General features: G+C 71.5%; 72 protein-coding genes and 2 tRNA genes. 57 read left to right on the forward strand and 17 right to left on the reverse strand.

All coding sequences use genetic code 11. From position 1 onward, the window contains the following. The first annotated feature begins 207 nt into the window (after positions 1–207). From AB0P24_RS31865 to AB0P24_RS31885, 5 genes are all read left to right on the forward strand, one after another. Positions 208–1,758, forward strand: a complete 1,551-nt coding sequence (locus tag AB0P24_RS31865; protein ID WP_365800085.1) for an alkaline phosphatase D family protein — start codon at positions 208–210, stop codon at positions 1,756–1,758. A gap of 114 nt (positions 1,759–1,872) precedes the next feature. Next, positions 1,873–3,102 (forward strand): hypothetical protein, encoded by a 1,230-nt coding sequence (locus tag AB0P24_RS31870; RefSeq protein ID WP_365800087.1) that lies wholly within the window; start codon positions 1,873–1,875, stop codon positions 3,100–3,102. 299 nt (positions 3,103–3,401) lie between these two features. Next, positions 3,402–4,901: a bifunctional cytidylyltransferase/SDR family oxidoreductase gene (locus AB0P24_RS31875; RefSeq protein ID WP_365800089.1), complete on the forward strand. Its 1,500-nt coding sequence runs from the start codon at positions 3,402–3,404 to the stop codon at positions 4,899–4,901. A 153-nt stretch (positions 4,902–5,054) separates the two neighbouring features. Further along, positions 5,055–7,169, forward strand: a complete 2,115-nt coding sequence (locus AB0P24_RS31880) for a hypothetical protein (protein ID WP_365800091.1) — start codon at positions 5,055–5,057, stop codon at positions 7,167–7,169. Positions 7,170–7,562: 393 nt separating this feature from the next. After that, entirely contained in the window at positions 7,563–8,723 is a 1,161-nt protein-coding gene (locus AB0P24_RS31885; protein WP_365800199.1) for a glycosyltransferase family 2 protein, read from the forward strand. 13 nt (positions 8,724–8,736) lie between these two features. On the opposite strand, the gene AB0P24_RS31890 is transcribed toward AB0P24_RS31885, so the two are convergent. After that, positions 8,737–10,131 carry a polysaccharide pyruvyl transferase family protein gene (locus AB0P24_RS31890; RefSeq protein WP_365800093.1) on the reverse strand — a complete coding sequence of 465 codons (1,395 nt, stop codon included), beginning with the start codon at positions 10,129–10,131 and terminating at the stop codon, positions 8,737–8,739. Positions 10,132–10,387: 256 nt separating this feature from the next. On the opposite strand from AB0P24_RS31890, the gene proB reads away from it, so the two are divergent. The 5 genes from proB to AB0P24_RS31915 all read left to right on the forward strand — a co-directional run bounded on the left by proB (position 10,388) and on the right by AB0P24_RS31915 (position 15,446). Next, entirely contained in the window at positions 10,388–11,515 is a 1,128-nt protein-coding gene (gene proB / locus AB0P24_RS31895; RefSeq protein WP_365800095.1) for a glutamate 5-kinase, read from the forward strand. 124 nt (positions 11,516–11,639) lie between these two features. After that, the gene (locus tag AB0P24_RS31900) at positions 11,640–12,068 is read left to right on the forward strand and encodes a hypothetical protein (protein ID WP_181801626.1); all 429 of its coding nucleotides are present in this window, start codon (positions 11,640–11,642) and stop codon (positions 12,066–12,068) included. A gap of 99 nt (positions 12,069–12,167) precedes the next feature. Continuing rightward, on the forward strand, positions 12,168–13,454 hold the full coding sequence (locus AB0P24_RS31905; RefSeq protein ID WP_365800097.1) for a glutamate-5-semialdehyde dehydrogenase: 1,287 nt from the start codon (positions 12,168–12,170) through the stop codon (positions 13,452–13,454). Positions 13,455–13,690: 236 nt separating this feature from the next. Then, positions 13,691–14,275 carry a hypothetical protein gene (locus AB0P24_RS31910; protein WP_365800099.1) on the forward strand — a complete coding sequence of 195 codons (585 nt, stop codon included), beginning with the start codon at positions 13,691–13,693 and terminating at the stop codon, positions 14,273–14,275. A gap of 100 nt (positions 14,276–14,375) precedes the next feature. Next, positions 14,376–15,446: a hypothetical protein gene (locus tag AB0P24_RS31915; protein ID WP_365800101.1), complete on the forward strand. Its 1,071-nt coding sequence runs from the start codon at positions 14,376–14,378 to the stop codon at positions 15,444–15,446. 3 nt (positions 15,447–15,449) lie between these two features. Here the strand turns inward: AB0P24_RS31915 and AB0P24_RS31920 are convergent, their stop codons facing one another. After that, positions 15,450–16,565, reverse strand: a complete 1,116-nt coding sequence (locus AB0P24_RS31920) for a M48 family metallopeptidase (RefSeq protein ID WP_365800103.1) — start codon at positions 16,563–16,565, stop codon at positions 15,450–15,452. A gap of 100 nt (positions 16,566–16,665) precedes the next feature. On the opposite strand from AB0P24_RS31920, the gene AB0P24_RS31925 reads away from it, so the two are divergent. The 7 genes from AB0P24_RS31925 (at position 16,666) to AB0P24_RS31955 (ending at position 21,023) form a co-directional block, all read left to right on the forward strand. Continuing rightward, a complete protein-coding gene (locus tag AB0P24_RS31925) occupies positions 16,666–16,827 on the forward strand; it encodes a hypothetical protein (protein ID WP_181801631.1) in 162 nt (53 codons plus the stop codon). Between the two features lie 120 nt (positions 16,828–16,947). Then, entirely contained in the window at positions 16,948–17,103 is a 156-nt protein-coding gene (locus AB0P24_RS31930; protein WP_365800205.1) for a hypothetical protein, read from the forward strand. 69 nt (positions 17,104–17,172) lie between these two features. After that, a complete protein-coding gene (gene nadD, locus AB0P24_RS31935; protein WP_234539478.1) occupies positions 17,173–17,865 on the forward strand; it encodes a nicotinate-nucleotide adenylyltransferase in 693 nt (230 codons plus the stop codon). Positions 17,866–17,881: 16 nt separating this feature from the next. Further along, a complete protein-coding gene (locus AB0P24_RS31940) occupies positions 17,882–19,624 on the forward strand; it encodes an LCP family protein (protein ID WP_365800105.1) in 1,743 nt (580 codons plus the stop codon). A gap of 103 nt (positions 19,625–19,727) precedes the next feature. Continuing rightward, complete coding sequence (rsfS, locus tag AB0P24_RS31945) at positions 19,728–20,171, forward strand: ribosome silencing factor (protein WP_234539474.1); 444 nt, start codon at positions 19,728–19,730, stop codon at positions 20,169–20,171. Further along, on the forward strand, positions 20,171–20,839 hold the full coding sequence (locus AB0P24_RS31950) for a histidine phosphatase family protein (RefSeq protein ID WP_365800107.1): 669 nt from the start codon (positions 20,171–20,173) through the stop codon (positions 20,837–20,839). Before rsfS ends, AB0P24_RS31950 begins: the two co-directional genes overlap by 1 nt. 111 nt (positions 20,840–20,950) lie before the next feature. Beyond that, positions 20,951–21,023 (forward strand) — tRNA-Ala (locus AB0P24_RS31955). A gap of 63 nt (positions 21,024–21,086) precedes the next feature. Here the strand turns inward: AB0P24_RS31955 and AB0P24_RS31960 are convergent. Continuing rightward, positions 21,087–22,028 carry a helix-turn-helix transcriptional regulator gene (locus AB0P24_RS31960; RefSeq protein WP_365800109.1) on the reverse strand — a complete coding sequence of 314 codons (942 nt, stop codon included), beginning with the start codon at positions 22,026–22,028 and terminating at the stop codon, positions 21,087–21,089. 94 nt (positions 22,029–22,122) lie between these two features. Here AB0P24_RS31960 and AB0P24_RS31965 point away from each other — a divergent pair, with 94 nt between their 5' ends. The 3 genes from AB0P24_RS31965 (at position 22,123) to AB0P24_RS31975 (ending at position 24,071) form a co-directional block, all read left to right on the forward strand. Further along, complete coding sequence (locus AB0P24_RS31965; protein WP_365800111.1) at positions 22,123–23,592, forward strand: MFS transporter; 1,470 nt, start codon at positions 22,123–22,125, stop codon at positions 23,590–23,592. A gap of 68 nt (positions 23,593–23,660) precedes the next feature. Next, positions 23,661–23,834: a hypothetical protein gene (locus AB0P24_RS31970; RefSeq protein ID WP_107408581.1), complete on the forward strand. Its 174-nt coding sequence runs from the start codon at positions 23,661–23,663 to the stop codon at positions 23,832–23,834. 3 nt (positions 23,835–23,837) lie between these two features. Then, the gene (locus AB0P24_RS31975; RefSeq protein WP_006136074.1) at positions 23,838–24,071 is read left to right on the forward strand and encodes a hypothetical protein; all 234 of its coding nucleotides are present in this window, start codon (positions 23,838–23,840) and stop codon (positions 24,069–24,071) included. Here AB0P24_RS31975 and AB0P24_RS31980 read toward each other — a convergent pair. Next, positions 24,050–25,261 (reverse strand): glycosyltransferase 87 family protein, encoded by a 1,212-nt coding sequence (locus AB0P24_RS31980; RefSeq protein ID WP_365800113.1) that lies wholly within the window; start codon positions 25,259–25,261, stop codon positions 24,050–24,052. The genes AB0P24_RS31975 and AB0P24_RS31980 overlap by 22 nt on opposite strands. Before the next feature lie 113 nt (positions 25,262–25,374). On the opposite strand from AB0P24_RS31980, the gene AB0P24_RS31985 reads away from it, so the two are divergent. After that, positions 25,375–25,447: transfer RNA gene (locus tag AB0P24_RS31985), tRNA-Ala, on the forward strand. Positions 25,448–25,613: 166 nt separating this feature from the next. On the opposite strand, the gene AB0P24_RS31990 is transcribed toward AB0P24_RS31985, so the two are convergent. Together AB0P24_RS31990 and AB0P24_RS31995 are read right to left on the reverse strand one after the other, a co-directional pair. Then, positions 25,614–27,227 (reverse strand): NADH-quinone oxidoreductase subunit NuoF family protein, encoded by a 1,614-nt coding sequence (locus AB0P24_RS31990; RefSeq protein WP_181801638.1) that lies wholly within the window; start codon positions 27,225–27,227, stop codon positions 25,614–25,616. Further along, the gene (locus AB0P24_RS31995; RefSeq protein ID WP_365800116.1) at positions 27,224–28,504 is read right to left on the reverse strand and encodes a cytochrome b/b6 domain-containing protein; all 1,281 of its coding nucleotides are present in this window, start codon (positions 28,502–28,504) and stop codon (positions 27,224–27,226) included. Before AB0P24_RS31995 ends, AB0P24_RS31990 begins: the two co-directional genes overlap by 4 nt. A gap of 426 nt (positions 28,505–28,930) precedes the next feature. Between AB0P24_RS31995 and leuS the strand changes: the two genes are divergently transcribed. The 9 genes from leuS (at position 28,931) to holA (ending at position 40,798) form a co-directional block, all read left to right on the forward strand. Further along, entirely contained in the window at positions 28,931–31,810 is a 2,880-nt protein-coding gene (gene leuS / locus AB0P24_RS32000; RefSeq protein WP_365800118.1) for a leucine--tRNA ligase, read from the forward strand. Between the two features lie 155 nt (positions 31,811–31,965). Then, the gene (locus AB0P24_RS32005) at positions 31,966–32,703 is read left to right on the forward strand and encodes a hypothetical protein (RefSeq protein WP_365800120.1); all 738 of its coding nucleotides are present in this window, start codon (positions 31,966–31,968) and stop codon (positions 32,701–32,703) included. Between the two features lie 72 nt (positions 32,704–32,775). Further along, positions 32,776–33,621 (forward strand): DegV family protein, encoded by an 846-nt coding sequence (locus AB0P24_RS32010; protein ID WP_365800122.1) that lies wholly within the window; start codon positions 32,776–32,778, stop codon positions 33,619–33,621. Between the two features lie 131 nt (positions 33,622–33,752). Further along, positions 33,753–34,904: a ComEA family DNA-binding protein gene (locus AB0P24_RS32015; RefSeq protein WP_365800124.1), complete on the forward strand. Its 1,152-nt coding sequence runs from the start codon at positions 33,753–33,755 to the stop codon at positions 34,902–34,904. Continuing rightward, on the forward strand, positions 34,901–37,483 hold the full coding sequence (locus AB0P24_RS32020) for a ComEC/Rec2 family competence protein (RefSeq protein WP_365800126.1): 2,583 nt from the start codon (positions 34,901–34,903) through the stop codon (positions 37,481–37,483). The genes AB0P24_RS32015 and AB0P24_RS32020 overlap by 4 nt, the downstream gene beginning before the upstream one ends. Before the next feature lie 13 nt (positions 37,484–37,496). After that, positions 37,497–38,378: an arylamine N-acetyltransferase gene (locus tag AB0P24_RS32025; RefSeq protein WP_365800201.1), complete on the forward strand. Its 882-nt coding sequence runs from the start codon at positions 37,497–37,499 to the stop codon at positions 38,376–38,378. Positions 38,379–38,552: 174 nt separating this feature from the next. After that, on the forward strand, positions 38,553–39,434 hold the full coding sequence (locus AB0P24_RS32030; RefSeq protein ID WP_365800128.1) for a YceI family protein: 882 nt from the start codon (positions 38,553–38,555) through the stop codon (positions 39,432–39,434). Positions 39,435–39,463: 29 nt separating this feature from the next. Continuing rightward, positions 39,464–39,709, forward strand: coding sequence for a hypothetical protein (locus AB0P24_RS32035; protein WP_365800130.1), 246 nt, complete (start codon positions 39,464–39,466; stop codon positions 39,707–39,709). A 96-nt stretch (positions 39,710–39,805) separates the two neighbouring features. Beyond that, positions 39,806–40,798: a DNA polymerase III subunit delta gene (gene holA, locus AB0P24_RS32040; RefSeq protein WP_365800131.1), complete on the forward strand. Its 993-nt coding sequence runs from the start codon at positions 39,806–39,808 to the stop codon at positions 40,796–40,798. 238 nt (positions 40,799–41,036) lie between these two features. Here the strand turns inward: holA and rpsT are convergent, their stop codons facing one another. Then, positions 41,037–41,303 (reverse strand): 30S ribosomal protein S20, encoded by a 267-nt coding sequence (rpsT, locus tag AB0P24_RS32045; protein WP_365713118.1) that lies wholly within the window; start codon positions 41,301–41,303, stop codon positions 41,037–41,039. A 222-nt stretch (positions 41,304–41,525) separates the two neighbouring features. On the opposite strand from rpsT, the gene lepA reads away from it, so the two are divergent. The 5 genes from lepA (at position 41,526) to AB0P24_RS32070 (ending at position 50,221) form a co-directional block, all read left to right on the forward strand. Then, positions 41,526–43,400, forward strand: a complete 1,875-nt coding sequence (gene lepA, locus AB0P24_RS32050) for a translation elongation factor 4 (RefSeq protein ID WP_365800133.1) — start codon at positions 41,526–41,528, stop codon at positions 43,398–43,400. Between the two features lie 270 nt (positions 43,401–43,670). After that, positions 43,671–45,545 carry an AMP-dependent synthetase/ligase gene (locus AB0P24_RS32055; RefSeq protein ID WP_365800135.1) on the forward strand — a complete coding sequence of 625 codons (1,875 nt, stop codon included), beginning with the start codon at positions 43,671–43,673 and terminating at the stop codon, positions 45,543–45,545. 607 nt (positions 45,546–46,152) lie between these two features. Beyond that, positions 46,153–48,168 (forward strand): SpoIIE family protein phosphatase, encoded by a 2,016-nt coding sequence (locus AB0P24_RS32060; RefSeq protein WP_365800137.1) that lies wholly within the window; start codon positions 46,153–46,155, stop codon positions 48,166–48,168. Positions 48,169–48,306: 138 nt separating this feature from the next. After that, positions 48,307–49,539: a radical SAM family heme chaperone HemW gene (gene hemW / locus AB0P24_RS32065; protein ID WP_365800139.1), complete on the forward strand. Its 1,233-nt coding sequence runs from the start codon at positions 48,307–48,309 to the stop codon at positions 49,537–49,539. A gap of 103 nt (positions 49,540–49,642) precedes the next feature. Then, entirely contained in the window at positions 49,643–50,221 is a 579-nt protein-coding gene (locus AB0P24_RS32070; RefSeq protein ID WP_365800141.1) for a Uma2 family endonuclease, read from the forward strand. On the opposite strand, the gene AB0P24_RS32075 is transcribed toward AB0P24_RS32070, so the two are convergent. Beyond that, positions 50,199–51,014, reverse strand: a complete 816-nt coding sequence (locus tag AB0P24_RS32075; RefSeq protein ID WP_365800143.1) for a DUF3097 domain-containing protein — start codon at positions 51,012–51,014, stop codon at positions 50,199–50,201. The two genes, AB0P24_RS32070 and AB0P24_RS32075, sit on opposite strands and share 23 nt — an antisense overlap. A 34-nt stretch (positions 51,015–51,048) precedes the next feature. Continuing rightward, positions 51,049–51,771 (reverse strand): MBL fold metallo-hydrolase, encoded by a 723-nt coding sequence (locus AB0P24_RS32080; RefSeq protein WP_365800145.1) that lies wholly within the window; start codon positions 51,769–51,771, stop codon positions 51,049–51,051. A gap of 189 nt (positions 51,772–51,960) precedes the next feature. Here AB0P24_RS32080 and hrcA point away from each other — a divergent pair, with 189 nt between their 5' ends. From hrcA to AB0P24_RS32125, 9 genes are all read left to right on the forward strand, one after another. Beyond that, positions 51,961–52,977 carry a heat-inducible transcriptional repressor HrcA gene (gene hrcA / locus AB0P24_RS32085; RefSeq protein ID WP_181807191.1) on the forward strand — a complete coding sequence of 339 codons (1,017 nt, stop codon included), beginning with the start codon at positions 51,961–51,963 and terminating at the stop codon, positions 52,975–52,977. Further along, complete coding sequence (dnaJ, locus tag AB0P24_RS32090) at positions 52,978–54,114, forward strand: molecular chaperone DnaJ (RefSeq protein WP_365800147.1); 1,137 nt, start codon at positions 52,978–52,980, stop codon at positions 54,112–54,114. A 336-nt stretch (positions 54,115–54,450) separates the two neighbouring features. Further along, positions 54,451–55,533, forward strand: coding sequence for a nitronate monooxygenase (locus tag AB0P24_RS32095; protein WP_365800149.1), 1,083 nt, complete (start codon positions 54,451–54,453; stop codon positions 55,531–55,533). Continuing rightward, on the forward strand, positions 55,530–56,288 hold the full coding sequence (locus tag AB0P24_RS32100; RefSeq protein WP_365800151.1) for a 16S rRNA (uracil(1498)-N(3))-methyltransferase: 759 nt from the start codon (positions 55,530–55,532) through the stop codon (positions 56,286–56,288). The genes AB0P24_RS32095 and AB0P24_RS32100 overlap by 4 nt, the downstream gene beginning before the upstream one ends. A 470-nt stretch (positions 56,289–56,758) precedes the next feature. Then, positions 56,759–57,340, forward strand: coding sequence for a hypothetical protein (locus tag AB0P24_RS32105; protein WP_365800153.1), 582 nt, complete (start codon positions 56,759–56,761; stop codon positions 57,338–57,340). 46 nt (positions 57,341–57,386) lie between these two features. Next, the gene (locus AB0P24_RS32110; RefSeq protein WP_365800155.1) at positions 57,387–60,599 is read left to right on the forward strand and encodes a S41 family peptidase; all 3,213 of its coding nucleotides are present in this window, start codon (positions 57,387–57,389) and stop codon (positions 60,597–60,599) included. Between the two features lie 116 nt (positions 60,600–60,715). Then, the gene (locus AB0P24_RS32115) at positions 60,716–61,069 is read left to right on the forward strand and encodes a histidine triad nucleotide-binding protein (protein WP_365800157.1); all 354 of its coding nucleotides are present in this window, start codon (positions 60,716–60,718) and stop codon (positions 61,067–61,069) included. Positions 61,070–61,075: 6 nt separating this feature from the next. Further along, positions 61,076–61,981 (forward strand): ribonuclease Z, encoded by a 906-nt coding sequence (locus AB0P24_RS32120; RefSeq protein ID WP_365800159.1) that lies wholly within the window; start codon positions 61,076–61,078, stop codon positions 61,979–61,981. A 20-nt stretch (positions 61,982–62,001) separates the two neighbouring features. Then, complete coding sequence (locus tag AB0P24_RS32125; RefSeq protein WP_365800161.1) at positions 62,002–62,994, forward strand: adenosine deaminase; 993 nt, start codon at positions 62,002–62,004, stop codon at positions 62,992–62,994. Between the two features lie 166 nt (positions 62,995–63,160). Here AB0P24_RS32125 and AB0P24_RS32130 read toward each other — a convergent pair whose 3' ends face one another. Then, positions 63,161–63,937: an IclR family transcriptional regulator gene (locus tag AB0P24_RS32130; RefSeq protein WP_365800163.1), complete on the reverse strand. Its 777-nt coding sequence runs from the start codon at positions 63,935–63,937 to the stop codon at positions 63,161–63,163. Positions 63,938–63,972: 35 nt separating this feature from the next. Here AB0P24_RS32130 and AB0P24_RS32135 point away from each other — a divergent pair, with 35 nt between their 5' ends. Then, positions 63,973–64,167, forward strand: a complete 195-nt coding sequence (locus AB0P24_RS32135) for a hypothetical protein (RefSeq protein ID WP_365800207.1) — start codon at positions 63,973–63,975, stop codon at positions 64,165–64,167. A gap of 92 nt (positions 64,168–64,259) precedes the next feature. Then, positions 64,260–65,435 (forward strand): PfkB family carbohydrate kinase, encoded by a 1,176-nt coding sequence (locus AB0P24_RS32140; RefSeq protein WP_365800165.1) that lies wholly within the window; start codon positions 64,260–64,262, stop codon positions 65,433–65,435. A 273-nt stretch (positions 65,436–65,708) separates the two neighbouring features. On the opposite strand, the gene AB0P24_RS32145 is transcribed toward AB0P24_RS32140, so the two are convergent. Further along, complete coding sequence (locus AB0P24_RS32145) at positions 65,709–66,398, reverse strand: FAD binding domain-containing protein (protein WP_365800167.1); 690 nt, start codon at positions 66,396–66,398, stop codon at positions 65,709–65,711. A gap of 232 nt (positions 66,399–66,630) precedes the next feature. On the opposite strand from AB0P24_RS32145, the gene AB0P24_RS32150 reads away from it, so the two are divergent. From AB0P24_RS32150 to AB0P24_RS32190, 9 genes are all read left to right on the forward strand, one after another. After that, entirely contained in the window at positions 66,631–67,698 is a 1,068-nt protein-coding gene (locus AB0P24_RS32150) for a PhoH family protein (protein ID WP_365800169.1), read from the forward strand. 14 nt (positions 67,699–67,712) lie between these two features. Next, positions 67,713–68,210: an rRNA maturation RNase YbeY gene (gene ybeY, locus AB0P24_RS32155; RefSeq protein WP_234539372.1), complete on the forward strand. Its 498-nt coding sequence runs from the start codon at positions 67,713–67,715 to the stop codon at positions 68,208–68,210. A 15-nt stretch (positions 68,211–68,225) separates the two neighbouring features. Then, on the forward strand, positions 68,226–69,527 hold the full coding sequence (locus AB0P24_RS32160; protein WP_365800171.1) for a hemolysin family protein: 1,302 nt from the start codon (positions 68,226–68,228) through the stop codon (positions 69,525–69,527). Then, positions 69,524–69,883 carry an MmcQ/YjbR family DNA-binding protein gene (locus AB0P24_RS32165; RefSeq protein ID WP_365800173.1) on the forward strand — a complete coding sequence of 120 codons (360 nt, stop codon included), beginning with the start codon at positions 69,524–69,526 and terminating at the stop codon, positions 69,881–69,883. The genes AB0P24_RS32160 and AB0P24_RS32165 overlap by 4 nt, the downstream gene beginning before the upstream one ends. 42 nt (positions 69,884–69,925) lie before the next feature. Then, a complete protein-coding gene (locus AB0P24_RS32170) occupies positions 69,926–70,945 on the forward strand; it encodes a S66 peptidase family protein (RefSeq protein WP_365800175.1) in 1,020 nt (339 codons plus the stop codon). Between the two features lie 60 nt (positions 70,946–71,005). Continuing rightward, complete coding sequence (locus tag AB0P24_RS32175) at positions 71,006–71,356, forward strand: cytidine deaminase (protein ID WP_365800177.1); 351 nt, start codon at positions 71,006–71,008, stop codon at positions 71,354–71,356. 361 nt (positions 71,357–71,717) lie between these two features. Further along, positions 71,718–72,191: a hypothetical protein gene (locus AB0P24_RS32180; protein ID WP_365800203.1), complete on the forward strand. Its 474-nt coding sequence runs from the start codon at positions 71,718–71,720 to the stop codon at positions 72,189–72,191. A gap of 154 nt (positions 72,192–72,345) precedes the next feature. Further along, the gene (locus AB0P24_RS32185; protein WP_365800179.1) at positions 72,346–73,680 is read left to right on the forward strand and encodes a beta-xylosidase; all 1,335 of its coding nucleotides are present in this window, start codon (positions 72,346–72,348) and stop codon (positions 73,678–73,680) included. Between the two features lie 90 nt (positions 73,681–73,770). Then, complete coding sequence (locus tag AB0P24_RS32190) at positions 73,771–74,835, forward strand: DUF916 domain-containing protein (protein ID WP_365800181.1); 1,065 nt, start codon at positions 73,771–73,773, stop codon at positions 74,833–74,835. On the opposite strand, the gene AB0P24_RS32195 is transcribed toward AB0P24_RS32190, so the two are convergent. Both AB0P24_RS32195 and AB0P24_RS32200 read right to left on the reverse strand, forming a co-directional pair. Continuing rightward, entirely contained in the window at positions 74,729–75,067 is a 339-nt protein-coding gene (locus AB0P24_RS32195) for a P-II family nitrogen regulator (protein ID WP_365800183.1), read from the reverse strand. The two genes, AB0P24_RS32190 and AB0P24_RS32195, sit on opposite strands and share 107 nt — an antisense overlap. Beyond that, positions 75,064–76,374 (reverse strand): ammonium transporter, encoded by a 1,311-nt coding sequence (locus AB0P24_RS32200; protein ID WP_365800185.1) that lies wholly within the window; start codon positions 76,372–76,374, stop codon positions 75,064–75,066. Before AB0P24_RS32200 ends, AB0P24_RS32195 begins: the two co-directional genes overlap by 4 nt. Positions 76,375–76,517: 143 nt before the next feature. Here AB0P24_RS32200 and era point away from each other — a divergent pair, with 143 nt between their 5' ends. Beyond that, positions 76,518–77,486: a GTPase Era gene (gene era / locus AB0P24_RS32205; protein WP_365800187.1), complete on the forward strand. Its 969-nt coding sequence runs from the start codon at positions 76,518–76,520 to the stop codon at positions 77,484–77,486. Positions 77,487–77,545: 59 nt separating this feature from the next. On the opposite strand, the gene AB0P24_RS32210 is transcribed toward era, so the two are convergent. Beyond that, positions 77,546–78,394, reverse strand: a complete 849-nt coding sequence (locus tag AB0P24_RS32210; protein WP_365800189.1) for a helix-turn-helix transcriptional regulator — start codon at positions 78,392–78,394, stop codon at positions 77,546–77,548. Between the two features lie 122 nt (positions 78,395–78,516). Here AB0P24_RS32210 and AB0P24_RS32215 point away from each other — a divergent pair, with 122 nt between their 5' ends. After that, positions 78,517–79,374 carry an NAD(P)-dependent oxidoreductase gene (locus AB0P24_RS32215; RefSeq protein WP_365800191.1) on the forward strand — a complete coding sequence of 286 codons (858 nt, stop codon included), beginning with the start codon at positions 78,517–78,519 and terminating at the stop codon, positions 79,372–79,374. A gap of 7 nt (positions 79,375–79,381) precedes the next feature. Here AB0P24_RS32215 and AB0P24_RS32220 read toward each other — a convergent pair whose 3' ends face one another. From AB0P24_RS32220 to AB0P24_RS32230, 3 genes are all read right to left on the reverse strand, one after another. Then, entirely contained in the window at positions 79,382–80,638 is a 1,257-nt protein-coding gene (locus AB0P24_RS32220) for an MFS transporter (RefSeq protein WP_365800193.1), read from the reverse strand. Further along, the gene (locus tag AB0P24_RS32225; protein WP_365800195.1) at positions 80,635–81,993 is read right to left on the reverse strand and encodes a GH1 family beta-glucosidase; all 1,359 of its coding nucleotides are present in this window, start codon (positions 81,991–81,993) and stop codon (positions 80,635–80,637) included. Before AB0P24_RS32225 ends, AB0P24_RS32220 begins: the two co-directional genes overlap by 4 nt. A 71-nt stretch (positions 81,994–82,064) precedes the next feature. Further along, positions 82,065–82,306 (reverse strand): protealysin inhibitor emfourin (locus tag AB0P24_RS32230; protein ID WP_365800197.1); only part of this gene is annotated, 242 nt, incomplete at its 5' end.

Consider the following 82,306-nt stretch of genomic DNA (forward strand, 5'->3'; position numbering starts at 1 on the left):
TGGCTGGGCCGGACCTGCCCGCCGGCGACCGGCGCGGGTAACGGCACCGAGGAGGCGGGGATGCCCCAGGAGGAGCCGGAGGAGCAGCCGGCCGACGCCTAGTTGTCATGTGCACGCATGTCTGTGTTCAGCGGACGGACCGACCTGCCGTGGGAGCTTCCCAAGGTCAGACCGTTCACGAGGCCCCTGTGGCAGAGGAGTCCGCGCATGACCGGAGCACCATCGCCCGACCGACGCCGCTTTCTGACCGCCGGTGCCGCCGTCCTCGGTGCCGCCGCCTCCGCCCAGCTCTGGCTGCCATCCACCGCCCGGGCCGCCGAAACCCCGCTGCCCGACAACGTGTTCAGTCTCGGTATCGCCTCGGGAGACCCGCTGCCCGACGGCATCGTGCTCTGGACCCGGCTCGCCCCCGACCCCCTGAACGGCGGCGGCATGCCCGGCGAGACCGTCCCCGTCGAGTGGGAGATCGCCGAGGACGAGCGGCTCCGCAAGGTCGTCCGCCGCGGCACCGCCCACGCCCGGCCCGAGTACGGGCACAGCGTCCACGTGGACGTACGAGGACTGCGCCCCGACCGCTCCTACTGGTACCGCTTCCGCGCCGGCGGCCGGATCTCCCCGACCGGCCGGACCCGCACCGCCCCCCACCCGCACGCCAGGGGCGGCTCGCTGCGCGTGGCCCTCGCCTCCTGCCAGAACTGGCAGCACGGCTACTTCACCCCGTACGCCGACATGCTCGCCCAGGACCCCGACGTCCTCCTCTTCGTCGGCGACTACATCTACGAGTCCACCCCGTCCTCCGCGGGCCCGCGCCGCCACGAGGGCACCGCGGAGCCGTACACCCTGGCGCAGTACCGCAACCGCTACGCCCAGTACCGCAGCGACCCCGACCTCGCCGCCATGCACGCGAACGCGCCCTGGGTGGTCACCTTCGACGACCACGAGGTCGACAACGACTGGGCCGGCGAGATCCCCCAGGACCCCGGCAAACAGTCCCACGACGCGTTCGTCGCCCGGCTCACCGCAGCCTTCCAGGCCTACTACGAGCACATGCCGGTCCGCGCCACCGCGATCCCCGACGGGCCGCACATCCAGATGTACCGCCGCCTGGAGTTCGGCCGCCTCGTCCGGCTGAACGTCCTCGACACCCGCCAGTTCCGCAGTGACCAGGTCACCAGCCAGGCCGCCGCCGAGGACTCCTCCCTCACCATGCTCGGCGCCGGGCAGAAGCAGTGGCTCCTCGACGGACTGCACCGCTCACCGGCGCGCTGGAACCTGGTCGCCTCGCAGATCATGATGGCCGAGACCGACATCCTGCCCGGAGACGGAAAACTCTGGTACTACGACGCCTGGGACGGCTACCAGGCCGAACGCAACGCCCTGCTCGACGAGTTCGCCTCCGTCCGCAACCCCGTGGTGCTCAGCGGTGACCGCCACCTCACCATGATCAGCGACCTGAAGAAGGACTTCGCGGATCCCTCCTCGGACGTCGTCGGCACCGAGTTCGTCGGCACCTCGATCTCCAGCAACGGCGACCAGGACCAGGCCGCCTTCCACGCCCAGTGGGACCCGCTGAAGGCCGACAACCCGCACTGGAAGGTCATCGACGCCCATCGCGGCTACCACCTCTTCGACATCCGTCGCGACGGCATCGACGCGCGCGTGCGGGTCGTCGACACCGTCCTCAAGCCCCAGGCCACCGCGAGCACCCTCGCCACCCTGCGCGTCGAGACCGACGAACCGGGCGTACAGGTCGTGTGACGTACGAACCGGGCACGTCAAAGGTCAAGTCCGTGTAACGGGAGCCTGGGACTCATCTGTGTCCCAGGCTCCTCTCAGGTGAACCTAAGGTAAACGTCTTACCTTCCGTTAACCATGGAGACGGACTGCACGAGAGGCGAAGCCCCGGTGAACCACGACGCCCCAAGCCCCACGAGCCGCACCGGTTCCCTTGCCGCCCTGCCCGCCGGCACCCGCCTGCTGCACATCGGCCCGCACAAGACGGGTACCACGGCCATCCAGGGCGCCCTGTTCGCCGCCAAGGACAAGCTGCCCGAACATGGCGTGGAGTTCCCTGCGACCACCCGGCACCCGATGGAAGCCGCCCTCGCGGCCTGCGCCCGGCCTGCGATGATGGGCGACGCCGTGCCCACCGAGAAGCACTGGACGAATCTGCTCAAGCGGGTCGAGGCAACCGGCCCGCGCACCTCGGTGATCAGCAGCGAGTTCTTCGCCGACGCCCCCGACGACGAGACCGTCGCCCGCATCGTCGAACAGCTCGGCGGCGACCGCGTCCACGTCCTCGTCACCCTCCGTCCGCTCGCCAGGATCATGCCCTCGCAGTGGCAGCAGTACGTGCAGAACGGACTGCGCATGGGCTACGAGGACTGGCTGGAGCACATGCTCCGCAAGGCCCCCTACGAGAAGCCCAACCCCAGCTTCTGGCACCGGCACCGGCACGACCGCCTCGTCGAACGCTGGGTCCGCGCGGCCGGCGCCGACCGGGTCACCGTCGTCGTGGTCGACGACCGGGACCGCGACGGCCTCATGCGCACTTTCGAAGCCCTCCTCGGACTCCCCGAAAAACTCCTCCAGCCCGTACCGGACACGGCGAACCGCTCCCTCACCCTCGCCGAGACCGAAATGCTGCGAAAGCTCAACGTGGAATTCCGCGGCAATGGACTCCCCGACGAGCTGTATTCCAAGCTCGTCCGCAACGGTGCCGTGATGCATATGAAGAACTCGTGCAGCCCCACCGCTGCCGACGTGAGGATCTCCACACCCGCCTGGGCCGTCGAGGCCGCCGGCCGCATCGGCGCCGAGATGGTGGAACGCATCGACACCATGGGCGTCCGCGTCATCGGGGACCCCGCCCTGCTCCACGCCCTGCCCGCCATCCCCGCACAGCCGGGACCGCCCGCCGCCGAGGCCCGCATCGCCCCGGAGGTCGCCGCCCAGGCGCTCTACGGCGCGCTCGCCGCGGCGGCCGCGGCACCGGTACGCCACACCGCCGAGGCCAAGGCGCGCACCGTGCACCAGACGTCGTCGAAGGAGCTCGTACGGGTCCTGGGGCACCGATGTCTGAAGAAGCTGCGTCAGCGGTGAGGGGCCGGGAGGCCGTGCAAGGGTGGACGGCTTAGCTCGCCTAAGCCGTCCCCGTAGCACGGCGTAGCGCCGCTGAGACGTGCCTTGCGTCACGCACAGCAATCGAAATGCGCTGTGCAGTTACTCACAGCAAATTCACGGAACTCTTCCCGTGGTCCGACGGGCGACGCCCATCACCAGCGAGGCAAGGTGAATGAAAGGTTGCGCGCACATATGCAGTGGACGGCGCTCACCTTGCACAGCGGTAACCGGAAGTGGGACCATTTCCAGGTTCCCTGATGCCCCAAGGTAGGTCACCTGTGTCCCAGCACATAGCCAAGCCCCGAACCACCGCAGTGATCCTGGCCGGTGGCACCGGCCAGCGGGTGGGTCTGTCGATACCGAAGCAGCTGCTGAAGATCGCAGGCAAGGCCGTCATCGAGCACACCTTGGCCACCTTCGAGAAGGCCGGCTCGATCGACGACATCATCGTGCTGATGGCACCGGGCTACGTCGCGGACGTCGAGAAGATCGTCGCCAAGGCCGGGCTCACCAAGGTCAAGAAGATCATCGAGGGCGGCAACACGCGGAACGAGACCACCGAGCGCGCCATCCGGGCACTCGGCGAGGGCCTGGCCGAGGGCGAGGACCGCAACGTCCTCTTCCACGACGCCGTACGCCCCCTGCTCTCACAGCGCGTCATCGACGACTGCGTGACCGCACTGGAGCGCTTCCAGGCCGTCGACGTCGCCATCCCCTCCGCCGACACCATCATCGTCACCCGCACCCACGGCGAGGACGGCGAGTTCATCACCGAGATCCCGGACCGCTCCCGGCTGCGCCGCGGCCAGACGCCCCAGGCGTTCAAGCTGTCCACGATCAAGCGGGCCTACGAGGTCGCCGCCGGCGACCCCAACTTCCAGGCCACCGACGACTGCTCCGTCGTCCTCAAGTACCTGCCGGACGTGCCGATCCACGTCGTCGCCGGCGACGAGTACAACATGAAGGTCACCCAGCCCGTCGACGTCTTCATCGCCGACAAGCTCTTCCAGCTGGCCTCCACCGCCGCCCCCGAGCAGAACGGCGAGGAGGACTACCGCGCACTCCTCACCGGCAAGACCGTGGTGATCTTCGGCGGCTCGTACGGCATCGGCAAGGACATCGCCGAACTCGCCGAGTCCTACGGCGCGAGCGTCTACGCCCTCGGCCGCTCCACCACCGGCACCCACGTGGAGAACCCGGAGGAGGTCGACGACGCGCTCTCCAAGGCGTACGCCGAGACCGGCCGCATCGACTACGTCGTCAACACCGCGGGCGTGCTGCGCATCGGCAAGCTCGCCGAGACCGACAACGCCACCATCGAGGAGGCGCTGAAGGTCAACTACCTGGCCCCGGTGCAGATCGCCCGCTCCAGCTACAAGTACCTCGCCGAGACCAAGGGCCAGCTGCTGCTCTACACCTCCAGCAGCTACACCCGCGGCCGCGCCGAGTACAGCCTCTACTCCTCCACCAAGGCCGCCATGGTGAACCTCACCCAGGCCCTGTCCGACGAGTGGGCCGGCGACGCCGTCCGCGTCAACTGCATCAACCCCGAGCGCACCGCCACCCCGATGCGCACCAAGGCGTTCGGCCAGGAGCCGGCGGGCTCCCTGCTCTCCTCCGAGGCCGTCGCCCGCACCTCTCTCGACGTGCTGCTCTCCGAGCTCACCGGCCATGTCATCGACGTCCGCCAGCAGGACCCGACGGCGGCCGCCGGCCAGGCCTCCGGCTTCGAGCAGGCCCTGGCCAGTGTCCTGGACCGGCAGGACGGCGTGGCATAATCAACAGTCATTAGACATCTGTAATTCAGGCCTCTGTGGTTGCGCGTTCGCGGATCATTCACAGGGGCCTGAAGCCGTAAAAACCCAGATCGAGCACCTGCCAGATCGTCCGCAAGGTCAAATTCCGGCCTTTTTGTCAGCAAAAGGTTCTCCGTGATATCCACCGCTATTCGCGTCGCCCGGGTGGGCAGCGCGGCCGAGCTGGCCGCGGCCGCACTCATGATGCTGGGCTTCCCGGTCCTCATGGTCGCCGCACTCGTACCGAGCGTGTACGCCTTCGCGGCCGCGGCCGCCGTCACATACCTTGCGGACCACTACCTGCACCGCAAGGGCAGCTACCTCGTCAACCGCCTGAGCAAGGTCCGGGCCGGTCTGTCGATCCGCTTCCTGATCCGGCAGCTGCTGCTGATCCTGCTGCTGGCCCGGATGGACCTCTCGAACGGCCTGATCTTCTACGGCGCGATCGCCTGCTTCATCGCCTTCTACGGCCTGCAGGCCCCGCACGGCGCAGTGGTCACCCTGATCCGCAACCGCCGCCGGATGCCGGTCGCCACGCGCAACGTCGACCTGAAGTCCCGCATCCACATCCCGGACGCCCCGCCGCTCGGTCTGCTCGACCGCTCCGCCGAGAAGATGCTCCACCTCGACCTCGCGGCCGTCGTCGGCCTGCTGGTCTCCGCGACCACCAACAGCGCCGTCGCCGGGTTCATCGGGGTCGGCATCACCCTCGGCCTGGGCTCCCTGTACGTCCTGGTGCTGACGCCGTACGTGCGCGGCCGCAAGACCCCGCCGGACGCCGACACCGTGCTGGCCGCCGTCGACGACTGGCTGGCCGAGTACCGGCCCGGGACCGTGCTGTACTTCTCCGGATCCAAGGACTCCGCCTACCAGGTCAACATGTGGCTGGAGACCATGGAACAGCTGGAGTCCCGCCCGCTGATCCTGCTGCGCGAGCGGGTCATCCTGCAGAGCCTCGCCCCCACCACCGTCCCCGTCATCTGCGTGCCCGGCGGCGTGCACCTGATGAACATGGACCTCTCCACGGTCCGCGTCGCCCTCTACGCGGCCAACGTCGGCAAGAACATCCACCTGCTGCGCGTCCCCACGATGAAGCACGTCTTCATCGGCCACGGCGACAGCGACAAGCTGGCCAGCGTCAACCCCTTCAGCAAGGTGTACGACGAGGTGTGGACCGCGGGCCGCGCCGGCCGCGACCGCTATGCCATCGCCGACGTCGGCGTCCGCGACGACGACATCGTCGAGGTCGGCCGTCCCCAGCTCGCGCCCATCCAGAAGTGGCAGGGCGTCCCCGACGGCCGTATCCCCACCGTGCTCTACGCGCCCACCTGGGAGGGCTGGGACGGCGACCCCGGCAACACCTCCCTCGTGCTCGCCGGCGAGAACATCGTGAAGAAGCTGGTCAAGGCCGACCCGCCGGTCCGCGTCCTGTACAAGCCGCACCCCTTCACCGGCACCGTCAGCGCCGAGGCCGGCGCCGCCCACCGGCGCGTCACCGCCCTCGTGCAGAAGGCCGCCGCCGCCCGGGCCGCCGATGCCCGCTTCACCGCCGACACGGACGCCCAGACGGCGGCGAAGGCCGAGCTGACCCGTATCGAGACCCGCCTGACCGAACTGGTCGGCACCGGCGACGACAAGCGCGACGAGGCCGAGGCCAGCCGGGACGACGTCGTCGACCTGAAGAAGCACGAGGAGATCGCCCGGCTGCGCGCCGACTGGAACGACTTCTACTGGCAGGCCCTGCCGTCGTACCAGCACGCCGTCGTCACCGGCGCCGAACCCCGGCTGTACGACTGCTTCAACGTCTCCGACGCGATGGTCTCCGACATCTCCAGCGTGGTCTCCGACTTCATCGCGAGCGGCAAGCCGTACGCCGTGACCGACTCCGCAGGCGTCGGCGTGGAGGAGTTCAAGCGGGCGAACACCGCCGTGCGCGCCGCCGTGATCCTCTCCAACAGCGCCAAGGAACTCGGCGGCCTGCTGGACGCCGTACGCGACCCGTCGGCCGATCCGCTGGCGGCGGACCGGGAGGAGCTCAAGCACTACCTGCTCGGGCCGGACGAGCCGACCTCCATCGACCAGTTCAACGCCGCCGTGGCGGCTCTCGCCCGGAAGGCCGAGACCCGCAACCTCGGCCAGGAGGCCCGGATCGCGGCCGGTGACCCCGAGGCGGCCGAACTCGCCGAGGCGCTGCCCGGCGGAAAGCCGCGGACGACCGCCGGCGAGGCGGAGGGCGCGGCCGCCGGCTGACACCCGCGCCGGACGCTCGCCAAGACCGCGAACGGGCTCGGTCCAAGGGGATTCCCCCCCGGGACCGAGCCCGTTCTGGCTTCCCCGGAGTTTTCTCTTACCTCTGCTTAGCAATGCACGGCCTTCTTCTTACCCGTGCTTCGCCGTCCGGGTTGAGCGGCTCTTACCGCGCGCCCGTACTGTCCGACGTAACCCGCTGTACACCACCCGGCTGTCCGTTCGTCATGTGAGCTGGGCCACTGAGTGCGTACTCGAAGGCAACCAGTCGCGTCGATCAGTCATCTAAGAGGTTGCGATCGAGGTGACGCAGGGGGAACGCACCATTGACTAGGGGGAAACGTGACCGTCGTTGCGCAGCCTGATGTGACCGTGATCATCGGGGCGTACGAAGCGATGCCGTACCTGGTCGAGTGCCTGGCCTCCGTGGAGCGCCAGACCCTCGACCCGGCCCGCGTGGAGGTCATCGCCGTCGACGACGGTTCCACCGACGGCACGGGGGAGTGCCTGGAGGAGTTCGCGGCCCGCACCGCCATGGCGGTGACCGTCATCCGCCAGGAGAACTCCGGCGGCCCCAGCGGCCCGCGCAACGTCGGCCTCGCCAAGGCGACCGGCCGCTACGTGTTCTTCCTGGACGCCGACGACCGCCTCGGCGACGAGGCACTGGAACGCATGGTCGCCATGGCCGACAAGAACGGCACCGACGTCGTCCTCGGCAAGGTCGAGGGGATCAACCGCAAAGCACCGCAGTCGATGTGGGGCAAGACCCTCGGCCGGACCGACGTCTTCTCCTCCAACATCAAGTTCGCGCTCAGCGCCCAGAAACTCTTCCGCCGCGCCCTGCTGGAACGGCACGGCATGCGGTTCGACGAGTCCCTGTGGACCGGCGAGGACGCGCTGTTCACCATGGAGGCCTACCTGCGCGCCGACGGCGTCTCCGTGGTCGCCGACTACCCCTGCTACTACCTCGTCGGCCGCGAGGACGGCAAACACGTCACCAAGAGCGGCAGCTACACCCTCCGCTTCGACTCCGCGCGCGCTCTGATGAACCTGATCGCCGACATGGTCCCGCCCGGGCCGCGGCGCGACAACCTCATGGTCCGGCCGTTCAAGGTCACGCTGCTCCCGCAGTTCGGCCCCAAGTTCCTCAAGGACACCGACGAGGTACGGCAGCACAAACTGGAACTCGCCAGACCCCTGATGGACGCTCACTGGAACCCCGAGGTGGCCCGCCGCCTCAAGGTCCACGAGCGGCTCCAGCTGCACCTGGTCGCCGTCCGGCGCACCGAACTCCTCCCGGACGTCGTCGAGTTCGTACAGGCCAAGAAGCAGCCCACCCCGGTCCTGGAGAAGCGCGGCACCTGCGTCTACCTCGGCTACCCGCACTTCCGTTCCAAGGCGGCCGGCCTCCCCGACTGGATCTACCTCGCCGAACCCCGCGAGGCCCGCGCCGTCCAGGGCTACCGCGAGGAGGCCGCCAACACCTTCCTGCGGCGCGCGCTGCGCAAACTGCGCCGGTCGCTGCCGACCCGTGACGTGAAGGCGGCGGCCGCCTGACCCGGCCGCGCGGCTACCCGCCCGACCCCAGTGCCCGGCGGATCGGCCTGCCCACGGCCCGCCGGGCGCGCCGGTAGACCGAGGCCGACGGCGCGGCGGCCTTCGCGGCGCGGGCCCCGGCACGCGCCAGCTCCTTCTCCAGCCGGGCGTTGTCCAGTGACAGTTCGTCGATACGGCTGTGCAGCCAGCCGAACCGCGAGGTGAGCGAGGCGACGTCCGCGTCGTTCCAGGGGCGGATTCCCGGCGGGAACGCCAGTGTCCGCATCCGCTCCTCGAAGGCCGCGCCGCCGTCGCCGTGCGTGAAGGTGTTCTCCAGCCCGTTCCTGTCGAGGAACCCGGTGAACCGTTCGAAACGCTCCTGGTGACCGCCGACCAGTCCGCCGAAGTCGGCCTCCGCGTACAGCTTCGCCGGGTCCGCCGACTCGGGGTCCTTCACCGCCTGGTCCAGCCGCCGGTGCGGGATCTCGAAGTAACGGCACAGTTCCAGCGTCCGCGAGTCACCGCACAGCACGGTGGCCGGTGTGCCGGCCAGCAGCGCCGCGATGTTGCCGTGGATACGCGAACCGAAGGAGAAGTCGAAGGAGCGCAGATCGTTGATCCAGGTGAACGGGTCGACGTAGACGCGCACCTTGTCCTCGCGGAACATCGGATGGTCCGGGTGTGTCGGCATCCCGGTCACCGCGGCGTTCGGATCCGACAGGTCCCGCCAGTGCAACTGTCGTGCGTCACTGAGGTTCTGGCCGACGAAACGCAGATGCGGATAGCGCTCGTGGGTGCGCGTGATGATCCGGTCCAGGCCCTGCGTGCGTACGGCGCTGTGCGAGCCGTTGATCGCGATCCGCGACTGCGGCGTCAGCTCCAGCGCCTTCTTGTCCACCGTGAGCCGCTCCCCGTACATGAACAGCGAAGGGCAGCCGATGACCTCGACATCCTTGAAGCCCATGTTCCGCAGGTACTGCTCGGTGAACTCGCCCCGCACGCCGATCGACGCACTGCGCTCCAGCACGGCCGCGCAGAACTCCCGCACGGTCGGCTCCATCCGCTTGAGCCGTTCCGGGTTGTAGCTCACCCCGGTCTGCGCGCCGACGCCGAGCACGACCACCGGGATGCTCAGCTTCGAGATCAGCCGGGTCATCCGCTTCAACGCGCTCTCGAAGGAGGGCCGGAAGGCGTTGGCGAGCGGAACGACGAAGGCGTCGTACTCCTCGTTGATGCGTGCAGCGGCGGAGACGTCGGAGGGCATGCCGTTCGAGACGACCTCGGTGCCCGGCGCCTCAAGGATCTTGTGGGCGGCATCGCTGAAGATCAGGTTGCCCGAGTTGGTGGCGATGACGTCCCGGTGCAGGGCCTCCTCGAGGGTGACGACGTCGTAGGGGCTCTTCCCCGACCTGAGGAGGATGCGCTTCATGCGGCGATCTTTAGATGACACAAACTTCAAATTAACTTTAAGTTCGTTTCGTTTTCCATAGACAGTCAACGCAACCTTTTTGCCAAGTACGGCACGTGCCTGAACCGTCACACGCTGTTCTGCCTGTCGCGGTCGATCTTCTGTCGATCGCCGGTCCGGCACTGGGCCGGGGCCTGTCCGGAGGCTGGACGGCCGGGCCTGGCATCGGTCCCCTTCGCGTAGATTGCTGCCACGCGCAAGGAAGTGGGGACAAGACGTGGCAAGGGCTAGGCAGGCTGTCGGCGAGGCCCGCAGGATCGTCGTCAAGGTGGGCTCCTCCTCGCTGACCACCGCCTCCGGCGGACTGGACGCCGACCGGGTCGACGCGCTCGTCGACGTCCTGGCCAAGAGCCGCAGCGGGGGAGAGAGGGAGATCGTCCTCGTCTCCTCCGGTGCCATCGCCGCCGGACTTGCCCCGCTCGGCCTGCGCCGCCGCCCCCGGGACCTGGCCCGCCAGCAGGCCGCCGCGAGTGTCGGCCAGGGGCTGCTCGTCGCCCGCTACACCGCCTCCTTCGCCCGCTACGCCGTCCGCGTCGGACAGGTCCTGCTCACCTCCGACGACATGAGCCGCCGCGCCCACCACCGCAATGCCTCCCGCACCCTCGACAAGCTGCTCGCGATGGGCGCGCTGCCGGTCGTCAACGAGAACGACACCGTCGCCACGGACGAGATCCGCTTCGGCGACAACGACCGCCTCGCCGCCCTCGTCGCCCACCTCGTCCACGCCGACCTGCTGGTCCTGCTCTCCGACGTCGACGGCGTCTACGACGGTGACCCCAGCAAACCCGGCACCTCGCGGATAGCGGAGGTGAAGCATCCCGAGGACCTCGCGGGCGTCGAGATCGGCAGCGCCGGGAAGGCGGGCGTCGGCACCGGCGGGATGGTCACCAAGGTCGAGGCCGCCAGGATCGCCGCCGCCGCGGGCATCCCGGTGGTCCTCACGAGCGCCGTGCACGCCGCCGACGCGCTCTCCGGCGCCGACACCGGCACCTACTTCCACCCCACCGGCAAACGGTCCGCAGACCGCCTCCTGTGGCTTCAGCACGCCTCCACCCCGCAGGGCTCGCTCACCCTCGACGACGGCGCCGTCCGCGCGGTCGTCGAGGGCCGCAAGTCGCTGCTGCCCGCCGGGATCGCCGCCGTGGAGGGCGAGTTCGCCGCCGGCGACGCGGTCGAACTCCGCGACACCGACGGACACGCGGTGGCCCGCGGGCTCGTCAGCTTCGACGCCAAGGAGATCCCCCAGCTGATCGGGCGTTCGACCAGGGAGCTGGCACGGGAACTGGGCGCCGCGTACGAACGCGAGGTCGTACACAGGGACGACCTGGTGATCCTGCACCCGTAAAACGGGACGTAACGACGGACCCCGGTGGGGGACGTTCCGTAAAACCGCCACACGAACCCTTTCGGCCTGCTCAACTTTGTCTCAGGACCACGTTCCGCAACGAGCACAGCTGAAGGAGACCGTCGTGAGACGAGTGCGCCCTGGGGCTGCGGCCTCCCGCGGTGCTCTGACGAGCGTCGCGGCCGGGGACACCTACGAGGAGCCGAAGGACCTGCCACGCCTGTGGCACGTCACCCTCAGCGTGTGCGGTGCCGAGGTCCCCCTGCCGGAACTGCGCCGCGGACTCGAACAACTGGCCCACGACCACCCGTTCCTCCTCACCAGCCGCTACGCCTGCGACCACGCCGAGATCCGCTACTGGGAAGAGGCCCGCGACCTCCACGACGCCGCCGCCGTCGCCCTGCGCCTGTGGGGCGAGCACCGCCAGACCGCCGGTCTGCCGGCCTGGGAGATCGTCGGCCTCGAGGTCATCGACCGCGCCACCTACCACCAGCGGATCGCCGAGGGCCACGGCCCGCCGCCCGCCACACCGGTCGGCATCCACCCCTTCTGACACCGCCCCGACACCGGCCGGTATTCACCCGTTTTGGGCCACGTCTCGCGGTGTGGAATGACGCGTGAACGGCCGGCCGGGGCGCACTACCCTTCCTTTATGACCACGCTCTCGCCGTACGACGCCATGTCCCCGGTCACCCAGGCCGCCTACCGTGCCAAGGCCGCCGCCGCCGACCTCGCGCCGCTGCCGCGTGCCATGAAGGACGACGCGCTGCTCGCCGTCGCGGACGCCCTGGAGGTCCGTACGAGCGAGATCGTCGAGGCCAACGCCAAGGACATCGCCAAGGCCCGCGAGAACGGCACCAGCGAGGCGATCATCGACCGCCTCACCCTCACCCCCGAGCGGGTCCGCGCCATCGCCTCCGACGTCCGCGACGTGGCGAAGCTGCCCGACCCGGTCGGTGAGGTCGTCCGCGGCTCCACCCTCCCCAACGGCATCGACCTGCGCCAGGTCCGCGTCCCGCTCGGCGTCGTCGGCATCATCTACGAGGCCCGCCCGAACGTCACCGTCGACGCCGCCGCCCTCTGCCTGAAGTCCGGCAACGCGGTCCTGCTGCGCGGCTCCGCCTCCGCCTACGAGTCGAACACGGCGCTGGTGAGGGTCCTGCGCGACGCCGTCGGCGGCGCCGGGCTGCCCGCCGACGCGATCCAGCTGGTGCCCGGCGAGGGCCGCGAGTCCGTCCACGAGCTGATGCGCGCCCGCGGCCTCGTCGACGTCCTCATCCCGCGCGGCGGCGCCTCCCTCATCCAGACCGTCGTCATGGAGTCGAAGGTCCCGGTCATCGAGACCGGCACCGGCAACTGCCACGTCTACGTCGACGCCCACGCCGACATCGACATGGCCGTCGACATCCTCATCAACTCCAAGGCGCAGCGGGTCAGCGTCTGCAACGCCGCCGAGACCCTCCTCGTCCACCAGGACATCGCCCCCGAGTTCCTGCCGCGCGCCCTGGACGCCCTGGCCGAGGCCGGTGTCACCGTGCACGCCGACGAACGCGTCCTGGCCTACGCCAAGGACTCCAAGGCGACCGTCGTCGAGGCGGTACCGGAGGACTGGGAGACCGAGTACCTGTCGTACGACATCGCCGCCGCCGTCGTCGACTCCCTCGACAAGGCCGTCGAGCACATCCGGCTGTGGACCTCCGGGCACACCGAGGCCATCGTCACCACCTCACAGCAGGCCGCGCGCCGCTTCACCCAGCTGGTCGACTCCACCACCGTCGCCGTGAACGCCTCCACCCGGTTCACCGACGGCGGCCAGTTCGGCTTCGGCGCCGAGATCGGCATCTCCACGCAGAAGCTGCACGCCCGCGGCCCCATGGGCCTGCCGGAGCTGACCAGCACCAAGTACATCGTCACCGGCGACGGCCACATCCGCCGCTGACGCCCGTGCACCCGGACGGCGCTGCCCTGCCGTGAACCCGGACGGCGGCGCCCCGTCGCGTGCGGGCGCGCGGAAGGCCGTACGCACGCCGCAGGGCGCGCGCAGGGCGGGTACGCACGCCGTAGGGCGCGCGGAAGGGCGTGCGGGCCCCGGGACCGGCGTGAGAGGCGTCTCACCGGGCCCATGAATTTCCATACCGTCTGCCCAAATTGATCCCCCAGGTCTACTCTGGATCCGTGCCGGAGGACGTGGGGGGCACGCCGTTTCCCGACGGCTGGGACCCCGACGACGACCATGACCACGGGATGTCGGACGAAGAATTCGACACCGTGGTCTTCGACGAGGCCTTCGTGAAGGCGGCCGTGGTCCACGAGCCGACCGCCGTCGAACGCCTCCTTGCCGCCGCCCAGGCCAGAGCCGAGGCCTCCGAGGCCGAGGCCCGCCGCGCCCACGCCAGAGGCGAGCGCTACGACGACGGCTACGGCCCCGACAGCCCCGATTTCGGGCACGCCGGCGAACTCGACGACCTGGACGACGCCGACGTACTCGAAGACGGATACGGCACCGCCGGGACGTACGGCAAACACGTCCGCTGGCACCGCCCCGTCGCCTGGGTGCTCGCCGTCGTCATGGGCGTCGGCATGGTCGCCCTCGCCTTCGCCGCGGTCTACCGCGGCGCCTCCTCGGGCGGCAGCCGCGACCAGGTGCCCAGGCCCCCCTCCACCGGCCAGGAACAGGGCACCGCGGCGGTGCCCTCGGTGTCCGCCGACTACTCCCAGCCCGCCAAGGCGGCGGCCTCCGCGCTCCCGCGCACCCCCTGACCGGCCGCGGCCGCCCTGGTGGCAGTCGTGGTGAGAACCTGTCAGAAGTTGTCGTGTAGCAGGGCGTTTACCTGAGGCTCCCGAGACCTACTCTGAAAGTATGGGCGGGCCAGGAGACCCACCCGAGGGGACACCCGAGGGCGGCCCCGTGGGTGGTGAGGACGAGTACCGATCCGTCGTCTTCGACGAATCGTTCGTTCGGGCTGCCCGCCTCCAGGAGTCCTCCGCGCGCGAACGCATGACCGACCACGCGCCGGCTGTACGCCGGCGCCCGCCCCTGCGCCGGGGCCTCACCCGTCAGGCCCTGGTCCTCGTCGTGCTGATCCTGGTCGCCTTCGGCACCGCGATCTACATGGGCGTACGCCACCCCTACGGCACCGACGAAGCCCAGCAGCCCGTCGAACCGCTGCGGATGACCGTCATCCCGCTCTCCCCGCAGGGCGCGGTGCCCGGCGCCGCCGACGCCGAGACCCTGTTCGCGCACAGCCCCGCCGCGCAGTACGAGGTCGGCGCCGAGGGGATACCGCTGCCGGCCGCGCGGAGCACCGCGCACTTCTCCGACAGCCAGGTGGTCACCGCACTGACCACGGTCAAGGACTACCTCGTCCGCTCCTCGCTCTACCCCGAGGTCCTCGACAGCAGCGAGGTGCGGCCCACGCGGGCGCTGCTCGACCCCGGTCAGCTCGACCAGTTCGACCAGAGCGTCGACCACCCCACGGCGGACGGCCGGCACGCCCTCACCGGGTGGCTGGTCCGCTTCGACCCCACCCGCGCCGAACTCGCCGACCCGAAGATCCGCGTCCAGGGCAACCTGACGGCCGCCGAGACCGACCCGGCCACCCTGGAGGTCACCGCCGACCACACCTTCGTCTACGCGCTGCGGCCCACCGGAGCCCCGGCCGGCGCCGAGGTCTCCCTGTTCACCGTCCGCCGCGAGCTGACCTTCCGCTTCGACCGCGACGACCTGCGCCTGCACCAGACCCAGCTGGTCGTCTCCTACGTCCAGGCGGGCCCGCTGTCCTGCGCGGAGGACGCCGCCGACCACCTGCACCCCCTGCTGGCCGGCCAGACGGCCAAGGCGGGCGGCCCGGCGGGCACGGACCCGTTCGCCACGGACAGCGCCACCGCCCTGTGCGGGACACTGGCCGCGGCGGCCGAGCCGAAGGTCTGACAGCTACTCCTCGCCGTCCCGCGGGGGAGTGTCCTGCGGCGGCGCGTCCTGCGGCGGCGCGTCCTTCGGCGGCGGCGCGCTCGTGAACCCCTCGAAGCCGCGCCTGACCCGGCCGCCCAGTCCGCCCGCCCCGCCCGCGATGTCCGTGACCAGCTTCATCAGCGGGTCCTTGGAGCTCTTCACATCGCCGGCGTAACTCGCCGCGGACTCCTTGAACGAATCGCTGACCGAGGTGTCCTTGTCCTCGGTGCGCCGCGGGTAGTGACCGTCCATGATCCGCTGGTGGTCACGGGACTCGGCCCACTTCTTCAGCTCGGCCGCGCGGACCGTGGTGAAGGGGTGCGAGCGCGGCAGTACGTTGAGGATCTTCAGCACCGAGTCGCGCAGGTCACCGCCCGCCTCGTACTCCTCGGCCTGCTGCAGGAACGCGTCCACGTTCATCTCGTGCAGGTGATTGCCGCCCGCAATCTTCATCAGCCCGCGCATCGAGGCCCGCACGTCCTGGCCCACCAGCAGACCGGCCCGGTCGGCGGACAGCTCCGACTTGCGGAACCACTCCCGCAGGGCCGTCACGATCGCCAGGATCGCCAGATTCCCCAGCGGTATCCAGGCGACCTTGAGGGCGAGACTGGTCAGGAACAGCAGGATCGTCCGGTACACCGAGTGCCCGGACAGGGCGTGCCCCACCTCGTGGCCGACGACCGCGCGCATCTCCTCCTCGTCGAGGAGCTCCACCAGTCCCGTGGTCACCACGATGATCGGCTCGTCCAGGCCGATGCACATCGCGTTCGGCTGCGGATCCTGCGTCACGTACATCGGCGGGACCTTCTCCAGGTCCAGGATGTAACAGGCGTCCCGCAGCATGTCGTTCAGGTGTGCGAACTGCTGGTCGGACACCCGGACCGAGTCGGACAGGAACAGCAGCCTGAGACTCCGCTCCGGAAGGAGCCCGCTGAGCGCCTTGAACACCGCGTCGAAGCCGCTGAGCTTGCGCAGCGCCACCAGCGCCGAACGGTCCGCCGGATGCTCGTACGCACGCGAGGAGATCCCCGGGAACCGCCTGCGCTGCCTGCTCGGCACGCGCTCGTGCCCGTTCTGCTCGTGGCCGTCGTCGGACATGTCATCCCCCAGGTGCGTGAGTGTCCACTGTGTGCCCCCGAAGCAGGGCCCAGCCTAGGCGGCGATACCGTGGACGGGCAGTACAGCCGAAGGAGTCCTCATGGAGCACCACCCCCGGGCCGCCTGGCTCGACCAGGCCGCGAGCGCCGCCCAGCACCAGGGCTCGGGCGATCTGCTCCGGGTCGTCCTCGTCGTCATGTTCGTCGGCTGCGCACTGACTGCCTGGTTCCTGCTGCGCGGGTACAAACAGAAGGACGACTGAGCCGCCGGGATCGTTCCGGACGTCGGTCCAACGGAGGAGTCGGCGTGATCGACGCCGAGCCGCCCGCATACGATGGGCCGACATCTTTATCCCGCCCACACGCGATAGGTCCTGCCGCAGATGATGAATCTTCACAGCGCCGCTGCCCAGTCGGTCACCCTCGCCGCCGAGGGCGGCAACCACAACAGCCTCAACCCGGCCGTCACCGGCGGCGGCGCCCTCGTCATCCTGCTGCTCCTGCTGTGGATCACCACCCGCTTCAACCGCGACCGCTGAGCCGGACGCCGAGCCCGGCACCGGTCCTCCGGGCGGGGCCCACGGGCCGGGCCGGTAGGGTCTGCACGCATGGGAGAGCAGGACATGCCTACCGGTCCGGTGCATGATGAAGCCGACTACGCCGGCCACACGGTGACGACCCCGCGGTACACGCCGGCGGGCCCCGCGCACACCGGCAAACGCCGCCTCGGCGTCATGGGCGGAACGTTCGACCCGATCCACCACGGTCACCTCGTGGCGGCCAGCGAGGTCGCCGCGCAGTTCCACCTCGACGAGGTGGTGTTCGTGCCCACCGGGCAGCCGTGGCAGAAGACCGCCCGCGCCGTCTCGCCGGCCGAGGACCGCTACCTGATGACGGTCATCGCGACCGCGGAGAACCCGCAGTTCTCCGTCAGCCGCATCGACATCGACCGCGGCGGCCCCACCTACACCGTCGACACCCTGCGCGACCTGCGGGCGCTCAACCCCGACACCGACCTGTACTTCATCACCGGTGCCGACGCGCTCGGCCAGATCCTCACCTGGCGGGACTCGGAGGAACTCTTCTCCCTGGCCCACTTCATCGGCTGCACCCGGCCCGGCCACCATCTGACCGACCGCGGTCTCCCCGAGGGCGGCGTCTCGCTGGTGGAGGTTCCCGCGCTCGCCATCTCCTCCACAGACTGCCGTGCGAGAGTCGCCAAGGGCGACCCCATCTGGTACATGGTGCCCGACGGAGTCGTGCGCTACATCGACAAGCGCGAGCTGTACCGCGGCGAGTGAACCGAGAGGGGCACCGGTGAACGACCGATACGACGCGGGCTACGGAAACGACCAGTACGTACTCGTCGGCTACGACGAGTACGGACAGCCGGTGTACCGCCAGATCCCGGCTCAACAGCAGCAGACGTACGACCCCTACGCGGGCCGGCAGGGACAGGGCCAGGGGCAGGGCCAGGGGCAGGGCTACGGCTACGACCCGTACGCCGGCGCCGCCCAGCAGGCCGCGCCGTCCTACGACACCGGGCAGCAGGCGCCCGTCTACGACACCGGGCAGCAGGCGCCCGTCTACGACACCGGGCAGCAGCCGGCCACGCCCGCGTACGACCCGTACGGCACCGGCGGCCACGCCGCCTACGACCCCTACGGGCAGGCGGCCACCAGCGGCCGGCAGCCCCGGGTCGCCGAACAGACCGCGCACATCCCGCAGCAGGCCGGACCGGCCGACCAGTCCGCAGTTCCCCGGCCGGACGACGACGAACGGGACTACCACACCGGCCAGTTCGCGTTCGTCGAACAGCCCGACGGTGACTCCGAGGACGTCATCGACTGGCTGAACTTCACCGAGAACCGCACCGAGCGCCGCGAGGAGGCCAAGCGCCGCGCCCGCAGCCGCGTGATCGCCCTGGCCGTCGTCCTCGCCCTGGTGGCCGTCGGCGGTGTCGGCTACCTCTGGTACGCCGGAAAACTCCCCGGTCTGTCCTCCTCCGGCACCAAGGCCGGTACGACGACCTCCGCGGCCGCCCAGAAACGCGACGTGATCGTCGTCCACCTGCACAACACCGGCGGTGGCGGCACCTCGACCGTGCTGCTCGTGGACAACACCACCACCAAGCAGGGCAGCACCGTCCTGCTGCCCAACTCCCTCGCCCTCACCGACGACGACGGCACCACCACGACCCTCGCCAAGTCCGTCGACGACGACGGCTCCTCCGGCACCCGCGACCAGCTCGACACCGTCCTCGGCACCAACATCGAGGGCACCTGGCGACTCGACACCCCCTACCTGCAGAACCTCGTCGAACTCGTCGGCAACATAGACATCGACACCAACGCCGACGTCCCCGACCCGAACGCCAAGAAGAAGGGCGAGGCGCCCCTCGTCCACCAGGGCAAGGACCAGACCCTCGGAGGCAAGGCCGCCGTCGCCTACGCCACCTACCGCGCCTCCGGCGAGGCCCAGAACGCCCAGCTGGAGCGGTTCGGGCAGGTCATGCAGGGCGTGCTGCGCAAGATGTCCTCCGACGCCTCCGCCGCGACGACCACCGTGCAGACCCTCGCCCAGATCCTCGACCCGTCCCTCACCGACAAGGATCTCGGCACCTTCCTCGCCAAGCTCGCCGACCTCGCCAAGGACGGCGACTACAAGACCGCCCTGCTGCCCGTGCGGAGCGACGGCACGCTCAGCGCCGAGACCAGCTCCAGCGTGGTCAAGGACATCCTCGGCGGCACCGCCAAGAGCCCCTCGGCGGGCTCCGCGATCCGCGTCTCCGTCCAGAACGCCACCGGCGTCAAGGACGACACCGAGAAGGCCCGCGTGGTCCTCGTCAACGGCGGCTACACCTTCCTGGAAGGCGGCACGGCCTCCGGCACCCAGGCCCGCTCCAAGGTGCTGTACTCCGACGCCGCCGACAAGGAGAACGCCACCGAGGTCGCCAAGACCCTCGGCCTCGGCACCGGCGCCGTCCAGAAGGGCACGGTCGGCTCGGGCGCCGACGTCTCGGTCGTCCTCGGCCAGGACTACAAGCCGTCCTCCTCCTGAGCAGCGGCCCCTCGCACCCCACGTGACGCGGTAATCACGTGGGGTGCGGCCGTCGGTCCGTGAGACCCTTGAGGGCAAACGACCGCCGAGGGAAAGCCACGCAGTGACCGCAACCGACCGTTCCATCGAGCTCATCACCGCCGCCGCCCAGGCGGCCGCCGACAAGCTCGCCCACGACGTCATCGCCTACGACGTCAGCGACGTCCTGTCGATCACGGACGCCTTCCTGCTGGCTTCCGCGCCCAACGACCGCCAGGTCAAGTCGATCGTCGACGAGATCGAGGAACGCCTGCAGAAGGAACTCGGCGCCAAGCCGGTGCGCCGCGAGGGCGACCGTGAGTCCCGCTGGATCCTGCTCGACTACGTCGACATCGTCGTCCACGTCCAGCACAGCGAGGAGCGCGTCTTCTACGCCCTGGAGCGGCTGTGGAAGGACTGCCCCGAGATCGAGCTGCCGGCCGACGCCAAGGCCACCCGCGGCAAGGCCGCGGAGCACGCCAGGCTGCAGGCCGCCGAGGACACCGGCGAGCCGGGCGGGGAGTGGTGATGAGCGCCACGGGCGAGGTGACCGACCGCCGGGGCCGCGGCCGCCGCATCATCCTGTGGCGGCACGGCCAGACCGCCTGGAACGTGGAGCGCCGCTTCCAGGGCTCCACCGACGTCGAGCTCACCGAGACCGGCATCGGCCAGGCCCGCCGCGCGGCCCGTCTGCTCGCCTCCCTGGGCCCGGACGCGATCGTCTCCTCCGACCTGCGGCGGGCCGCCGACACGGCCGCCCAGCTCGCCGCCCTCACCTCCCTCGACGTGATCCGCGACGAGGGGCTGCGGGAGACCTACGCGGGCGTGTGGCAGGGCCTCACCCACGAGGAGATCATCACCCGCCACGGCGACGAGTACGCCGCCTGGAAGCGCGGCGAGCCGGTCCGCCGCGGTGGCGGCGAACTGGAGACCGAGGTCGCCGACCGGGCCGCCCCCGTCGTGCTCCGGCACGCCGAGAAACTCCCCGAGGACGGCACTCTCGTCGTGGTCAGCCACGGCGGCACCATCCGCACCACCATCGGCCGCCTCCTCGGCCTGGAGTCCCGGCACTGGGAGAGCCTCGGCGGCCTCACCAACTGCTGCTGGTCCGTGCTCGGCGAAGGCGCCCGCGGCTGGCGGCTCCTGGAACACAACGCCGGCACCCTCCCGGAGCCCGTCCTCGGCGACGACGACTGAGGATCCGCCGGCCACCTGGCCTCGCCGGGACCCGGATTTCACTTTCCGGCAGGTCGCAGGCTAAAGTTCTTCTTGTTCGCCCCGCCGAGCGGAAAGACGGGAAGAACGCAAGGGGCTATAGCTCAGTTGGTAGAGCGCCTGCATGGCATGCAGGAGGTCAGGAGTTCAATTCTCCTTAGCTCCACAGATCGGCACTCAGCACACCGTCGAGTTGCCAAAGATCGGTGAGTAAGAATCCCGTCCTCTTTCAGAGGGCGGGATTTTCTGCGTTCCACTCCCGGACGATCTCGGTGGTCTCCTCCTCCGTCACCGGCCACAGCCGCTGCCTGCGTCTGCGCAGCAACGCCGTCCGCTCCCGTGCCCGTTCGTCCTCCGGGGTGTAGACCACGATCCGCGCCTCCGGCATCCCGTCGATCGACAGCGACTGCGACGTCATCCGCAGCTCGCCCACCGCCTCATGACGGAACGTCTTCACCCGCGGCCCCGGCTGCGCCACCGCCCCGTTCGCCCACAATCGGGCGAAGTACCCGCTGGCCTGGGACAGCGCCCGTATGAAGTCCTCCCAGGCCGGCTCACCGACATGCCTGCCGTAGGAGGACCGCAGGGTCGCCACCATCATCGGCAGTTCACGATCCCGGTGCACCACCGGGCAGGCCTCCTCCGAGACCGTGAACAGCGTCCACAGCACGTTCGGCACGCCGATCCGCACCGTCTCCGGCACCAGGAACAGATCCCGGTGGGCGGCGTTGGTGGCCAGCACGTCGTAACGCGAGGTGTACACCGCCGCCATCAGCGGGTCGAGCGCGTCGAGGATGCCCTGCACCCCCGCGCCGACGGACCGGGACAGCCCTTCCGGCACCGGGGCGAACGGCACCTCCGCCAGCCGGTACAGATGCTCCCGCTCCGGCGGGTCCAGCCTCAGCGTCCGCGCCACCGCGTCCAGCACCTGCGCCGACGCGTTGATCGGCCGGCCCTGCTCCAGCCACGTGTACCAGGTCACGCCCACGCCGGAGAGCTGGGCGACCTCCTCCCGGCGCAGCCCGGGCGTGCGCCGCCGCAGCCCCGGCGGCATCCCGACGTCCGCCGGCTGCACCCGGGCCCGCCTGCTGCGCAGGAACGCGGCCAGCTCCGGCCTGCGGCGGTGTGCTGTCGTCGCCATCGTCACGCCCCCCGTCGTCACGTCTTCCATCGTGGGCGCAGTCCCCGCCCGCTGCCAGGTGCTGCCAGTACCAGCATCGGCGGGCTCTCGGCACCCTTACCGGACCGCCACCACGCTCGGACGCATGACGACCACATCCCGGACGGGCCCGGTTCCCGCGCCCGCTCCGACCCCTGCCAAAAGTGAAACACCCGGCACTGACAACCGGCGCCGGCTGCTTCTCGCGGCCGTCCTCGCGGCCCTCTTCATGGCCGTGCTGGACGTCTTCATCGTGAACGTCGCGGCCCCCACCATGGGTTCCGAACTCCACGCCTCCGGCGCCGACTTGCAACTGGTCGTGGCCGGCTACGCCATCACCTACTCGGTGCTGCTGATCACCGGTGCCCGGCTCGGCGACCGGTTCGGCCACGGCCGGGCCCACCTCGCCGGCCTCGCCCTGTTCACCACCGCGTCACTCGCCTGCGGGCTGGCCCAGGGTGCCACCGAGCTGATCGTGTTCCGGCTGGTGCAGGGTGCCGGATCGGCGGTGATGATCCCGCAGGTCCTCAGCATCATCCAGCGTGCCTTCACCGGCGAGGCCCGCGTCCGGGCGCTCGGCGCCTACTCGGCGGTCCTCGCGGTCGGCGCCGCCGCCGGGCAGGTCGTCGGCGGCTTCCTGGTCAGCGCCGACCTGTTCGGCACCGGCTGGCGGCCGGTCTTCCTCGTCAACGTGCCCGTCGGCGCCGTACTCCTCGTCCTTGGCCGGCGCGTGCTGCCGCTCGGCGCGGGATCCGGTCCCGAGCGGGCCCGCGGCCTGGACCTGCCCGGCCTGGTCCTGCTGGGCGCCGCCGTGTCGCTGCTGACGGTTCCGCTGGTGCTGGGCCAGGAGGAGGACTGGCCGCTGTGGTCCTGGCTGTCCCTGGCCGCCGCCGTGCTCCTGTTCACACTGTTCTGCGGCTACGAGTCGAGGCTGGCCCGGCGCGGCGGCGCCCCGATCGTCGCGCCCCGGGTGCTGCGCCATCCCGGGATGGGCCTGGCCGTCCTGCGCATCCTCGCCGCCATGGCCGTCAACGCCGGATTCCTCTTCACCCTCACCCTGCACGTCCAGAGCGGCCTCGGCTACAGCGCGCTGCGCGCCGGTCTCACCTTCGCGCCGACCGCCGTCGCCTTCGGGGCGGTCGCCCTCACCTGGCGCAGGTGGCCGGCCGCCTGGCAGCGGGCGCTGCCCCCGGCCGGGTTCGTGCTCACCGCGCTGGGCGTGGCCGGCGTCGGGCTGGCCTTCCACGGGGGCGGCGACGGAGGCGCGCAGCTCTATGTGGCGTACGCCGGAGTGGGCGCGGGGCTCGCGCTCGCGTTCAGCCCCACGCTCACCGGCGCGCTCGCAACCGTGCGCCCCGAGGACGCGGCGGACGCCAGCGGACTCCTCGCGACCGTCACCCAGCTGGGCCAGCTCATCGGCGTCGCCGCGTTCGGCACACTGTTCTTGAACCGGCTTGAGTCAGTCGGGGGCCCGCAGGCGTATACCTCTGCGGAGGCGCTGTCAGCCTGTGCATGGGCGCTCGCCGCGACGGCGGCCGCGGGTGCCGTGTCCGGACTGGTACTGAGGCGTCGCTGACCGTATTGGTCCGGCCGTGGCAGAATCAAACGGCCGGAAGGGGGCGCGGCCCGACGGGAGGAGTAGCGATGCCTGCGAGCATCCTTGAGGAGGGCGGCCACCTCCTCGGTGCGGCGTTGATACGGGACACGATCACCCGGCTGCTCTGCCCTTCCTGCGGTTCCGCGCATGTCGCCCAAGTGCTGGGCGACAACGGCGGGATCTCCTACGTGTGCACGGCCTGCGGCCACAGCTGGAGCTGATCGATGGGTGCACACAGGCGGAAATGCGACTGGTGCGGGAGCGGTACCCCGATCGTCCGCGACATGGAGCCGATCAACCCCGACTACCAGTACTGGTGCGAGGAATGCGCGCGGGCGCTGATCATAAAAGGCGACCCGATCGAGACCTACCGTGAGCTGGAGGGCGAGCCGATCTACGGCCGGCTCCTCGAAGAGCACTGCACGCTCAAGCGGTTCTATTCGTTCGTCACGGCCTGAACGGGGCCCGGCTTCGGCAACGATGTCCGGGCGAGCGCGAGGAACAGCAGCCCGGTGACGGTGTAGAGGCCCGACAGCGTCAAGGCGACGGCGTCCTGGTGCAGTTCGGGCCGTCCGTGCCCGTGCGGCACCCACCACAGGGCGTACGAGCAGAAGACGAGCACCGTGGCCGCGGCCGCCGTCCGCTGCCCGTGCGTCCACAGCAGCAGCACCACCGGCACGCACCACACCCAGTGGTGCGACCAGGACACCGGGCTGATCAGCAGCGCGGTCACCGCGCAGACGGCCACCGCCCAGGCCCGCCGGCCTCGCAACTCCGCCGTCACCGCCAGCGCGAGCCCCAGGAGGGCCGTCAGGGCCGCCGCGGCGGCCCAGACGGCTCCCGGCTCGGAAGTGTGCAGCAGACGCGCCAGAACGCCGCGCAGGGCCTGATTCGCGGTCTCCTCGGCCCGCCCCACCCGCCCCGTCCGGAACACCATCCCGGTCCAGAACCGCCACGAGTCGTACGGCAGGACGGCCGCCGCCAGCAGGGTCGCCCCCGCGAAGGCGGCCGCCGCCCCGCGCGCGTGCCGCAGCCACGGACCTCCGTCCCGTCCTGTGAGGCGGGCGGCCAGGCCCGTGGCGAGCAGGAACACCGCGAACAGGGCGGGTGTCAGCTTGACCGCGGCCGCGAGCCCCACTCCCACCCCCGCCCAGCGGTCCGGGCGTTCGGCGGGACGGCGTGACAGATCCCACAGCACCAGTACGGCCAGCAGCAGATTGACCTGCCCGTAGCGCATGGTCGTCCACACGGGCTCGCACCAGACCGCCGCCGCCGCGACCCACAGGACGCGCTCCACGCGCGCGTGACCGACGAGCCGGACGGACAGCCCGACGAACACAAGCAGCAGGGCGAGGTTCCCCGCTGTCGCCAGCGTGCGCATGCCCGTGACGTCCAGCAGTGTCAGCGGGGTGAACAACAGCGCCGCGAACGGGGGATACGTGGACGGCAGCTGAGCCGCCGTCGTACGCAGCGCGTAGAGATCGCCGCCCGCGCGGACGGTCGCCCCCTCCGCCCGGTAGACCATCAGGTCGATCATCGACACGTGCGCGGCCCGCTGGGCCAGCCAGAACACCGTGAACGACAGGAGACACGCCCCCAGGGCCACCGGCACCCGGCGCCGGGTCTCGGAGAACGCGATCACGGTCACGAAGTCCGACACTAGCGCCCGTATCCGCATAGAACGGAAACGATTTGGTGGTGCACCCCGTCGACCGTGTAATGTTGGCGTCGCCGCCAGGGCAACCGGGCGGATCAGAACACGGGGCTATAGCTCAGTTGGTAGAGCGCCTGCATGGCATGCAGGAGGTCAGGAGTTCAATTCTCCTTAGCTCCACAGAAGTCGAAGGCGGATCATCCGAACGGATGGTCCGCCTTCGCGTTGTTCCGGAAACATTCGGAAACCCGGTCCGCGGGAACCTGGTTCCCCATGGGTTCGCGCGCGTGGGGCGGGCCACCCGACCAGGGTGACCCGCCCCACATGCGTGCGGTGAAGTACGCGGTCAGCGTCCCAGCGCCCGGCGGCCGCGGCCCTGCGAGAGAACCGGCAGGTTCTTGGCCGGCGCCTGCGAGCGCGTGTCCTCCTCCAGGCGCAGGGCGAGCGCCGGGCAGCGGCGCACCGCGCGCAGCGCCTTGGCCTCCGCGAACCGGGGCACCTTCGCCTGCGCGACCGTCGGGAAACCGTCCGCGCCCAGCTCGAAGACCTCCGGAAGGATGTCCGCGCACAGGCCGTGGCCACGGCACAGCGTCCAGTCGACATAGATCTTCTGGCGGCTGCCGCCACCGTTGTCCTCGGGCTCTCCGCCGCCCGGAATGCCCGTAGGCATCTTGCCGTCCTCGAAGAGCGGCAGAACGCCCTCGACGGGCCGTCCGCAGCCGTTTCCGAGAACGTGCGCGGCCAGGTCGTCGGTGAACGCCTTGATCGTCGACTCGAGGAACATCGCGGAGCCGTCCGGGTGCGAGCAGGCGCCGCGCCGCTTCACGTTCTTCGCGACCTGCTTGAGCGCCTCCAGAGCGGCCGGTCCGCCGCCGTTGAGGATGTCCTCCATGCCGCGCGCGGCCGCCGGCAGACCCAGGTAGCAGGGACCGCACTGTCCCGCGCTCTCCTCCGCGAGCCACTGGGCGACCCGCAGCGACTCGCCCAGCGGGCAGGTCTCCTGCGTGATCGGCAGGATGGCGCCGGCGCCCAGGGCGCCGCCCACCGCGTCCAGCGAGTTACGGGAGACGATCGCCTCGTTGACCGTGGCCGCGTCGATCCACTTGCCGTGGTAGCCGCCGGTCAGCACCCCCTGCGGCACCGGCGGGGCGCCGGCCAGCTGCAGGACGTAGCGCAGCGGCACGCCCGTGGGCACCTCGATCACCATGGGCCGGGCGACCGCGCCGGAGACCGTCAGCATGACGGTGCCCGGCTCGTCGTACAGGCCGGTGTTGCCGTAACGCTCCGGGCCGATCCGGGCGGCGATCGCCAGCTGCGCGAACGTCTCCGCGTTCGACAGCAGCGTGGGCGCGCCGCCGACACCGTTCTGCGAGGCACTGGTCTTGCGGCCGGGCGGGATCGCGGGGCCGCCGTCGATCGAGCGGATCAGCGACGCGGCGGCTCCGGTGACCATGCGGACCGGGTTGCGCTGGACGAACGCCTTCAGCGCCGAACGCCGGCCGTTGCTCAGACCGCGCTCGGCGAGCGCCTGCTCCATGGAGCGCTGCGTGGACTCCCTGGTGACCCCCACCACGAGCGTGCGGGCACCCAGCGCCTCGGCGCACAGCAGCGCACCGTCCAGGATCAGATGCGGGGCACGGTTGATCAGCACCGTGTCCTTGCGGCAGGCCGGCTCGTCCTCACTGCCGTTGACGACGACGACCGGCCGTACACCGCGCTTGATCGCCGCCTCGGCGACCGAGCGCAGCTTCTTGTGGAAGGGGAAGCCCGCACCGCCGCGGCCCTTCAGGTTGATGCGTTCGGAGAGCTGCGCGAGCTGCTCCCCGCCCAAGGGCTCAAGCGGCCCGTGCACCTTGAGGTGCATGGGCAGATCGAGTCTTTCGACAAGGTCGAAGCCTGACGTGAGCTGTGGAAGGCCGACCACGCGGACTTCTGGTACGTCGGGCAGGGCCTCGTTCACCTATAGCCTCCGGAAGGCGTGTTCCAAGGTTCGCCCGAACCCGGGGCGTCGAAGGACGCGCCGGGCGCTGGTTCGTTGGCGGGACCGCTGTTGTATGTGTCATTCGAGTTGTACGTCCCGTACCGGGCGTTCGTCTCACTCGTGTCGTACACATCACGTCCGGTCGTGCCGGCGGCGCCCGGATTGCCATAGGCCGGGATGTTGTATCCGGTGTCCCGGAGCGGGTCGTACGCCGACGGCGGCGCCTCGCCGACCGGGGGCGGGGACGGGATCGGCCAGCTGCCCGAGGTGCTGGACGGGCCGTCCACGCGCTCCATGCGCGTGGTCTGACCTGCCGCGAACGGCGACTGGGGCTGCCCGGGCGTGTTCGTGGCCCGGTAGGCGGCCGCGAAGCCGGAGGCCGGCTCGGGGCCGGGGGCGGCGGACGGGAACAGCGGGTTCGACTGGGTGGACGCGGTCTCGGCGCGCGACGGCCTGGGCTCGCGCTCGCGCGGGGCCTCGTAGCCGGGCAGCCCGGACTCGCCGACTCGGGCACGGCTCGCGTCGAGATCGTTCAGACGGGACCGCTCCGAATCCCCGAGGAGCGTGACGAGCCGGTCGGCGAAGCGGCGCTTGAACGGGCGAGGCGCGGCGCGCAGGGCGAGGGCCGCCATGATTCCGGCCAGGCACAGCTCGTACGACACCATGAAGAACGTCTTCGCCGGGCGGCCCGCGAAGAGGCCGTGGAGCAGGGCGAAGCACAGGGCCGGGTAGGCCAGCATGTGCATCGCGCGCCAGCGGGCGGCCACCACGGCGGGGGCGGCGAACTGGTTGCGCAGCGCGCCGGTGATACCCACGAAGATCATGAGGTAGGCGGCCAGAGAGCCCATGCCGATGAGGCTGGCGCTGCCCGGGTTCGCGCCGCCGCCTCCTGTGACCAGCCAGCCGAAGGGGATCAGGGCGGCGATCCAGTCGGCGTGGTCCAGCGCGATCTTCACCCCGATGTGCACGAGCAGGAACGCGATCGAGGCCACCGCGGTGACCCGGTGGATGGCTTGGGCCACGATCCGCTGGCGGATGTTGAGGAGGATGCGGTCCTGGGCCACCAGGCCCCAGATGCACGAGCAGGTCAGGCAGACGAGCGCCAGGACGCCCGCACCGAAGTTCAGGAACTGCTGCAGCCAGTCGCCTCCCAGCAGGACGACGATGGGTATCAGCAACAGGACGACAGCGGACGCCACCCCGTAGGCCGAACGGCCTGGTTTGGGGAGCGAGCTGTTACTACGACGAGGGTTCATGGGGGCAACTCCGAGCAGTTCGGGAAAGCGGTCCCGGTGCCGCAGCCTAAGTGGCGCCATACCGATCAGTACGAGGTTTGAGTTATTGCGTTGTTATCAAAAGGCGATGCGCCCCTTGCGATGTCCCTTAGCGGACGTTACGCGAAGTAATTTTTGAACCTGGTTCAACTCTCGTCCCGATGGTCGCCTCAGACGCACGTGTCATCCAGTGATACGCAAGCGCGTCGCAGGTTGCTCAAGCGCTGCGGTACTCTGACGGCATGCGTGCCGTACGCCTTCTGCTTAGCGGGCCGCGCTGATCAGTCCCGACCGCCGGACGAAACGGTTGGTCGGCATCGGCGCGGCGTCCCCTCCTGTGTGAGGGGATTTTTCGTTTCTAGAAGTTCGCAGCCGCAGGCAGAGACGACCGATGGAGCTTTGAGGATCATGAGCGAGACGAACCCCGCTGCCGCCGCCACGTCGGCGGAGGCCGCGCCGCACCGCTACACGGCCGCCCTGGCGGCAGAGATCGAAGCACGCTGGCAGGACTTCTGGGACGCCGACGGCACCTACGCGGCGCCCAACCCCACGGGCGAGCTGGCCGGCGACCCCGGGCTGGTCGCACGGCCCAAGAAGTTCATCATGGACATGTTCCCGTACCCGTCCGGTGCGGGCCTGCATGTCGGCCACCCCCTGGGCTACATCGCCACCGACGTCTTCGCCCGCTTCCAGCGGATGAACGGCCACAACGTCCTGCACACCCTGGGCTTCGACGCCTTCGGCCTGCCCGCCGAGCAGTACGCCGTGCAGACCGGCACGCACCCGCGCGTGTCCACCGAGGCCAACATCGAGAACATGAAGGTCCAGCTGCGCCGGCTGGGCCTGGGCCACGACAAGCGCCGGTCGTTCGCCACGATCGACCCGGACTACTACAAGTGGACCCAGTGGATCTTCCTGCAGATCTTCAACTCCTGGTACGACGACGAGGCCAAGAAGGCCCGCCCGATCTCCGAGCTGATCGCCCAGTTCGAGTCCGGTGAGCGTGCCGTACCGGGCCACACGCGCGCGTGGAACCAGCTGACCGCCACCGAGCGCGCCGACGTCCTGGGCGAGTTCCGCCTGGCCTACGCCTCCGACGCGCCGGTCAACTGGTGCCCCGGCCTGGGCACCGTACTGGCCAACGAGGAGGTCACCGCCGACGGCCGTTCCGAGCGCGGCAACTTCCCCGTCTTCAAGGCCAAGCTGCGCCAGTGGAACATGCGCATCACCGCCTACGCCGACCGGCTGCTGGACGACCTGAACGAGCTGGACTGGCCCGAGGCGATCAAGCTGCAGCAGCGCAACTGGATCGGCCGCAGCGAGGGCGCCCGCGTCGACTTCCCCATCGACGGCGAGCAGATCACCGTCTTCACCACCCGCCCCGACACCCTGTTCGGCGCGACCTACATGGTGCTGGCCCCCGAGCACCCGCTGGTCGACCGGTTCGTCCCGGCGGCCTGGCCCGAGGCCACCCACGACGTGTGGACCGGCGGCCACGCAACCCCAGCCGAAGCCGTGGCCGCCTACCGCGCGCAGGCCGGCGCCAAGTCCGACGTGGAGCGGCAGGCCGAGGCCAAGGACAAGACCGGTGTGTTCACCGGCGCCTACGCGACCAACCCGGTCAACGGCGCCAAGATCCCCGTGTTCATCGCCGACTACGTGCTGATGGGCTACGGAACCGGCGCGATCATGGCCGTACCGGCCGGTGACCAGCGCGACTTCGAGTTCGCGCGCGCCTTCGAGCTGCCGATCGTCTGCATCGTCGAGCCGACCGACGGCCGCGGCACCGACACGTCGACGTGGCAGGACGCCTTCGCCTCGTACGACGCGAAGATCATCAACTCCTCCAACGACGACATCAAGCTGGACGGCCTGCCGGTCGCCGAGGCCAAGGCCCGCATCACCGAGTGGCTGGCCCGCAAGGGCATCGGCGAGGGCACCGTCAACTTCCGGCTGCGCGACTGGCTGTTCAGCCGCCAGCGCTACTGGGGCGAGCCCTTCCCCATCGTCTACGACGAGGACGGCGTCGCCCACGCGCTGCCCGAGTCGATGCTGCCGCTGGAACTGCCGGAGGTCGAGGACTACTCGCCGCGCACCTTCGACCCGGAGGACGCCGACACCCAGCCCGAGACGCCGCTGTCGCGCAACGAGGACTGGGTCCACGTGACCCTGGACCTGGGCGACGGGCCGAAGAAGTACCGCCGCGAGACCAACACCATGCCCAACTGGGCCGGTTCCTGCTGGTACGAGCTGCGCTACCTGGACCCGCACAACAGCGAGCAGCTGGTCGACCCGCAGATCGAGCAGTACTGGATGGGCCCGCGCGAGGGCATGCCGCACGGCGGTGTCGACCTGTACGTCGGCGGCGCCGAGCACGCCGTACTGCACCTGCTGTACGCCCGTTTCTGGTCGAAGGTCCTGTACGACCTGGGACACGTCTCGTCCGCCGAGCCGTTCCACAAGCTGTTCAACCAGGGCATGATCCAGGCCTACGTCTACCGCGACGGCCGCGGCTTCCCGGTGCCCGCCGCCGAGGTCGAGGAACTGGGCGGCGACTACTACTACCAGGGCGAGAAGGTCACCCGCCTGCTGGGCAAGATGGGCAAGTCCCTGAAGAACGCGGTGACTCCGGACGAGATCTGCGCCGAGTACGGCGCCGACACGCTGCGCCTGTACGAGATGGCGATGGGCCCGCTGGACGTCTCCCGGCCGTGGGACACGCGCGCGGTGGTCGGCCAGTTCCGGCTGCTGCAGCGGCTGTGGCGCAACATCGTCGACGAGGCGACCGGTGCGGTCACCGCCACCGACGCCGATGCGGACGACGAGACGCTGCGCGCCCTGCACAAGGCGATCGACGGCGTCCGCCAGGACCTGGAGGGCCTGCGCTTCAACACCGCCATCGCCAAGGTCACCGAGCTGAACAACCACCTGACGAAGGCGGGCGGCGCGGTGCCGCGATCGGTGGCCGAGCCGCTGGTGCTGATGATCGCGCCGCTGGCCCCGCACATCGCCGAGGAACTGTGGCGCAAGCTGGGCCACACCGACTCGGTCGTGCACCGGGACTTCCCGGTCGCCGACCCGGACTACGTCGTCGACGAGACCGTGACCTGCGTCGTACAGATCAAGGGCAAGGTCAAGGCCCGCCTGGAGGTGCCGCCGGCCATCTCCGACGAGGAGCTGGAGAAGGCGGCGCTGGCCGACGAGACGGTCGTGAAGGCGCTGGGCGGCGCCGGGATCCGCAAGGTGATCGTCCGCGCGCCGAAGCTGGTGAACATCGTCACGGCGTGACACCGCAGGCCACCTCCGGGTGGTCCCCTACGGGCAGGTTCGGGGTCTTTCTGGAACTCCGGGCCTGCCCTTTGCGTTTACCGTTGTGGGCACGGTCACCCACAACACCGCCGTGCCCGAGACGGCCGGGGTGGTGGCCAGCGAGGAGGAGCACCGTGGAAGCCGTGATCGCCGTATTCGCCGTGCTCTTCCTGCTCCTCGTCGCCGGTGGGGCCTACGTCACCTTCAAGGCGGTCGGCGCCGCCAAGCGCGGGGTGGACCGTACGATCAGCCAGGCCCGGCGCACGGTCGAGGAGCACACGCTGCGCGCCAAGTCCATGGTCCAGATCGGCCCGGCGGGCGAGATCGCCCAGCTCCGGCTCACCCTGCGCACCTCGATGCGGGCGACCCAGGACGCGTTGCACGCGGGCGTCGCCGAGGACGAGTCGCTGAAGGAGTCCCTCGGTCTCTTCCAGCGCCTCAGCGCGCACGGGTATGAACTGGACGGCGAACTCAGGCGACTGGAGTCCGAACCGGACCGGGCCACGCTCGTCACGCGCCTGCCCGGGCTGCGCCGCCGCACCGAGCGCATCACCGAGTCCGCGGACGCGCTGCGCTGGGCGGCACGCGACCGGGCCCGCCGCTTCGCCGACGACGACCTGGACACCCTGAGCACGCAGATCGGCGTCGAGGCGGACGCCCTGCGGCACTGGACCCGTCCGGATCCGGCCGCCCAGACCCCGCCGTGGCCCGAGGCCGCCGGCGGCTCAGGCGACTCCGGCGACTCCCAGACCTGGCCCGGGCAACCGCGCTCCGCCTCGGCCGAGGAGCCGGCACGGCCCGCGATCACCCCGCCCGGCCGGCCTCGGGTGTACCCCTGGCAGAAGAAGCCCCGGCCGGAGAGCACCACTTGACCCGGCCGGTCCCGGTCCGGGCGGCCGGGGGCGGGCTGCCGTGTCCGGGCTACGCCAGGTAACCTCCAGCTCATGTCCTGCCATGTCGCGATCGTCACCGATTCAACGGCCTACCTGCCGCCGCGGACGGTGGAGCGCCACGGCATCACCGCGGTCCCGCTGACCGTGGTCCTCGGCGACCGGGCGCTCGAAGAGGGCACCGAGATCTCGACCCGTTCCCTGGCCCAGGCTTTGCAGAAGCGGCGCCCCGTCACCACGTCCCGGCCCAGCCCCGAGGTGTTCGCCGAGACCTACCGCAGGGTAGCCGGGTCCGGGGCCACCGGCATCGTCTCGCTCCACCTGTCGGCCGAACTGTCGGGCACCTACGACGCGGCGGTCGTCGCCGCCCGCGAGGCACCCGTTCCGGTGCGGGTGGTGGACACCGGGATGGTCGCGATGGCCCTCGGGTTCTGCGCGCTCGCGGCGGCCGAGGCCGCTGAGGCGGGCGGCACCGTCGACGAGGCCGTCGCGGCTGCCGAGAAGCGGGCCGCCGGTACCTCCGCGTACTTCTACGTCGACACCCTCGACTATCTGCGCCGCGGCGGCCGCATCGGCACCGCCCAGGCCCTGCTGGGCTCCGCGCTCGCCGTGAAACCCCTGCTCCAACTGGACGGCGGCCGGATCGAACTCCTGGAGAAGGTACGGACGGCGTCCCGGGCCATCGCCCGTCTCGAGGAACTCACCGCCGAGCGTGCGGGCGGCGCCGAGGTGGACGTTGCCGTGCACCATCTCGCCGCCCCCGACCGTGCCGCGGCCCTCGCCGACCGGCTGCGGGTGCGGCTGCCCGGGCTCCACGACCTGCATGTGAGCGAGGTCGGCGCGGTCATCGGGGCGCACACGGGTCCCGGCCTGCTCGGGGCGGTCGTCTCACTGCGGTGACCTGTGGATCCTGTGGCGCGGGCCTCGGCATCATCACCCGTGCGGGTGGCGGAGTTATCCACAACCCGGCCGCGGTCCACGGAAACTGAGCAAGATCATCGCGGATCGGCGGGAAGCCCGATCCTCATCGCATGGCACTTCGATCACGCTCACACGAGACACATGCGACCAGCGGCCCGGGCCGGGGCTCCACCTCCGACGGCCGCACCCGGCACCGGCGATCCCCGGTCCGGGCCCGTGTCCGCCCCCGGCCCCGCCCCGCCCCGGCCGACGAACTGCGCCGCCGGGCGGAACTCCTCTTCGGCGAACGAGCCGTCGTCAGGCCGGTGCCCGGGCAAGGGCCGCCCACCGCGGACACGGTGACCGGCACCGGGGCGGCGACCGGCCTGACCACGGCCACGACCGCGGTGCGCACGGCCACGGCCGGAGTGCGCACCGCCGCGGCGGCGCTGTCCACGGCGGCGGCCGTGATGGCGTCGGCCCGGGCGCTGGCAGGCGAGGCCACGGGACGGCGCGAGTCGGCGCTGCCCGGTCTGCGGTCCCGGGTCGGGCTCGCCGTACGGGAACGGATGCCGGTGTGGCTGCAGACACGCTGCGGACTGGAACGCCGGGGCGCGGCCGCCCTCGGAGTGGTCCTCGTCGTGGCCGCGGCGCTGGCCGTGCAGCACTTCTGGACGGGCCGGACCGAGTCCGTGAGCGCACCGGAGGTGGTGCGCGCGCAGCCGCCGTACGAGAAGGGCGGGGAGCGGGCCCCGGCCGCCGGAGCAGCCGGCGGAGCCGGTGTCGCCGCGGCGCCCGATGCGTTCGGCGGAACCGGCGGGACCGGGGGGTTCGGTGGAACCGGCAGGCCCGGTGCGGAGATTGTGGTGGACGTCACCGGGAAGGTCCGCGATCCCGGGGTCCACACGCTGCCGGCCGGATCCCGGGTGACCGACGCGCTGCGGGCGGCGGGCGGAGTACGGCCCGGCACGGACACCGACGGACTGAACCGGGCCCGTTTCCTGACGGACGGCGAACAGATCGTCGTCGGGGGCCCCGCCCCGCCGGCCGCACCCGGCCAGGCCGGTGCCGGGACGGGAGCGGGCCCGTCCGCGCCGGTCTCCCTGAACACCGCGACCGTGGAGCAGCTCGACGCCCTGCCCGGCGTCGGCCCGGTACTGGCCCAGCACATCGTCGACTTCCGTACCCAGCACGCCGGGTTCCGCTCGGTCGACGAACTCCGCCAGGTCAAGGGCATCGGTGACCGCCGCTACTCCGACCTGCGGGATCTGGTCAGGCCATGAGGCGCGGGACCGACGGGACCGACGGCGCCGCCCCGGGCCCCAGGGCCGTACGCCGGGCCGGGCACACCGACTCGGGGCCCCGGCCCGGAACCGCGCACGCCGGGGAGAACGCATGGGCCGACCTGCGGCTGGTGCCGCCCGCGCTGGCTGTCTGGGCGACGGCGGCGCTGGCGCTGGACACGCCACCGGGATGGACGGCCGGGACCGCGGTCGCCTGCCTGGTCGCCGGGGCGATCCTGCTGCGGCTCGCCCGGACGCGCCCCCGGCCGGGCGCGACGACCGCAGGTGTCGCCTCCACCCCGCCTGCCTGGCGGCAGGCGTCGGCCGGCGCGCTGCTCCTCTGCGTCGCCGGGGCGGCCGCCTCCGCGGGGCTGCACGGGGCGGACGTGCGCCGCGGACCGGTTCCCGGGCTGGCCCGCGCGTACGCCACCGTGACCGTGGAGGTGGAGCTCACGAGTGACCCCTGGGCCGCGAGGCCACGCGTGCGAGGGGACCACGCCACCGCGGCCGCCGTGCTGGTGCGCGGCGAGGTGCGGCGGGTGGAGAGGGGCGACGGGACCGCGGTGACGACACGTTCACCGGTGCTGGTGGTCGTGGACACGGGGGTGCCGGCGCCCGGTGGCGGCGGCCGGGCGCGCTGGCTCGGGCTGCTGCCCACCACGCGGCTGCGGGTGAGCGGGCGGCTGGCGCCGGCCACGGCCGGCGGGGACCGGGTCGCGGCGATGCTGCGGGTGCGGGAGCGCCCCGCACCGGCGGTGGTGAGCGAGCCGAGCGGGCCGCAGCGGCTGGCCGGGCGGTTACGGGCCGGGCTGCGGGAGGCGACCGACGGGCTGCCCCAGGACGCGCGGGCGCTGCTGCCCGGCCTGGTCGTCGGGGACACCTCACGGATCACCCCGGACCTGGACGAGGCGTTCGAGGAGACCGACCTCGCGCACACCCTCGCGGTGTCGGGCAGCAACCTCACCATCCTGCTCGCCCTGCTCATCGGACCGCCGGGACTGGCCCAGCAGACCGAGCGCCGGGGGCTGGCCGCGCGCCTCGGGCTGTCGCTGCGGGCGACCGCGCTGTTCGCGTCGGCGCTCACGCTCGCCTTCGTCGTGGTGTGCCGGCCGGACCCCAGTGTGCTGCGGGCCGCGGCCTGCGGAGCGGTCGCCCTGCTCGCCCTGGCGACCGGCCGCCGCAGATCCCTGATTCCGGCTCTGGCGACGGCGGTTGTGCTGCTGGTGCTGTACGACCCGTGGCTGGCCCGCAGTTACGGCTTCCTGCTGTCGGTGCTGGCCACCGGTTCGCTGCTGATGCTGGCGCCCAGGTGGGGCGACGCGTTACGGAGCCGCGGGGTGCCGGAGCGGCTGGCCGAGGGGCTGGCGGCGGCCGCGGCGGCGCAGGCGGTGTGCGGGCCGGTGGTCGCGGTGCTGTCCGCGCGGGTGAGTCTGGTGGCGGTGCCCTGCAATCTGCTGGCGGAGCTCGCGGTCGCGCCGGCCACGGTCCTCGGCTTCGGGGCGCTCGCGGCGGCTCCGGTGGCGATGCCGGCGGCCAAGGTGCTGGCGTGGTGCGCGGGTTGGCCCGCCGGGTGGGTCGCGGGGATCGCCCGGACCGGGGCCGGGCTGCCGGGCGCGGGTGTGGACTGGCCCGGGAGCTGGGCGGGGGCGCTGCTGCTGGCCGGGGTGACGGCGGGCGTCGTACTGCTGGGGCGGCGGTTGCTGCGGCATCCGTGGTGGTGCGGGGCGCTGGGGGTGCTGCTCGTGCTGCTGGTGGTGCGGCCGGTGCCGCTGACCCGGGTGCTCACGGGCTGGCCGCCGCCCGGCTGGCGGCTGGCGATGTGCGACGTCGGGCAGGGCGACGCGACCGTGCTCGCGGCGGGCGCGGGCACGGGAGTGGTCGTGGACGCCGGGCCCGATCCGGCGCTGGTCGACCACTGCCTGCGAGAACTCGGGATCACCCGGATCCCGCTCGTCGTCCTCACCCACTTCCACGCCGATCATGTCGCGGGGCTGCCCGGGGTGCTGCGCGGCCGGGAGGTGGCGCAGATCGAGACGAGCGGGTTCGAGGAGCCCGCGGACCAGGCCGAGTTCGTCAGAAGGGAGGCTGCCGAGCATCGTGTCCCCATCACGCGGGCGGTCGCCGGGGAGCGGCGCAGGACCGGGCCGCTGGACTGGCGGGTGCTGTGGCCGCCTCCGGACCCGGCACCGGATCCGGACGGACCGAACGACGCCAGTGTCGCCCTGCTGGTCCGCTCGGCCGGACTGCGGATGCTGCTGCTCGGGGACCTCGAACCCCCGGCCCAGCAGGAGTTGCTGAGATCTCCGGCCGCCGCGGGGCTCGGCCGGGTGGATGTGCTGAAGGTGGCCCACCACGGGTCCGCGTATCAGGATCCGCGGTTGTTGCGGCTGGTGGCGCCGCGGGTCGCGCTCATCTCGTGCGGGGCGGACAATCCCTATGGGCATCCGGCACCGGGCACGGTGGCCGAGCTGCGGGCGGTGGGGGCGGTGGTGCTGCGGACCGACCGGGACGGGGCGCTGGCCGTGACCGGCGGTGGCGAGGGAGGGGAGGCAGGGGAGCTGCGCGTGGCGCGAGACTGAGAGCATGAACTCGGTGAACCTCGCGCAGATCGGCGCCTACCTCCACCGGCTCGGAGCCGCCCGTCCGGACCGGCCCACCGCCGAGGCCCTGCGCGAGTTGCATCTGCGGCATCTGCGGACCGTGCCCTTCGAGAACCTGTCGATCCACCTCGGCGAGGAGATCGTGCTGGAGGAGAAGCGGCTGCTGGACAAGGTGGTGGGGGCGGGTCGGGGCGGGTTCTGCTACGAACTCAACGGCGCCTTCTCGGTGTTGCTGGCCGCGCTCGGGTTCGGGGTGACGCCGCTGGCGGGGCGGGTGTACGGGGAGGAGGGGCGGCTGGGGATCCCGTACGACCATCTCGTGCTGCGGGTACGGACGGTGGACGGCGGCGAGTGGCTCGCCGACGTGGGATTCGGGGCGCACAGCCACTACCCGCTGGCGTTCGCGGAACGGGGCGAGCAGGCCGATCCCGGCGGGACGTTCCAGGTCACGGAGGCCGGGCCGGACGCGGCGGGAGCAGGAGCAGGAGCAGGGGCAGGGGATGGGGATGGGGTCCTGGGTGCGGACCGCGTGGCGGCCGGGGACCTGGACGTGCTGTGCGACGGGCAGCCGCAGTACCGGGTGGAGGTCCGGCCGCGGGTGCTCGGGGACTTCAGGGCCGGGGCGTGGTGGCACTGCACCTCGCCGTCGTCGCACTTCACACAGTCGCTGGTCTGTTCCCGGGTCACAGAGGAGGGCGGGCGGATCACGCTCAGCGGGCGGACGTTGACGGAGACGGCGGCCGACGGGGCGCGTGAGGTACGGGAGTTGGAGCGAGACGACGAGGTGCTCGGGATCTACCGGGAGCGGTTCGGGATCGAGCTGGACTGTGTGCCGACGGTGCGAAATCCGGGGAAAGCCAACCGGAATGTCTAATTCGGGTGTCACGGAAGATCGCGTTCCTACTGGCGCGTAGCATGCTACTTGTGCGTAGTTCCGGCGCATGCGCTCTATTCCCGTGATGTGAGCCCGTGTTGCCTCGAAAGCCGCATCGGTGATCGAATGTTTCTCCGGTAACGGTTGGTGGCGAGGCGTACAGGGGTGGCGAGGATGTTCGGCCGCTTGATGGGAAACCGAACGAACCGGATGCAGCGGACGAGCCCTCTCGCGGCGGTGCAGACCCCGCCCGATGCCGGGGTGCTGAGCTGCCGGGTGCTCGACCCGGTCAACGAGCCGGTGACGAAAGCCGAGTTCGCGGTCAGCGACACCACGGGGCGCACGGTGGTCAGCGGGGGCATGGATCCCTACGGGTCGTTCGTGACGACCGTGCCGGCCGGGGAGTACCGGCTGGCGGTGTCCGCCGAGGGGTTCACTCCGTACCGGGCCACCGCGCGGGTCGGTGAGAACAGCCTCGCCTCCCTCGGTGACGTCATCCTCCAGGTCGCCCAGCCACCGGAGCTGCCGGCACCGGGGGACTGGGAGATCGAGCCGACGCATTCCTCGATCGGCTTCACCGCCCGGCACATCGGACTGGCCCGGATCCACGGCCGGTTCAACTCGTTCGCGGGCGCGGTACGGATCGCCGAGCAGGTGGAGCGGTCCGCCATGCACGTCGTGATCGACGCCGCGACCATCGACACGGGCGTCCGGATGCGCGACGACCATCTGCGGTCGGCGGACTTCCTGGACGTGCGGCGGTTCCCGACGCTGGAGTTCTACAGCGAACGGTTCGTGCACCGAGGCGGCACCAGGTGGGCCGTCACCGGGGCGCTGTCCCTGCACGGGGTGACGCGCACGGTCACCCTCGACACGGACTATCTCGGGCTCGGCAACGGCATGGAGGGCGAGGTGCGCGCCGCCTGCCGGGCCACCACCGAACTCCACCGCGACGACTTCACCGTGAGCTGGCAGACCATGCTGGCGCGCGGGATCGCGGTGGTCGGGCCGAGCATCCGCGTCGACCTGGACGTCCAGATCGTCCCGAAGGGCTGAGCCGGCCGGCGGTGCCCGAGAATGGGGCCGTGAGCGATGTGAGACATGTGCTGGTGCTACCCGACCGGGACACGGCTGAGGAGGCTGCGGAGGCCCTCGGGGAGCGGTTCGGCGTCGACGAGGAGCCGCGGCTGGTGCGTGACGCGCTCGCGGGGGAGGACGACGCCGAGGACGTGCAGTGGCTGGTGCTGCTGAAGGACGAGCAGGGACGGCTGGACCCGGCGGAGCTGGACGAGTTCGCGGGGGAGTGGGACGGGTGGCGGGAGGAGCCGTAGCGGTGCCGGCGGCCAGGGCGCGGAAGGTGCGGGCGGCCGGGGGCGCGGAAGGTGCGGGCGGCCCTGTTGTCAGTGGGCCGTGGGATGCTTGGCGCGATGGCCAAGAAGACTGCTGATGACGATCCGCTTGCCCCGCTGACGCTGGCCGTGGGGCAGGAGGAGCTGCTGCTCGACCGTGCCGTGCAGCAGGTGGTGGCCGCTGCCCGGGCCGCCGACGCCGACACGGACGTGCGGGACCTGAGCCCGGACCAGCTGCAGCCCGGCACACTGGCCGAGCTGACCAGCCCGTCGCTCTTCGCGGAACGCAAGGTTGTGGTCGTGCGCGACGCGCAGGACCTGTCCGCCGACACGGTCAAGGACGTGAAGGCCTACCTCGGGGCGCCCGCCGAGGAGATCACCCTCGTGCTGCTGCACGCGGGCGGGGTCAAGGGCAAGGGGCTGCTTGACGCGGCGCGCAAGGCGGGGGCCCGGGAGGTCGCCTGCCCGAAGATGACGAAACCGGCGGACCGGCTCGCGTTCGTGAAAAGCGAGTTCCGGGCGCTCGGGCGGTCCGCCACGCCCGAGGCCTGCCAGGCGCTCGTCGACGCCATCGGCAGTGATCTGCGTGAGCTGGCGTCGGCCGTGACCCAGCTCGCCGCGGACGTCGAGGGCACCATCGACGAGGCCGTCGTCGGGCGGTACTACACCGGCCGGGCCGAGGCGTCGAGTTTCACCGTGGCCGACCGAGCCGTGGAGGGGCGCACCGCGGAGGCGCTGGAGGCGCTGCGCTGGTCGCTGGCGACCGGGGTCGCCCCGGTGATGATCACGAGCGCGCTCGCGCAGGGCGTACGGGCGATCGGGAAGCTGGCGGGGGCGCGGGGCGGACGGCCCGCCGATCTCGCGCGGGAGCTCGGGATGCCGCCGTGGAAGATCGACCGGGTACGGCAGCAGATGCGGGGATGGACGCCGGACGGGGTCGCGGTGGCGCTGCGCGCCGTCGCCGAGGCGGACGCGGGCGTGAAGGGCGGCGGGGACGATCCCGAGTACGCCCTGGAGAAGGCCGTGGTGACGATCGCGCGGGCGGCGCGGTCACGAGGGCGGGCGCAGTAAGCGGAGAGCGGGGCGCAATCAGTGGGGCGGGGGCGGGGGCGACGAACCGAGAGGGTGCGCGCGGTGATGCCGAAAGCCCCGGCGTCCGCCCTGGGGAAGGGCGAGGCGCCGGGGCCTTCGGTTCAGACTGTCGATCGACGCCCGCGTGGCGAACGCAGGCCGCGCGTCGATCCTCGGGTGCCGGTCGGGGGCGGATGAGAGAGGGCCCGCCCGGGTCCTTCCGGCGTCACATCAGATGTCAGCCCTTGAGGGCAGCGACCTTGGAAGCAAGCGCCGACTTCTTGTTGGCGGCCTGGTTCTTGTGAATGACGCCCTTCGAGACGGCCTTGTCGAGCGCACGCGCGGCAGCGCGCTGCAGCTCGGTGGCCTTCTCGACGTCACCCGCGGCAGCAGCCTCGCGAGCCTTGCGGACCGCGGTCTTCAGGGAGGACTTGACGGCCTTGTTGCGCAGCCGAGCCTTCTCGTTGGTCTTGATCCGCTTGATCTGGGACTTGATGTTCGCCACGAATGAGCCTTTTCAGGTTCTGGTGCGGGGCCGCGAAGGTCCCGTACCGATGAATTTCTTGAAGTCGTGCCTCGCGCTGAGAGGGCATGAGACACAGCCGCCCACGTTACCAGCGAGCCGGACAATGGCCCAAACCGGTCCGCGGTCCCCCGCCATGGGACCATGGAGGCTACGTATCGATCCGACCCGAGGCATAAGGCGCCTCAAGAGACAGGACCCTGCGTGCCCGCGACCCCTAACAATGTGCCCGAGCCGAGCCGTACCGCCCCGGCTCTGATCCGCAATTTCTGCATCATCGCGCACATCGACCACGGCAAGTCCACGCTCGCCGACCGGATGCTCCAGCTGACCGGTGTGGTCGAGCAGCGGCAGATGCGTGCTCAGTACCTCGACCGGATGGACATCGAGCGCGAGCGCGGCATCACGATCAAGTCCCAGGCGGTGCGTCTGCCCTGGGCCCCCACGGAGGGCCCGGACCAGGGCAGTACGCACATCCTCAACATGATCGACACCCCGGGGCACGTCGACTTCACCTACGAGGTGTCGCGGTCGCTGGCGGCCTGCGAGGGGACCATCCTCCTCGTCGACGCCGCCCAGGGGATCGAGGCGCAGACCCTCGCCAACCTCTACCTGGCGATGGAGAACGACCTCACGATCATCCCCGTGCTCAACAAGATCGACCTGCCGGCCGCGCAGCCGGAGAAGTTCGCCGAGGAACTGGCGAACCTGGTCGGCTGCGAGCCGGACGACGTGCTGCGGGTCTCCGCCAAGACCGGTGTAGGCGTCGACGCACTGCTCAACAAGGTCGTCAAGGAGATCCCGGCGCCGGTCGGTGTCGCCGACGCGCCCGCCCGCGCCATGATCTTCGACTCGGTCTACGACTCCTACCGCGGTGTCGTGACGTACGTCCGTGTCATCGACGGCCAGCTCAACAAGCGTGAGCGGATCAAGATGATGTCGACCGGCGCCACCCACGAACTGCTGGAGATCGGCACCAACTCGCCGGAGATGCTGTCCGCCGACGGACTCGGCGTCGGCGAGGTGGGTTATCTGATCACGGGTGTGAAGGACGTCCGGCAGTCCAAGGTCGGTGACACCGTCACCAGCCAGACCAAGGGCGCCACCGAGGCACTCGGCGGCTACAAGGACCCGAAGCCGATGGTCTTCTCCGGTCTGTATCCGCTGGACGGCTCCGACTACCCCGAGCTGCGCGAGGCCCTCGACAAGCTCCAGCTCAACGACGCCGCGCTCGTCTACGAGCCGGAGACCTCCGCCGCGCTCGGCTTCGGCTTCCGGGTCGGCTTCCTCGGCCTGCTGCACCTGGACGTGATCCGGGAACGGCTGGAGCGCGAGTTCGGGCTCGACCTCATCGCCACCGCGCCGAACGTGGTCTACCGCGTGGTCATGGAGGACCGGACCGAGTACACGGTCACCAACCCGAGCGAGTTCCCCGAGGGGAAGATCAACGAGGTGTACGAGCCCGTCGTACGGGCCACGATCCTCGCGCCGACCGAGTTCATCGGCTCGATCATGGAACTGTGCCAGACCCGCCGCGGCACCCTGCTCGGCATGGACTACCTGTCCGAGGACCGGGTCGAGATCCGGTACACGCTCCCCCTCGCGGAGATCGTCTTCGACTTCTTCGACCAGCTGAAGTCGAAGACCCGCGGCTACGCCTCGCTGGACTACGAGCCCACCGGTGAGCAGACCTCCAGCCTGGTCAAGGTCGACATCCTGCTGCACGGCGACAAGGTCGACGCGTTCTCGGCGATCACGCACAAGGACGCGGCCTACGCGTACGGCGTGCGGCTCGTCGCCAAGCTGCGCGAGCTCATTCCGCGGCAGGCCTTCGAGGTGCCCATCCAGGCCGCCATCGGCTCCCGGGTGATCGCCCGCGAGACCATCCGCGCCATCCGCAAGGACGTCCTCGCCAAGTGCTACGGCGGCGACATCTCCCGTAAGCGCAAGCTGCTGGAGAAGCAGAAGGAAGGCAAGAAGCGGATGAAGATGGTGGGTTCCGTGGAGGTTCCGCAGGAGGCCTTCATCGCGGTGCTCTCCAGCGATGACAGCGCGGGATCGGCCAAGAGCAAGAAGTGACCGCGGACAACCATCCGTCGCGGCCGTAAATCGGGTACAACAGGGGTTCGCCGGACGAAAGTGCGGCGGACCCCTACGCGTGCGTAGCGTCGCTCTGCGTGGACCGTGCGGCGAAACAGACAGGCCGATGCCCCTTACGTACAGCCCGGTCGCGGCTTACTCTGATCCCTGCTCGATAGTTACTCGCGAGTTAAACAAGCGCGAACCCCACCGTGAGTCAACCCCAGCCGCACTGAGCCAGCCGCACCGTCGCGGGCGCCGGAGGATGTCGTGACCGACACACAGACACTGATCGAGAACCGACCGCCGTCCGTGGCGGCCCTCTTCCTGGATCGCGTGGCGGCCACACCGGACGCCGAGGCCTACCGCTACCCGGTACCCGCGGCCTCCGGCCAGGGCCCCGACGACTGGAAGTCGCTCAGCTGGGCGCAGGCCGCCGAGCGGGTCTACGCGATCGCCGCCGGCCTCATCGAACTCGGCATCGAGCCCGAGCAGCGGGTCGCCCTCGCCTCCTCCACCCGGGTGGAGTGGATCCTGGCCGACCTCGGCATCCTGTGCGCCGGCGCGGCCACCACGACCGTCTACCCGCAGACCAACGCCGACGAGTCGGCGTTCATCCTCTCCGACTCCGCGAGCCGCGTGCTGATCGCGGAGGACGCGGCCCAGCTCGCCAAGGCCGTCGAGAAGCGAGCCGAACTGCCGGAGCTCACCCAGGTCGTCGTCATCGACCCGGCCGGCGTCGAGACCGGCGACTGGGTGATCACCCTCGCCGAACTGGAGCAGCGCGGCGCCAGGTACCTGGAGAAGCACCCCCAGCTGATCAAGGAGCGGGTCGGCGCGATCACCAAGGATCAGCTCGCCACCCTCATCTACACCTCCGGTACCACCGGCCGCCCCAAGGGCGTACGGCTGCCGCAGGACAACTGGTCGTACATGGCGAAGGCGATCGCCGCGACCGGGCTGATCAGCGGCGAGGACGTGCAGTACCTGTGGCTGCCGCTTGCCCACGTCTTCGGCAAGGTGCTCACCTCCGGTCAGATCGAGGTCGGTCACGTCACCGCCGTCGACGGCCGCGTCGACAAGATCATCGAGAATCTGCCGGTCGTGCAGCCGACCTACATGGCCGCCGTGCCGCGCATCTTCGAGAAGGTCTACAACGGTGTCGCCGCGAAGGCCCGAGCGGGCGGCGCCGCCAAGTACAAGATCTTCCAGTGGGCGGCCGACGTCGCCCGCGAGTACGCCAAGGTCACCCAGGACAACTTCCGGCGCACCGGCGCCGCGACCGCGCCCTTCGGGCTCGCCGCCAAGCACAAGGTCGCCGACGGCCTCGTCTACTCCAAGCTGCGGGAGGCGTTCGGCGGGCGGCTGCGGGCCTGCGTCTCCGGGTCGGCCGCGCTGGCGCCCGAGATCGGCTACTTCTTCGCCGGTGCCGGTGTGCACATCCTGGAGGGCTACGGCCTCACCGAGTCCTCCGCCGCGTCCTTCGTGAACCCCGGCGAGGCCTACCGCACCGGCACGGTCGGCAAGCCGCTGCCCGGCTGCGAGGTGCGGATCGCCGACGACGGGGAGATCCTGCTCCGCGGCCCCGGCATCATGCAGGGCTACCACGGGCTGCCCGAGAAGACGGCGGAGGTGCTGGAGGCCGACGGCTGGTTCCACACCGGTGACATCGGCGAACTGTCTCCCGACGGCTATCTGCGCATCACCGACCGCAAGAAGGACCTCATCAAGACGTCCGGCGGCAAGTACATCGCGCCCGCCGAGGTCGAGGGACAGTTCAAGGCGGTCTGCCCCTACGTCTCCAACATCCTCGTGCACGGCGCCGACCGGAACTTCTGCACCGCGCTGATCGCCCTCGACGAGGCCGCGATCCTGGAGTGGGCCAAGGAGAACGGCCTGGACGGCAGGTCCTACGCCGAGGTGGTGGCCGCCCCGGCGACCGTGGCGATGGTCGACGGGTACGTCAAGCAGCTCAACGAGGGGCTGCAGCGCTGGCAGACCATCAAGAAGTTCCGGCTGCTGCCCCGGGATCTCGATGTGGAGCACGGGGAGATCACGCCGAGCCTGAAGCTGAAGAGGCCGGTCGTGGAGCGGGAGTACAAGCACCTCATCGATGAGATGTACGCGGGGACGCGCGAAGGCTAGCGGAGGGCGGGGGACTGCGTGGCGGCCGCCGGTTCGGCGTGGCTTGTCGCGCAGTTCCCCGCGCCTCTTTTTTTGTTGGGCGGCTCAGCTCTGCTTAGCAGTCGCCCTGGTTCCCCAGCTTCTTTTCTTAGCATTGCTACGCCGAGAGGCCTTTGCCCGCGGCGTCCAGGGGGCGAAGCCTTCGTCAGGTAGTCCGCCGTGCCGGGCACGCCGGTGCGTGCCCGTACGATCGGCCCGTCGGCCGTCCCGCCGACGGCCGTTCGGTCAGGCGGCTATGGCGCACCAGCCCCCGTTTCACGCGCCGTACCTCGGTGTCGAGGTGAATGCCGCGGTTTATAGATCCCGCCGGTCCCGGTCCCGGTTCCGATTCCGGTCTCCGGGGCTTCAGGGGAGCCCCTGTCGCGGGCGGCGGTCATCGCGGCGAGCGGGGGTGCGTTTCGGATGCTCGGAGTTGTTGCGGTTTCTGTCCGTCTTCGAGCGCGCGCGTAGCACTGTTCTCACTCATGGCGGCCCACTTCGGTAACTCGGTGCTTATGGGCGCAGTCAGTCTGTCACCCTGTCCGCATCGATCGGGATGTATTCGTCCGAACTGCTCGGGGAGCTGGACATGGGGGCCATATCCACGCAACGGGAGACCGTCTCCCGGGTCTGTGAGGTGCCTGCGCGCGACGCGGCGCCCGCGTCCGACACCGCGGGCCCGCGCGCGCAGGGGAGCGCGTCCCTGCCTGGAAACGCCCTGGCGGCCGGTTCCGCCCGCGTCCTGGTGCGTGCCTCACTCGACGAGTGGGCCGCCTGCGGACTCCTCCGCCCGGAGCGGCAGCGGGTCGCCGAGGACGCCTTGGTCGTCGTCAGCGAACTCGTCACCAACGCCGTCGTGCACGCCGGGACGGACATCGAGGTGGACTGGTGGCTGGAGGAGGGGACGGAGACGGCGTTCCTCGTCGCGGTCACCGACCACCATCCCTCCCGCGCGCCTCGCGACCACGCGGGCGAGGCGCCGTACGAGACACCGGAGTTCGGGCGGGGGCTGCGTCTGGTCGCCTCGCTCGCGGAGTCCTGGGGGGTGACATACCGCACCGGCGCGAAGTCGGTGTGGGCGCGGCTGGCCGGCCGGGGCGGCACGCTTCCCGACGAGCAGCAGCTGAAGGTCGCCGAGATCCTCGCGCCCGAGCCGCCCACGTCCTCGTCCCCGCACGCGGAACCGTCCCCGCACGCGGAACCGTCCTCACGCGCGGAACCGTCCCCGCACGCGGACTCGGCCGCCGCGGAGGGCGGGGGATGCTCGCATCGCCCCGAGCGCGACCGGGACTGGCTCAACCGGGGTGCGCTGTCCTTCCTCGCCGAGGCCTCCGACCTGCTCGCCGGGCAGCTCGACGAGAACCTGGTGGCCGCGCTCACCGGCCAGCTGATCGTGCCGCGGCTCGCCGACTGGTGCGCGGTGTGGCTGGAGGACGAGGCGACCGGCCGCGGTGGCGGCTGGGGCGACCCGGCCGGTGCGGGCGGCCCGCGGCTGGCCCGGGTCTGGCACGGCAGCGAGAACCGCATCGAGGAACTGCGCCACGCCCTGGAGAAGGACCCGCCGGGCGCGCGCGACGGGTTACGGTCCGGGCCCGAGCCGTATCCCTGGCCCGGCGCGGCGCTCGGCCCGCAGGGCGCCCTCGGCGCGGCGCTCGCCTACCGGCTGATCGCGGGCGGCCGCCCGCTCGGCACGCTCGTCATCGGACGGTCCGGCCCGGACGGCATCCCCGACGAGATCACCGGCCTCGTGGAGGACTTCGGCCGCCGGGTCGCCCTCGCCATCGGCGCGGCCCGCCAGTACGCCCGCCAGGCCACCATCAGCGCCGTCCTCCAGCGCGGGCTGCTGCCCGGCGCGGTCGCGGAGATCCCGGGCGTGCGCAGCGCGCTCGTCTACGAACCCTGTGACAAGGGCGGCCCCAGCGGCGACTTCTACGACCTCTTTCCGGCCGGCGACGGCCGCTGGTGCTTCGCCGTCGGCGACGTCCAGGGCAAGGGGCCCGAGGCCGCCGTCGTCATCGGTCTCGCCCGGCCCTGGCTGCGGCTCCTGGCCCGCGAGGGGTACCGGGTCGCCGACGTCCTCGACCGGCTCAACCAGCTCCTCCTCGACGACGCCACCGAGGCCGCCGACGCAGCCGCCCGCGCCCTGGTCGCCGGCGGCGGCCGCCCCATGCCGCCCGGCGACGGCCCGCAGACCCGTTTCCTCTCCCTCCTCTACGGGGAACTCACCCCCCTCGACGGCGGCGGCGTCCGCTGCACCCTCGCCTCCGCCGGGCACCCGCTGCCGCTGCTGCTCGGCCCTGACGGCGAGGTCCGCACCGCCGCCCGCCCGCAGACCCTCCTCGGGGTCGTGGAGGACGAGACGTACACCAGCGAGACCATCGAGCTGACGCCCGGCGCCAGCCTGCTGTGCGTGACCGACGGGGTCACCGAACGGCGCTCCGGCTCCGCCCAGTTCGACGACGGCGACGGGCTCGCGCGGGCGCTGGCCGGCTGTGCGGGGCTGAGCGCCGAGCTGATCGCCGAACGGATCAGCCGGCTCGTCCACGAGTTCGGCGGCGGGCAGCCGGAGGACGATCTGGCGCTGCTGGTGCTCCAGGCGGAGTGAGCGGCGCGGAGGTGAGCGGAGAGGGGGAGCAGAGGGGGGAGCAGATGGGGTGAGCAGGGAGAGGGTGAACCGCGCGAGTGGACAGCGAGGGGGGTGAGCGGCGCGGAGTGGACAGCGCGGTGCGGGACAATGGAGGACATGCCTTCCGCACTCCCCGACGGCGAGCCCGTCCCCGGCGACGGCGCGCTCCCCGCGTCCGCGCTCGCCGGTGCCGCCGCCCGCCCCCTCGGGTTCTACCTGCACGTCCCCTACTGCGCGACCCGCTGCGGCTACTGCGACTTCAACACCTACACGGCGACCGAGCTGCGCGGCACCGGCGGTGTCCTCGCCTCCCGCGACAACTACGCGGACACGTTGACCGACGAGGTCAGGCTGGCGAGGAAGGTCCTGGGCGACGATCCGCGCGAGGTGCGGACCGTGTTCGTCGGGGGCGGTACGCCGACGCTGCTGGCCGCCGCCGATCTCGTACGGATGCTGCACGCGATCCGCGACGAGTTCGGGCTCGCCGCCGACGCGGAGGTCACGACGGAGGCGAACCCGGAGTCCGTCGACCCGGCCTATCTGGCGGCTCTGCGGGAGGGCGGCTTCAACCGGATCTCCTTCGGCATGCAGAGCGCGCGGCAGCACGTGCTGCGGGTCCTCGACCGCACCCACACCCCCGGGCGCCCCGAGGCGTGCGTGGCGGAGGCCCGCGCGGCCGGCTTCGAGCACGTGAACCTCGACCTGATCTACGGCACCCCGGGCGAGTCGGACGACGACTGGCGGGCCTCCCTGGACGCGGCGATCGGAGCCGGGCCCGACCATGTGTCGGCGTATGCGCTGATCGTCGAGGAGGGCACCGGGCTGGCCCGTCGGATCCGCCGCGGCGAGGTCCCGATGACCGACGACGACGTCCACGCCGACCGCTACCTGATCGCCGACTCGGTGCTGGCGGGGGCGGGCTTCGACTGGTACGAGGTGTCCAACTGGGCCACCTCGGAGGCGGGCCGCTGTCTGCACAACGAGCTGTACTGGCGGGGCGCGGACTGGTGGGGCGCCGGGCCGGGGGCGCACTCGCACGTGGGCGGGGTGCGCTGGTGGAACGTCAAGCATCCGGGGGCGTACGCGGCGGCGCTGGCGTCGGGGCGGTCGCCGGGGGCCGGGCGCGAGATCCTGTCGGACGAGGACCGGCGGGTGGAGCGGATCCTGCTGGAGCTGCGGCTGCGGGAGGGGGTGCCGCTGGCCCTGCTGAAGGAGGAGGGGCTGAAGGCCTCGCGGCGGGCGCTGGGGGAGGGGCTGCTGGAGGAGGGTCCGTACGACGAGGGGCGGGCGGTGCTGACGCTGCGGGGGCGGTTGCTGGCGGACGCGGTGGTCCGGGATCTGGTGGACTGATCACTCTGGCTGGTGAATCGGCCCGGAACGCGGGTTCGGTCCCTAACCTGGTTCGTAGGCTGCTGCCGCAGTTGACGGCGGCAGAAACCGGAGGGTCACGGAGATGACCGCTGTGGACGAGCGCGGGATCACGAAGTTCTTCGAGGAGTTCGAGCCTCCCGAGGGCGTCAAAGTCGAGCTTCTCCGGGGGGTGGTCGTGATGATGGCCAGCCCTGACATCGTGCACAACATGATCGTCGCTGATGTGCAGGATCAGATTCCGCGATCGCGATGGTCCCGCCTTCAGACTCAGGACGTCGACATCCTGAATGAGGCCAGCGAACCGGTGCCGGACCTGGTGGTCGTCGAGCGGGGCCTGCTTCCCGACTCGGGACGGTTGCTGCCGTCCCAGCTGGTCACCATGGTTGTTGAGGTCGTCTCCAAGTCCAGTGTTCATCAGGATTATGTGGTCAAAAGGTCGATTTATGCGGCGGGCAAGGTGCCTGCATATCTCATTCTCGACCCGATCATGGCGCAGTGTGTCCTGCTGACCAGGCCTGAGGGCCAAGGCGAGGACGCGAACTATCTGACGCAACAGATCACCAAGTTCGGGGACCCGGTGATGCTGGAAGTTCTCGGAGCCGAACTGGACACGAGCGACTTCGGAACCTTCCCCGGCGTCAGGCCCCACCGCTACCCGTGACGAAGTCGATCAGTTCCTCCACCCGCCCCAGCAGTTCCGGTTCCAGGTCCTTGTAGGAGCCCACGCGCGCGAGGATCGCCTGCCATACCGCGCCCGTGTTGTCCGTGGGCCAGCCGAGGGCCCGGCACACGCCCGTCTTCCAGTCCTGGCCGTGCGGGACGCGCGGCCACGCCTCGATGCCCAGGGACGACGGCTTCACCGCCTCCCAGATGTCGATGTACGGGTGGCCGACGACCAGGGCGTGGTCGCTGGTGACCGACTGCGCGATGCGCCACTCCTTGGTGCCGGGGAGCAGATGGTCGACGAGGACGCCCAGTCGGGCGTCGGGGCCGGGGGCGAACTCGGCCACGATGGCGGGGAGGTCGTCGACGCCCTCCAGGTACTCCACCACCACGCCCTCGATGCGCAGGTCGTCGCCCCAAACCCTCTCGACCAGTTCCGCGTCGTGGCGGCCCTCCACGTAGATGCGGCCCGCGCGGGCGACACGCGCGCGTGCGCCGGGGACGGCGACCGAGCCGGAAGCGGTACGGGAGGGGCGTGCCGGTCCCCCGGACGTGGGGCGTACGAGGGTGACCACCCGGCCCTCCAGGAGGAAGCCGCGCGGCTCCAGCGGGAAGACGCGGTGCTTGCCGAAGCGGTCCTCCAGGGTGACCGTGCCCGCCTCGCACCGGATCACCGCGCCGCAGAAACCGGTACCGGGCTCCTCCACCACCAGACCGGGCTCGGCGGCCACCTCGGGCACCGGCTTCGGCTTCTTCCACGGCGGGGTCAGGTCGGCGGAGTACTGGCGCATTCGGATGACGATAGGAGAAGCCGGAGTGGCGCGCCTACGACACGCCGAAACGGGCCGCCAGGGCGTCGCGCTGGGCCCGTACGAACGCCGCGTCGACCACCGCTCCGTGACCGGGTACGTACAAGGCGTGCTCGCCGCCCAGCGAGAGCAGGCGGTCCAGGGCCGCGGGCCACCGGGACGGTACGGCGTCCGGGCCGGCCTGCGGGTCGCCGGACTCCTCCACCAGGTCGCCGCAGAACACCACCTCCGGGTCGCCGGGGACCAGGACGGCGAGGTCGTGGGGGGTGTGGCCGGGGCCCACGTTGGCCAGCAGGGCCTGGCGGCCGTCGCCCAGGTCGAGGGTCCACTCGCCGGAGACCAGGTGGCGCGGGAGGGGGAGGGCGTCGGCCGCCTCCTCGGCCTCCGGGGCGGGCAGGCCCTCCCGGACCGCGTCCAGGCGGAGCTCCTCGCGCTCGTACGCGAAGACGGCCTCCGCGCCCACCGCCGCGTACAGGTCCGCGCCCGCGAAGGCGGCCGCCCCGAAGACGTGGTCGAAGTGGGGGTGGGTGAGAGCGAGATGAGTCACACGGTGGTCGGCCAGTGCCTGTGCCTCCACCCGCAATCGAGCGCCCTCCGCCAGGCTCGACCCGGCGTCCACCATCAGGGCCGTGCCCGCGCCGAGCACCAGACCCGCCGTGCAGTCCCAGCCCGGCAGCCGGCACCGCCCGACCCCGTCGGCCACCCGCTCCCAGCCCAGCTCTTCCCAAGTCACCGTCATGCCGCGACGCTAGCCGTAGAACGCCGTGAGTCCCGACCGACCTTGCCCAGTCAGTACCCCACGGCCGTACACTGGGCCGGGGACGCTGGCACTCGCGCTCACAGAGTGCCAGACGAAAGACCCGAAAGGTTCGAAGGACCCGAAGGACCCGAAAGGCCGCGGGGCGACTTGCTGGAGGTGTGGCGCCGGATGCTGAGTGAACGCAGGCTTCAGGTATTGCGCGCCATCGTCCAGGACTACGTCGGCACCGAGGAACCGGTCGGGTCGAAGGCGCTGACCGAACGGCACAACCTCGGGGTCTCCCCGGCGACCGTGCGCAACGACATGGCCGCCCTGGAGGACGAGGGATACATCGCCCAGCCGCACACCAGCGCGGGGCGGATCCCCACCGACAAGGGCTACCGGCTGTTCGTCGACAAGCTGGCCGGCGTCAAACCGATGAGCGCGCCCGAGCGGCGGGCCATCCAGAACTTCCTCGACGGCGCCGTCGATCTCGACGACGTGGTGGCGCGGACCGTGCGGCTGCTGGCCCAGCTGACGCGGCAGGTGGCGGTCGTGCAGTATCCGTCGCTGACGCGGTCGACCGTGCGCCATGTGGAACTGCTCGCGCTGGCCCCGGCCCGGCTGATGCTGGTGCTGATCACCGACACCGGGCGGGTCGAGCAGCGGATGGTCGACTGCCCGGCACCCTTCGGGGAAACGTCTCTGGCGGATCTGCGGGCCCGGCTGAACAGCAGGGTCGCGGGGCGCCGGTTCGCGGACGTGCCCCGGCTGGTGGAGGACCTGCCGGAGGCCTTCGAGGTCGAGGACCGCGGCGCTGTCTCGGCGGTGCTCTCCACCCTGCTGGAGACGCTCGTCGAGGAGAACGAGGAGCGGCTGATGATCGGCGGCACCGCCAATCTCACCCGCTTCGGACATGACTTTCCCCTCACCATCCGGCCCGTCCTGGAGGCCCTGGAGGAGCACGTCGTCCTCCTCAAACTCCTGGGCGAGGCGGGGGATTCGGGCATGACCGTACGCATCGGTCACGAGAACGCCTACGAGGGACTCAACTCCACGTCCGTGGTGTCGGTCGGCTACGGTTCGGGCGGCGAGGCAGTCGCCAAACTCGGCGTGGTCGGACCGACCCGCATGGATTACCCGGGAACGATGGGAGCGGTACGAGCGGTGGCACGGTACGTCGGACAGATCCTGGCGGAGTCGTAAGTGGCCACGGACTACTACGCCGTTCTCGGCGTGCGCCGCGACGCGTCGCAGGAAGAGATCAAGAAGGCCTTCCGTCGGCTCGCGCGCGAGCTGCACCCGGACGTCAACCCCGATCCGAAGACCCAGGAGCGGTTCAAGGAGATCAACGCCGCCTACGAGGTGCTCTCCGACCCGCAGAAGAAGCAGGTCTACGACCTCGGCGGGGATCCGCTCTCGCAGAGCGGCGGCGCGGGGGCCGGGGGCTTCGGGGCCGGTGGGTTCGGGAACTTCTCGGACATCATGGACGCGTTCTTCGGTACGGCGTCCCAGCGCGGGCCGAGGTCGCGTACGCGGCGCGGCCAGGACGCGATGATCCGGATCGAGGTCGAGCTCGACGAGGCGGCCTTCGGTACGACCAAGGACATCCAGGTCGACACGGCGATCGTCTGCAACACCTGCAACGGTGAGGGCGCGGCGCCGGGCACCTCCGCCCAGACGTGTGACATGTGCCGGGGCCGTGGTGAGGTCTCGCAGGTGACGCGGTCCTTCCTCGGCCAGGTCATGACCTCCCGGCCCTGCCCGCAGTGCCAGGGGTTCGGGACCGTCGTGCCGACGCCGTGCCCCGAGTGCGCCGGTGACGGGCGGGTGCGGTCGCGGCGGACGCTGACCGTGAAGATCCCGGCCGGTGTCGACAACGGCACGCGGATCCAGCTCGCCGGTGAGGGCGAGGTCGGGCCGGGCGGCGGTCCCGCCGGTGACCTGTACGTCGAGATCCACGAGCTGCCGCACTCCACGTTCCAGCGGCGCGGGGACGACCTGCACTGCACGGTGACGATTCCGATGACGGCCGCGTCGCTCGGTACGAAGGTGCCGCTGGAGACGCTGGACGGGCTGGAGGAGGTCGACATCCGGCCCGGCACGCAGTCCGGGCAGTCGATTCCGATGCACGGGCGCGGGGTCACGCATCTGCGGGGCGGGGGCCGGGGTGACCTGATCGTGCACGTCGAGGTGACGACGCCGACGAAGCTGGACCCTGAGCAGGAGCGGCTGTTGCGGGAGCTGGCGAAGCTGCGCGGGGAGGAGCGGCCGCAGGGGCAGTTCCAGCCCGGTCAGCAAGGGTTGTTCAGTCGGCTGAAGGACGCGTTCAACGGGCGTTGAGCGGGTGCCCCCGGCGGGGCGTGCCGTGAACGTGAAGGGGCCCCGCCCCTTCGACCCCGCCAGGGGGCTCCGCCCCCTGGACCCCCGGGACCTTCGCCCACCCACCACCCGACTCGGTCGCTGGAGAGAGCAAGGCCGCCCCGCGACCCGGTCGGCCGGGAAGCCTGGCCACTCCTGGTATTCGGTCGCTCGAGAGAGCGAGGCCCCGCCCCGCGACCCGGTCGGTCGGGAGGCAAGGTCCCCCCTCCGGCGAGGTCCGGCGTGGGGAGATTTCTGGCATGTGCCAAAGGGGCGGCCCGATTCGGTCTTGTCCAAAGGACGTGACAACATGCCGTCATGTCCTCCGCACTGACCGATCTCTTCCCCATTCCGATCGTGCAGGCCCCCATGGCGGGCGGGATCTCCGTCCCGCAGCTCGCCGCCGCCGTGTCCGAGGCGGGCGGGCTGGGGTTCCTCGCCGCCGGGTACAAGACCGCCGACGGGATGTACCAGGAGATCAAGCAACTGCGAGGGCTCACCGGGCGTCCCTTCGGCGTGAACCTCTTCATGCCGCAGCCGGATTTCGCCGAGTCCGGGGCCGTGGAGGTCTACGCGCATCAGCTGGCCGGTGAGGCCGCCTGGTACGACACCGAACTCGGCGACCCGGACAGTGGCCGCGACGACGGGTACGAGGCCAAGCTGGCCGTGCTGTTGGACAATCCGGTGGCCGTGGCCTCGTTCCACTTCGGGGTGCCGACGCGGGAGGTGCTGGACTCCCTGCGGCGCGCCGGGACGCTCACGCTGGTCACCGCCACCACCGTCGAGGAGGCCCTCGCCGTGGAGCGGGCCGGGGCCGACGCGGTGATCGCACAGGGCGTGGAGGCCGGCGGACACCAGGGCACCCACCGGGACGTACCGGAGAACGACGGGTCCGGGATCGGGCTGCTGTCGCTGGTCGCCCAGGTACGGGAGGCCGTGGCGATCCCGGTCGTCGCCGCCGGCGGACTCATGCGCGGCAGCCAGATCGCGGCCGTGCTGGCGGCGGGGGCGAGCGCCGCGCAGCTGGGGACGGCCTTCCTGGCCGCCCCGGAATCCGGCGCCCCCGGCCTGCACAAGCGGGCGCTCACCGACCCGCTGTTCACGAGGACCGCGCTGACCCGGGCGTTCTCCGGGCGGCCCGCCCGCGGCCTGGTCAACCGGTTCATGCGCGAACACGGCCCGTACGCGCCCGCCGCCTACCCGGAGGTCCACCACCTCACCTCCCCGCTGCGCAAGGCCGCCGCCAAGGCCGGGGACGCGCAGGGCATGGCCCTGTGGGCCGGGCAGGGGCACCGGATGGCCCGTGGGCTGGCCGCCGGGCAACTGGTCGAGGTCCTCGCCGAGGAACTCGCCGTGGCGTCGACAGCGTTGTCGACCAAGGGGGAGGGCGAGCGGGGATGACTGCTCCTGTGTTCGTGCTCGATCCGCTGGTGGTGCCCGGCTCCTTGGGTGGCGAGGTCGTCCTGGACGGCCCCGAGGGGCGGCACGCCGTCTCCGTGAAGCGGCTGCGGCCCGGTGAGGGCGTCGTCCTCACCGACGGGCGCGGGCGCTGGGCGGAGGGGGTCGTGCGGGCCGCCGAGGGCAAGGACCGGCTGGTGGTGGCGGATCTGGAGAGCGTCCACGAGGAGCCTGCGCCGCAGCCCCGGATCACCGTGGTGCAGGCCCTTCCCAAGGGGGACCGCGGGGAGGTCGCCGTGGAGACCATGACCGAGGTCGGCGTCGACGTGATCGTGCCCTGGCAGGCCGCCCGCTGCATCACCCAGTGGAGGGGCGAGCGGGGTCTGAAGTCGCTGGCCAAGTGGCGCGCCACCGCCCGCGAGGCCGGCAAGCAGTCCCGCCGGGTGCGGTTCCCGGAGGTGGGCGACGCGGTGAGCACCAGACAGGTTGCGACGCTTCTCGCCAAAGCCGACCTCGCCGCCGTGCTGCACTCCGACTTCGAACACGGCAGCGAGCCGCTGGCCGGCGCCCGGCTGCCCGCCGAGGGGGAGATCGTGCTGGTCGTCGGGCCCGAAGGGGGCATCGCCCGGGACGAGGTGGCGCTGTTCGAGGAGGCGGGTGCGAAGGCGTACACGCTGGGGCCCACCGTGATGCGGACATCGACCGCCGGAACGGCGGCCGCGGCGCTGCTGCTCGGCCGTACCGGCCGGTGGTCCTGACGTCGGCCGCGTGTGTGAGGCCTGCTCCCTGAGCGGGGGAACTGCTGGTGGAACTCGCCGGATTGACCCAGCCGCGCCGCTGCGGTTGCCTCATTCAAAAGGAACTACCGCCGGACGGGCGGGAAGTCAGGCCGGCGGAGGTCCTGCAAGACCGGCTCCCCGTGGGAAACGGCGAGGGCCTGCGGAGCAGGAACCCGTGGTGGTGCCCCTGCTGCCTGCCGGTGACGGTCTCCGGCGGGCAGGGGCCGCCCCTCTCAAGGACCCCGGGGGCAACCCGGTGGAGCTGCGGGAGCGGCTGCCGCTGCGCACCTGAGGAGACCCGAGGGGCGGGCCGCCGGCACGGGGGACCTCTCCGAACACGTGAGTGGCCGTATGTCCCCTACCGCCACGGGCGGGACGGTGGCAGGCTGCCCTCCATGGGGGCATTGAGGCTGATTTGGGGCCGGCCGCGCGGGACCAGGGCGGCGGCCGTGGCAGGGCTCGCGGTCATCGCCGTGGGTGGTGTGGCGGCGTGTCAGCCGAGCGGCCTGAACACCGCGACGGTCGCCTACACCACCGACCGGACCGCCACCGCCGAGCTGGCACGCCAGCACGTCGACGTCAGTTGGCTCACCTGTACCGGCAACTACGGCTCGTCGGGCTCCTCGGCGAGGGTCACGAAGTCCACGAAGGCTACGAAGGACACGAAGGGCGCGAACGGGTCGAACGGGTTGAACGGCTCGAACGGCACGAAGACGCCGTCGGCCACCGAGACCACCGTCGTCTCCGTCGACTGCAAGGGCCGGACCAAGGACGGCCGCAGCATCACCGTCACCGGCAGGGTGACCAAGGCCGTCAGCGGGGCCTGTGTGCGCGGGAACCTCGTGGCCAAGGTCGGCGGCAAGGAGTGGTTCCGGGTGACCGGACTGGGCAACTGCGACGCCACGCCCGGACCGACGTACCGCACCTACCGGCCGCCCACCTACGGGCAGCAGCCCGGCCCCACCGTGACCGTCACGAAGACCATCTGGTGCCAGGGAGACCCCACGTGCTGGCCGGCGCAGGGCAAGTGATCGAAATGGGCCACCGGGAACACGCCGCGATGCATAGGCTGAGCGAGTGACTCAGGGTGCAGCGACAGGACCGCGGTCCTACCTCCGATTTCCGCACGTCCACGGCGATCTGGTCGCCTTCACCGCCGAGGACGACGTGTGGCTCGCGCCCCTGGACGGCGGCCGGGCCTGGCGGGTCAGCGCTGACAACGTCCCCGTGACCCTGCCGCGCATCTCGCCCGACGGCACCATGGTCGCCTGGACCTCCACCCGCGACGGCGCCCCCGAGATCCACCTCGCCCCCGTCGACGGCGGCTCCGCCACCCGTCTGACGCACTGGGGGAGTCACCGTACCCAGGTGCGCGGCTGGACCGCCGACGGGCAGGTCCTCGCGATCTCCACCTACGGCCAGGCCAGCCTCCGGCGCAGCTGGGCGCACACCGTCCCGCTCGACGGCGGCCCGTCCACCGTCCTGCCGTACGGCCCGGTCGGCCATGTCGCCTCCGGCCCGTACACCGTGCTGCTGTCCGCGCAGATGGGACGGGAGGCGGCCTGGTGGAAGCGGTACCGGGGCGGTACGGCGGGCAAGCTGTGGATCGACCGGGAGGGCGCCGGGGAGTTCGTACGGCTGCACGCGGAGCTGGACGGGAACCTGGAGTACCCCGTGTGGGCCGGCGACCGGATCGCCTTCCTCTCGGATCACGAGGGCACCGGTGCGCTGTACTCCTCCCTGGCCGACGGCTCCGACCTGCGCCGGCACACCCCGCTCGACGGTTTCTACGCCCGGCACGCGTCCGGTGACGGCACCCGCGTCGTCTACGCCTCGGCCGGTGAACTCTGGCTGCTGGACGACCTGGAGGGCGCCGAGCCGCGCCGCCTGGACATCCGGCTCGGCGGGTCCCGGGTGGACCGGCAGCCGTACCCGGTCAACGCGGCCCGCTGGTTCTCCCACGCCTCGCCCGACCACACCGCGCGCGGCAGCGCCGTCCTCGTGCGCGGCGGCGTGCACTGGGTGACCCACCGCTCGGGCCCGGCGCGTGCGCTCCTCGCCCAGCCCGGGGTGCGGGCCCGGCTGCCCGTCACCTTCCGCGTGGACGCGGAGGAGTGGGTGGTGTGGGTGACGGACGCCGAGGGCGACGACGCCCTGGAGTTCGCCCCCGCGACCGGGCTCGTGCCCGGCAACACGCCGCGCCGGATCGCCGCCGGACAGCTCGGCCGGGTCCTGGACCTCGCCGTCGCCCCCGACGGCGGCCGGGTCGCCGTCGCCGCCCACGACGGACGGCTGCTCCTCGTCGAGCGCGAGACGGGCGAGGTCCGCGAGGTCGACCGCAGCGAGGACGGCGACGTCTCCGGGCTGGCCTTCTCGCCCGACTCCGGCTGGCTCGCCTGGTCCCACCCCGGCGCCGGCGGGCTCTGCCAGCTCCGCATCGCCCACACCACCGACCTCACCGTCACCGAGGCGACCCCGCTGCGGTTCCGGGACTACGACCCGGCCTTCACCCGTGACGGCAAACACCTCGCCTTCCTCTCCACCCGCTCCTTCGACCCGGTCTACGACGAGCACGTCTTCGACCTGGCGTTCGTGGTCGGCGACCGCCCGCACCTGATCACCCTCGCGGCCACCACCCCCTCGCCGTTCGGCCCGCAGCGGCACGGCCGCCCCTTCGAGACCCCCGACAAGGACGAGACCCCGGACGCCGAGGGCACCCCCGCCACCCGCATCGACCTGGAGGGCCTCGCCGACCGGATCGTGCCCTTCCCCGTCGAGGCCGGCCGCTACTCCACGCTCCGTGCCGCCAAGGACGGCGTGCTCTGGCTGCGCCATCCGGTGCGCGGCGTGCTCGGCGCCTCCCGCGCCCACCCCGAGGACCCGGCGCCCAAGACGGAGCTGGAGCGCTACGACCTCGCCCAGCAGCGCATCGAGTACCTCGCCTCCGACGCCGACCACTTCGAGGTCAGCGGCGACGGCAAACGTGTCCTGCTGTGGGCCGACGGCAAGCTCAAGGTCGTACCCAGCGACCGCCGCGCCTCGGGCGACGAGGACAGCGACACCAACATCACCGTCGACCTCTCCCGGGTCCGGCAGACCGTCGACCCGGCCGCCGAGTGGCGGCAGATGTTCGACGAGACGGGTCGCATCATGCGCGACCAGTTCTGGCGGCCCGACCTCGGCGGCGTCGACTGGAACGGCGTCCTCGACCGCTACCGCCCGCTCGTCGACCAGGTCGCCACCCACGACGACCTCGTCGACCTGCTCTGGGAGGTCCAGGGCGAACTCGGCACCTCGCACGCCTACGTCACCCCGCGCGGCGGCCACGGCCGCGGCGCCCGCCAGGGCCTGCTCGGCGCCGACATCTCCCGCCACGACGACGGCAGTTGGCGCATCGACCGGATCCTGCCCGCCGAGACCTCCGACCCCGGCGCCCGCTCCCCGCTCGCCGCCCCCGGCGTCGCGGTACGCCCCGGCGACGCGATCGTGGCCGTCGCCGGCCGCCCCGTCGACCCGGTGACCGGCCCCGGCCCGCTCCTCGTCGGCACGGCCGGCAAGGCCGTCGAACTGACCGTGTCCCCGGCGGGCGGCGGTGAGTTGCGGTACCCGGTGGTCGTGCCGGTCGCGGACGAGGAGCCGCTGCGGTACCACGCGTGGGTGGCCGGCCGGCGGGCCCGCGTCCACGAGTTGTCCGCCGGCCGTCTCGGCTACCTCCACGTCCCCGACATGCAGGCGCCCGGCTGGGCCCAGATCCACCGCGACCTGAGCGTGGAGATGGCACGCGAGGGCATCGTCGTGGACGTCCGCGAGAACCGCGGCGGGCACACCTCCCAACTGGTCGTGGAGAAGCTGGCCCGGCGGATCGTCGGCTGGGACCTGCCGCGCGGCATGCGGCCGTACAGCTACCCGAGGGACGCGCCCCGGGGGCCGGTCGTGGTCGTCGCCAACGAGTTCTCCGGCTCGGACGGCGACATCGTCAACGCGGCGATCAAGGCGCTGGGCATCGGCCCGGTGGTCGGCACCCGCACCTGGGGCGGCGTGATCGGCATCGACAGCCGCTACCGCCTGGTCGACGACACGCTGGTCACCCAGCCGAAGTACGCGTTCTGGCTGGAGGGCTACGGCTGGGGCGTGGAGAACCACGGCGTCGACCCGGACGTGGAGGTCGTACAGACACCCCAGGACTGGGGCGCGGGGAGAGACCCCCAGCTGGACGAGGCGGTGCGGATAGCGCTGGAGGCCTTGGAGACGGCTCCGGCGAAGACGCCGCCCACTCTGCCGACCTCATAGGGGGCGGGGCCGGCCGCGCCCCCGCGGCGGAGCCGCGTGTCGGAACGGCCCCCGCCGGACCCGTACCCGACGACGATACGATGCCCCCGGAACCGATCACCGGGCAAGGAGAAGACGTGGCAGGGGAACCCCAGGACGACTGCCTGTTCTGCAAGATCGTCGCGGGCCATGTCCCCGCCACGATCGTCCGCGAGACGGACACCACCGTCGCCTTCCGGGACATCAACCCCCAGGCCCCCACCCACGTCCTGGTGATCCCCAGGGTCCATTACCGGGACGCGGCCGAACTCGCCGCGGGCGAACCCGCGATCGCCGCCGACATACTGCGGGAGGCCCAGGCCGTCGCCGACGAGGACAAACTGGAGAGCTACCGCATCGTCTTCAACACCGGCAGCGGCGCCGGCCAGACCGTCTGGCACACCCACGCCCACGTCATCGGCGGCCGCGGCCTGCAGTGGCCGCCCGGGTGACCAGTCATGTCCGTACGTGAACTGGTGGTCCTCGGCACCGCCAGCCAGGTCCCCACCCGGCACCGCAACCACAACGGTTACCTGCTGCGCTGGGACGGCGAGGGCATCCTCTTCGACCCGGGCGAGGGCACCCAGCGGCAGATGCTGCGGGCCGGGGTCGCCGCGCACGACCTGAACCGGATCTGCGTCACCCACTTCCACGGCGACCACTGCCTCGGTCTCGCCGGCGTCATCCAGCGCATCAACCTCGACCAGGTCCCGCACCCGGTCACCGCCCACTACCCACGCTCCGGGCAGCGCTTCTTCGACCGGCTCCGGCACGCCACCGCCTACCGCGAGACCGTCGGCATCACCGAGGCCCCGGTGGACGCGGACGGCGACCTCGCGGTCACCGGGTCGTACCGGCTCGAGGCCCGCCGGCTCTCCCACCCCGTCGAGTCGTACGGCTACCGGCTCACCGAGCCCGACGGCCGCCGCATGCTGCCCGAACGGCTCGCCGCGCACGGCATCGCCGGCCCCGACGTCGGCCGGCTCCAGCGCGCAGGCGTCCTCGGGGACGTCACGCTCGACCAGGTCAGCGAGGTACGGCGCGGCCAGCGGTTCGCGTTCGTCATGGACACCCGGCTCTGCGACGGGGTGCACGCCCTCGCGGAGGGCTGCGACCTGCTCGTCATCGAGTCGACCTTCCTCGACGAGGACGCCCGACTCGCCGCGGAACACGGCCACCTGACCGCCGGACAGGCGGCGGCCGTCGCCCGCGACGCGCGGGTACGGCACCTCGTGCTGACCCACTTCAGCCAGCGCTACACCGACCCCGACGCCTTCGAAAAGCAGGCCCGGGCCGCCGGATACGACGGCGAGCTGACCGTCGCCTACGACTTGCTCCGAGTGCCGCTCCCAAAGCGCAGGTGAAGCGGCCGTACGATGCTTTGATGCCCCTCCCGAAAGCAGAACTGCACCTCCACATCGAAGGCACCCTGGAGCCCGAGCTGGCGTTCCTGCTGGCCGCGCGCAACGGCGTCGAACTGCCGTACGCGGACATCGAGGCGCTCCGCAAGGCCTACCAGTTCGAGGACCTCCAGTCCTTCCTGAACCTGTACTACGAGCTGATGGTCGTCCTGTGTACCGAGCAGGACTTCGACGACCTCGCCGACGCGTACCTCGCGCGGGCCGCCGCGCAGGGGGTGCGGCACGCCGAGATCTTCTTCGACCCGCAGGCGCACCTCGCGCGGGGGGTGACCATGGGCACGGTGGTGGAGGGCCTGTGGCGGGCGCTCGGCCGGAGCGCCGAGAGCCACGGGATCTCCACCCGCCTCATCATGTGCTTCCTGCGCGACGAGTCCGCCGAGTCGGCGATGGCGACGCTCGAGGCCGCGAAGCCGTACCTCGACCGGATCACCGGTGTCGGGCTGGACTCGGCCGAGGTCGGGCATCCGCCGGTCAAGTTCCGCGAGGTCTACGAGGCCGCGGCCGCGCTCGGGCTGCGGCGGGTGGCGCACGCCGGTGAGGAGGGGCCGCCGGAGTACATCACCGAGGCGCTGGACCTGCTCGGCGTCGAGCGCGTCGACCACGGGCTGCGCTGCATGGAGGACCCGGAGCTGGTCGCCCGTCTGGTGCGCGAACGGGTCCCGCTGACGCTGTGCCCGCTGTCCAACGTCCGGCTGCGCGCGGTCGACGTGCTCGCCGAGCACCCGCTTCCGGCCATGATCGACGCCGGGCTGCTGTGCACGGTCAACTCCGACGATCCCGCCTACTTCGGCGGTTACGTCGCCGACAACTACCACGCCGTGCGCGACGCCCTGGGCCTGTCCCGCGAGCAGATGCGGGAACTGGCCCGCAACTCCTTCCTCGCGTCCTTCCTGGAGGACGACGAGGAGCTGCGGGCGCGGTACCTCGCCGAGGTGGACGCCTACGAGTTCGGGTAGGCCGCGACGTCCGGCCGTACCCCGGGCCCGTCGGTGAGCGCCGGGCCGGTCGTGACGGTGGTGGTCCCGCGCCGCGGCGCCACCGCCGTCAGCGGTACCGCTGCCGGCGGCCGGCCGGCCGCAGCGACGGCGCCGACCCCGCCGCACCGCCCGGAGCGGCGGACGGTCAGCGCCAGTCGACCGTGCCGCCCGTGGTCGCCGACTCGATCCGCGTCCGGGTTTCCCGCATCACCGCCACGATCTCTGCCTCGTGCCGCGGTGTCAGGCGGGTCACCGGCACCGAGCAGCTGATGGCGTCCTGGGCCGGGGTGTCGTAGCGCAGGGCGAAGCCGAAGCCGGTGATGCCGAGGACGCTTTCCTCACGGTCGACGGAGTAGCCGCGGGTGCGGACCCCGGCGAGGTCGGCGCGGAGGGCGTCGGGGGTCGTGCGGGTGTGGGGGGTCAGGGGCCGGTAGGGGCCCTCGGGGAGGTCGGTGTCCGGGCGTTCCGCCAGCAGGGCCTTGCCCAGGGCGCCCGCGTGGGCCGGGAGGCGGCGGCCGACCCTGCTGATCGTGCGCAGGTACTCGTGGGACTCGCGGGTCGCCAGGTAGGCCACGTCCGTGCCGTCCAGGCGGGCCAGGTGGACCGTCTCGCCGAGTGCCTCCGAGGCCTCGTCGAGGTAGGGGCGTACGAGGCGCACGCGCGGGTCGGAGTCCAGGTAGGTGGTGCCGGTCAGCAGCGTGCGGATCCCGATGCCGTAGAGGGAGCCGGTGGTGTCGGTGCGCACCCAGCCGCGGGTGATCAGCGTCTGGAGCAGGGCGTACATCGAGCTGCGCGGGACGCCGAGTTCGTCCGCCAGTTCCTGGAGGCGGGCCGGGCGGTCGCCGCGGGCGGCGAGGAGCTCCAGCAACTCCACGGTGCGCGCCGCGGACTTCACCTCGCGGACCCCTGCTGTCTCGGCCATGTGCAGATCGTATGGGGGGCGGGTGGTGTGCGCCGTTGACCGGGGGCGCGCTGGCACAGCTGGTCGCAGTCCTCATGAAGGGGGCGGCCCGGCTGCGCGGGCGGTCGGTGGGGCCCGTGCGCGCCCCGCTCACCGACCCCTCCGTCCCCGACCTGGCCGCCCTCCGGGCGCCGGTCACCGCCGGCCTCGACCCCGCGGGAGCCGCCGCGCCGACGACGCCGCGCTGGTAGGGGCGCTCGTTCAGGCGGTCGCACGGTGAGAGCGGCCGGCCGGCTCCGACATGGTGCAGACTGGCCGGGTCCGCACAGCCAGGGAGCACACCGTGACCGCGTCCAACGCGTTCGCCGGAGAGGAACCGGAGTACCTCGACGACGACAGGGGAGCCACAACACCGCACTGCGCCGCACAGGTCGACCCGCTGGCCGCCCTGCGCACGCCGGACGACCCGCCCTGGGACGTCTACCTCACCGGCACCGTCTTCCTCGACATCATCTTCACCGGCCTGGACTCCGCGCCGGTGCGCGGCACCGAGTCCTGGGCCCGCGGCATGGGCTCCAGCCCCGGCGGCATCGCCAACATGGCCACCGCCCTCGCCCGCCTCGGCCTGAAGACCTCCCTCGCGGCAGCCTTCGGCGACGACCACTACGGCGAGTACTGCTGGGACGCGCTCGCCCAGGGCGAGGGCATCGACCTCTCCCCGTCCCGGACCGTGCGCGGCTGGCACTCGCCGGTCACCGTGTCCATGGCGTACGAGGGCGAGCGGACCATGGTGTCCCACGGGCACGAGCCGCCCGCCGACACGCTGTTCCGCCAGCAGAACGCACCCGGCCGCCCCGCCCACGCGCGCGCCGCCGTCGCCTCCCTCACGCCGGGCAAACGCAACCCGTGGATCGCCCGCGCGGCCGCCGAGGGCACCCGGATCTTCGGTGACATCGGCTGGGACGACACGGGGGAGTGGGACCTGGCCGCGCTCGTCGATCTCGAACACTGCGAGGCGTTCCTGCCGAACGCGGAGGAGGCCATGCGGTACACCGGCGCGGACTGCCCGCGGGCCGCCGCGCACGCCCTCACCGAGTACGTGCCGCTCGCCGTGGTCACCCTCGGGGGGGAGGGGGCGTACGCGGTCGACGGGCGGACCGGGGAGTCCGCGGAGGTACCGGCGATCGCCGTGGAGGCCCTCGATCCGACCGGGGCGGGCGATGTCTTCGTCGCCGGGTTCGTCACCGGGACGCTGGCCGACTGGACGCTGGCCGACCGGCTGGCCTTCGCGGGGCTGACGGCGGCGCTGTCCGTCCAGGAGTTCGGCGGCTCCCTGTCGGCTCCCGGCTGGTCGGAGATCGGGGCGTGGTGGCGGAAGGTGCAGTCGGTGGCGGGGCAGGATCCGGCGGCGCTGCGGCGGTACGCGTTCCTGGAGGGGCTGGTGCCGGAGGAGGACCAGGTGAGGCCCTGGCCGTTGCGGAGGGCGGTGCCGACGATCGGGTTCGGGCGGGCGGGGTGACCGTGGCGCCGCGGAGCCGGGGGCGCGGGTGCGTGGGGGCCGGGGCGGGGGGTTTCGCTTACGGCGCTGGCACGGTGCCGCTGCGCCCACCCGTGCCGCCCTGCGGCACGCCTGCCCGCAGCTGGGGTGCTGCTTGCCCGCGGCTGGGGTGCTGCCTGCTCGCGGCTGGGTTGCTGCTTGCCCGTAGCTGGGTTGCTGCTTGCTCGCGGCTGGGTTGCTGTCTGCTCGTGGCTGGGGTGCTGAGTACGTCTGCTCGCGGACGGTGACCGGCCCTCACCCCCTGAGTACCCCGGCCACCTGCTGACGCACCAGTTCCCGCCCGGCCTCCGACACCCCCGACAGCGCACCGGCGAACAGTTCCGTCATCCCACTGCCGTCGGCCGCCGCGCTCCCGCCGCTCACCGCGTACCCCTCCCGCACCGCGACCCGCAGCACGCCCTCCGGGTCCACCGCCGCGGCGGCGATCGTCGGCACCTGCCCGCCCGCCGGGTCGGGCACCTTCGTGTACACGCCCTTCACCGGCTCCCGCCAGCGCAGCGAAAGCAGGACCGGCGACTTGGCCTGGACCTCCGCGAGGTCCACCTCCTCCACCCCGTCCGCCGTGAGCACCTCGGCCCACGCGTCCAGCACGATCGCCGCCGGCAGCAGATCCCGCAGACTCGACCCGGCGATGTTCCCGCCCACCGTCGCCGTCCGGCGCACCGCCCCCGTGCCGACGCCGTTCGCCGCCCGCCGCAGCACCTCGGGAACCCGGTCGTCCAGCTGATGGAGCAGGACCGCGCCCCCGAGCACCCCGCTCCCCATCGCCGTCGCCTCCGGTACGTTCCGCAGGGACACCGCCTGTTCCGGGAAGCCGTCCCGCTGCCACATGGCCCATATCAGGGTCGCTCCGCCTACGGGGACCGCCCCCTCGGCCAGGCATTCCCGGGCCTCGGACACCGACGTCGGCAGACGCAGCAGCACGGCTACCTGCTTTCTGTGCGGACGCGACCCCCGGCCACGTAGGGCAGTGACGGCACGGATTCTGCCGGGGCGTGCCGGAGCGCATGCAGGGCTCACGGCGGCAGCGGGGGCGCCTTTCTCCGGGAAAAGGCCTACGGCGATGTCAGCCCGGCGTCGTACGCTTGGTAACGCGAGGCCGCCCTCAGCTACGCGGCCGTGACGAGGAGGAACCGCAGGCCTTAAGCGCCGGCCCATGACTCAGACACCAACAGCTCACACTCCCGCGCAGCAGCAGGCCCGAGCTCAGTTCGAGGTTCCCGCCCAGCACCCTATGGTCACCGTGCTGGGATCCGGCGACTCCCTGCTGCGCGTGATCGAGAAGGCCTTCCCGGCGGCCGACATCCACGTCCGGGGCAATGAGATCAGCGCGGTCGGCGATGCCCGTGAAGTCGCCATCGTCCAGCGCCTGTTCGACGAGATGATGCTGGTGCTCCGCACCGGGCAGCCGATGACGGAGGACGCAGTGGAACGCTCGATCGCCATGCTGCGGGCGAGCGAGAACGGGGAGGGCCCGGAGGAGACCCCGGCCCAGGTTCTGACGCAGAACATCCTGTCCTCGCGCGGCCGCACCATCCGCCCCAAGACCCTCAACCAGAAGCGGTACGTCGACGCGATCGACAAGCACACGATCGTCTTCGGCATCGGCCCCGCCGGTACCGGAAAGACCTACCTGGCCATGGCCAAGGCGGTGCAGGCTCTGCAGTCCAAGCAGGTCAACCGCATCATCCTGACCCGGCCCGCGGTCGAGGCGGGCGAGCGGCTCGGCTTCCTGCCGGGCACGCTCTACGAGAAGATCGACCCGTACCTGCGCCCGCTGTACGACGCGCTGCACGACATGCTCGACCCGGACTCGATCCCGCGCCTGATGGCGGCCGGGACGATCGAGGTGGCGCCCCTCGCCTACATGCGCGGCCGCACCCTCAACGACGCCTTCATCATTCTCGACGAGGCCCAGAACACCTCGCCCGAGCAGATGAAGATGTTCCTCACCCGGCTCGGCTTCGACTCGAAGATCGTGATCACCGGTGACGTGACGCAGGTCGACCTGCCCAACGGCACCAAGAGCGGTCTGCGGCAGGTCCAGGAGATCCTCGAAGGCGTGGAGGACGTGCACTTCTCCCGGCTGTCGTCCCACGATGTCGTACGGCACAAGCTGGTGGGCCGTATCGTCGACGCGTACGAGCAGTACGACAGCACGCACGGCACGGAGAACGGCACGCACAAGGGCGGCCGCTCGAAGTCCGCGCACAAGGGGAAGTAGACAAGCACAGCGTCATGTCGATCGACGTCAACAACGAGTCCGGAACCGAGGTCGACGAGCAGGCGATCCTCGACATCGCCCGCTACGCGCTCGCACGGATGCGCATCCACCCGCTCTCCGAGCTCTCGGTGATCGTCGTGGACGCCGACGCCATGGAGCAGCTGCACATCCAGTGGATGGACCTGCCCGGGCCGACGGATGTCATGTCCTTCCCGATGGACGAGCTGCGGCCGCCGTCGAAGGACGAGGACGAGCCGCCGCAGGGGCTGCTCGGTGACATCGTGCTCTGCCCGGAGGTCGCCGCGAAGCAGGGTGCCGAGGCCGAGACCCAGCACTCCATGGACGAGGAGCTCCAGCTGCTCACCGTCCATGGCGTGCTGCACCTGCTCGGCTACGACCACGAGGAGCCCGACGAGAAGGCCGAGATGTTCGGCCTTCAGGCGGCCATCGTGGACGGCTGGCGTGCGGAGCAGGGCCTGACCGGGCCCTCGCCGGCGCCGACGGTCTCGTAGGCGGGTCGTCCTCGTATGAGTCCGCAGATCGTCCTCGGCGCGATCGCGCTGGTGGTCGTCGCCTGGCTGGCCGCCTGCGCCGAGGCCGGTATCGCCCGCGTCTCCAGTTTCCGGGCCGAGGAGGCGGTGAAGTCCGGGCGGCGCGGCAGCGCCAGGCTCGCCGAGCTCGCCGCCGACCCCACCCGCTACCTGAACGTGGCACTGCTGGTCCGCGTCGCCTGCGAGATGGCCGCCGCGGCCCTGGTCACCTACGAGTGCCTCCAGGAGATCCCCAGCACCTGGCAGGCGCTGCTCGCCGCGATCGGCGTGATGGTGCTCGTGTCGTACGTCGCCGTCGGCGTCTCGCCGCGCACCATCGGCCGCCAGCACCCGCTGAACACGGCCACGGCCGCCGCGTACGTGCTGCTGCCGCTGGCCAGGATCATGGGCCCGATCCCGTATCTCCTCATCCTCATCGGCAACGCCCTCACCCCCGGCAAGGGCTTCCGCCGCGGCCCGTTCGCCTCCGAGGCCGAGCTGCGGGCCCTGGTCGACCTCGCCGAGCAGGAGTCCCTGATCGAGGACGAGGAGCGCCGGATGGTGCACTCGGTCTTCGAACTGGGCGACACGCTGGTGCGCGAGGTCATGGTCCCGAGGACGGACCTCGTCGTCATCGAGCGGTACAAGACCATCCGTCAGGCCCTCACCCTCGCGCTCCGGTCCGGTTTCTCCCGGATACCCGTCACCGGGGAGAGCGAGGACGACATCGTCGGCATCGTGTATCTGAAGGACCTGGTCCGCAAGACGCACATCAGCCGGGACGCCGAGTCCGACCTGGTCTCCACCGCGATGCGGCCCGCGTTCTTCGTGCCCGACACCAAGAACGCCGGCGACCTGCTGCGGGAGATGCAGAAGGAGCGCAACCACGTCGCCGTCGTCATCGACGAGTACGGCGGCACGGCCGGGATCGTCACCATCGAGGACATCCTGGAGGAGATCGTCGGCGAGATCACCGACGAGTACGACCGTGAGCTGCCGCCCGTCACCGAGCTGGGCGACGACCGCTACCGGGTCACCGCCCGTCTCGACATCACGGATCTCGGCGAGCTGTACGGCCTGGAGGAGTACGACGACGAGGACGTGGAGACGGTGGGCGGACTGCTCGCGAAGGCCCTCGGCAGGGTGCCGATCGCCGGTGCCTCCGCACAGGTCGAACTCCCCGACGGGCGCAGGCTGGCGCTGACCGCCGAGTCCGCCGCGGGCCGCCGCAACAAGATCGTGACGGTGCTGGTGGAGCCGGTGCCGGTGCCCGACGCCACGGAGGGCGATCCCGAGTGACCCCGGACCAGCTCCGCGCCTTCTGCCTCTCCTTCAACGCGGCCGAGGAGGACTTCCCGTTCAACCCGGACGTCTCGGTCTTCAAGGTGCTCGGCAAGATGTTCGCGCTGAGCTGGACGGCCGCGAAGCCCCTCAAGGTCAACCTCAAGTGCGACCCCGAGGACGCGGTGCGGCTCCGCACCGACCACGAGGGGCTGATCGCGCCGGGATATCACATGAACAAGCGGCACTGGAACACCGTGACCGTGGACGGCGGCCTGCCCGACCGGCTCGTCAGAGAGCTGATCGAGGACTCGTACGACCTTGTCGTCGCCGGCCTGCCGAGAGCGCAGCGGCTGCGGCTGGACCGGCCGTGAATCCGGTTGCCCGGGGCGGCCCGGGCGCGGTCGGATGTCCTCGTGACCATCAGATACCCGCGCCCCCTGCGCCCCGGTGACCGTGTCGGTGTGACCTCCCCCTCCAGCGGGGTGCCCGAGCCGCTTCGCGCGCGGTTCGACGTGGCCGTCCGTACGGTCGAGGAGGCCGGGTACGAGGTGGTGGTCGGGCGGTGCATGGACGGCGCCACGCATGTCAGCGCATCGGCCGCCGAACGCGCCGCCGAACTCACCGGGATGCTGACCGACCCGTCGATCCGGGCCGTCGTGCCTCCGTGGGGCGGCGAGACCGCGGTCGACCTTCTCCCGCTGCTCGATTTCGAGACGATCGGGCGGGCCGAACCCACCTGGGTCGTCGGCTACTCCGACATGTCGACCCTCATCACCCCGCTGACCCTGCGCACCGGGGTCGCGACCGTACACGGCAACAGCCTCATGGAAACGCCCTACCGGCCGCCGGAGGGCCTCCTGTCCTGGCTGGACGTCGTGGCCGCGCCGCAGGGGCAGCCGTTCACCCAGACCCCGCCGGGGCGCTACCGGGTGGCGGGCCGGGACGACTGGATCGCGGATCCCGGCATCCGGGATCTCACACTGGATGCCGAGAGCACCTGGACCCGGCTCGACGGGGACGGGGACGTGGAGGTGGAGGGGCGGCTGATCGGCGGTTGTGTCGAGACCCTCGCCCACCTCGCCGGGACACGGTATTTGGACACGGCCGGCTTCGCCGGGGACGAGCCGCTGCTCGTGTACGTCGAGGCCTGCGAGGACAGCGCGTTCACCATTTGCCGGCAGTTGCACGGTATGCGGCTCGCGGGGTTCTTCGACCGGGCCGCCGCGGTGCTGGTCGGGCGGACCAGGGCGACCGACAGCCCCACCCTCACCCAGCACGAGGCCGTGCTCGACGCGCTCGGACCGCTCAGGGTGCCGGTCGTCGCCGACGTGGAGTGCGGGCATGTGCCGCCGTACCTGCCGCTGGTGAACGGCGCGCGCGGGCGGGTGCTGCACACGGCCGTACGGAGTCAGATCGTCCAGACCCTCGGCTGACTCCGTCCGGTGAAGGGGGAGGAGAGCGGAGCCGGGGCGGGGAGTTCGTATGCTCGGGGCATGACCGACAGCAACGCGCTTGATCCCGAGGACCGCAAGATCGTCGTCCTGGCCCGCTCGGCCCGGGCCCGCAACCAGGTGCCCGAGGGGGCGGCCGTACGGGACTCCACGGGCCGTACGTATGTGGCGGGGACCGTGGAACTGGCCTCGCTGAAGCTGAGCGCGCTGCGGACGGCGGTGGCGATGGCGGTGGCGTCGGGGGCGGAGTCGCTGGAGGCGGCGGCGGTGGTGTCGGGGGCCGAGGAGGTTTCGGCCGAGGACCTGGCTGCGGTGCGGGATCTCGGGGGGCCGGGGACGCCGGTGCTGCTGGCGGGGGCGGACGGGGAGGTTCGGCTCACAGTCTCCGTCTGACCCCTGCCCACCCGCCCACCTGACTCGCTGTGCTGAGAGGCGAGGCGTTCTCTGACTCCGTCGGGGGAGGGCGGGGGTGGATTGACTGGGGGCGGGGGAGGAGGGGGACGGGTGCGGCGCCGTCGTGGCTGGTCGCGCAGTTCCCCGCGCCCCTTCGGGGCGGTTGTGCTGGTCCCACCTGAAGAGGCGCGGCGAACTGCAGTCGGCCAAATTTCAACCTTGTAGGTCGGTGTCGCTCGCGCATCAATGGGTCACGTAAGTTCCGACGGACCGTCAGATTCGGCCCCGCGGTGTGCCCGCACCCACCCGGACCGGGGTCACCATCCCCACATGGCATTCCCACGTAACGGGAAGGGAACTGATCCCCATGAAACGAATAGCCACCGGTGCGGCACTCGCGGCGGGTGCCCTCGCCGCCACGGCGCTGGCCTTCGCGCCCTCGGCCGCCGCCGTCACCCCGACCACCGCCACCGTCACCGCCAGCTGCGGCGTCTTCGGCGGCGGCACGGCCACCCTCACCGCGACCCAGAGCGGTACCTCGGCCACCCTCACGCTCACCTCCAGCGCGATCACCACCCCGCTCGCGCTGTCGGCGAACTCCATCGCCTCCACGCTGACCATGGCCAACTCGACCGGCGCCAACCGGGTCTTCAGCGGCACCGTGAACCCGGCCATGGCCGCCGGCTCCCCGGTCACCGTCGGCCCGCTCCCGGGCACCGTGGCCGCCGGTGACAGCCTCGACTTCTACAAGGGCTCGCTGAAGATGGTCATCTTCGGCGTCACCGTCACCTGTACGTCCAGCGCCGCCCAGTCCCCGGGCCCGTTCGTCTTCTGAGTCCGTCGACGGGTTCGTTCCGGATGCCGCAGAAGCTGATGAACCGTCAGGTTTCTGCGGCATCTCCATTGACTTCTCACGCGGCCTCCACATCAATGGCCCCCTGTCGGCGCAGAGGAGCCGCTGCGCCCGCAACCCTCAGGAGGGGGCAAACATGGGTTCACCCCCAGGATCACGAAGATCCCGACGGTGGCGCTGGATCTCACTGTTCGGGGCGACCGCGCTCGCGGTCACGGCGGGTGGCGCGCTGGCCTGTCCGGCCGGTGCCGCCGGGACGAACGTCGACTTCGCCACGCACTGCATCCCGCCCGCCGTCGCGGGCCTGCCGCCGATCGACGGCACCACCACCGCCAACATCTCGGTGGACAACGCCAGCCCCAAGGTCGGCGACACGGTCACCGTGACCTACACCGTGGTCACGCCCGCCGCCAACAACCCCACCGCCCTCGCCCTGCCGGCCGACATCATGACGCCGACGGGGAAGGTGGAGTTGGGCGGCGCGCAGACCGGGGACGTCACGGTGACCGGGCCGAAGAAGAACGATCCGGTGCCCGGGTACGGGACCTTCCCGTCGTTCTCCATGACCGGGACGTTCACGGTCACCTCACCGGGCGCCATCACGCTCTCGCCCGGCGACTACAACATCCACACCAGCTACATCCTGGAGCTGGACACCCCCTGCACGGTCACCAACCCGCCCGCCCCGGTGTCGCAGACCGTCACGGCGACCTCGACCACCCCGGTCAACAACCGTGCCGTCAGCCTGGACAAGGCCTCCGGGAACCCCGGTGACAGCGTGACCGTCAGCGGGCAGAACTTCACACCGGGGGCCACCGTGACCCTGGCCGGGCGGTCCGGCAGCACCCAGACCGCCGACACGGCGACGGCCACCGCGGGCTCCGACGGCTCGTTCAGCGCGCCCCTCGTCATCAACGACAAGACGACGACGGGGGTCGTGGCGTACGAGGGCGGTGCGTGGAGCGCTGACCTGGGGGCCGGGCCGGCCGCCTATGTCGTCAACGACACCACGCCGGTGCCGGACGGGAGCCAGAAGCTGACGACCACGGTCAAGGCGGGGACCCTGTCCATGTCCCAGGCCGGGGACTCCGTCGCGCTGTCGGCGGTCGACTTCGGGCAGGGCGGGGCGTCCACGGGCGACCTGCAGACCGTCACCGTCAAGGACTTCCGCGGCGGACCGGCCGGCTGGTCGCTCACCGGCAAGGTCACCGACTTCACCGGTCCCGGCGCCAAGATCGACGCCGGGAAGCTGAGCTGGACGCCGAGCTGTGCCACCAAGTCCGGCAGCCCCAGCACCTGTGCGGCCGGTTCGGCGGGCACCGTCGGCAGCTCCGGGGCGACCCTCGCCTCGACGCCGGACGGCACGCTCACCGGCGGTGAGTTCACGGTCGGCGCCGGGCTCTCCCTGGACGTACCGGCGTTCACCCCGCCGGGGTCGTACTCCGGAGTCCTGACCCTGACGCTCACCTGAACCGACTGCCAACTCCACCGTGGCGACCGGGCTTTCGGCCAGTGAAGGACCCGGTCGCCACCGATCCGCTTTCGACCGGGGGCCGCACCCATGCGTCGCGTCAAGCCGTATGTCCTCCTCCTGAGCCTGATCCTCGGCGTCCTGTGCACGGCGTCTCCCGCGCGCGCCGCCGACAACGGCAGCTGGTCCGTGTACCCGGTCGCCTCCAGGATCGCGGCGCGGCCGTACTTCTACCTCTCCCTCGACCCCGGGCAGACGATCACCGACAAGGTGGCCGTCGCCAACAAGACCGGCCGACCGCTCACCTTCCGGCTCTACGCGGCCGACGCCTACAACACCGCGCGGGACGGCGGCTTCGCCGTCCGGACGGTGAAGGAGAGGATGCGGGGGGTGGGGGCCTGGGCGAGGCCGGGGAAGGCGCGGGTCACCGTGCCACCGCACCGGACGGTCACGGTTCCGTTCACGCTGCGGGTGCCGAAGGGCGCCGAGCCCGGTGACCATCCCGGTGCGATCGTCGCACTGGACGAGCGGGTCGACCCGGGGGCGGGCGCCCTGGCACTCGGCGTGCAGCGGGCGGTCGGCGCCCGCGTCTATCTGCGGGTGAGCGGGCCGACGCTCCCGGCCCTCGCCGTCGAGAACGTGCACATCAGCCATCACCAGCCGCTCGTCCCCGGCCTCGGCGACAGCACGGCGACGATCTCCTACACCCTGCACAACACCGGGAACGTCACCCTGGAACCGAGGGTGCGGCTGCGCGCGCAGGGCCTGTTCGGCCGTACGCTGCTCAGCCGCGACCTCACCCGGATCCCCTCCGAGCTGCTGCCCGGGGAGCGGGTCAGGCTCACCGCGCGCTGGCGGGACGCACCCCAACTCGACTGGGGCGACGTGACGGTGACGGCCAGCGCGACCGGCACCAGGGAGTCGGCGAGCGCGTCGTTCCTCGCGCTGCCGTGGCTGGTGGTGGCGGTGGCTTTCGCCGCCGGGGCGGCGGGCGGCGCGCTGTTCGCCCGGACGCGCCGCAGGGGCGGCAGGCCGTTCGCCGGACCGTTCAGAGGGCGTCGGGGCCGCGTTCGCCCGTCCGCACCCGTACGACCGTCTCCACCGGCACCGCCCACACCTTCCCGTCCCCGATCTTCCCCGTCTGCGCGGCCTTGACGATCGCCTCGATCACCGGCTCGGCGTCGGCGTCCTCGACGACGACCTCGATGCGGACCTTGGGGACCAGGTCGACGCGGTACTCGGCGCCCCGGTACACCTCGGTGTGGCCGTGCTGCCTGCCGTACCCGCTGGCCTCGGTCACGGTCAGACCGTGCACGCCGAGCTCCTGGAGCGCGGTCTTCACCGCGTCGAGGCGGTAGGGCTTGACGATCGCGGTGATGAGCTTCATGGCTGGCTCTTGACCTTCTGGGCGGTGGGGAGGGCGGAGTGGGAGACCGGGGCGCCGTGGCCCAGGACCCCGTGATCGTAAGCCGTCTCGGCGTGCACCGTAAGGTCCAGACCGGTGTGCTCGTGGTCCTCGGCCGCCCGGAAGCCCATCGCCTTGTCGAGCAGCTTGCCGATGCCGTACGTCACGGCGAACGCGTACGCCGCGACGGCCGCCACCGCCACCGCCTGCCTGCCGAGCTGGGCGAGCCCGCCGCCGTAGAAGAGGCCCTCGGCGCCGCCGGTCATGGCCTTCTCGGCGAACAGGCCGATCAGGAGGGTGCCGACGATGCCGCCGACCAGGTGGACGCCGACGACGTCGAGGGAGTCGTCGTAGTTCAGCTTGAACTTCCAGCCCACGGCGTACGAGCAGACCACGCCCGCGGCGAGGCCGACGACCAGCGCGCCGAGCAGGGAGACCGAGCCGCAGGACGGGGTGATGGCGACCAGGCCGGCGACCGCGCCGGAGGCAGCGCCCAGGGTGGTGGGGTGGCCGTCGCGCTTCTGCTCGACGAAGAGCCAGCCGAGCAGGCCGGTGCAGCCGGCGGCGAGGGTGTTCAGGAAGACCGCGGCGGCGAGGCCGTTCGCCCCCATCGCCGAACCCGCGTTGAAGCCGAACCAGCCGAACCAGAGCAGACCGGCGCCCAGGATCACCATCGGGAGGTTGTGCGGCCGCATCGCGTCCTTCCTGAAACCGAGCCGCGGCCCGAGGACCAGGCACAGGGCGAGGCCGGAGGCGCCGGAGGTGATCTCGACGGGCAGACCGCCGGCGAAGTCCAGGGCGCCGAGGCGGTGCGCGATCCAGCCACCGGGGCCCCACACCCAGTGCGCGACGGGAACGTATACGAGCAGCGCCCAGACGGGCACGAAGGCCAACCACGCGCCGAACTTCGCCCGGTCCGCGATCGCGCCGCTGATCAGCGCGGCCGTGATGATCGCGAAGGTGAGCTGGAAGGTGGCGAAGAGGAGGGTGGGGACGGTGCCCTGGACGCTGGCCGGCCCGAGGCCGGTCATGCCCGCGTGGGCGAGGCCGCCGAGAAGCCCGGCGCCGAGGTCGTCCCCGAAGGCGAGCGTGTATCCGCCCGCCAGCCACACCACCGTGACCAGGGCGATCGACACGAAGCTCATCATCAGCATGTTGAGGACGCTCTTCGTGCGGACCATGCCGCCGTAGAACAGGGCCAGGCCCGGGGTCATCAGCAGGACCAGGGCGGTGGCGGCGAGCAGCCAGGCGGTGTCGCCGGTGTCGGCGTGCGCGGCGGAGAGGAACACGGGCGTCTCCCACGTGGGTCGGGGCTCGTCCGAGGGTCACCGGTCTCCGTTTCCGGTTGCGTACGGCTGTGTTTCCGTGACGTTTCGTTGCGTCGGGGTTACCGAAATCTCACGGTGCGGCGGGGCCTTGTGGATCAGGGAGAATGGGGGCCATGAGCGTTCGCAGCCAGTCAACCGAGCCGTCGGAACCGTCGGAGGCCGTCCACCGGGCGGGCTTCGCCTGTTTCGTCGGGCGCCCCAACGCGGGCAAGTCCACCCTCACGAACGCTCTGGTGGGGCAGAAGGTGGCGATCACCGCGAACCAGCCGCAGACGACGCGGCACACGGTACGGGGGATCGTGCACCGGGAGGACGCCCAGCTGATCCTGGTCGACACCCCCGGCCTCCACAAGCCGCGCACCCTGCTCGGCGAGCGGCTGAACGACGTGGTCCGCACCACCTGGGCCGAGGTGGACGTGATCGGCTTCTGCCTCCCGGCGAACGAGAAGATCGGTCCGGGTGACCGTTTCATCGCCAAGGAGCTGGCGGGGATCCGCAAGACCCCCAAGGTCGCCGTCGTCACCAAGACCGACCTCGTCGACTCCAAGACCCTCGCCGAGCAGCTGATCGCGATCGACCAGCTCGGCAAGGAGCTGGGCTTCGAGTGGGCCGAGATCGTCCCGGTCTCGGCGGTCGGCGACAAGCAGGTGGGCCTGCTGGCCGACCTGCTCGTGCCGCTGCTCCCCGAGGGCCCCGCCCTCTACCCCGAGGGCGACCTGACCGACGAGCCCGAGCAGGTCATGATCGCCGAGCTGATCCGCGAGGCCGCGCTGGAGGGCGTCCGCGACGAACTGCCGCACTCCATCGCCGTCGTCGTCGAGGAGATGCTGCCCCGCGAGGACCGCCCCGCCGACAAGCCCCTCCTGGACATCCACGCCAACCTGTTCATCGAGCGCCCCAGCCAGAAGGGCATCATCATCGGCCCCAAGGGCAAGCGCCTGAAGGAGGTCGGCATCAAGAGCCGCAAACAGATCGAGGCCCTGCTCGGCACACCCGTCTTCCTGGACCTGCACGTGAAGGTGGCCAAGGACTGGCAGCGGGATCCGAAGCAGCTGCGGCGGCTGGGGTTCTAGGAGCGGCCGGCACGACGGGCACCGTGGGGCACGAGGAGCCGGCAGCGGCGCCCGAGCGGTCAGGGACGGCTCGGGGTCATGTCCTGGAGGCCCACCACCTGGAGCAGGCGCAGGCGTTCGTGGGAGTCCGTGCCCGGGTGGGCCGTGTGGATGACGAGGTGCTGGCGGGTGTCGGTGCTGACGAGGACCTCGCAGTCCAGTTCCAGGAGGCCGACGGCCGGATGGAGGAAGCGTTTCGTCGTCGCGCGGCGCACCGCCACCTCGTGTTCGGCCCAGAGGCGGGCGAACTCCTCGCTGCCCGCGAGGAGTTCGGCGACCAGGGCGGCGGGGGCCGGGTCGGTGGGGCGGGCGGCGGCCACCGCGCGGAGGTTGGCGACGTGCTCGCGGGTCCGTGCCGGGCGGTCCTCCGGCGGGAAGAGGTCGCGGGCCGACGGGTCCAGGAAGTAGCGGCGGAGCAGGTTGCGGTCGCGCGGCGGGCGGGCCAGGACGTCGCCGCTCAGCGCCCGTGACAGGGCGTTCTGGGCGAGGACCTCGCCGCAGTCGGTCGTCACCAGCGCCGGGGTGTCGTGCAGCCGGTCCAGGACCAGCAGCAGCCCCGGCCCGACGTGCGTGCTGGTCCCCTCCCGGCGCGGGGGTTCCTCCCCGGCCAGGTGGAACAGGTGGTCCCGCTCGTCCTGGGTCAGGCGCAGCGCGCGGGCCAGTGCCGTCAGCATCTGGCGGGACGGGCGCGGGCCCCGGGACTGTTCGAGGCGCGTGTAGTAGTCGGCGGACATGCCGGCCAGCGACGCCACCTCCTCGCGCCGCAGCCCCGGGGTACGCCGCCGGGCGCCCTGCGGCAGGCCCACGTCGGACGGGTCCAGGCGGGTGCGGGTGTGGCGCAGGAAGTCGGCGAGTTCGGGACGGTTCACCTCTCCAGGGTGGCCCGGGCCGTCCGGCTTATCCAGGGACTGCCGGTCCCCTGATCGGGAGGTCTCTCCCGGCCGCGCCGGGACACGGCGAGGGTGGTGGCAACGGAACGAAGGAGAACACCGTGATCACTCTTGTCACCGGTACGACCGGCCAGGTCGGGCGGCGGTTCGTGCCGCGGCTGATCCAGCAGGCCCGGAAGGGGGAGCGGGTACGCGTGCTGGTGCGGGACGCGGCCCGTGGGGAGCCGCTGGCCGAACTGGGCGCCGAGGTCGTCGTCGGCGACCTGCGGGACGAGGAGGCGCTCGGCAAGGCCGTCGCCGGGGCGGACGCCGTCGTGAACGTCGCCGCCGCCTTCCGCGGGGTGCCGGACGAGGAGGCGTGGGCCGTCAACCGGGACGCGGCCGTCGCCCTGGGCAGGGCCGCGGTCTCGGCCGGCGTACGGCGGTTCGTGCAGGTCAGCACCGGGAACGTGTACGGCACCGGACGCGGCCGTCCGCTGACGGAGGACGACGAGAGCCGGCCCGGCGGCGAGATGTGGGGCGCCTACCCCGAGTCCAAGGCGGCCGCCGAGCGGGAGCTGCTCGCGCTGGCGGGCGGCATGGAGGTGCGGATCGGGCGGCTGCCCTTCGTCTACGGCGAGGGCGACCCCCACCTCGTCAACGTCATGCACTGGGCCGCGCACTGGGCCCCCGCGCAGCGGCTCCAGATGGCCCACCACGCGGACGTCGGGCAGGGGCTGCTGCGGCTGCTGTACGCGCCCGCGGTGAACGGCCCGGTCTACAACATCGCCGACGACGCCCCGGTCACGACCGTGGAACTGCACCAGCTCAACGGCGTCGAGGTACCCGCCGACCTGTACACCCGCACCGACCCCGACCCCTGGTTCGGGATCATGTCCAACCAGAAGATCCGGCGGGACCTGGGTTTCCGGCCCGTCTACCCCAGCGTCTGGAGCGCCCGGGACGCGGGAGCCCTGTAGGGCCGGATCAGTCGACTCCCCGTATCCGCCCCACCAGCCACGCCCCCGCCAGCCCGATCACCGCCGCTACCAGGTACAGGACGCGGTAGCCGCCGAGGTAGGTGACGACCGGCGCGGCGAGGGCGGGCGCCGCGACCTGCGGCAGGGCGTTGGCGACGTTGATGACGCCGAGGTCCTTGCCGCGGTCCAGGGCCTTCGGCAGGACGTCGGTCATCAGCGCGAAGTCCACGGAGGTGAAGACCCCGAAGCCGACGCCCAGCACCGCCGCGGCCACGACCGCCCCCGGCCAGGTCTGCCACACCGACAGCAGCGCCGTCGCCGCCGCCATCAGCATCCCCGACCAGATCACGAACGGCTTGCGGCGGCCCGTCCGGTCCGACCAGACCCCGCCGACCACGACCGTCGCCATCAGCGTCAGCCCGTTGACGGCGGTCAGGACCAGCACCCCCTGGTCGGGGTCGGCGTAGTGCAGGCGGTCGCGCAGGTAGTAGAGCAGGTACAGCAGCACCAGCGCGTTGCTGAGATTGATCAGGAAGCGGGTCAGCCAGGCCCAGCCCAGGTCCGGATACCGGCGCGGGCTCAGCCAGAAGCCCGCCAGGAAGCCCCGCCAGGACCACTCCGGCCGGTCCGCCGGCGCCAGCCGCAGATCCGGGTGGCGCAGGACGTACGGCAGCACGCCCAGCGCCGTGAACACCGCGCACGCCACGTAGCCGGCCCCGACACCCCCGGCGGCCGTCGCAAGCCCGGTGCCGCCGACCACGCCGAGGATCTGCGCGGCCCCCAGCCAGCCGCCCACCGAGCCCCGCTGGAGCCTCGGCACCCGGTCCGGCACCGCCGCCGTCACCGCCGCGAACGCCGCGTTCAGGGTCAGCTGGACCAGGCACCAGCCCAGCATCATCGTCCACATGCCGCCGGCGCCCGCGAGGAGCAGCAGGGACAGCGCCCCGCCCGCCGCACCGGCGACGATCCACGGCGTGCGGCGGCCCCAGCGGGACGTCGTACGGTCCGACAGCGCGCCGAAGACCGGGTTCGCCGCGAGCGAGGCCACCGCGCCGGCGCCGGTCACCCACGCCAGCATCGTCTCCTTCGACATCCCGGAGCCGGGCGCGAAGTCCTTGGCCTGGGAGGCGAGCAGGATCTGGAGGGGGCCGTACCAGCCCACCCAGATGGCCCCGTTGGCCAGCGAGAGCGCCGCCGTCCAGCCCCGCCCGACCCGCTCGACCGGCTCCGCCAGCGCGGCGGCCGGCTCCCGGAGCGTCGTCATCTCTGCGCCCGCAGGACGTCCCGGTACCAGCCGTACGACGACTTCGGCGTCCTCTTGCGGGTCGCGTAGTCGACGTGGACCAGGCCGAAGCGGCGCGCGTACCCCTCGGCCCACTCGAAGTTGTCGAGGAGCGACCAGACGAAGTAGCCGCGCACGTCCACCCCGGCCTCGACGGCCCGGTGCAGGGCCCGGATGTGGCCGTCCAGGTAGGCGATGCGGTCCTGGTCGTCGACGCCCTCGTACGAGCAGCCGTTCTCGGTGACGACGACGGGCGGGAGGCGGTCGCCGTAGCGGTCGCGGAACGCGGTGAGGAGCTCCGTGAGGCCCTCCGGGACCACCGGCCAGCCGAAGTCCGTCACCGGGACGTCCTCGATCTCCCGCACCGAGAAGGGGAGTTCGGCCGGCATGGTGACTCCGCCGAACTCGATCTCGGTGCCCTGCGGGGCGCCGACCCGGGTCGGGGAGTAGTAGTTCACGCCGTAGAAGTCGACCGGTTCGGCGATCACCTTCAGGTCGGACTCGACGTCCCCGGGCATCAGCTCGCCCATGCCGTCCGGGTAGGCGCCCAGGATGACGGGCTCGGCGAACAGCCGGTTCAGGAGGATGTCGTAGAAGCCGGCCGCCTCCAGGTCGGCGGGCTCCTGCGAGGCCGGCCAGACCGGGCCGTGGGAGTTGGTGATGCCGACGTCGGCGGCGCCGGCCGCACGCAGCGCCCGGACCGCGAGACCGTGGGCGAGGAGTTGGTGGTGGGCCACCGGGAGCGCGTCGAAGAGCAGCTGCCGGCCGGGGGCGTGGGTGCCGAGGGCGTGGCCGAGCAGGGTGTGTTCGGCGGGCTCGTTGAGCGTGATCCACTGGGTGACGCGGTCGCCGAGCCGGTCGGCGACCACACTCACGTGGTCCGCGAACCGGAAGGCGGTGTCCCGCTCCAGCCAGCCGCCCCCCGCGGCGGAGCCGCTGTCGGACGCAGCCTGAAGGGCCACCGGCAGGTCCCAGTGGAAGAGGGTCGCGACCGGCCGCACGCCCGCCGCGCACAGCTCGTCCACCAGGCGGTCGTAGAAGTCCAGGCCGCCGGCGAAGCGCACCCGCGGCCAGGAGACGGAGAAGCGGTACGCGTCCACGCCGAGGCCGGCCAGGAGCGCCACGTCCTCGCGGTAGCGGTGGTAGTGGTCGCAGGCCACCGCCGCCGTGGAGCCGTCCTTGATCCGGCCCGGCTCCGCCTCGAACACGTCCCACACGGACGGTTCGCGCAGGTCGGCCGCGCCCTCGATCTGGTGCGCCGAGGTCGCGACACCCCAGAGGAAGCCGTCGGGGAACCGGGGGAAGGGGGGCATCGGATGGACCGCGTCTGTCGCCATGGCCGGGATCATCCTTACCCCCGGTAACATAAGTCAACGCCCGGGCGTGAACTACCCGTTACGGGACCTGGTCACGCCCCTTCCTTCAACACCCGCGAGATCAGTTCGCGTTGCTCCCCGGACAGGTGCGGGTCGGCCGCGTACACCGTCCGGCCGTCCACCGTGATCTCGTACGCGAACCCGTCCGGCACCCCCGGCGGCGGTGCGCCCCGGCCGGTCGCGAGCGCGCGCTCGGCCAGGGCCTGCCACTCAGGGGCGTCGGGCGGGGCCGAGGTGTCCACCTCGGCCCGGCGCTCGATGCCCGCGAACCCGC

This window comes from Streptomyces sp. NPDC086519, from assembly GCF_040686075.1.
GTDB classification, from domain to species: Bacteria; Actinomycetota; Actinomycetes; order Streptomycetales; family Streptomycetaceae; genus Streptomyces; species Streptomyces shenzhenensis.

Coding starts and splice junctions, on each gene's coding strand:
- ybeY (WP_234539372.1), top strand. CDS start 67,713: ATGTCGATCGACGTCAACAACGAGTCCGGAACCGAGGTCGACGAGCAG.
- AB0P24_RS31890 (WP_365800093.1), bottom strand. CDS start 10,131: ATGAAGCGCATCCTCCTCAGGTCGGGGAAGAGCCCCTACGACGTCGTC.
- era (WP_365800187.1), top strand. CDS start 76,518: ATGGGGGCCATGAGCGTTCGCAGCCAGTCAACCGAGCCGTCGGAACCG.
- AB0P24_RS32120 (WP_365800159.1), top strand. CDS start 61,076: ATGTCCGTACGTGAACTGGTGGTCCTCGGCACCGCCAGCCAGGTCCCC.
- AB0P24_RS32060 (WP_365800137.1), top strand. CDS start 46,153: ATGGGGGCCATATCCACGCAACGGGAGACCGTCTCCCGGGTCTGTGAG.
- nadD (WP_234539478.1), top strand. CDS start 17,173: ATGGGAGAGCAGGACATGCCTACCGGTCCGGTGCATGATGAAGCCGAC.
- AB0P24_RS32030 (WP_365800128.1), top strand. CDS start 38,553: ATGTTCGGCCGCTTGATGGGAAACCGAACGAACCGGATGCAGCGGACG.
- AB0P24_RS31970 (WP_107408581.1), top strand. CDS start 23,661: ATGCCTGCGAGCATCCTTGAGGAGGGCGGCCACCTCCTCGGTGCGGCG.
- AB0P24_RS32175 (WP_365800177.1), top strand. CDS start 71,006: ATGACCGACAGCAACGCGCTTGATCCCGAGGACCGCAAGATCGTCGTC.
- AB0P24_RS31975 (WP_006136074.1), top strand. CDS start 23,838: ATGGGTGCACACAGGCGGAAATGCGACTGGTGCGGGAGCGGTACCCCG.
- AB0P24_RS31870 (WP_365800087.1), top strand. CDS start 1,873: ATGGAGACGGACTGCACGAGAGGCGAAGCCCCGGTGAACCACGACGCC.
- AB0P24_RS31865 (WP_365800085.1), top strand. CDS start 208: ATGACCGGAGCACCATCGCCCGACCGACGCCGCTTTCTGACCGCCGGT.
- AB0P24_RS31920 (WP_365800103.1), bottom strand. CDS start 16,565: ATGTCCGACGACGGCCACGAGCAGAACGGGCACGAGCGCGTGCCGAGC.
- AB0P24_RS31950 (WP_365800107.1), top strand. CDS start 20,171: ATGAGCGCCACGGGCGAGGTGACCGACCGCCGGGGCCGCGGCCGCCGC.
- AB0P24_RS31905 (WP_365800097.1), top strand. CDS start 12,168: ATGACCACGCTCTCGCCGTACGACGCCATGTCCCCGGTCACCCAGGCC.
- AB0P24_RS32185 (WP_365800179.1), top strand. CDS start 72,346: ATGGGTTCACCCCCAGGATCACGAAGATCCCGACGGTGGCGCTGGATC.
- AB0P24_RS32070 (WP_365800141.1), top strand. CDS start 49,643: ATGACCGCTGTGGACGAGCGCGGGATCACGAAGTTCTTCGAGGAGTTC.
- AB0P24_RS32010 (WP_365800122.1), top strand. CDS start 32,776: ATGTCCTGCCATGTCGCGATCGTCACCGATTCAACGGCCTACCTGCCG.
- AB0P24_RS32095 (WP_365800149.1), top strand. CDS start 54,451: ATGTCCTCCGCACTGACCGATCTCTTCCCCATTCCGATCGTGCAGGCC.
- AB0P24_RS32220 (WP_365800193.1), bottom strand. CDS start 80,638: ATGACGACGCTCCGGGAGCCGGCCGCCGCGCTGGCGGAGCCGGTCGAG.
- leuS (WP_365800118.1), top strand. CDS start 28,931: ATGAGCGAGACGAACCCCGCTGCCGCCGCCACGTCGGCGGAGGCCGCG.
- AB0P24_RS32160 (WP_365800171.1), top strand. CDS start 68,226: ATGAGTCCGCAGATCGTCCTCGGCGCGATCGCGCTGGTGGTCGTCGCC.
- AB0P24_RS31960 (WP_365800109.1), bottom strand. CDS start 22,028: ATGGAAGACGTGACGACGGGGGGCGTGACGATGGCGACGACAGCACAC.
- hemW (WP_365800139.1), top strand. CDS start 48,307: ATGCCTTCCGCACTCCCCGACGGCGAGCCCGTCCCCGGCGACGGCGCG.
- AB0P24_RS32075 (WP_365800143.1), bottom strand. CDS start 51,014: ATGCGCCAGTACTCCGCCGACCTGACCCCGCCGTGGAAGAAGCCGAAG.
- AB0P24_RS32125 (WP_365800161.1), top strand. CDS start 62,002: ATGCCCCTCCCGAAAGCAGAACTGCACCTCCACATCGAAGGCACCCTG.
- AB0P24_RS32100 (WP_365800151.1), top strand. CDS start 55,530: ATGACTGCTCCTGTGTTCGTGCTCGATCCGCTGGTGGTGCCCGGCTCC.
- AB0P24_RS32015 (WP_365800124.1), top strand. CDS start 33,753: ATGGCACTTCGATCACGCTCACACGAGACACATGCGACCAGCGGCCCG.
- AB0P24_RS31915 (WP_365800101.1), top strand. CDS start 14,376: ATGGGCGGGCCAGGAGACCCACCCGAGGGGACACCCGAGGGCGGCCCC.
- AB0P24_RS31930 (WP_365800205.1), top strand. CDS start 16,948: ATGATGAATCTTCACAGCGCCGCTGCCCAGTCGGTCACCCTCGCCGCC.
- AB0P24_RS32195 (WP_365800183.1), bottom strand. CDS start 75,067: ATGAAGCTCATCACCGCGATCGTCAAGCCCTACCGCCTCGACGCGGTG.
- AB0P24_RS32020 (WP_365800126.1), top strand. CDS start 34,901: ATGAGGCGCGGGACCGACGGGACCGACGGCGCCGCCCCGGGCCCCAGG.
- AB0P24_RS31995 (WP_365800116.1), bottom strand. CDS start 28,504: ATGAACCCTCGTCGTAGTAACAGCTCGCTCCCCAAACCAGGCCGTTCG.
- AB0P24_RS31925 (WP_181801631.1), top strand. CDS start 16,666: ATGGAGCACCACCCCCGGGCCGCCTGGCTCGACCAGGCCGCGAGCGCC.
- AB0P24_RS32225 (WP_365800195.1), bottom strand. CDS start 81,993: ATGGCGACAGACGCGGTCCATCCGATGCCCCCCTTCCCCCGGTTCCCC.
- AB0P24_RS32190 (WP_365800181.1), top strand. CDS start 73,771: ATGCGTCGCGTCAAGCCGTATGTCCTCCTCCTGAGCCTGATCCTCGGC.
- holA (WP_365800131.1), top strand. CDS start 39,806: ATGGCCAAGAAGACTGCTGATGACGATCCGCTTGCCCCGCTGACGCTG.
- AB0P24_RS32150 (WP_365800169.1), top strand. CDS start 66,631: ATGACTCAGACACCAACAGCTCACACTCCCGCGCAGCAGCAGGCCCGA.
- AB0P24_RS31885 (WP_365800199.1), top strand. CDS start 7,563: ATGCCGTACCTGGTCGAGTGCCTGGCCTCCGTGGAGCGCCAGACCCTC.
- AB0P24_RS32130 (WP_365800163.1), bottom strand. CDS start 63,937: ATGGCCGAGACAGCAGGGGTCCGCGAGGTGAAGTCCGCGGCGCGCACC.
- AB0P24_RS32080 (WP_365800145.1), bottom strand. CDS start 51,771: ATGACGGTGACTTGGGAAGAGCTGGGCTGGGAGCGGGTGGCCGACGGG.
- AB0P24_RS31965 (WP_365800111.1), top strand. CDS start 22,123: ATGACGACCACATCCCGGACGGGCCCGGTTCCCGCGCCCGCTCCGACC.
- hrcA (WP_181807191.1), top strand. CDS start 51,961: ATGCTGAGTGAACGCAGGCTTCAGGTATTGCGCGCCATCGTCCAGGAC.